Below are 115343 nucleotides of genomic sequence, written 5' to 3'. Positions count from 1 at the left end.
GCGATCAGCTATCCCGACGGCATGGCTTACGAGAAAGGCGCCGAGACGGTGCTGTGGAGTCCCAAAGATCCAGCCAAGTGAGCTGATCGCGCCGCAATTGTTCAATTATGAAACTTTAAGATTGAAATAATTGCCGGCAGGCGCGATACTGATGTTGGAACCGCCGGCCCCTCGGCGGTCCCTGATGCCCATTGAGCGTTTGACGCAATTCCGGACGGGAAACCGCTACGCACTTTCCCTGGAATTGCTCTAGAGGAGATCGCAAGACATGAAGGTTGCGGTTCTCGGCGGCGGACCGGCCGGCCTCTATTTTGCCATCTCGCTGAAGCTGCGCGACGCCGCGCATGACGTGACGGTCTACGAGCGCAACCGCCCCGACGATACGTTCGGCTGGGGTGTGGTGCTGTCGGCCGAAACGCTGGAGAACCTGACCAGGAACGACCCTGTCAGCGCGGTCTGGATCAGGAAGCATTTTGCCTACTGGGACGACATCGCCGTCATTCATGACGGCGTGCGCACGGTGTCGACCGGCCACGGCTTCTGCGGCATCGGCCGCAAGCGGCTTTTAATTCTGCTCCAGCGCAGAGCGCGCGAGCTCGGCATCAAGATGATGTTCGAGACCGAGATTTCCGATCCCAGGCCGTTCATGGAAACGCACGACCTTGTCGTTGCGGCCGACGGATTGAACTCGAAGTCGCGCGCCACCTTCGCCATCGTTTTCAAGCCCGACATCGACACGCGCAAATGCAAGTTCGTGTGGCTCGGCACCACGCAGAAATTCGACGACGCGTTCACCTTCATCTTCGAAAGGACGCAGCATGGCTGGGTGTGGGCGCATGCCTACCAGTTCGACAGCGAGACCGCGACCTTCATCGTCGAATGCAGCGAACAGACCTGGGCTTCCTTCGGTTTCGGCGCGATGACGCAGCAGGAATCGATCGCTGTCTGCGAGCGCATTTTCGAAAAGCATCTCGGCGGCCATTCGCTGATGACCAATGCCAATCACATCAGAGGTTCGGCCTGGATCAACTTCCCGCGCGTGCTTTGCGAGCGCTGGTCTTACAAGAATCTGGCGCTGATGGGCGACGCGGCGGCATCGGCGCATTTCTCGATCGGATCCGGCACGAAGCTGGCCCTGGAGAGCGCCGTCGCGCTCGCCGACTATGTCGAGTCCGAGTCCGACCTCGAAGCGGCCTTCCGCAAATACGAAGATGCTCGCCGCACCGAGGTGCTGAAACTGCAATCGGCGGCGCGCAACTCGCTCGAATGGTTCGAGGAAGTCGAACGTTATCTCGGGTTGGATCCAGTTCAATTCAACTATTCGCTGCTCACCCGCTCGCAGCGCATCAGCCACGAGAACCTTCGTCTGCGCGATGCCGAATGGCTGGCGGGCGCGGAGGAATGGTTCCAGCGCAAGGCCGGCGCCGGCGGCAACATGCTGCGCCGCGCGCCGATGTTCGCGCCATTCAGACTGCGCGAGATGGCGCTCACGAACCGCATCGTCGTCTCGCCGATGGCCCAGTACAAGGCGGTCGACGGCTGCCCGACCGACTGGCATTTCGCCCACTATGCCGAGCGCGCCAAGGGCGGGGCCGGGCTCGTCTATATCGAGATGACCTGCGTCAGCCCGGAGGGACGCATCACCCCTGGCTGCACCGGCTTCTACAAGCCCGAGCATGAGGTCGCCTGGAAGCGGCTGGTCGATTTCGTCCACATCGAGACCGAAGCCAAGATCTGCGCCCAGATCGGCCATTCAGGCCCGAAGGGCTCGACCCGCCTCGGCTGGGAAGGAACGGACGAGCCGCTGCCCTCCGGCAACTGGCCGGTGATGGCGCCTTCAGCCGTGCCGTGGTCGCCACAGAATCAGGTGCCGAAGGCGATGAACCGCGCCGACATGGACGTTGTGCGCGACCAGTTCGTCGCCTCGGCGGAGATGGCCGAGCGCTGCGGCTTCGACATGCTGGAGATCCACGCCGCGCATGGCTATCTGCTCTCCGCCTTCATCACGCCGCTGACCAACAGGCGCACCGACGACTATGGCGGCTCGCTGGAGAACCGCATGCGCTATCCGCTGGAGATCTTCCACGCGGTGCGCGCCGTGTGGCCGGCCGAAAAGCCTATCTCGGTGCGCATCTCGGCCAATGACTGGGTGGGCATCGAAGGCGTCACGCCGGCCGATGCGGTCGAGATCGCCAAGCTTCTGCATCAAACCGGCGTCGATCTCTGCGACGTCTCGGCCGGTCAGACCACGATCGCCGCCAAGCCGGTCTATGGCCGCATGTTCCAGACGCCGTTCTCCGACCGCATCCGCAACGAGGTCGGCATGGCGACGATGGCGGTCGGCAACATCTACGAGCCGGACCACGCCAACTCGATCCTGATGGCCGGACGCGCCGATCTGGTGGCGCTGGCTAGGCCGCATCTCAGCGATCCCTATTGGACGCTGCATGCGGCGGTCGCCCTCGGCGATCGCGGCGTCAAATGGCCGGATCCTTATCTGCGCGGACGCGACCAGATCTACCGGCTGGCCGAACGCGAAGCGGCGGCAGGGCTGAAGGTATGAGCGCATTTATGTTTTCACGTCGGCGCTGCCCCTCATCCGCCTGCCGGCACCTTCTCCCCGTGAAGGACGGGGAGAAGGCACAAGCTCAAACGCTGGCGGCCCCCTCTCCCCGTCCTTCACGGGGAGAGGGTAAGGGTGAGTGGCAGCGCCTTGCCTGGAGGACTGGCGCATGATCGCCGGCAAGCATGCCCTGGTCACCGGCGGCGGCTCCGGCGTCGGCCGTGCAATCGCACTGTCGCTGGCGGAAGCCGGCGTCGCCGTCACCATCTGCGGCCGCCGCAAGGCCGCGCTGAATGAAGTCGCGAAGGCAAACGACCGCATCTTCGGCATCGGCGCCGATGTCACCGACGAAGCCGACATGACGGCGCTGTACGAGAAGGCCGAAGCGGCGCGCGGTCCCTTCGAGATCGTCGTCGCCAATGCCGGGATGGCTGCCAGTGCGCCGGCTTACAAGACCTCGCTCGCCGACTGGCGGCGCACGCTTGACGTCAACCTCACCGGCGCTTTCCTGACCGTGAAGCCAGCGCTTGGCGGCATGCTGGCGCGGAAGACAGGCCGTATCGTTTTCATTGCCTCGACCGCCGGACTGAAGGGCTACGCGTATGTCGCGCCCTACGTAGCGGCCAAGCATGGCGTCCTCGGGCTGATGCGGGCGCTCGCAGCCGAGACCGCCAAGTCCGGCATCACCGTCAACGCCATCTGCCCGGGCTTCGTCGAAACCGACATGCTGGAGGACTCCATCCAGCGCATCATCGAGAAGACCGGCCGTTCCGCCGATGAGGCACGCGCGAGCCTTTCGGCTGCGAACCCGCAGGCACGTTTCATCCAGCCGGAAGAGGTCGCCGCGACGGTGCTCTGGCTCTGCAGCGATGCGGCGCGGTCGATCACCGGACAGGCGATCTCGGTCTCGGGAGGCGAGACATGGTAGCGGGACCGACGTCTATCGGGCCGGGCAAGGACAGGTTGCGGCTGTGGATCCGCCTGCTGCGTGCTTCGCGCACGATCGAGGCCGAGCTGCGCGAGCGGCTGAAGAAGGAGTTCGACACCACGCTGCCGCGCTTCGACGTGATGGCGGCGCTCTACCGCTCGCCGGAGGGCATGCTGATGAGCGACCTGTCGCGATTCTTGCTGGTGTCGAACGGCAATATCACCGGCATCGTCGACAGGCTGGTCTCCGAAGGGCTGGTGACGCGCGCGCGCCGGAACGGCGACCGCCGCACCTCGATGGTGCGGCTGACCGAGGAAGGCGCAAAGTCTTTCGCGGCAATCGCCGCGGCGCATGAGAACTGGGTCGGCGAGCTGCTCGGCACTGTCAGCGAGGACGAAGCGCGCCGGCTGACCGGCATGCTGAAATCGTTCCGCAGCAATTGGGAGGGACGCGAATGAGCGCCATGGCCAAGCTCAAGCCGAAGCACTTCCTTTGGGAGGTGGAAGGCAGGGTCGCGAAGGTCCGGCTCGACCGGCCTGAGCGCAAGAACCCGCTGACCTTCGACAGTTATGCCGAGCTGCGCGACACTTTTCGCGATCTCGTCTACGCCGATGACGTCGACGCCGTGGCGTTCCTGCCCAATGGCGGCAATTTCTGCTCGGGCGGCGATGTCCACGACATCATCGGACCCTTGGTCAAGATGGACATGAAGGCGCTGCTCTCCTTCACGCGCATGACCGGCGACTTCGTCAAGGCGATGCTGAATTGCGGCAAGCCGATCATCGCGGCGGTGGATGGCGTCGCCGTCGGCGCCGGCGCGATCATCGCCATGGCCTCCGACATCCGCATCGCGACGCCGGAAGCAAAGACCGCCTTCCTGTTCACCCGCGTCGGCCTTGCCGGGTGCGACATGGGCGCCTGCGCGATCTTGCCCCGCATCATCGGCCAGGGCCGCGCCGCCGAACTGCTTTACACCGGCCGCACGATGAGCGCGGCCGAAGGCGAGCGTTGGGGGTTCTACAATCGGCTGGTCGATGCGGCGGGGCTCGAGGCCGACGCGCTCGAGATGGCAGCGCGCATCGTCTCCGGCCCGACCTTCGCGCACGGCATCACCAAGACGCAGTTGAACCAGGAATGGTCGATGGGTCTCGACCAGGCGATCGAGGCTGAAGCGCAGGCACAGGCGATCTGCATGCAGACCGGCGATTTCGAGCGTGCCTACAAGGCGTTCGTGGCCAAGGAAAAGCCGGTGTTCGAGGGGAATTGAGGATGGCTCTTTTAACGGAGACGGTGGCGGGACAGCGCCCCCCTCTGTGCCGGACATCTCCCCCACTAGGGGGGAGATCAGCTGTCGTCTCTGCCTTCGCCGATCGCCAAGGTCGCAAGAATGAGCGGAGCGCCAAAACTGCCAATCTCCCCCCTTGTGGGGGAGATGTCCGGCAGGACAGAGGGGCGCGCCGTAAAGTGCAAACCTCGCAGAAGTGCGGAGGCACAAATGCTTGACCGCTCCTTCCTCCATTGGCCCTTCTTCGAAGACCGCCACCGCCAGCTCGCCGAGCAACTCGACGCCTGGTGCGCCAAGAAACTGCCCGTCGATCACCACGATGTCGACGCGGCCTGCCGCAACCTCGTCTCCATGCTCGGCCGCGACGGCTGGCTGAAGCCGACGGCGCTCGATCCCGACAAGCCGGAGCCGCTCGACGTGCGCACGCTCTGCATCACCCGCGAGACACTCGCCCGCCATGACGGGCTCGCCGACTTCGCCTTCGCCATGCAGGGCCTTGGCACCGGCGCGATCTCGCTGTTCGGCACACCGGAGCAGCAGCGCTGGCTGGAAAAGACGCGGGCGGGCCAGGCGATCGCAGCCTTTGCGCTGTCGGAGCCGCGGTCGGGATCGGATGTCGCCAACATGGAGATGGCGGCTGTCCGCGACGGCGACTTCTATGTGCTTTCGGGCGAGAAGACCTGGATCTCCAATGGCGGCATTGCCGACGTCTATATCGTCTTCGCCCGCACCGGCGAGGCGCCCGGCGCCAAGGGAATTTCCGCTTTGATCGTGCCTGCGGACACCAAAAGCCTTGGCATCGCCGAACGATTGGAAGTTATCGCCCCGCATCCACTCGCGCGGCTCTCCTTCGACAATGTGCGCGTTCCGGCTTCCGCCCTGATCGGTAAACCCGGCGACGGTTTTCGGATCGCCATGTCGGTGCTCGACGTCTTCCGCTCGACGGTGGGTGCCGCGGCGCTCGGCTTTGCTCGAAGAGCGTTGGACGAAAGCATCAAAAGGGTGTCCGAGCGAAAACTGTTCGGCGCGCCGATGGCCGAACTGCAGATGGTGCAGGGCCACATCGCCGACATGGCGCTGGATGTCGACGCCGCCGCCCTGCTCGTCTATCGCGCCGCCTGGACCAAGGATATGGGCGCCGCCCGCGTCACTCGCGAGGCGGCAATGGCCAAGCTGTTCTCCACGGACAAGGCGCAGGAAGTGATCGACAAGGCGGTGCAGCTGCATGGCGGCGACGGCGTGCGCAAGGGCCACATCGTCGAGAGCCTCTATCGCGAGATACGCGCGCTGCGCATCTATGAGGGCGCCTCCGACGTGCAGAAAGTGGTGATCGCCAGGCAGGTGATGGGAGCGGCGTGAGACCATGCCTTGCGGGTCCCATTTCAGTTAAGGGAGGCTAGACATGCACACGATCCTGCAGCCGGAAGGCTGGGCCAAACCGATCGGCTATGCCAACGGCGTTGCCGCGCGTGGCCGGCTGGTCTTCATCGGCGGCCAGGTCGGCTGGAATGCCGAGTGCCGGTTCGAGACCGACGATTTCGTCGATCAGGTGCGCCAGACGCTCTCCAATATCGTCGCCGTTCTCGCCGAAGCCGGCGGGGAGCCGCAGCACATCACCTCGATGACCTGGTATTTTACCGACAAGGCCGAGTACCTCGCCAACCTCAAAGGGATCGGCGAAGCCTACCGCGCCGTCATCGGCCGGCATTTTCCGGCGATGGCCGCCATGCAGGTGGTGGCGCTGGTCGAGGACCGGGCGAAGGTGGAGATACAGGCAATCGCAATTATTCCGGAGTGAGCCGGAGGCGCTACTGGCTTCTATTTCGCAATGGCCTGAAGCGGCGAAGGCGGCTACGCCAACTCGGCGCTGACGCTCGAGGGATCGTATCTGCCTTCCGTCCGTCAGCATTGCCGTGATAGTACGGCAACGGCCGCTTGGCTGCCGGCAGAATTTGTGATCAGATGATCATACCGCGTCGGCGGATATTCGCACATAAACTTTGCCGGCTCCCAAGGAAGCAAAAGCGTGGCTCTGGGCTTCGAACCAATATCGGGACGCATCACGGTCCAGGATGGCGTGTACCAGCAGCTTCGCCATGCCCTCATGGTCGGCAGCTTCGATCCCGGGCAGGTGCTCACCATCGCCTCGCTGGCGGAGGCTTTCGGCACCTCAAATATGCCGGTGCGCGAGGCGTTGCGGCGGCTGGCGGCGGAGAACGCGCTGGAAATCTCGCAGAACGGCTCAGCCTGCGTGCCCGCGGTGACTCGAGCGCGGCTCGACGACCTCTGCCGGGCCCGGCTCGCCGTCGAGGGGCTGGCCGCCGAGCTTGGCGCGCCGCGCCTGACCGCAGCCGAGATCGGCTTGCTGCAAAGGGTTACTGACGACCAGCGGGCGATCGGCCGCGACGGCAGCATCTACGAGCTGATCGCCAAGAACCAGCAGTTCCACTTCACCATATACCGCGCCTCCGGCTCCGATGTGCTGTTTCAGCTGATCGAGACGCTGTGGCTGCGCTTCGGTCCGTACATGCGGCTGTTGTCCAACCATGTCGCGCCGCTGATGCGCGCCGGCACCATGGAGCCTTCGGGCCGGCACGCCGCGATCATAGCGGCCATCAAGGACAAGGATTTCACCCGCGCGCGCGACGAGGTGGTGGCCGATATCACGGCGACACAAGCGACTTTGCGGGCGATCTGTCCTGACGTGCCGGAGCCCAGACCGGTCGATTTTGCCGCTTTCGGAAGGGCGCCTTGATAGGCGGCCGCCGCAGAGTGGCTTTGAAGCCGCCTGGGCCAAGCTCCTGGACCAAGAGAACAGCCGGATTTTGAGGCGCCGACCCGCATTTCTTCAGCCGCGGCGCATTGATCCCTGTCCGTATTTGTGATCACATGATCACAGGGAGCGAGACAGCGAATGTCCGGCTATTTTCTCTATCATTCGATCGGCACCTTCCCCGGCAAGGCCGAGCGAATGGCCGCCTCGCTGACGGATTTCTCGAACATCTGGTCGGCGGAAGACGACGGTCAGTGGCCTGCCGCGCTTGCGGCGCGGCAACGCTTCATCGATGCCTGGAGGCGGCTGATCGAGGCGCCGCAAGGCACGCTGACCACGGCCGAGAATGTCACCGCCGCGCTCTATAGCCTGATCGGTGGCTTGCCGACGGAGCGGCTGGCGGGAAAGCGGCTGCTGGTCGCCGCCGACTGTTTTCCTAGCCTGCATTTCCTGCTGGCGGGCTTGGGAGAGCGTTTCGGCTTCACCCTCGACACCGTCCCATTGCGGCCTGGCGAGACCTGGGTTCGCGACCAGGATTTCATCGACCGCTGGCAGGCGGATGTCGGGCTCGCGCTCATTACCTTCGTCACCTCGACGGCCTCGTACCGCTGCGATGTCGGCCGCCTCGCCGCGCATGGCCGCGCCGTGGGCAGCATAGTCGGCGTCGATGTCACACAGGGCATCGGCGTGGCGCCGTTTTCGGTTGCCGCGACGCCGGTCGATTTCGTGGTCTCGACTTCGCTCAAATGGCTGTGTGGATCCTCCGGCGCCGGCATTTTGCAGGTCGCGCCGGACCTTCTGGCGTCCTGCCGGCCGGAGTTGCGGGGCTGGTTCAGTCAGCCGAACCCGTTCTCCTGGGACCTCGACGCTTTCACTTACGCCGACGATGCGCGCCGCTTCGATCATGGCACGCCGGCGATCCTGGCAAGCGTCGCCTCGCTGCCCGGGCTGGAGTGGGTGGAACAGACCGGCATCGACATCATCCGCGCGCAGAATGCCGGGCTCGTCGAGCGTATCATCGGCGCCGCGCTGGAGAATGGCTGGGAGATCCGCTCGCCGCTCGATGCCAGTGAACGCGGCGGCAGCGTGATGCTCGGCCTGCCGCAAGGCACCGAGCCGGCGAAGATCATAGCTGCGCTTCGCGACGAGCGGTTTTACTGCGATGCGCGCGGCACCACACTGCGGCTGTCTTCCGGCATGGTCACCACAGAGACGGCGGTCGATGCGCTGATCGCGCAGCTCACGGAGCATATCGGTTCGCGGCGACGCCGTGCGTCGTGAATTCAGGTACCGCCTCGCCTGCGGCGCCCGGGAGTTTGGCGCCGGAAAGGGGCGGATCAGGAACCGAACCAGAGGGAAGCAAGATGTTGAAACGTCTAGGACTGATTGGGATGGCCGTCGCTGCCGGCCTCGCCTTTGCGGCGCCCGCCTTTGCCGACAAGATCATGGTGGGCGCCTATCCGGCCAACCCGCCATGGGAATACAAGACCGATTCGGGTGGTTTCGAGGGGTTTGAGATCGACGTCGCCAATGATGTCGCCAAGCGCATCGGCGCAGAGGTCGAGTTCCAGGATCTCGGCTTCCAGGCGCTGTTCGCAGCAACCGCTTCGGGCCGCATCGACTTCGCCGTGTCCTCAATCTCGGTCACCAAGGAGCGGCTGCAGAACCAGGGCTTCACGCAAGCCTATTACGACAGCGACGGTACCATCGTCGGCAAAGCGGATTCCGCCATCAAGTCGCTCGACGATCTGAAGGGCAAGACCATCGGGGTCATCGCCGGCTCGACAGGCGAAGCCTACATGAAGGAGAACGCCGCCAAGCTCGGCGTTGCAGAAACCAAGAGCTACAACGCCCAGCAGGACCTTCTGCTCGACGTGCAGAACGGCCGCATCGACGGCGGCGCGGGCGAGCTCGCCGGCTTCCTGTTCGCCATCAAGCAGATGCCAGCGCTTAAGATCCTGGTGCGCATCCCGACCGGCGAGCGCTTCGCCATGATGACCAAGAAGGGCCATCCGCTGCTTGAAAAGATCAATGACGCCATCAGCGAAATGAAGAAGGATGGCACCATGGCCGCGATCCACAAGAAGTGGTTCGGCGTCGATCCGGAAGCCGGCACCAGCACGGTGACGCCTGGCCCGATCCCGCAATAAGCCGGCTGATCAGAAATTTAGACGGGAGCGGCAGCAACCGCTGGCGCTCTCGCGATCATTTGGGTCTCGCCAAACACGGCGAACCTTGTCTCACGGTGAGGGCCGATGGAACTGATCGACACCTTCTTCAACTGGGGCATCCTGGTCCGGTCGTTTCCGATCCTGATCCGCGGTCTTAGCAACACCATTCTGCTCGGCTGCGCGGCGATCGTCTTCGGCACGATCGGCGGGCTGGCGATCTGCCTGGTGCGGCTCTACGCGCCAAAGCCGCTCAGGCGGCTGGCGACGCTCTACATCGACATGTTCCGCGCGCTTCCGATCCTGGTGGTGCTGATCCTGATCTACTACGCCCTGCCCTTCATCGGCATCCGCCTGTCGTCCTTCGTCTCGGCAGCACTTGCGCTGTCGCTAGTGTTGGCGGCCTTCACGGCGGAAGTCTGCCGCGCCGGCATCGAGAACATTCCGAAGGGCCAGTTCGAGGCGGCCTCGGCGCTCGGCCTGCCCTTTTGGGTCGCCATGCGCAAGGTGATCCTGCCGCAAGCGATCCGTGTCGTCATTCCGCCGCTCACCAGCAACTGCGTCTCGGTGTTCAAGGACACCGCGCTCGCCTCGGTGGTGGCGATGCCGGACCTCTTGAAGCAGGCGACCGACGCGCAGGCGCTGATGGCCAATCCGACGCCGCTGATCGGCGCGGCGATCATCTATCTCGCCTTCCTGTGGCCGCTGGTGCGGTTGGTCGGCTACCTCGAAGAGCGTGGTAAAGCCCGGTCCGCGCGCTGATCCCTTGGAATGACCTCGATTAGCTGAAGGAGACTCCCGTGAACCAGCACCACGTTTCGAAAGCGCAGGAGAGCGCCGCTTCGTTCCCAGTCGAGAAGATCCGCGCCATGTTCCCTGCGCTCCGGCAGGCCGGCGACTTCATCTTCATGGACAACGCCGCCGGTGCGCAGATCCCGCAAAGCGTGCTCGACGCGGTGACCAGCCATCTGGTGGAGCACAACGTGCAGCGCGGCGGCCGCTACGGCCGCAGCGTCACCGTCGACCAGTCCGTCGCCGAAGCGCGTGAAAGCGTGGCGGTTTTGATCAACGCCTACAGCCCGTCCGAAATCTGCTTCGGCATGAACGCCACCTCGTTCATCCGCCTGGTCAGCCTCGGCATCGGCCAGATGCTTGCGGAACGCGACGAGATCGTCGTCACCGACATGGATCATGACGCCAACATCGCGACATGGCTGGCGCTGGAGCAGGCCGGCGCCAGGTTCAAATGGTGGCGCATGCACGAGGACGGCAATCTGCATGTCGACGACCTCAAGCCGCTAATGTCGGACCGCACCCGGCTCGTCGCCTGCACGGTAACCGCGCACTCGATCGGCTCGATTGTCGATGTCGCTTCGGTCGCCAAGATCGCGCATGCGGCAGGCGCGGAAGTGTTCCTCGACTGCGTGCATTACGGGCCGCACGGGCTGATCGACGTGCAGGCCTGGGACTGCGACTATCTCGTCTGCTCAGGCTACAAGAATTTCTCGCCGCATATGGGTTTTCTCTGGGGCCGCTTCGAAACGCTGAAGCGGCTGCCGACCTTTCGCGAGGACTTCATCCCGGATGAGCCGCCCTACAAGGTCGAGGCCGGCACCTTCATCTACGAGAATGTCTCCGGCATGGACGCAGCGGTGCGCTACCTGGAGTCGATCGGCCGCAATTTCTTGGCCGAGAGCAACCGCTCGCGCCGCGACAACATCGTCGCCGGCATGAACGCCATTCGCGACTACGAGCTGACGCTGGCGCGCGAGATGATGAAGGTGCTGAAGGCCTGCGGCGCGACAATTTACGGCGTCGCCGACGAGGCGCGCATCCATGAGCGCGTGCCGACCTTCTGCTTCAACATCGGCACACTGTCGCCGCAGAGGATCGTCGAGGAGATGGCGGCCTTGCAGATCGGCATCCGCGACGGTCATATGTACGCGCCGCGGCTGATGAAGCGGCTCCACCTGTCGATGGACAGCGGCGCGATCCGCGCCTCGCTGGTGCACTACAACACGGTCGAGGAAGTGCACCGTTTCGGCGAAGCGCTGCGGGCAATCATTGCGAAGCTGTCGTGACGCCCGGACGTCTGGTTCGAGCCTACGCCGCCTTCTTCGCCAGCCTCGCCTTGATGCTTGCCACGTCGGCGCGCGGCGTCGCGGCGAAAAGCGTCTTGGTGTAGGTGTGCTTGGGGTCCGAGAAGACCTCGTCGCGCGAGCCGTATTCGACCGCCTCGCCGAAATACATCACCATCACGTCGTCGGCGATATAACGCACCACCGACAGATCGTGGCTGATGAAGACATAGGTCAGCTTGAACTCGTCCTGCAGGTCGGCGAGCAGGTTGAGCACCTGCGCCTGCACCGAAAGATCGAGCGCCGAGACCGGCTCGTCCAGCACCAGCAGGCTCGGGTTCAGCATCAGTGCGCGGGCAATGGCGATGCGCTGGCGCTGACCGCCGGAGAACATATGCGGATAGCGGTTGTAGTGCTCAGGGCCGAGACCGACCTTCTTCAGCATCTTCATCGCCAGGTCGCGGCGTTCCTCGGCCGGCTTGTCGGTATTGATCAGCAGCGGCTCGCCGAGCACGTCGCCGATCTTTTGACGCGGGTTGAGCGACCCGTAGGGATTCTGGAAGACGATCTGCACCTTGCGACGCATTTCCTTGGTCAACCCGTCCTTGGCGATGTCGACCTTGTTGCCGTCGATGAACAAATCGCCGGCGGTCGCGGGATCGATCAGCGTGATGATGCGGGCGAGCGTGGACTTGCCGCAGCCGCTTTCGCCGACGATGGCGAGCGTCTTGCCCTTATCGACGCTGAAGGAGACGCCCTTCACCGCATGCACCGTGCGCGCGGGGCGGAACAGGCCGCCGCCGACATGGTAGTCGCGTTTGATGTTCTTGCCTTCGACAACCTTGGTCATGCGCCGGCTCCGGTCATGCACTGGCTTCTGGGGGCGCCGGCTCGAACAGCATGTCGGAGACGGTCGGCAGCCGGTCGCCGACGGCGTTCTCCGGCAGCGCAGACAGCAGCGCGCGCGTATAGTTGCTCTTGGGGTTCTCGAACAGCGACAGCACGTCGGCCTCTTCCATCTTGCGGCCCTTGTATTGGACGATGACGCGATCGGCGGTCTCGGCGACCACGCCCATATTGTGGGTGATCATGATCAGCCCCATGCCGTATTTGGCCTGCAGCGACACAAGCAGATCGAGAATCTGCTTCTGGATGGTGACGTCGAGCGCGGTGGTCGGCTCGTCGGCGATCAGCAGCTTCGGATTGCAGGCAATGGCCATGGCGATCATGACGCGCTGGCATTGGCCGCCAGACATCTGGTGCGGGAAGGAGTTGAGCCGCTCGGCCGGCTCCGGAATGCCGACCTGCTTCAACAACTCGATGGCGCGCGCCCGGCGCTGTGCGCGATCCATGCCGAGATGGAAGCGCAGCACTTCCTCGATCTGAAAGCCGACGGTGAAGCAAGGGTTGAGACTGGCGATCGGCTCCTGGAAGATCATGGCAATGTCCTTGCCGATGATCTTGCGGCGCTCCGCCGGACCCATCTTGAGGAGATCGCGGCCGCCAAACGTCATGCGGTCGGCGGTGACAGTGGCCGTCCAGGGCAGCAAGCCCATAACCGCCAGCATCGACACCGACTTGCCGGAGCCGGATTCGCCGACGATGGCGAGCACCTCGCGCTCGTCGACACGGAGCGAGACGCCGTCGACGGCGCGGAACGGGCCGGAGGCGGTCTGGAACTCGACGACGAGGTTCTGGATGTCGAGCAATGCCATCACGACCTCCTGAGCTTCGGATCGAGCGCGTCGCGCAGGCCGTCGCCGATCAGGTTGATGGCGAGCACCGTGATAAGTATGGCAAGGCCGGGGAAAGTCACCACCCACCAGGCGCGCAGGATGAATTCGCGCGCCGAGGCCAGCATGGTGCCCCATTCAGGCGTCGGCGGCTGCGCGCCGAGACCAAGGAAGCCAAGCGCTGCGGCTTCGAGGATGGCGTTCGAGAAGGACAGCGTGCCCTGGACGATCAGCGGCGCCAGGCAGTTCGGCAGGATGGTCCTGAGCATCAGCCTCAGGTGCCCGGCGCCGGCGACCTTGGCAGCCACGACATATTCGCGGCTCTTTTCAGCCATCACCGCAGCGCGCACCAGGCGGGCGAAATGCGGCTGCAGAACAAGCGAGATCGCCAGCATCGCATTGAACAGGCCGGGCCCGAGAATGGTGACCAGCACCAGCGCCAGAAGCAGCGACGGGAAGGCCAGGATCAGGTCCATGACGCGCATGATCGCGACGTCGACCCAGCCGCGGAAATAGCCTGCCAGCAAGCCGAGCGTGATGCCGCCGACGAGGGCCAGCGTGACGACGACGGCGCCGATGAGCAGCGAGAAACGCGCGCCATAGAGCAGGCGCGAGAGGATGTCGCGGCCGACCGGATCGGTGCCGAGGATATATTGCGAGCTGCCGCCCGCCTGCCAGGCCGGCGGCCTGAGGAAGGCGGTCTTGTCCTGCACGTCGGGCGCATAGGGCGCGAGCAACGGCGCGAAGAGCGCCGCCAGCACCAGCAGGATGAAGACGACCAGGCCGATGACGGCGCCGCGGTTCACCGAGAAATAGTGCCAGAAGGTCTTGAAGCCGGTCAGCCGATCCGGGCTGCCGGCGGCCATCGGGGCGATTTCCGTCGACTGGCTCATCACGCCGCCCTGATGCGCGGGTTGATGACGGCGTAGAGCACGTCGACGATGAGGTTAACGGCCATGACGATAAGTGCGATCAAAAGCAGACCTGACTGCACGACGACATAGTCGCGCTTGAAGATGGAATCGACCATCCACTTGCCGATGCCCGGCCAGGCGAAGATGGTTTCGGTGAGGATGGCGCCGGCAAGCAGCGTGCCGACCTGCAGGCCGATCGTGGTGACGACCGGGATCAGGGCGTTGCGAAGTGCGTGCGCACCGATGACGCGGGCGGCGGAAAGGCCCTTGGCGCGGGCGGTGCGGACATAGTCTTCACCGAGCACCTCAAGCATGGCCGAACGGGTCTGGCGCGCGATCACCGCCAGCGGAATCGTGCCGAGCACGATCGCCGGGAGGATGAGATGGCTGAGCGCCGAGCGCAGCGCGTCCCATTTGCCGTAGAGAATGCTGTCGATGGTCATGAAACCGGTGATCGGCTTCAGGAAGAACTGCAGGCCCATGCGGCCCGACACCGGCGTCCAGCCGAGATAGCCGGAAAAGAAGATGATGAGCAGCAGGCCCCACCAGAAGATCGGCATGGAATAGCCGACCAGCGCGGTGCCCATCAATGACTGATCGAACCATGAGCCGCGTTTGACGGCCGCGAATATGCCGGCCGGAATGCCGATCGCCATGGCGAAGATCATGGCGAAGAAGGACAATTCCAGCGTCGCCGGAAAGAGCGTCTTGAACTCCTGGAGCACCGGGCGCTTGGAGGAAATCGAGACGCCGAAATCGCCGGTCGCGACCTCGCCGACATAGCGCGCATACTGCTCCCAGACCGGCAGATTGTAGCCGAACTGTTCCTTGAGCTCTTCGTAGCGGGCGGGGGTGACGCCATGCTCGCCGGCCATGGCCAGGATCGGATCGCCGGGCAGCAGCCGGACAAAGGCGAAGGCGCAGATGGTGATGCCGACGAGCGTCGGGATCAGAAGTGCGATTTTGTTGAGGAGATATCTGAGCATCGTGAAATGGAATGGGGCGGCGACAATTCGCGCCGCCCCGTTCGCAAATATTACTCGGCCTTGTCAACGCCGTCGAAGCGATGAATGCCGAGCGGGTCCATCTTGAAGCCGCTGACGTTGTTGCGGACAACGGCATAGACCTGGCTGTGAGCCAGCAGGAAGGCCGGCGCCTGCTTGGCGAAGATTTCCTGCGCCTGCTCATAGAGCTTGGTGCGCTCGCCCTGGTCGCTGGTCTTCTTGGCCTTCTGGATCAGGTCCTCGAAGTCCTTGTCGCACCAGCTGGAATAGTTCGAGACGCCGATCGCCGAGCACGCGAAGAGGGTGGCGAAGAAATTGTCCGGATCGCCATTGTCGCCGGTCCAGCCGATCTGGAAGGCGCCGGGACGCTCCTTCTTCTTGCCTTCCTCGCGATACTTGGTCCACTCGTAGTTGACGATCTCGGCCTTGACGCCGACCTTGGCCCAGTCGGCCTGGATCAGCTCAGCCGCGCGCTGGAAGTTCGGGTTGTAAGGACGAACGCGGTCGGAAGCCCAGAGCTGGATTTCCTTCAGCCCGGCGTCGGCCAGCACCTTCTTGGCCGCTTCCGGGTCATAGGAATCGAACTTCACATCCTTGTTCCACGACCACATGGTCGGCGGAATCAGGTTCTGCGCCGGCGTCGCGCCAGCGTCCTGGAACAGCGACTTGATCAGCGCTTCCCGGTCGATCGCCTGGTTGAGCGCGTGACGAACCTCCGGCTTGTCGAGCGGCGGGATCGTGGTGTTGTAGCTCATGTAGCCGATGTTGAGCCCGGCCTGGTCCATCAGGGTCACGTCCTTGTTGGCCTTGATGGTGGCGATGTCGGCCGGGTTCGGATAGGGAGCGACATCGCATTCGCCGGCCAGCACCTTCTGGATGCGGGCGGTCGCGTCAGGCGTGATGGCGAAGACCAAATCGTCGATCTTCTCCTTGCCCTTGAAGTAGTCGGGGTTCGCCGCATAGCGGATGACCGAGTCGAGCTGATAGTCGACGAACTGGAACGGCCCGGTGCCGATCGGCTTGGTCGAGAAGTCGGCCATCTTGCCTTCCTTCTCGAGCTGGTCGGCATATTCCTTCGACACGATCGAGGCGAAGTCCATGCCGAGATTGGCCAGCATCGGCGCGTTCGGCTCGGTCAGCGTCAGCTTGACGGTGAGGTCGTCGACCTTTTCCCACTTGGCGACGTATTTCGGCATGTCCATGCCGGTGTAGTAGTCCCAGGTCAGGTTCGGCAGATACTTCTCGCCGTTCCACGGATTCTGCTTGTTGAACTGACGGTCGAACGAGAAGACGACGTCATCGGCATTGAGGTCGCGGGTCGGCTTGAAATAGTCGGTGGTCTGGAACTTCACGCCAGGGTGCAGGTGGAAAGTATAGACCAGGCCGTCGTCGGAGATTTCCCATTTGTCGGCGAGGCCGGGCTCGATCTCGGTGCCGCCATGCTTGAACTCGACCAGGCGCGAATAGACCGTGCGCGACGAAGCGTCGAAGTCGTTGCCGCCCGTCGTCGTACCCGGATCGAAATTGGCCGGCGACGCTTCCGAGCAATAAACAAGCGTCTTTGCATTGGCCATCCCGCCGAGGACGCTTGCAGCCAGCAACGCGGCTGCAAAAGTCATTGTCTTTTTCATTGAGCACTCCCTGATGTTCTTCCAAGCCCCTCTATCAGGCTCGCGAAGCGCGCATATAAGCACCGTTTTTGGGGCTTTGGAACACCCCGTTTGCGTACCCCACGGTAAGCAGGAAAAGAATCCGCATTTTCCTCAAATAGCAGAAAAAATGAGCAGAATTTTTCGCTCACGCTAATGTTAACAACCGCATTTTTTTATTGATTGAGGCTCTGCCGAAATGAAACAAGGAGCTCCTGCCTGCGATCCCAGGTCCTCGTTGGGACACGCCTGCGGGAGGCGTCGAGGGACAGGATTTCGGCGGCAAATCTTTCCGCCGCTGCCGCTGGGGCAAGACTTGCACGGCCGCCGATAGAGGCAATACATAGATGCCAGGCCGGATTTCTTGGAATCCGCAATCGGCCGCAGCGGGAGGAACGCTTCCGAAATCGGAAAGAGATGCGGCGCAGAAGCAAAACCAGGACACCAGGGAGGGATTTGGTGGCAAAAGCAGCAAAGACAACGCCCCCGGCGAAGGCAAGAGCCAAGGCCGCGCCCGTCGATGCGGGCGCGCCCAAGGCTTCATCTTCCAAGACCGCTTCGCCAGCCAAAACGCCGTCACCTGCAAAGGCCGGCTCCAAGCCGAAGACCACTGCGAAACCGGCTGCCGCTGCAAAGAAGACGAACCCCACATCCGCCGCCAAGACTGCAACCGCAAAGACCGCCAGGCCTGCGGCAAAGGCAGCCTCGGGATCGGCCAGGCGGCTGCCCAAGGCGATCACGGAACTCGCGGCAGGGTTGCCGGAAAAGCCTTGGCTGAAAAACTACCCGAAGAACATGCCGGCGGAGATCGGTCCGCTGCCTTACGATTCCATTGGCGACTTCCTTGTCGGCGCCTGCAAGCAGTTCGCCAGCCGGCCGGCGTTCGTGTGCATGGGCAAGTCGATCTCCTATGCCGAGCTCGAGCGGCTTTCGGCGGCCTTCGGCGCCTATCTGCAGTCGAAGGGACTGGAGAAGGGCGCGCGCGTGGCGCTGATGATGCCGAACGTTTTGCAATACCCGGTAGCGATGATGGCCGTGCTTCGCGCCGGCTTCACGGTGGTGAACGTCAACCCGCTCTACACGCCGCGCGAGCTGGAGCATCAGCTCAAGGATTCCGGCGCGCAGGCCATCGTCATTCTGGAGAACTTCGCCAACACGCTGCAGGCGGTGATCGCCAGGACGCCGGTCAAGCATGTCGTGGTCGCGGCGATGGGCGACATGTTGGGCGGGCTGAAAGGCGCGATCGTCAATCTCGTCGTGCGGCGGGTGAAGAAGATGGTTCCCGCCTGGTCGCTGCCCGGCCACGTCAAATTCAACGCCGCGCTCAAGGCGGGCTCGGCAAGCGCCTTCAAGCCGGCGGCGGTGTCGGGCGACGATATCGCCTTCCTGCAATATACCGGCGGCACGACCGGCGTGTCGAAAGGCGCGACGCTGCTGCACCGCAACGTCTTGTCCAACGTGGCGCAGAATTCGCTCTGGGTGGAGGACGCCTATACGGTCAAGCCGAAGCCGGCGCATCTCAACTTTGTTTGCGCGCTGCCGCTCTACCACATCTTCGCGCTGACGGTGAACGCGCTGATGGGCATGCAGCAAGGCGCGCAGAACGTGCTCATTCCGAACCCGCGCGACATTCCCGGCTTCGTGAAAGAACTGCAGAAATACACGGTCCACATCTTTCCCGGCCTCAACACGCTGTTCAACGCGCTGCTCAACAATGAGGATTTCCGCAAGCTCGACTTCAAGCCGCTGATCCTCACTCTCGGCGGCGGCATGGCGGTGCAGAAAGGCGTGGCCGAGCGCTGGAAGGCGCTGACGGGCTGTCCGGTGAGCGAAGGCTACGGACTTTCCGAAACCTCGCCGGTGGCGACCGCCAACAAGTTCAGCTCCAGCGACTTTACCGGCACGATCGGCCTGCCGCTGCCATCGACCGAGATCGCCATCCGCGACGACGACGGCAACAACGTGCCGCTCGGCGAAGTCGGAGAGATCTGCATCCGGGGTCCGCAGGTTATGGCCGGCTACTGGAACCGGCCGGACGAGACCGCCAAGGTGATGACCAAGGACGGGTTCTTCAAGTCGGGCGACATGGGCTTCATGGATGAGCGCGGCTACACCAAGATCGTCGACCGCAAGAAGGACATGATCCTGGTCTCCGGTTTCAACGTCTATCCGAACGAGCTGGAAGAAGTCGTGGCGCAGCACCCGGGCGTGCTCGAAGTGGCGGCGATCGGCGTGCCGGACGAGCACTCCGGCGAGGTGCCGAAGCTGTTCGTGGTCAGGAAGGATCCAGCGCTCACCATCGAGACGCTGACTGTCTATTGCCGCGAGAACCTGACCGGCTACAAGCGGCCGAGATACATCGAATTCCGCGCCGAACTGCCGAAGACGCCGGTCGGCAAGATCCTGCGGCGCGCCTTGCGGGAGCAGATTTGAACGAAAATGTTGCCGGCCTGGCGCCAAAAGATCGCGCCGGCCTCGATCCCGCCGAATTCATCAAGGCGAACATGCGGCTTCAGTCGGTGCCGTCGCTGCCTGAAATCCGGCTCTATACGCCCAATCCCGGCAGCGGGCTGAGGCGGCTGCTGGAACCGGAGGACGGCTCGCACGAGCACGCGGCCGAGCCGCAGCCGCCCTACTGGGCCTATGCCTGGGCGGGCGGCGCAGTGCTGGCGCGCTATGTTCTCGATCGGCCGTCAACCGTTGCCGGCCGGCGCGTGCTCGACCTCGGCGCCGGTTCCGGCCTTGTCGGCATCGCCGCGGCGAAAGCCGGGGCCAGGGAAGTGACCGCGGTGGAGATCGACCGCAACGGCATCGTCGCGCTCCGCCTCAACGCGGAGGCCAACGGCGTAGCCGTCACCATAATCGGCGCGGACATCACCGCCGGTTCGCCGCCGTCGGTCGATCTCGTGCTCGCCGGCGACGTCTTCTACGGGCAAGCGGTCGCGCGGCGGATCGTCCCCTTCCTCGACCGCTGCCTTGCCGCGGGCATCGAGGTGCTGGTCGGCGACCCGGGCCGCGCCTGGCTGCCGAGGCGGCGGCTTCGCCTGCTTGGCGAGTATCAGGTGCCTGATGTCGGCGGAAACGGCGGTAGCGCGCCGAAACCGAGCGGGGTATTTGCCTTCCTTCCCAGCGAGCCCTGATCAGCCCGCCGGCACACTCATCCGCGCGGCGAGAAAATCCGGCAAGTCGGCGACCGAATCCAGGATGACGTCGGCCATCGGCGACAGCGAGTCACGCGTGCCCGTGCCGGAAAGCACGCCGATCGCCAGGCCGCAGCCGCCGGCACGCGCCATTTCGAGATCGTGGCGATTGTCGCCGACCATGGCGATCTCGCCGGGCTTCAGTCCCGTCAGATCGCAGAACGCGATGACCGTGTCGGGCGCGGGCTTCGGATTCGCGACCGCATCATAGCCGAAGGCGGCGTCGAAGAGCTGCGCGACACCGAGCGTGGCGAGCGTCTTCTCGGCGCCGCTGGTGGAATCGTTGGTGGCGACGCCCAGCCGGAAGGATCGCTTGTGCAGCGCCCGCAGCGATTCGACGATACCGGGCAGAGCGACAGCCATCGACGAGCCCTGAACCGAGGTGATCTCGTTGAAGCGGGCGACGGCCAGCATCTGGTCCTCCTCCGACAGGCGCGGGAACCAGAGCTCGACGACGTCCATGTTCGAGCCCGAGGCAAAGATCGAATCCGGCTTGAAGCGCTTGCTGACGAAATCGAAGCCGGCGGCGGCGAGCAACCTGTCGGCTTTCCAGCGATCGCCTTCGGCGGCGTCCATGGCCATGAAATCGGCAATGCCGAGCCAGGTAGCGTTGAAGTCGACAAGCGTCCCGTCCTTGTCGAACAGAATTCCCTTGATATCCGACAATCCGTTCACTCCGCGCCACGCAATTGGTGGACATGAGCCACCAATCCGGCAGTCGAGGCGTCGCGTTTTGCGGCAGTCTCCTTGCCTTCCACGACAGGCAGCAGGCCTGTCGCCAGTTCCTTGCCAAGCTCGACACCCCACTGGTCGAACGAGTTGATGTTGAACAGCGTGCCCTCGACGAAGACGCGATGCTCATAGAGCGCGATCAGGCGACCGAGCGTGCGCGGATCAAGCTTGCGGTAGAGGATGGTGAGCGACGGACGGTTGCCCGAAAAGACGCGATGCGGCGCGATGCGATCGACATCGGCGGGCTTCATGCCCTTGGCCAGCATCTGCGCGCGCGCCTCTTCCAGCGTGCGGCCCTTCATGAAGGCTTCCGACTGCGCCAGGCAATTGGCAAGCAAGAGATCGTGGTGGGTCCTCAGCTCGGGCTCGTGGCTGACGGCTGCGGCAAGAAACTCGACCGGGATGAAATCGCTGCCCTGGTGCAAAAGCTGGAAAAAGGCGTGCTGGCCGTTGGTACCGGGCTCGCCCCAGACCAGCGGGCCGGTCGGCGTCGTCACCGCGCGGCCGTCCAGTGTCACGCTCTTGCCGTTCGATTCCATATCGAGCTGCTGCAGATAGGCCGGCAGGCGCGACAGGCGCTGATCGTATGGAATGACGGCACGGGCCGGGTATTTGCAGACGACGCGGTGCCACCAGCCGATCAGCCCCAGCAAAACAGGCAGGTTCTTTTGCAGCGGGGCCGAGCGGAAATGCTCGTCCATCTCATGCGCGCCGTCGAGGAAGGCGCGGAAATTGCGCGGGCCGATGGCGATCATCACCGGCAGGCCGATGGCGCTCCAGACCGAGTAGCGGCCGCCGACCCAGTCCCAGAAACCGAAGACGCGGTCGGAGGCGATGCCGAACTTGGCCACCAGGTCGAGCGCGGTCGAGACGGCGGCGAAATGCTTGCCGATCGCTTGCTTGCCCAGCGCCTTTTCCACCCATCTGCGCGCCGTCTCGGCATTGGTCATCGTCTCGACAGTGGTGAAAGTCTTGGAGGCGATGATGAACAAAGTCGTCTCGGGAGACAGGCCTTTCAGCGTGTCGTGGATGTGGGCGCCGTCGACGTTGGAGACATAATGCGCACGCGGGCCGTCATGGTAGGGAGCGAGCGCCAACGTCACCATCGCCGGGCCAAGATCCGAGCCGCCAATGCCGATATTGACGATGTCGGTGATCTTCTTGCCGGTGGCGCCGGCCGCCTCGCCGGAGCGAATCGCATCAGCGAAGGCGCCCATCGCGTCGAGCACGGCGTTCACATCGGCCTTGGTGTCCTGGCCATCGACCACGACACTCTTGCCGGTCAGATTGCGCAGCGCCGTGTGCAGCACGGCGCGGTTTTCGGTGATGTTGATCTTCTTGCCTTCGAACATCGCGGCGCGTCGGCCTTCGAGGTCGGCGGCGCCGGCGAGCGTCTCCAGCATTGCCATCGTGTCGGCGTCGACCGCGCATTTCGACCAGTCGAGCAGAAGATCGCCATCTGTGGCGGAGAATCTCTCGAAGCGCTTGGGATCGGCGGCGAAGGCTTCGCGCATCGTGCCCTTGGCTGCCGCGCGCTGCTCACGCAGGGCGGTGACCTGCTTGTCGAAGGCTGACTGATCCAATGGTGGCTCCTGGCGGGTTTTTAGACCATTTTAACAGGCCCGATGTTTCCGGCGCGTGTCGTCGCGACATTGTATTGAGCCGGATTTCCGTTTCGTTCAAGCGCGGCAGTGACGCACTGCATCACGCTTTTATGATGCCCCGCAACATCGCTTCCCTGGCGGACGCGCCCCTTTCGTGACCAATGGATCACTGGCATAAATCCCAGCGATCAGAAAAATTGATTGGCGCAACCCCTTGTGCCACCCCTACACTCGACTGGTCCAGCCAAGTGAAAACAGCTGGCCATCCGAGGATGATCTCCCATGCCACAGCGCAATGACACGGCCATATGGTCCGGCCTGTTCCGGATTTCGGCCGAATCCGGACAAACTCTCCAGGCACAGATCCGCCAGGCGATCGTCGCAGCCATCCTCGACCGGCAGATCGCCGCTTCGATGCCGCTGCCATCCTGCCGGATTCTGGCGGAAAAACTTGGCGTTGCCCGCGGCACGGTGGTGCTTGCCTTCCAGCAGCTGGTCGACCAAGGTTTTCTTGTGGCGCGCGAGAGGCGCGGCCACTTCGTCAACCCTGAAGTGCTGGCCACCCCCGCCAAGCCGCACCAGAAGGCGCCCGACCAGCAGAATGAGATCGACTGGAAGGCGCGTCGGCAGATCGCCGCCAGCGATATGCCGCCGCCGGCCAAGCACGACAACTGGATCAAGTCCTCCTATCCGTTCGTCTACGGCCAGTTCGATCCGGCGCTGTTTCCGACCGCGGAATGGCGCGAGTGCAACCGCATGGCGCTCGCGGTGCTGGAGATCCGCAACTGGGCATCGGACATGGTCGACCGGGACGATCCGCTGCTCATCGAGCAGATCCAGGCCCGGCTTTTGCCGCGCCGCGGCATCTTCGCCAATCCGGACGAGATCATCGTGACGTTGGGCGCGCAGAACGCGCTCTATATGCTCGCCTCGCTGTTGATGACCAAGGGCTCGAAGGTGGCAATGGAAGACCCCGGCTATCCGGATGCCCGCTCGATCTTCCGGCTCGCCGGCGCCGATATCCAGCCGGTCCCTGTCGACCAGTCGGGCATCGTGACCTCGGCGATCCCAAGCGATTCCGGCTTTGTATTCGTCACCCCAAGCCACCATTGCCCGACGATGGTGCCGTTGTCCGCCGAGCGGCGGCAGGATTTGCTGGCGCGAGCCAACCGCAACAACCAGATCATCATCGAGGACGGCTATGACAGCCAGCTTCTCGACGAGGCGCCGCAGCAGGCGCTGAAGAGCCTCGATCGCTCGGGCCGCGTCATCTATGTCGGCTCGATGTCGAAGACGCTGGCTCCGGGTCTGAGGCTCGGCTACATCGTCGCTTCGGCAGGACTGATTGCCGAGCTTCGCGCGTTGCGTCGCTTCATGCTCAGGCATCCGCCGGCAAACAACCAGCGCGCCGTTGCGCTGTTTTTGTCGCTCGGCCATCACGAGGCGCTGGTGCGCAGGCTCTCCGCCGCCTTCGACGAGCGGCGCAAGCGTCTGGTCCATGCGATTTCCGCTTTCCTGCCAGAATGGCGCTCGACCGACTCGGCGGGAGGCACATCGTTGTGGCTGGAGGGCCCGCGCGGTACCGATTCACGAGGGCTCGCCGAAGCGGCCGCTTCCCGCAGCGTCATCATCGAACCCGGCGACCGGTTCTTCGACCGCAGCGAAAAGCCCTCGCGTTTCATGCGTTTGGGCATCTCCTCGATCTCGCTGCAGCACATCGAGCCCGGGATTCGGGAGCTCGCCACAGCCGCCGGCCGCAGGCCCGCTGCCGCCTGATCACCACGGACTGCCACATCAAGAGCCGGCGTTTTTGCCGGCTCTTTTGTTTTGGCGCGCCTTGAGGCTTTAGCATCCTGGCATATTCGACGGGATTGACTGGCTCATAGGCTGTGCCAATGCCGACGGCATAGTCGAGGCACAAAGGGGACGAGGCAGGCCGATGGTGGACCAACCGCCGCGCATCCTGCCCCTGAAAAAGCAAAGGTGGAGTGCTTTCCATGTCAGTGGCTCTTGAGAAGCAGGAAACGACGTCGGACCAGCGTTCGCGGCGGTCCGGCGGGCGCGAAGCGCGCCGCGCGATGCGGGCAGCACCGCTCGCAGACGATATCCGTCCGGTGCGAGCCGGCCTCGAAGGCGGCAGCTACGGGCCATTGAGCCAGAACGACAAAGAACGCATCCATGAAGCGGTGCTGACGCTTCTGGAGACGGTGGGCTTCGCCAACGCCATCCCCTCCTGCATCGAGGCGCTGACCGGGGTCGGGGCGAGCTATGGCGACGACGGCCGCATCCGCCTGCCGCGCGCGCTGGTGCTCGACACGATCAAGAAGGCGGCGCGCCACTTCACGCTCCACGGCCAGGATCCCAAGCACGACATGGTGATCCAGGGCAAACGCGTCCACTACGGCACGGCCGGCGCGGCGGTGCATCTGGTCGATGTCGAGAAGCGCGAATATCGCGAATCGCAGCTGCAGGACATCTATGACGCCGCCCGTCTCGTCGACGGGCTCGACAACATCCATTTCTTCCAGCGCACCATGGTGCCGCGCGATATTCCCGATCCGCTCGAGATGGACTTCAACACGCTCTATGCCTGCGTACTGGGGACATCCAAGCATGTCGGCACCTCGTTCACCGTGCGAGAGAACGTCAAGCCGGCGCTGGAAATGCTCTATGCGATCGCCGGCGGCGAGGAGAATTTCCGGGCGCGCCCTTTCGTGTCGAACTCGAACTGCTTCGTGGTGCCGCCGATGAAGTTCGCCGAGGACGCCTGCGGCGTGCTTGAGGCCTGCGTCGAGGGCGGCATTCCGATCCTGCTCTTGTCGGCCGGCCAGGCCGGCGCCACAGCTCCCGCCGCGATTGCCGGCGCCGTCGTGCAGGCGGTGGCCGAAGTGCTGATGGGCCTCGTCTATGTCAACGCCATCAAGCCCGGCCATCCGGCGATCTTCGGCACCTGGCCGTTCGTCTCCGATCTCCGGACCGGCGCCATGTCCGGCGGTTCGGCCGAGCAGGCCGTGTTGACCGCGGCCTGCGCGCAGATGGCGCAGTATTACGACCTGCCGGGCGGCTCGGCCGCGGGCATGACGGATTCGAAGCTGCCCGACATCCAGTCCGGCTATGAAAAAGGCATCACCGATGTGATGGCCGGTCTTGCCGGCCTCAACCTCGTCTATGAATCGGCCGGCATGCATGCCTCGCTGCTCGGCTTCTGTCTCGAAAGCCTGATCATCGACAACGACATGCTCGGCCACTGCCTGCGATGCGTGCGCGGCATCGAGGTGACGGACGAGGCGCTGTCGATCGACACGATCGCCGATGTCTGCCTCAAGGGCCCCGGTCACTATCTCGGCAACGAGCAGACTTTGAAGCTGATGCAGACCGAATATTTTTATCCCGCAGTCGGCGATCGCTTCTCGCCCAAGGAATGGAATGAGAAGGGCCGGCCCGACATTTTGCAGCGGGCGATCGCCGAGAAAAAGCGCGTGCTGGCCGAGCGCTTTCCGCGCCATGTGTCGCGGCTCGTCGACGACAAGCTGCGCGCGCGCTTCGGCGAGATGATCAAGCTGCCGCGCAACAAGATGGGCGGCTGATCTGCAGATCACTCCGCACGCAGCCCGAAGCGCTCGACGACTTCGGCGTTGATCAGCTTCGCATGCAGCGTCAACAGCACGATCTGCGCATCGAGGCTGTCGCCGGCTTCGAGCGCGGCCTCGATGCGGCGCTCGGCTTCCAAAGTGTGCTCCCTGCCATTGGCCCGCTCGAAGGTTTCCGGTCCGGCGACGCAATAGCCGCAGAGTTGCGCCACTGATTGATAAGCCTGAGGCGGCGGCTCCTCGGGCCAATGATCCTTCATCAGGTTGACGATGGTGAGCTTGACGCCCTCAGGCACCAGTGCCGGATGCAAGTCGGCCTTGCGCAAGGCGTCGTCGAGCTGGCGCAAGTCGCCCGACCGGCCGAACATGCCGAGGAAGCCGAGGGAAGAGCGCCGTTTCGCCATATAGAGCCTCCCTTCGTAGGGCCGCCGGGATCGGGCTAATCTGTAGACGCCCCGCGGCCGAAACAAGGGCCATGAGAAAGGGCGGTCCGCCGGAAAGCGGTCCGCCCTTCGATTGTCGCCGTGCTCTGAATTCAGTGGTTGTCGCGCGGGACGCCCCTGGTATGCGCGACATCCTGATATTTCACCGCCGGCTTCAGCACCATGCCGGCGGAGAACTGGTCGACCATGCCGCGCTGGATCTCCTGCCAGGGCGTCTGGTGCTCGGGATAGTCATAGCCGCCATTGCCCTGCAGCGCTGCCCGCCGCCTGGCGATCTCCTCGTCGCCGACAAGGATATTGGCGGTGCCCTTCCTCAGGTCGATGCGGACGCGGTCGCCGGTCTTGAGCAGCGCCAGCCCGCCGCCGACCGCTGCCTCCGGCGAGGCGTTGAGGATCGATGGCGAACCCGACGTGCCGGACTGGCGACCGTCGCCGATGCAGGCCAGCGAATGGATGCCCTTCTTGATGAGATGGGCCGGCGGCTGCATGTTGACCACCTCGGCGCCGCCCGGATAGCCGACCGGGCCGGCGCCGCGCATGAACAGGATCGTGTGCTCGTCGATGCCCTGCGCCGGATCGTCGATGCGGGCGTGGTAATCCTCCGGGCCGTCGAAGACCATGGCGTTGCCTTCGAAAGCCTCCGGATCGTTCGGGTTCGAGAGATAGCGCTCGCGGAATTCGGGCGAGATGCCGCTGGTCTTCATGATCGCGGAATCGAACAGATTGCCCTTGAGGTTGATGAAGCCGGCATTGCTCTTGAGCGGCTTGTCGACGCCGCGGATGACATCATGATTCTCGTTGACCGCGCCGCGGCAATTGTCGCCGATCGACTTCCCGTTGGCGGTGATCGCGTCGGGGTGCGGCAATAGTCCGCCTTTCAGCAACTCCGCCACGACGGCCGGCACGCCGCCGGCATGGTGATAGTCCTCGCCGAGATACTCGCCCGTCGGCTGCAGGTTGACGATCAGCGGCACGTTAAGGCCGATGTTCTGCCAGTCGTCATTGTCGAGCGGCACGCCGAGATGGCGGGCGATGGCATTGAGGTGGATCGGCGCGTTGGTCGAGCCGCCGATGGCCGAATTGACGACGATGGCATTCTCGAACGCCTGGCGGGTCATGATGTCCGACGGCTTCAGGTCCTCATGCACCATATCGACGATGCGCTTGCCGGTCTCGTAGGCGATCTGGCCGCGCTCGCGATAGGGCGCGGGGATCGCGGCCGAGCCCGGCAGCTGCATGCCGAGCGCCTCGGCCAGCGAGTTCATGGTGGTGGCGGTACCCATGGTGTTGCAATAGCCGGTCGACGGCGCCGAGGAGGCGACGATGTCCATGAACTCGTCATAATTGATCTCGCCGGCCGACAGCCGCTGGCGCGATTCCCAGACAATGGTGCCGGAGCCGGTGCGCTTGCCCTTATGCCAGCCATTGAGCATCGGGCCGACCGAAAGCGCGATCGCCGGGATGTTGACAGTCGCCGCCGCCATCAAGAGCGCGGGCGTAGTCTTGTCGCAGCCGATGGTCAGCACGACGCCGTCGAGCGGATAGCCGTAGAGCACCTCGACGAGGCTGAGATAGGCGAGGTTGCGGTCGAGCGCCGCCGTCGGCCGCTTGCCGGTCTCCTGGATCGGGTGGCACGGGAACTCGAAGGGGATGCCGCCCATCGAGACAATGCCTTCGCGCACGCGCTTGGCGAGCTCAAGATGGTGCCGGTTGCAGGGCGAGAGATCAGAACCCGTCTGCGCGATGCCGATCAGCGGCTTGCCCGACATCAGCTCGGCGCGGGTCAGCCCGTAATTGAGGTAGCGCTCGAGATAGAGCGCCGTCATGCCCGGGTTGTCGGGATTGTCGAACCACTCCTGCGAGCGAAATTTCTTCTTCTTGGTGGGGGCGCCTGCCATCGTGGTCTCCGTATTTGTATGACAAATCGATATGACAACGCGCTCATGCAGGCAAGTGGCAGACACGCCGCAGACCCGCACTTTGGTGCGATAGACATAGAAAGGGCCGCGGCCTAGGACCAGTCGATGTCCTCAATCCGGGAGATCTTGGGGGCTTTGGTGATCGAGGGCGAGGAGCGGATCGCCGCACCCGTCGAGAAAGTGTGGGAAGCCCTCAACGACCCGGAAATCCTGAAGGAGGCGATTCCCGGCTGCCGGAGCCTGGAAAGGAAATCGGACACCTAGCGCCGGCCCGGCGAATTACTCGAACACGATGCTGGGCACTGCCGCCTCGGCGGCGCCGCGTTCCTCTTGGACCCTGTCCCATACCCTCGCGGCGATATCGCGATAGATCTTCGCCTCGGCGCCGTCCGGCTTGGATGCGACGACCGGAGCGCCGGCGTCGGAGCTTTCGCGGATGCCCATCTCCAGCGGCACCTCGCCAAGGAAGGTGACGCCGAGCCGTTCGGCCTCGCGCCGCGCGCCGCCATGGCCAAAGATGTCGTAGCGCTTGCCGGTGTCGGGCGCGAGGAAATAGCTCATGTTCTCGACGATGCCGAGCAGCGGCACGTCGACCTTCTTGAACATGTTGAGGCCCTTGCGCGCATCGATGAGCGCCAGGTCCTGCGGCGTCGAGACGATGACGGCACCGGCCAGCGGCACCTGCTGGGCCATGGTGAGCTGGGCATCGCCGGTGCCGGGCGGCATATCGACGACCAGCACGTCGAGCGGTCCCCATTCGACCTCGCGCAGCATCTGGGTGAGCGCCGACATGACCATCGGGCCGCGCCAGATCATCGGCGTCTCCTCGTCGACCAGGAAGCCCATCGACATCACCTTGAGGCCGTAATTCTGCATCGGCTTCAGAATCTTGCCGTCGACCGTCTGCGGCCGGCCGTGAATGTTGAGCAGCCTCGGCATTGACGGCCCGTAGATATCGGCATCGAGCACGCCGACGCTTAGCCCATTGGCGGCAAGGCCGAGCGCCAGGTTGACGGCGGTGGTCGATTTGCCGACGCCGCCCTTGCCGGACGCCACCGCGATGATCGCATCGATGCCGGGCACGCCGCGTTTGCCGTGACTGTGAGAAGCCGTCGCCTGCGGGCCAGGACGCTGCGGCGCTGCCTGGGGAGCAGGGCGTGGCGACGCTGCTTGCGAAGCCGGCCGAACCGGCGCCTCCATGCCGCCGCCTTTCTTCTCCGCCGTCAGCGCGACGACGGCGTTGGCGACGCCGGGGATCGCCTTGACGACACGCTCGGCGGCGGCGCGCAGCGGCTCCATCTCCTGGGCGCGGGCGGCGGGAACGGTAATCGAGAAAAACACCTTGGAATCGGCGATGAAAATCTCAGATACCAGGCCGAGGTCGACGATGTTGCCGGTGAAGTCCGGTCCATTGACCGTCCTCAGGCGCTCGATGACGGTTTCCTTGGTTACAGCCATGATCTTTCCTCGGAGTTTGGCGTTCCAGATAGTGCAGTTTCCCGGCAGAACCAAGCCGTGGCGCAATGGCTCGTCCGGCGTGCTCCGCAAAACGACCGGTGGTGTCGGATTTGCCTAGCGCGTCCCGATCCGCCGATTGCCATGGCCAATCGATCCAGGGGCCCTATCTCGGTTGCCATGAGCGACGGCAACCGGAAAAGGAGACTGTCATGCTCGCAAACAGCAACGCAGCCGCCAATGTGGCGGTGAAAGACCTTTCGAGAGCAAAGGGCTTTTACGAAGGAACGCTGGGCCTCAAGCCTGTCGACGACATGGCCGGAGAACTGATCGTCTACAAAAGTGGCGACACGGTCATCAACGTCTATCGTTCAGAATTCGCCGGTACCAACAAGGCGACGGCGTTGACCTGGACGGTCGGCGACCAGATCGGCGCCATTGTCCAGGCGCTGAAGTCGAAGGGCGTCACCTTCGAGCGCTATGAGATGCCCGGGCTGACGCTTGAGGGCGATGTCCATGTCGGCTACGGCATGAAGGTCGCCTGGTTCAAGGACCCGGACGGCAACATACTTTGTCTTGCGGGCGAGTAGATTTCAGCCTCAGACCGCCAGGCGCGTGACAAAATAGGTCAACGCCGAAATCGCCGCAGTCGCCGGCAGGGTGATCACCCACGCCACGACAATGTTGCCGGCAATGCCCCAGCGTACAGCCGAGATGCGGCGGGCAGCACCCACGCCGATGATGGCGCCGGTGATTGTATGCGTGGTCGAGACCGGGACACCGAGCCAGGTGGCGGCGAACAACGTTATCGCCCCGCCGGTCTCGGCGCAAAAACCCTGCATCGGGTTCAGCCGAGTGATCTTCGATCCCATCGTGTGCACGATGCGCCAGCCGCCGAAGAGCGTGCCCAGCGCCAGTGCGGACTGGCAGGTGATGACCACCCAGAACGGCACGTGGAAGCTCTGGCCGAGCATGCCTTGCGAATAGAGCAGCACGGCGATGATGCCCATGGTCTTCTGCGCGTCATTGCCGCCGTGCCCCAGCGAATAGAGCGAAGCCGAGAAGAACTGCAGGACGCGAAAGCTGTTATCGACCGCGAACGGCGTCTGCCGAACGAACAGCCATGAGACGATGAGGATAAGGACAAGCGCCAGCACGAATCCGGTCGCCGGCGAGAGCACGATCGCCGCAGCCGTCTTGCCGAGCCCGGACCAGACGATGGCCCCCGGGCCGGCCTTGGCGACGCCGGCGCCGACCAACCCGCCGATCAGCGCATGCGAGCTGCTCGACGGAATGCCGGCGATCCAAGTGACGATGTTCCAGACGATGGCTCCGATGAGCGCGGCGAAGATCACTGCGGGGGTCACGGTCTCGGCGTCGACGATGCCCTTTCCCACCGTCTCGGCGACATGCAGACCGAAGAACAGGAAGGCGATGAAATTGAAGAAAGCCGCCCAGAACACGGCATAGTGCGGCCTCAGCACGCGGGTGGAGACGATAGTCGCGATCGAGTTGGCGGCATCGTGCAGGCCGTTGAGGAAATCGAAGAACAGCGCCACGGCGACGAGGCCGACCAGCAGGGGAAAGGCGATCGCAGCGTCCATCTGTTAGACGTTCTCGATGGCGATGCCGCTGATCTCGTTAGCGACGTCCTCGAAACGGTCGACCACCTTTTCCAGCTGGCCGTAAATCTCCGAGCCAATCAGGTAGGCCATAGGGTCGCTGCGACCGTGCCGCTTGAACAGGTCCTTCAGGCCCTGCTCGTGCAGGTCGTCGGCGCGGCCCTCAACGCGCATGACTTCTTCGGCGATGGCGTTCAGCCGCGCGGCGTTGGCGCCAACCTTGCCGAGCAGTGGGATGGCCTCTGCTACCAGCCGGGCGGCCTCGACGATGACGCTGCCCATTTCCCGCATCAGCGGATCGAATTCCCTCATCTCGAACAATTTCACCGTCTTGACGGCCTTGTGCATCGTATCGATGGCATCATCCATCGACTGGATCAGATCCTTGATGTCGCCGCGGTCGAAGGGCGTGATGAAGGAGCGCCTGACGGCAAGCAGCACCTCCGCGGTGATCCCGTCCGCTTCGTCCTCCAGATCGACGATCGTCTGGCACCAGCGGTCGATGTCCCGGCCCTGGAGAAGCTGCTCAAGCGCCTCGGCGCCGCCGACCACCGTGCGCGAATGCCGTTCGAACAGTTCGAAGAAGCGATCCTCGCGCGGCAACAGTCTGCGAAACCAACCCAGCATCTGCTCCTCCCTGCTTCCGCCTACCTCACATAGCGCCATGCGCGGCGCGGGAAAACAGATAAGCCGGCTCAAAAATGTGGATGAGATCCTATCGTTCATCCGCCTTGCGAAGCAAAGCGATTTCCCCGACCTTGGGCAGACCGTGGATCGGATGACATGATCGACAAGCTGGAATTCTTCATCGCTTTAGCCAGGGAAGAGCATTTCGGCCGCGCCGCCGAGGTGTGCGGCGTCACCCAGCCGACGCTGTCGGCCGGCATCAAGCAGCTCGAGGAGCAGCTCGGCGTCATGCTGGTGCTGCGCGGCTCGCGTTTCCAGGGTCTGACGCCGGAAGGCAAGCAGGTGCTGGTTTGGGCGCGCCGCATCGTCGGCGATTCAAGGACCATGCGCGAGGAGATGCGGGCGGCGCGCCACGGCCTGTCCGGCCGCATCCGCATCGCCGCCGTTCCGACGGCGCTCGCCATGGTGGCGCGGCTGACGACGCCATTCCGCGACAAGCATCCCGGCGTCACCTTTTCGGTGCTGTCACGGACCTCGATCGAGGTGCTGACGCTGCTCGGCAATCTCGATGTCGATGCCGGCATCACCTATCTCGACAACGAGCCGCTGGGGCGGGTAACCAGCGTGCCGCTCTATGACGAGCGCTACCAGCTGATCACGGCAGTCGGCAACCCCTATTCCGACCGCGACAAAGTGACGTGGGCAGAGATCAGCCAGCTGCCGCTCTGCCTGCTGACGCCGGACATGCAGAACCGCCGCATCATCGACCAGCATCTGGCGGAAGCCGGCGTGCAGGTGCGGCCGACGCTGGAATCCAACTCGATGATCGTGCTGTTCTCGCATATCCGGACCGGCAAGTGGTCATCGATCATGCCGCTCAACCTTGCGGAAACATTCGGCTTTTCCGAACCGATCCGGGCCATTCCGATCGTCGATCCGGATGCCAGCCACACGGTCGGGCTGGTGGCGGCGCCGCGCGAGCCGCACACGCCGCTGGTGCAGGCGCTGCTGGACGAGGCAATGGCGCTCGCAGACGATTTCCGCGCCCACCGCTAGGCTAGATAATGCGGGCTCAGCGTTTTTGATAGATAATTTCTATCAAGCGACGAGACTGCTTTATTGATCTCGGAGGTTTCCTCTGATTTCATAAGGACTTAGCGATATTGCGCCCTGTGCATGTCGTTGCCCCAAAACCGCTCTATATTTTGGGGTGACATATGTGTTGGCGCCACGGCCAGGGAGGGCGCTGCATGCCGATGCAGCCTGCAAGTACCGAGATCGCGTCGCGCATAGCGGCGATCATCGAGGAATTGAAGGACCTCGAAGGTCCGCTGCTGCCGATTCTCCACGGCATCCAGGAAGAATTCGGCCATGTGCCGCAGGTGGCGCTTCCGGCCATCGCCGACGGGCTGAACCTCTCAAGAGCGGAGGTGCATGGCGTCGTCACCTTCTATCACGATTTCCGCGCCAAGCCGGCCGGCCGGCATGTGCTGAAGCTCTGCCAGGCGGAAGCCTGCCAGTCGATGGGTTCGGAAGCCGTCGCCACCAAGGTCAAGCAACTGCTCGGCATCGATTTTCACGAGACCGCACGCGACGGATCGGTTACACTGGAGCCGGTCTATTGCCTCGGGCTTTGCGCCTGCTCGCCGTCGGCGATGCTCGACGGCGAAGTGATCGGCCGGCTCGACGACGAGAAGATCGAAGAGATCGTCGCGGAGGTGCGTTCATGATCCCGCGCATCTACATCCCTGCCGATTCCGGTGCTCTGGCGCTCGGCGCCGAAAAGGTCGCCAGGGCGATCGAGAAGGAGCTCAAGGAGCGCGGCGTCGAGGCCAAGATCGTGCGCAACGGCTCGCGCGGCGCCTATTTCCTGGAGCCGATGGTCGAGGTTGCGACCGCCGAGGGCCGCGTCGCCTACGGGCCGGTCAAGCCGTCTGACGTGAAAAGCCTGTTCGACAGCGGTTTCCTCAAGGGTGGCCATCACAAGCGCTGGCTGGGCGCGCCAGACAAGATCCCCTTCCTCGCCAAGCAGACGCGGCTGACCTTCGCGCGCTGTGGCGTCATCGACCCGCTGTCGCTCGACAGCTATAAGTCGCATGGCGGTCTGAGAGGCCTGCAGAACGCGGTCGCCATGGCGCCGGCCGAGATCGTGAAACAGGTGACCGAGTCCGGCCTGCGCGGCCGCGGCGGCGCCGGCTTCCCGACCGGCATCAAGTGGAAGACGGTTCTCGATACGAATTCCGAACGCAAATATATCGTCTGCAACGCCGACGAGGGCGACAGCGCCACCTTCGCCGACCGCATGATCATGGAGGGCGATCCCTTCGTGCTGATCGAAGGCATGGCGATCGCCGGCATCGCCACCGGCGCGACCAAGGGCTTCGTCTATATCCGCTCGGAATATCCGCATGCGGTGGCGACGATGAACAAGGCGGTCGCGATCGCCCGCAAGGCGGGCGTGCTCGGCGTCAATGTGCTGGGCTCGCCCAACGCCTTCGACATGGAAATCCGCGTCGGCGCCGGCGCCTATGTCTGCGGCGAGGAAACCTCGTTGCTCAACAGCTTGGAAGGCAAGCGCGGCGTGGTGCGCGCCAAGCCGCCGCTGCCGGCGATCCAAGGATTGTTCGGCAAGCCGACGGTGATCAACAACGTGATCAGCCTGGCCTCCGTGCCGATCATCATGGACAAGGGCGCCGCCTACTACAAGGATTTCGGCATGGGCCGTTCGCGCGGCACGATCCCGATCCAGATCGCCGGCAACGTCAAGCATGGCGGCCTGTTCGAGACGGCCTTCGGCCTGACGCTGGGCGAAATCGTCGACGAGATCGGCGGCGGCACGGCCTCGGGGCGGCCGGTGAAGGCGGTGCAGGTCGGCGGTCCACTCGGCGCCTATTTCCCGCGCGCGCTTTTCGACACGCCGTTCGACTACGAGGCTTTTGCTGCCAAGGACGGGCTGATCGGCCATGCCGGCATAACCGTGTTCGACGACAGCGCCGACATGCTGAAGCAGGCGCGCTTTGCCATGGAGTTCTGCGCCATCGAAAGCTGCGGCAAGTGCACGCCCTGCCGCATCGGCTCGACGCGCGGCATGGAGGTTCTGGACAAGGTCGCCGCGGGCATCGAGGCGGAGAAGAACCTCGCTCTGGTCACCGACCTCTGCAACACGATGAAGTTCGGATCGCTCTGCGCCCTGGGCGGCTTCACGCCCTACCCGGTGATGAGCTCGATCACGCATTTCCCCGAGGATTTTAAGCCGGCGCCGACGCGCGTGGCTGCCGAATAGGAGCTGGCAGATGAACATCAAAGCCGACTTCCCGACACTCATCGAAGAGATCGACTACGGAACGCCGGAGTCGAAAGCGGCGAAGCAGGTGACGCTGACCGTCGACGGGCAAAGCATCACCGTGCCGGAAGGCACCTCGATCATGCGCGCGGCGATGGAAGGCGGGGTCGAGATCCCGAAGCTCTGCGCCACCGACATGCTGGACTCTTTCGGCTCGTGCCGCGTCTGCCTGGTCGAGATCGACGGCCGCGGCGGCACGCCCGCATCCTGCACGACGCCGGTCGGCGAGGGCATGGTGGTGCGCACGCAGTCCGAGCGGCTCGATGCCATCCGCCGTGGCGTCATGGAACTCTACGTCTCCGACCATCCGACCGGCTGGAACGAGAAGGCCGGAACCGGCGCCAGCGAGTTCGACGCGGTTGCGGAGTCGGTCGGTCTGACCGAGAACCGCTACGGCGTCGAAGGCCGCAACCACGTCAAGGAAGAAGGCGGCGTGGCGCCCGGCCATGGCTCGCTGGCGGTCGACTACATCGCCCGCGATGAGTCCAACCCCTACTTCACCTATGATCCGGCGCAGTGCATCGTCTGCTCACGCTGCGTGCGCGCCTGCGAAGAGGTGCAGGGCACCTTCGCGCTGACCATCGAGGGCCGCGGCTTCGAGTCCCGCATGGTCGCCGGCATGCATGAGGATTTCATCGCTTCCGAATGCGTGTCCTGCGGCGCCTGCGTGCAGGCCTGCCCGACCGACGCATTGCGCGAGAAGACCGTGCTCGAGAAGGGCATGCCGGAGCGCTCGGCCGTCACGACCTGCGCCTATTGCGGCGTCGGCTGCTCGTTCAAGGCGGAAGTGAAGGGTGACGAAGTCATCCGCATGATGCCCTACAAGGACGGCAAGGCGAACCACGGCCATTCCTGCGTCAAAGGCCGTTTTGCCTATGGCTATGCCACCCACAAGGATCGGATCCTGTCGCCGATGATCCGGGAGAAGATCACCGATCCGTGGCGCGAGGTGAGCTGGGAAGAGGCGATCGCCCATACGGCAAAGGAATTCCGCCGCATCCAGTACCAGTACGGACGCGGCTCGATCGGCGGGATCACCTCCTCGCGCTGCACGAACGAGGAGACCTATCTCGTCCAGAAGCTGGTGCGGCAGGGCTTCCGCAACAACAATGTCGACACCTGCGCGCGCGTCTGCCATTCGCCGACCGGCTACGGCCTCGGCCAGACCTACGGCACCTCGGCCGGCACGCAGGACTTCGACTCGGTCGAATACACCGACGTTGCCGTCATCATCGGTGCCAATCCCGCTACGGCGCATCCGGTGTTCGCCTCGCGGCTGAAGAAGCGGCTGCGTGAGGGCGCCAAGCTGATCGTGCTCGACCCGCGCCGCACCGAGATGGTGAAGTCGGCGCATGTCGAGGCGGACTACCACCTGCCGCTGAAGCCCGGCACCAACGTCGCGGTGCTGACGGCGCTGGCCCACGTCATCGTCACCGAGGGCCTGTTCGACGAAGCCTTTATCCGCGAGCGCTGCGACTGGGCCGAGTTCCAGGACTGGGCGTCCTTCGTCGCCCTGCCGGAAAACAGCCCCGAGACGGTCGGCAAGCTGTCCGGCGTCGATCCTGAAGCGATCCGGGGTGCCGCGCGCCTTTACGCCAAGGGCGGCAACGGCGCGATCTATTACGGCCTCGGCGTCACCGAGCACAGCCAAGGCTCGACTACGGTGATGGCGATCGCCAACCTCGCCATGGCCACCGGCAATATCGGCCGTCCGGGCGTCGGCGTGAACCCGCTGCGCGGCCAGAACAATGTCCAGGGCTCCTGCGACATGGGTTCCTTCCCGCATGAGCTGCCGGGCTATCGCCATATCTCCGGCGAAGCCGTGCGCGACATCTATGAGAGCCTGTGGGGCGTGAAGCTGGACGAGGAGCCCGGCCTGCGCATCCCCAACATGCTGGATGCCGCCGTCGACGGCTCATTCAAGGGCATCTACATCCAGGGCGAGGACATCTTGCAGTCCGACCCCGACACCAAGCATGTCGCCGCAGGGCTGGCCGCGATGGAGTGCGTCGTCGTGCACGACCTCTTCCTCAACGAGACGGCGAACTACGCCCATGTCTTCCTGCCGGGCTCGACCTTCCTGGAGAAGGACGGCACCTTCACCAATGCCGAGCGCCGCATCAACATGGTGCGCAAGGTGCTGGAGCCGAAGGCGCGCTACGCCGACTGGGAGGCGACGCAGGAGCTCGCCCGCGCCATTGGGCTGGACTGGAACTACACGCACCCGTCTGAGATCATGGACGAGATCGCCAAGACGACGCCGAGCTTCGCCGGCGTCTCCTTCGAGCTACTCGACCGTGTCGGATCGGTGCAGTGGCCCTGCAACGAGAAGGCACCGCTCGGCACGCCGATCATGCATGTCGACGGCTTCGTGCGCGGCAAGGGCAAGTTCATCCGCACCGAATATGTCGCGACGGACGAACGGACCGGCCCGCGCTACCCGCTGCTGCTCACCACCGGGCGTATCCTGTCGCAGTACAATGTCGGTGCGCAGACCAGGCGTACCGAAAACGTCGCCTGGCATGCCGAAGATCGGCTGGAGATCCATCCGCACGACGCCGAGAACCGCGGCATCCGCGAGGGCGACTGGGTGCGGCTGGCGAGCCGTTCGGGCGAGACCACCCTGCGCGCGCTGATCACCGACCGCGTGTCGCCCGGCGTCGTCTACACGACCTTCCACCACCCGGACACGCAAGCCAATGTGATCACGACCGACTTCTCGGACTGGGCGACCAATTGTCCGGAATACAAGGTCACCGCCGTGCAGGTGGCGCCATCCAACGGCCCGACCGAGTGGCAGAGGGACTATAACGAGCAGGCCAAGCAGAGCCGCCGCATCGCCCCGCTGGAAGCGGCGGAGTAGTCTTGGCCGCGCGCCGCAAAGCCACGACGCAAATCTCGCGGCTGGCGCGTCGTGCCGGCGGCACGGCGGCTGCGAACCGCATGGTGCCGGAGGAGACGCCGGTCGCGTTCTCCTATGCCGGCACCACCCATGCGGTGATGATGGCGAGCCCGGCCGATTTCGAGGATTTCGCGCTCGGCTTCTCGCTCACCGAAGGCATAGTTGCCGACCCGGCAGAGATCGAGGCGATCGAAGTCGAGGATCTCGGCGCCGGCATCGACATCCAGATCAAGCTGAAGGACCGGGCCAACACGCGCTTCCAGGCGCGACGGCGCCGGCTTGCCGGGCCGGTCGGCTGCGGCCTGTGCGGCATCGAATCCATCGAGGAAGCGATGCGGTCGGTCGACGCGGTCGGTTCGTCGAAGCTTACGCTCGACGCCGAAGACGTCACGCGTTCGGTCAAGCTGCTGTCGAAGCAGCAGCCGCTGCACATCGAGACCGGGGCGGTGCATGCTGCCGGCTTCTACGTTCCCGGCAAAGGTATCGTGATGGCGCGCGAGGATGTCGGCCGCCACAATGCGTTGGACAAGCTCGCCGGCGCGCTGGCCAAAGCCGGCATCGACGGCGCGAGCGGCGCCGTCGTGGTCACCTCGCGCGTGTCGGTGGAGATGGTGCAGAAAACCGCCGCCATCGGTGCCCCGATCATCATGGCGGTTTCGGCGCCGACCGCGCTTGCCATCCGCACCGCCGAGTCCGCCGGGATGACGCTGGTGGCGCTGGTGCGCGGCGACGATTTCGATATTTTCACCCACCCCGACCGGGTGGCTTGCGGAGTTGCCAAGCATGTCGCATGACGAAGACCACATCGCCAGCACCAAGGAAAAGCTGGTGCGCATGGCCAATCAGATCGCCACCTTCTTCCATTCGAAGCCGCGCGAGGAAGGCATCGCCGGCGTTGCCGAGCACATCAACAAATTCTGGGAGCCCAGGATGCGGCGGCAGTTCTTCGAGCTGCTGGACGGCGACCCGGAAGATTTCGACGAGTTGGTGATCGCCGCCTCCGCCAAGATCAAGCGTCCGCTGACGGCGGAGCAAGCCGACAAGAGCCTCGGTTACAGCAAGCCTGCGGAGGCTGAGGGCGCCATTCCGCACAAGTAGGGCCTCGGGGCCGCATCGGCGCAAAGGTCTTATATTTCCGCTCTCTAAAGTTTCGCTGCCGCAAGCCGGCTGCCTCTGCTATGGTTGACGACAGGAGATCGTCTGGCCGGGCGGGGTAGTTGCGTGAGGCCGATCGAGACCAGATATGCCCGTAGCGGGGATGTGCGGATCGCCTATCAGGTGGTCGGCCAAGGCTCGTTCGATCTCGTCTTCGTCCCCGGCTTCATCTCCAATCTCGACCTACAATGGGAAGATGAGGGCTACAGCCGCCTGCTGAAGCGGCTTTCGACTTTCTCACGGCTGATTCTGTTCGACAAACGCGGCACCGGGCTTTCGGACCGAGTGGACAACCATCATCTGCCCGGCCTGGAAACCCGCATGGATGACGTGCGCGCGGTGATGGACGCCACCGGCAGCGGCCGCGCGGCGATCCTCGGCGCTTCGGAAGGCGCACCGATGGCGATGCTGTTTGCCGCGACCTATCCGGAGCGGACGCGGGCACTCGTGCTCTATGGCGGTTATGCGCATTTCCACAAATGGGTAATGCCGCCGGAGCGCCTGGAAGCCTTCATCGAGGTTGCCGAGACTTGCTGGGGCACCGGCGCGACCTTGCCCAATTTCGCGCCAGGCCGCGTGGATGACACGCATTTTGCCCGGTGGTGGGCACGGTTCGAACGGCTGTCGGCCGGCCCGACGGCCGCGGCAGCCCTTGCCCGCATGAATGCAGGCATCGACGTGCGCGGCATTCTGTCCGCGATCAGCGCGCCGACGCTGCTGATCCATCGCCGCAATGACGCGCGCGTCGATCCGGAGGCCAGCCGCTTCCTTGCCAGGAAGATTCGTGGCGCCCGGCTTGTTGAGATACCCGGCCGCGACCATCCGATCTGGACCGGGGACGTCGACCGGGTGGCCGACCTGATCGAGGAGTGCCTGACCGGCCAGCCGGCGGTGGCCGACACCGAGCGGGTGCTTGCCGCGCTGCTGGTGACGCGCATCTTCGACACCGCCAAGCTCAGCGACCGCATGTGGAGCGAGCGCAGCCAGCGCTTCCAGGAAGCATGGCGGCTGCTGGTGGGCCGCCATGGTGGGCGGATTGCCGGCACGCATGGCGAATTGATGATCTCTCGTTTCGACGGGCCGGCGCGCGCCATACGCTGCGCAGCGGCGCTGCGCGATGCGGCGCAGCAGATCGGCGTGGCAAGCGGGCAAGGCGTGCATGTCGGCGAGATCGAAATGCGCGGCCAGCCGGTCGGCCTCACGGCGCGGGTGACCATGCAGCTCGCCACCCATGCCGGACCCGGCGACATCCTCGCCTCGCGGCTGGTCGCCGAACTGGCGATAGGCTCCGGCCTGCGTTTCATCGACGCCGGACTTGTCAGTCTCGACGAGCTGAGCGAGCCGCTGCCGGTGGTCCAGGCCACGTCTGAACAACATCTGGAACCGGCCTGCCGCCCCAGGCCCAGGGCCCTGCAGCCAGCAACACTGACGGCCCGGGAAAGCGAGGTGGTGAACCTGATTGCCGACGGCATGAGCAATGCGGCGATCGCCGCCGAGCTGAGGCTCAGCGAGCATACGGTCAAGCGGCACGTCGCCAACATATTGCTCAAGCTGGACCTGCCGTCGCGCGCTGCTGCGGCGGCCTTCTCGGCAAGGCACACTGGCCCGGACGGGCCATGAGTGCCATGGCGCTTTCGGGCGAAGCGAAAGGGGTGTCTCTAGGACTATGAATTCGTCCCATGCAGGCCAAGCGTCAGGTGGACTCGTCAAGAAGCAGACCGACGACCTGTTCGCAGCCGCCATGGCCAGTTCGCAGTGAGAAGTCCCTGCCCGGCAGTAATCGTCGGGCAGCGCTTCGGACATCTACCACCCAAGACGATGGGCACATGGAGGATGAAATGCTGACCAAGACAGTGGACGGCGCGGCGATCAAGAAAGCGATCGAGAGCCGCGACGGCAAGATGCTGGCGAGCTTCTACAATGACGATGCGCTGGTGCGGGTGATCGACCGCAACAACCCGCCGAGCAAGCCGCGCGAAATCCGCGGCCGCGCGGCGATCAGCACCTTCTGGGACGACATCTGCAGCCGGGCGATGACCCACAAGGTCGACGCCACGATCGCCGAGGGCGACAATCTCGCCTTCACCCAGGCCTGCGCCTATCCCGACGGCACCAAGGTGTTCTGCGCCGCGATGCTCGAATTGAAGAACGGCCGCATCGCGCGGCAGACGGTCGTGCAGGCCTGGGACGAGTAGCTCAAGAACGGATTCATCTGCAAGACAGGGAGGAGAACCAAGATGTTCAGCGCCAGATGGCAGATCGACGCCAAGTTCGGTCACAAGCAGACCGCGCTCGAGCTGATGCGGAAATGGGAGCGCGAGATCGGCTCGCAGGTTGGGCTCGCCGACCTGAAATTCCAGCTCATGACCGGTTCAGTCGGCGCACGCGAAGCGACGATCGAGACCCACCACCAGGTCGAGAGCCTGGCCCAGTTGGAGGAGTTCTTCGCCAAGATCGCCAAGATCGAGGCGCACGCCAAATGGGGCAAGGAGCTGGAGCCCTATGTGGTGTCGGGCACCAGCCTGTGGAACATCTACCGCATCGTCGAGTAGCGGCCTGCGTGGCCGACCTCACCCGTTGTGGGAGAGATAGAGGGCTTACCCGTGCGCCACCATCACATGGCGGACGGCGGTGTAGTCCTCCAGCGCGTAGAGCGACATGTCCTTGCCGTAACCGGACTGCTTCAGGCCGCCATGCGGCATCTCGTTGGTGAGCATGAAGTGGGTGTTGATCCAGGTGCAGCCATATTGCAGCCGGGCGGCGGTCGTCATTGCGCGCGAGACGTCCCTGGTCCACACCGACGATGCGAGGCCGTAGTCGCTGTCATTCGCCCAGTTCACCGCCTCGTCGACCTCGGAGAAGCGGGTGACCGAGACGACCGGGCCGAACACCTCGCGGCGCACGATCTCGTCTTCCTGCAACGCTCCGGCGACGACCGTCGGCTGGTAGTAGAAGCCGGAGCCCGCGCCCGGCTTGCCGCCGGTGGTGATCTCGATGTGCTTCAATTCCGAAGCGCGCTCGACGAAGCTTGACACGCGGTCGCGCTGGCGGCGCGAGATCAGCGGCCCGATCTCATTCTCGGTGTCGTCAGGCAGATTGTATTTGATGGTCGACGCCGCCGAGGAGAGATCGGCAACCAGCTTGTCGTAGATCTTCTTGCCGGCATAGATGCGGCAGGCGGCGGTGCAGTCCTGGCCGGCATTGTAGTAGCCGAAGGCGCGCAGACCGTTGACCACCGCGCCGAGATCGGCGTCGTCGAAAACGACGACCGGCGCCTTGCCGCCGAGCTCGAGATGCGTGCGCTTGACCGACTTGGCGGCCGCCTGCAGCACTTTCTTCCCGGTGGCGACGTCGCCGGTGATCGAGATCATGTTGACCTTGGGATGATTGATCAGCGTGTTGCCGACGCTGTCGCCGCGGCCGAGGACGACATTGACCACGCCCTCGGGCAGGATCTCCGACAGGATCCTCGCCAGCTTCAGCGCCGTCAGCGGCGTCTGCTCCGATGGCTTGAAGACGACGGTGTTGCCGCCGCCGATCGCCGGCGCCAGCTTCCAGGCCATCATCATCAGCGGATAGTTCCAGGGCGCCATGGAGGCGACGATGCCGATCGGATCGCGCCGCACCATCGAGGTGTGGCCGGGCAGATACTCGCCCGCGACCTGGCCTGGCATCGAGCGCACCGCGCCGGCGAAGAAGCGGTAGCAATCGACGATCGCCGGGATCTCGTCATTGAGCACGGCGTTGATCGGCTTGCCGCAATTCAGCGCCTCGAGCGCGGCGAACTCATTCGCTTCGGCCTCGATGCGATCGGCGATCTTCAGCAGATAGCCCGAGCGCTGCGCCGGCGTGGTGCGCGACCAATTGACGAACGCTTGTTCGGCGGCACTGACAGCCGCCTCGATCTGCGCCGGACTTGCTTCCGGCAGGTTGAGGATGGTCGCGCCGGTCTTCGGATTGAGGATCGGCTCCTCGATTTCGGTGCCCTTGTCGAATTTCGAGCCGATCAGCATCTGGGTGTCCATGGGGGTTTCTCCCTTCGCAGTAGCGAGTAGCGAGTTGCGTGCAGCGAGTTGCGAATGGCGGGCAGGGTTCGCGATCGATTTTCCCTATTCGCTATTGGCTAATCCCTATTCGCTGTTTTCATTTGCCCGAGCCGGCGATCTGGTCGCCGTCGCGGGTCAGGTAATAGGCAAAGAGGATCGGCAGCAGCGTCACCAGCACGACGACCATGGCGACGACATTGGTGACCGGTCGCTGCCGCGGTCTGATCAGCTCCTCCAGCATCCAGATCGGCACGGTCTGCTGCTGGCCGGCGGTGAAGGTGGTGACGATGACCTCGTCGAAGGACAGCGCAAAGGCCAACATGCCGCCGGCAAGCAGCGCGGTTGCAATGTTGGGCAGCACGACATGCCTAAACGTCTGAAAACCGTCGGCGCCGAGATCCATCGAGGCCTCGATCATCGAGCCTGAGGTGCGGCGAAAACGGGCGACGGCATTGTTGTAGACGACGACCACGCAGAAAGTGGCGTGGCCGAGCACGATCGTCCAGAACGAGAACGGGATGTCGGCGAGTGCAAAAGCCGAGCGCAGCGCGATGCCGGTGATGATGCCGGGCAGCGCGATCGGCAGGATGACGAGCAATGAAATCGCCTCGCGGCCGAAGAAGCGCGTCCGCGAAACCGCAGCGGCGCAGAGCGTGCCAAGAACCAGCGCGATCGCTGTCGAAATGGCAGCGACGCGGATCGACAGCGACAGCGCCTCCCAGACATCCGGCCTGTTCCAGGTGACGGCGAACCATTGCGTGGTCAAACCCGGTGGCGGCCACACAAAACTCTTCTCTTCAGTGGTGAAGGCATAGACGAAGATCAAAAGGATCGGCAGGTGCAGGAAGAGCAGGCCGCAGGCGGCGGCGATCTTCAGCCCGAGCGGAGCGGATTGGCCGCGATCAGAGCGCATCGAAAGCTCCCAGGCGCTTGGCGCCCCACAGATAGAAGCCCATGATGACGATGGGCACCACGGTGAAGGCGGCGGCTAAAGGAATGTTGCCGGCGGTGCCTTGCTGCGAATAGACGGCCTGGCCGATGAACAGGCGCGAGGTGCCGATGATCTGCGGGATGATGTAGTCGCCCAATGTCAGCGAGAAGGTGAAGATCGAGCCGGCGACGATGCCCGGCAGCGCCAGCGGGAAGAGCACGTTGCGGAAGGTCTGGCCGGGCGAGGCGCCGAGATCGGACGAGGCCTCGACGAGGTTGCCGGGGACGCGTTCCAGCGCCGCCTGCACAGGCAGGATCATGAACGGCAGCCAGACATAGACGAAGACGATGAAGGTGCCGGTGAAGGAGACCGACAGCGAGTTGCCGCCGACGATCGGCAACGACAGCCAGGCCTCGAGCAGCCACAGCAGGCCGAGCTTGCCTAACAGCCAGGTGAGAATGCCTTCCTTGGCGAGGATCAGTTTCCAGGCGTAGATCTTGACCAGATAGCTCGACCAGAGCGGCAGCATGACGCCGAGATAGAACAGCGCCTTCCAGCGGCCGCGCGCATAGCGCGCCGCGTAATAGGCGATGGGGAACGCGATGACCGCGGAGGCGAGCGTCACGAGCGCCGCCATCGTCACCGTGCGCAGGATGATGTCGAGATTGGCGGCCTGGAACAGGTCGCCATAGGTCTTCAGCGTGAACTCGCGGTTGATCAGGCCGGAGAACTCGTCGATCGAGAAAAAGCTCTGCAAAAGCAGCGCGAAAAGCGAGCCTATATAGACGATGCCCAGCCACAGAAGCGGCGGCAGCAGCATGAGCAGCAAGAGAAGTATCGGCCGGCGCCATAAGAGGTCGGAGAGCGCCCCGCGCATGCCGCCGTTGCCGGGCAGGATGGCGGGCACGGGCTTGGATTGAACAGCGGCGATTGTCATCGAGCCGCACCGACGATCAGATCAACGGCGGCAAGGCCGAGATCCTTCACACCTCCCTCTGGCCTGCCGGCCATCTCCCCCGCGAGGAGGGAGATCAGCAGCTCGTCTGCCCCGCCAGTTCTGCAACGTCGAAAATTGGCGAAGCGAGCGGCGACAGCCAATCTCCTCCCTTGCGCGGGGAATATCCGGCAGGACAGAGGGCGGTGCTTTGCACAAACCGCAATCATGCCGACTCGTCCATCAGATGCAGGTGCTCGCGGTTGAAGGTGAGCATCACCGCCTCGCCTTCGGCAGGGAGCGCGGTCCCCGCCGGCACCATGGCATGCAGCCTCAGCCCATCGGCATCGAGCGCCAGCCTTGTGGTGGCGCCGAGATAGTTGGTCCCGACCAGACGCGCGGCAACACCATCGCCGCTCGTCGCGCCCGACACGCGGATGGATTCAGGCCTGAGGCTACCCCAGCGATGCTGGCCGGAATAGCGCTGCACGAAATCCGGCGGCAGCACGTTGGACGAGCCGACGAAATCGGCGACGAAGCGCGTCCTCGGCCGCTGGTAAATGTCCTCCGGCGTGCCGACTTGCATGATTCTGCCGTCGTTGAAGACGGCAACACGGTCGGCCATGGAAAGGGCTTCGCCCTGGTCGTGAGTGACGAAGACGAAGGTGATGCCGAGCACCTTCTGCAGCGACTTCAGCTCTTCCTGCATGTTCTCGCGCAGCTTGAGGTCGAGCGCGCCGAGCGGCTCGTCGAGCAGCAGCACTTTGGGCTGGTTGACGAGCGCCCGGGCAAGCGCGACGCGCTGGCGTTGGCCGCCGGAGAGTTGGCCGGGGCGCCGGGCCCCATAGCCCGGCAGGCGCACCAGCGAGAGCGCCTCTTCCGCCGCCTTCAGCCGTTCGACCCTGCCGACGCCCTTGACCATCAGCCCGTAAGCGACGTTGTCGAGCACGTTCAGATGCGGGAACAGCGCGTAGTCCTGGAAAACGGTGTTGACGTTGCGGCGATAGGGCGGAACGCCTTCGGCCCGCTCGCCGAAGATGGAGATCGAGCCGGCCGTCGGCTGCTCGAAGCCGGCGATCAAGCGCAGGCAGGTCGTCTTGCCGGAACCGGACGGCCCGAGCATGGCGAAGAACTCGCCCGGCGCGATGTCGAGATCGACCGCATCGACGGCGCGCACGCTGCCGAAATGGCGCGAGACTTGTTTGAAGGAAACGGCGGAGGTCATGATCTGTCCTGAAGGTTCAGGCTCTCAAATTCGGGCGTCTGTGCTGCCCCTCGTCCGCCTGCCGGCACCTTCTCCGCGTGAAAGACGGGGAGAAGGGACAAACTCCAGCGCTGGCGACCCCCTCTCCCCGTTCTTCACGGGGAGAGGGTAAGGGTGAGGGGCAGCGCCAACTTCTAAAAGCCAGGCGAACTCACCGCCCGCCGATGACGCCGATATAGTCCGACACCCAGCGGTAATAGGGCACGCATTTGTCATTCTGGCTGGCGCATTTCGATATCGGCGTCTTCCAGAATTTGATCTTCTCGAAATTGTCGTAACCGTTGGTCTTGCAGCCCTCGTCGCCGAGCAGTTCATTGCCCTTGCAGGCGGCGGGCACGACCGGCAGCGAGCCGAACCAGGACGACACATCGCCCTGGACCTTGGGCGAGAGCGAGTGCTCGAGCCACATATAGGCGCAGTTCGGATGGGCGGCGTCGGCTTCCATCATGGTGGTGTCGGCCCAGCCGGTGACGCCCTCCTCCGGCACGGTCGAGGCGACCGGCTTCTTGGCGGCGACCAGCGTGTTCACCTGATACGGCCACGAGCCGGAGGCGACGACGCCTTCGTTCTGGAAATCGTCGACCTGGATTGCGGCGTCATGCCAGTAGCGGCCGACCAGGGTGCGCTGGGTGCGCAGCAGATCGAGCGCCGCCTTGTACTGGTCTTCGCTGAGCTCGTACGGATCCTTGATGCCCAGTTCCGGCTTGTGGAACATCAGGTAGTTGGCGGCATCGGCAATATGGATCGGGCCGTCATAGGCCTGGACACGACCCTTGTTCGACTTGCCGTCGGGCAGCTTCATCTCCTCGAAAACGACGTTCCAGCTCTTGGGCGCTTCCTTGAACACGGTGGTGTTGTACATCAGGATGTTCGGGCCCCACTGGTAGGGCACGCCGTAATGCACCTTGTCGACGGTGAACCAGGGCGCGTCCTTGAGACGGTCGTCGACCGTCTTCCAGCTCTTGATGAGGTCGGTGTTGATCGGCTGCACGCGCTTGCCGGCGACGAGGCGCAGGGAAGCATCACCAGAAGCCGTCACCAGGTCGAAGCCGCCCTCGTTCATCAGCGAGACCATCTCGTCCGACGTATTGGCGGTCTTGACGTTGACCTTGCAGCCGGTCTCCTTCTCGAAGGCGGTCACCCAGTCGTAGTTCTTGTCGGTCTCGCCCCGCTCGATATAGCCCGGCCAGGCGACGATATTCAGCTCGCCCTCGCCCTTGCCGACTTCCTTGACCTGGGCGATCGCCTGACCCGAGAAGGTCAGCGCAACCGTCAACGCCGTGCATGACTTCAGGAATGCATTCATCATCGATCTCCCATTTTGGCGCATGACCCCGAAACCGATCCGGTTTTCAACAAGGATCACACGCAAACCTGAACGCCAGAGTTCCCATCACCCCGGCAGCCGCGCTCCCGAGCGGCTTTGTTCCCTGAGCGAAAAGTGCTGTGAAAATTCCGGTTTCGCAAATCCATTTATCAGAAACCCGATATCGGATTTTCCGATACTCTTTCCGACGCCATTCCGGACGGAAGGTTGCGACGAAGTCGCCGAGCCCAACCGTTCACACGTTGCTGGAATCGCTCTGATCAGAGCCGCTGCCGGACCATGCGCTGCGACTGGGCAAGTCCGATAAAGTCGCGGGCGGCCTGCGGCAGGCTGGAACCGCGGCGCCAAACCATGCCGACCTGGACGACCGGAGGCGAGCCGGAGATATCGCGGGATTCGATGCGGTCGCCTTCCAGCGACCAGGGACGATAGACGAGATCGGGCAGCAGCGCCACGCCGGCGCCGGTGGCCACAAGGCTGCGCACGGCCTCGACGGAGCGGGTGCGGAAGGCGACATGCGGTCTCGCACCGAGCGCCGACAGCAGCTTGCCGGTGTTCTCCTCGATCTCGTCGACGGTCAGCATGATCAGCGGTTCGGAAGCGATGTCGCCGATCGAGATAATGTCGGCGCTGGCGAGCCTGTGGCTGAGCGGCAGCCAGAGCCGATAGGCCGAGACTTCGAGGATTTCCGACTGCAGCGCGGTGCGATCGCGCAAATTCGACGTGACCATGACGGCGATGTCGAGCTTGCCGCCGACCAGCAGATGCTCGAGATAGTCGCCATTGTCCTCGATCGCCGAGACTTCGACGCTCGGATAGGCGCGGCGGTAGCGAGCCAGCAGATCGGAGAGCACGTATCCGGCAACAAGCGAGGTGACGCCGAGCTGCAGCCGCCCGCCCGCGGTGAGTTGATCGCCGAGGAAAGCGCGGCGCGCATCGGAAACGTCGGCCAGGATTTTCGTCGCGTGGCGCAGGAACTGGTGCCCCTTATGGGTGATGTTGAGGCCGCGCGGGTGGCGGTCGAACAGCTCGACGCCGAGATCGCTCTCCAGCTCCTTGATCGCCTCGGTGACCGAGGATTGCGAGATGGAGAGGTTCTGCGCGGCGCCCGAGACCGTGCCCTGCTCGGCGACGGCGACGAAGAACTGGAGCTGGCGGATGGTGAAGGCCATGACCCGACTAAACACCGGCGCGGCCGGGAAGGAAAGCCGTTGGCGCATCCGGCGCTAGGCCATCGCAATGCTGAGACGCGCGCCGGCCCGGCTGAGCGCGGCGGCGATGTCGCGCGGCGGCGGCTGGTCGGTGGCAAGCTCGGAGAAACCGTCGAAGCCGCAGACCTGAACCAGGCCCTGCCGGCCGAACTTGGTATGGTCGGTGACGACCAGCGAGCGTTGCCCGCGCGACAGCACCATGCGGGCGAATTCCGCCTCCTCCAGCTCGTAGTCGGTCAGGCCGGCGACGGCGTCGACCGCACCGATGGAAATCACCGCATGGCTGACCGAGAAGCGGCTTACGAATTCGATCGCCGCGACGCCGAGCGCCGCGCCTGAATCGCTGCGCAGCTCGCCGCCGGCCATGTAGACCTTGTTGCCGTTCACCGTCGCCAGCGTGCGGGCGATGTCGGACGAATTGGTGACCACCGTCAGGCGGCGGTGGCCGAGCAGTTCGCGCGCCAGGAAGGACGTGGTGGTGCCGGTGTCGAGCATGATCGACTCGCCGTCGCGGATGGTGGCCGCGACCATGCGGGCAATCAGACGCTTTGCCTCGGCATTCTCGCGCATGCGGCGCTCGAACGGCGCCTCGCCTGTCATCGACGGCAGGCTGACGGCGCCATGCATCTTGAGCAATGCCCCGTCATCGGTCAGCGGTTTCACGTCGCGCCTGACCGTCTCCAGCGACACGCCCAGGCGCTCGGCCAGGCTGGCGATGGTGATCGTGCCCTCCTCACCGAGGAGCCGCAGGATCTCGCCGTGCCGTTTCGAGTGGATCATCTGGATGTCCGGGATTTTGACCGATTCTACGGCATTCCTAACGCTTTTAAAGGAATTGCTCATATTTTCGGGCAAAACACCCAAAAAAGGTCACAGCTTTTTATTGACAGCAACATCACGCTGGCGTGAGATTGAGGTCGTGACAGGCTCGGAACTGCCACAGGAGGGTGATGGCAGAGCCGCAAACGACTGACCAGATTTTCTGGAACGTGCCTGACGCGAGCTTTTTTCGAATCCGCGGGGGCGGATGCCGGGATCCTAAGCCTGGCCAAGGGGCTCGTCGGTGTGGTGAGGGATATCAATCCCGGCATCCCGCACCGACGAGGCCTTTCTTTTTTCTCTCATCGCTTTGTGAGAGACCGGCGCTTTGTCGAAAGCCGGCCGAAGCAGGACCGAACCCGTGAGCGCCGCCGCAACCACCGAAGACCGCATCCGCGCCCTGCCCTGCTGGAGCGGCGGCATCGAGATCGAGCCGCTGCCCGGCGGCCTCAGCAACGCCAACTATGTCGTTACCGACGCCGCCGGCCGGCACGTGGTGCGCTTCGGCCAGGACTTCCCGTTCCACCATGTCTTTCGCGAGCGCGAGGTGATGACGGCGCGGGCGGCGCATGCGGCCGGTTTCGCGCCAGCCGTCCACTACGCCGAGCCCGGAATTCTGGTGACCCAGTTTCTCGGCGCCAGGACCTTCCTCGCCGAGGATGTGCGCGCCGATCTCGGCCGCGTGGCGGCGCTGCTGCGGCGCTTTCACCGCGAGATGCCGAACCACGTCTCCGGCGCCGGTTTCATGTTCTGGGTCTTTCATGTCATCCGCGACTATGCGCGCACGCTCGAGGAAGGCGGCAGCCGCAAGAAGGACGAGCTGCCGCGCTATCTCGCTTTAGCCGACGAGCTCGAACGGGCGCAGAAGCTTTTGCCGATCGTCTTCGGCCACAATGATCTTTTGCCGGCCAACATCCTCGACGACGGCAAGCGGCTGTGGCTGATCGATTTCGAATATGCCGGCTTCAACACGGCCATGTTCGATCTGGCCGGCGCCGCCTCGAATGCGGGCATGAGCGACGAGGAATCCTTCGCCTTCCTGACCGCCTATTTCATGAAGGAGCCGGACAGCGAGATCCGCCGCTCGCACGCGGCCATGCAATGCGCCTCACTGCTGCGCGAGGCAATGTGGAGCATGGTCTCCGAGCTTTATCTCGACGCGCCCGGCATCGACTACGTCGCCTATACCGAAGAAAACCTGGTGCGGCTCGACGCTGCACTGGAAAACTACCGGACGAGATACGGGACAAGATCATGACCTTGCCCAGCCATGCCGACATCGTGGTCATCGGCGGCGGCATCATCGGCTGCTCGACCGCGTATCATTTGGCGCGCGACCACAAGGCCGACGTGGTGCTGCTGGAGCAAGGCAAGCTGACCTCGGGCTCGACCTGGCACGCGGCCGGACTGGTCGGGCAGCTGCGCTCGTCGGCCTCGATAACCCGCGTGCTCAAATATTCCGTCGAGCTCTATAAGGGGCTCGAGGCCGAAACGGGACTGGCGACCGGCTGGAAAATGACCGGGTGCCTCAGGCTCGCCACCAACGCCGATCGCTGGACCGAGTTCAAGCGATTGGCGACGACGGCAAAAAGCTTCGGCATGGACATGCAGCTGCTGTCGCCCGCCGAGGTGAAGCGCATGTGGCCGCTGATGGAAACCGGCGACCTCGTCGGCGCCTCCTGGCTGCCGACCGACGGTCAGGCCAGCCCCTCCGACATCACGCAATCGCTCGCCAAGGGCGCGCGCATGCATGGCGCAAAACTGTTCGAGGACGCGCGCGTCACCGGATTCGAGATGACGGGCGGACGCATCACCGCGGTGAAGACCGAAAAGGGCGACATTGCCTGCGACAAGGTGGTGAACTGCGCCGGGCAATGGGCAAGGCAGGTCGGCGCGATGGCCGGCATCAACGTGCCGCTGCAGCCGGTCAAGCACCAGTACATCATCACCGAGAAGCTCGAAGGGCTGGCCAACGACGCGACAATCCGCGACCCCGACCGCCGCACCTATTTCAAGGAAGAGGTCGGCGGGCTGGTGATGGGCGGCTATGAGCCGAACCCGCAGGCCTGGACGACTGAGCTCCCAGGGGGCGACGTACCCAAGGACTGGGCGTTCCGCCTGTTCGATGATGATTACGACCACTTCGAGCAGCATATGGCGCAGGCGATCGAGCGGGTGCCGGCGCTGGCCAATGTCGGCGTGAAGCAAATGATCAACGGATCGGAAAGCTTCACGCCGGACGGCAATTTCATCCTTGGTGTCGCGCCCGAATGCGCCAACATGTTCGTCGGCGCCGGTTTCAACGCCTTCGGCATCGCGTCCGGCGGCGGCGCCGGCTGGGTGCTGGCGCAATGGGTGGTCGACGGCGAGGCGCCGCTCGACCTCTGGGTGGTCGACATCAGGCGTTTTTCCAACCTGCACCGCGACCGGCAATGGGTCTGCGACCGCACGCTCGAGGCCTATGGCAAGCACTACACCATCGGCTTCCCGCATGAGGAATATCTCTCGGGCCGGCCGCGCATCGTCTCGCCGCTCTATGAGCGGCTGAGAGAGCACCGCGCCGTGTTCGGCTCGAAGCTCGGCTGGGAGCGGCCGAACTGGTTCGCGCCCGACGGCATCAAGCCGGAAGACGTCTATTCAATGGGCCGGCAGAACTGGTTCGAGGCGGTCGGCGAGGAACATCGGCATGTGCGCGAGAAAGTCGGCATCTTCGACCAATCCTCCTTTGCCAAATATGAGATGACCGGGGCCGATGCGCTGAGGGCGCTCGACTGGATCTGCGCCAACGACATCAACAAGCCGGTCGGCCGGCTGACCTATACGCAGCTTCTCAACACGCGCGGCGGCATCGAAGCAGACCTCACGGTGGCACGGCTCGGCGAGGACAGGTTCTACATCGTCACCGGCACCGGTTTCCGCACGCATGATTTTTCGTGGATCGGCGACCATCTCGGCCAGGAACTCGACGCGGCGCTCAAAGACGTGACCGAGGATTTCGGCACGCTGTCGCTGATGGGGCCACGCGCCCGCGACGTGCTGTCGGCGGTAACGGGTGCGGATGTCTCCAACGCCGCCTTCCCCTTCGGCCACGCGCGCGAGATCGACATCGCCGGCCACACCGTGCGGGCGCTGCGGGTGACCTATGTCGGCGAGCTCGGCTGGGAGTTGCATGTGCCGATCGCCGCGACGGGCGAGATTTTTGATGCCCTCATGGCAGCCGGGAAACAGCATGGCATCTGCCCGGTCGGCTACCGGGCGCTGGAATCGCTGCGGCTGGAAAAGGGCTATCGCGCCTGGGGGGCGGACATCACGCCGAACGACACGCCGCAGGAAGCGGGCCTGGGCTGGGCTGTGAAGCTCAGGAAGAACAACGACTTCATCGGGCGGCGGGCGCTGGAGAAATCGGCCGGACAGCCGCTGACGAAACGCTTTGCCGGCTTCACGGTCGACGATCCGGACGTCGTCCTGGCCGGACGCGAGACGATCCTGCGCAACGGCCAACCGGTCGGCTATCTCACCAGCGGCGGCTATGGCTATACGGTGGAGAAGAACATCGGATATGGCTATGTGCGCAACGCCGATGGCGTCAGCGACGACTTCCTCGCCTCGGGCGCCTATGAACTGGTGGTGGCGATGGAGCGCACGCCGGCAAAGATCCATCTCGAGCCGATGTACGATCCGGCCGGAGAGAAGATAAAGGCTTAAGCAGGAAAGCGGTCAACCGACGCGCAGCACGAGACCCCTGCTTGGCACCGCATCGGCCTCGCCGGGCATCGAGGCGTAAGGCGGTGTCTCTTCAAGCCGGGTTATGACGCCCTCCGCTTCGAGCGCGGCGATGCGATCGGCAAAGCCGGCCTGCCAGAGCGTGTTCTTGATCGTCAGCACGATGAAGCCGCCTGGACGGCAGATGCGGATCAGTTCGTCCAGCCCCTCGACGCCGACATGGCCGGAGGTGAAGACGCCCGCCGAAACGATGCCGGCATAGGCACCGTCCGCGAAAGGCAGGGCGCCGCCCAGCGCCAGACGATGCAGCGCCGTGTAGACGCCCTTGGCGCCGGCCTTGTCCAGCATGCCTTGCGAGATGTCGAGCGCCTCGACACGAGGATAGCCGGTGATTGCGAGCCATTCGCCGATCAGCCCGGTGCCGGCGCCTGCGTCGAGCACAGGTTCCGCGCCGCGCGGCAGATGGCGGGCCAGCAGGGCCAGGCAGATGGTCGGATGGCGATAGCCGGCCGCCGACATATCGGCGTCGTAAGTTTCGGCCCAGCTATCGTAGATTGCGGCCACTTCGTCCGGCCGTGTTGCGGCATAGGCCGCGCTTAGCGCGCTGTTTTGCTTGCCGTCCGCCATTGCCGCTCCCGCCGCCGATTCGTGTCGGCCATGGTAGCCAAGCGGCAAAAACTGTGGAACCGTTCCGCCATAAACATGGCGTGATGGTTAAGGGGATGACGATGGAGGAGGCGCGCGCGGCGCTGGCCGCCATTCCGGCGCTTGCCGGATACAAGGGGCCGCTGGAGCGGCTGGGCGGCCTTACCAACCGTGTCTACAAGGCCGGCGAGGTCTGCCTGCGCATTCCCGGGAAGGGCACGGAGGAATATATCAACCGCGCCAACGAGGCGGTGGCGGCGCGCGAGGCGGCAAAGGCCGGCGTCAGCCCGGAGGTGCTTTTTGCCGATCCCGCATCCGGCTTGATGGCAACGCGCTTCGTCGCCGACGCCGAGACCATGTCGCCGGAAAAGTTCAAGGCCAGACAGGGCAGTCCGGCGCGTGCTGGCGCAGCCTTCCGCAAGCTGCATGCGTCCGGCGCGGTCTTCCCCTTCCGCTTCGAGCTGTTTGCGATGATCGACGACTATCTGAACGTACTGTCGACCAAGGATGTGGCCCTGCCGCCCGGCTATCACGACGTGGTGCGCGAGGCGGGCAGCGTGCGCGAAGCATTGGTCACGCACCCGATCCAGCTTGCTGCCTGCCACTGCGATCCGCTCTGCGAAAACTTTCTCGATACCGGGGAGCGGATGTGGATCGTCGACTGGGAGTACTCCGGCATGAACGATCCGTTGTGGGATCTCGGCGACCTCTCGGTCGAAGGCAAGTTCGACGCCGGCCAGGACGAAGAGCTGATGCGCGCCTATTTCGGCGGCGAAGCAAGGCCGGCCGAGCGCGGCCGCGTCGTCATTTACAAGGCCATGTGCGACCTGCTCTGGACGCTGTGGGGGCTGATCCAGCTCGCCAACAACAACCCGGTCGACGATTTCCGCGCCTATGCGGACGGACGCTTCGCCCGCTGCAAGGCGCTGATGGAGACGCCGGAGTTTTCACGGCACCTCGCTGCTGTGCGAGAGGGGTGAGCGCAGGCCTGGATCCTAGTTGACGCCTTTCGGCACGTTCTCGGGCGGCACGACGGTTTCCACCACCTTCTGGCGATGGAAGATGAAGATGCCGGCGAGCACAACGATGGCCGAGCCGGCGAGTATCCGCGGGCTCGGCACATCGCCGAAGAAGACCAGGCCGAAGACAATGGCCCACAGCAGCAGGCTGTAATGCAGCGGCGCCAGCGTTGACGCCGGCGCCAGCTTCAGCGCGCGGGTGATCATCAGATGGGCGGCGCAGGAGACGATGCCGAGCAAAAGCATGGCGCCGAAATCGAGCGCCGACGGCGTACGCCAGGCGCCGATGGTCAGAACGCCGCCGACAATCAACGTGCCGATGGTCTGCCAGGTGACCAGCGTCGTGTCACTCGTTCCGCGCAAACGCCGGCCGAGAATGATGGCGAAGCCGAAGGCAATGCTGCCGATCAGCGCATAGGCCGATGACAGCGAAAACGCGGCCGACGATGGCTTCAGGATGATCAGCACACCGCAGAAGCCGACCAGGATCGCCAGCCAGCGCCGCCAGCCGACCTTCTCGCCGAGCAGGAGATGCGAGAGCGCGGCGACATAGATCGGTCCGGCCATGTAGAAGCTCATCACGTCGGCGAGCGGCAGATAGACGACCGCGGCATAGAACAGCCCGGTATCGAGCGTGGTCGCCGCGACGCGCAGGACCTGCAGCACCGGCCTTTCCACCTGAAAAAGCTTGCCTGCGCCCTGGTTGGCGATCATCGGCCCAAGCACCAAGAAGGCGCCGATGGAGCGAACCAACACTACCTGACCGACCGAGAAGGAAGCGACCAGCCATTTGCCCATCGCGTCGTTCAGCGCGAACATGAAGTCGCCGGCCAGCATCAAGAGAATGCCGGCGAGCAGGACATTCTTGATCGTGAGATTGCGGGCGAGGAACTGGGCCATGCCCGGCTCCCTACTCGCAATCTGTCGCTTTGAGGAGGGAAATTCGGACGATCCGTAAGACCAGCGGCGGAAATCGGCTGGCGCTACGCGGATTTGTGCCTGCGGTTGAGGTTCTCCGGCCGACCGGCGATCGACAGCCGCGTGTCCTGCCTGGTCCGTTCGGCTACCACCTTGCCCCTGGCGATGACATAGAGGCGCTCGGGGCGCAGGCGGACGGCCTCGATCGGATTGCCGGCATCGAGCACGACAAGGCTCGCCCGCTTGCCGACGGTCAGACCGAGATGATCAAGCCCCATGATGGCGGCGTTGACGTTGGTGACCATGTCGAAGCAGCGCGCCATGTCGGCCGGGCTCGACATCTGCGCGACATGCAGGCCCATGAAGGCCACGTCGAGCATGTCCGCCGTGCCCAGCGAATACCATGGGTCGAGCACGCAGTCCTGGCCCCAGCCGACGCGGATGCCGAGCGCCAGCATCTCCTTCACCCGGGTCAGGCCGCGCCGCTTGGGGAAAGTATCGTGGCGCCCCTGCAGCATGATATTGATCAGCGGATTGGGGATCGCAGAGACGCCGGCCTCGGCGATCAGCGGCAACAGCTTCGAGACGTAGTAATTGTCCATGGAATGCATCGAGGTTAGGTGCGAGCCCGCCACCCTGCCCTGCAAGCCGAGGCGCTGCGTTTCATAGGCAAGCTGCTCGATGTGGCGCGACAGCGGGTCGTCGGTCTCGTCGCAATGCATGTCGACCATCAGGCCGCGCTTCGCCGCGATCTCGCAGAGCTCCGTCACCGAGCGGGTGCCGTCGCCCGTGCTGCGCTCGAAATGCGGGATGCCGCCGACGATGTCGACGCCCATATCCAGCGCCCGGATTGTGTTTTCGCGGGCCGTCGGCGAGCGATAAAACCCGTCCTGCGGAAAGGCGACCAGCTGCAGGTCGAGATAGGGCGCGACCGTTTTCTTCACGTCCAGCAGAGCTTCCACGGCAAGCAGCCGGTCGTCGCAGACATCGACATGGGTGCGGATGGCAAGCAGGCCCATCGACACCGCCCAGTCGCAATAGGCGAGCGCGCGGTCGCGCACGGCCTCATGCGTCAGGAGCGGCTTCAACTCGCCCCAGAGCGCAATGCCTTCGAGCAACGTGCCCGAAGCGTTGATGCGCGGAATGCCATAGGAGAGCGTGGCGTCCATATGGAAATGCGGATCGACGAAGGGCGCCGTGACAAGATTGCCGCGCGCGTCGACCTCGCTCCGAGCTGCGCCTTGCAACTGAGGCTCGATCGCGGCGATGGTTTCGCCAGCGATGCCGATATCGGCGATCCTGCCGTCCGGCAGCGTGCCGCCGCGCACGATGAGGTCGAAATCCATGTCATCATCCCTTTGGTAGAATCAGCGTTATCGTGATCGGAAAGGCGGCCCGCCGCAGCCGTTTCTTCCCTGCCGGCGTTTCCTCCGGCGCCAACTCGCTCTATAAGCCGCCTCTCGCCCCCGTGGCGAATCCGAAATTTGCTAAGCCAGACACAGGATCGGCCGTTTGTTTCGCTTCTTCCGCTCGACGGAGAACCAGCGCCTTGTCGCAAGGCTGGTACGAGAATCTTTCCGGGAGCATAAATTCGGCTATGGCGCGGCCATTGTGTCGATGCTGGTGGTGGCCGCCATGACGGGGGCAAGCGCATGGATCCTGAAGGAGATCACCAACGAATTCGTGGTCTACAAGAGAGCGGATCGCGTCAACCTGATCGCGGCCGCGGTCGCCGCTATCTTCGTCCTCAAGGGCCTGGCGACCTTCGTTCAGGCCTATTTCATGAGCCGGGTCGGCAATGCCATCATCGCCGATAGGCAGCGAAAGATCTATGACCGGATCCTGGCGCAAGGCATCGAATTCTACCATTCGACCTCGTCGTCCGACCTGATCACCCGCATGACCAACAACGCCCAAGCCGCGCGCAGCGTGCTCGACCTCGTCGTCACGTCCTATGTGCGCGATCTGGTGACGTTGATCGTGCTGGTCGCAGTGATGGTCTGGGAGCAGCCGGCGCTGTCGCTGATCTGCTTCGTCGTCGGACCGGTGGCGATCTACGGCGTCAACAGCATTCTCAAGCGCGTGCGTCAGATCGCCAAGATGGAATTCCGCTCGCTCGGCCAGATCGTGCATGTGATGCAGGAAACGGCAATCGGCGTGCGCGTCGTCAAATCCTTCAATCTCGAAGGCGCGATGCGCAAGCGCATGTACAAGGCCGTGTCGGACGTACAGAACCGCGCCAACAACATCGCGACGCTCGAGGCAGCCACCAGCCCGGTGATGGAAACGCTTGCCGGTCTGGCGATTGCCGGCGCAGTCTTCATCAGCGGCTTCCTGGTGCTGCAGGGCGGCCAGATGCCGGGCAACATCATGGCCTTTATCGGGGCGCTGCTGCTCGCTTATGAGCCGGCCAAGCGGCTGGCGCGCGTCCGCATCTCGCTGGAGACCGGCATTGTCGGCGTGCGCATGATGTTCCAGCTTGCCGACCGGCCGCTGACGCTGGCCGAAAAGCCCGGCGCCAAGCCGCTGCAGCCGGGCCCGGGCGAAATCCGCTTCGACAATGTCAGCTTCGCCTATCCCGAGAGCCCGCCGGTTTTCGAACAGCTCAACCTGACCCTGGCGGCCGGCAAGATGACGGCGCTGGTCGGACCTTCCGGCGGCGGCAAGTCGACGATCCTCAACCTGATCATGCGCATGTACGACCCGCAGAGCGGCAAGGTGATGTTCGACGGCCAGGACATCTCCTTCGCCACGCTCGATTCACTCAGGCAGAAGATTGCCTATGTCAGCCAGGACACATTCCTGTTCGCCGGCACCATCATGCACAACATACGCCTCGGGCGTCAGGACGCGACCGACGAGGAGGTGATCGCCGCGGCCAAGGCCGCCAACGCGCATCACTTCATCAGCGCCATGGCCAAGGGCTACGACACGGAGGTGGGCGAGAACGGCTCGTTGCTGTCCGGCGGCCAGCGCCAGCGCATCTCGATCGCGCGCGCCATGCTGCGCAATGCCGAGATCCTGCTGCTCGACGAGGCGACCAGCGCGCTGGACGCCGAGTCGGAAGCGCTGTTCCGCGACGCGCTGCAGCAACTCACAGTTGGGCGCACGACCATCGTCATCGCGCATCGGCTGTCAACGGTGCATCAGGCCGACACGATCGTGGTGCTGGAAAACGGCAAGGTGCTGGAAAGCGGCCCGCACAAGTCCCTGCTCAAACAGGGCGGACTCTATCAGAAGCTTTATGAATATCAGCTGATGCCGTAGGGCCAGCTTCCCCTTCTCCCCTTGCGGGAGAAGGTGGCCGCGAAGCGGCCGGATGAGGGGTGTTGGACGGAGTAAGGCGCTGGAAATTCTGGCTGGCGAAAGGTGTCGCCAAGCTGGAACACCCCTCATCCGTCTCGGCGCTGCGCGCCGATCCACCTTCTCCCACAAGGGGAGAAGGTGCGGTCGGCCCTATTCCGGCACTTTCCTGACAGCACCTTTGTCGGCGCTGGTGGCGAAGGCGGCATAGGCGCGCAAAGCGGTCGTCACCTTGCGCTTGCGCTTTTCCTCAGGCTTCCAGGCATCCGCGCCCTTGGCCGCCATAGCCTTGCGGCGGGCGTCGAGCTCGGCTTCGCTGACGGCGAGATGGATCTTGCGGTTGGGGATGTCGATCTCGATCGTGTCGCCTTCCTGAACCAGGCCGATCAGCCCGCCCTCGGCGGCTTCCGGCGAGACGTGGCCGATCGACAGACCCGACGTGCCGCCGGAGAAGCGGCCGTCGGTGATCAGCGCGCAGGCCTTGCCGAGGCCCTTCGACTTCAGATAGCTGGTCGGGTAGAGCATCTCCTGCATGCCGGGGCCGCCGCGCGGTCCCTCATAGCGGATGACGACGATGTCGCCCGCCTTGATCTCGTTGCCCAGGATCGCCTTGACGGAAGCGTCCTGGCTTTCGAAGACGCGGGCCGGACCGGTGAATTTCAGGATCGACTCGTCGACGCTGGCCGTCTTCACGATGCAGCCGTCGAGCGCCAGATTGCCCTTCAACACGGCGAGGCCGCCATCCTTCGAGAATGGCGTCTTGGCCGAGCGAATGACGCCCGTCTCGCGGTTCGTGTCGAGATCCTCCCAGCGGCGATCCTGGCTGAAGGCGACCTGCGTCGGCACGCCGCCGGGCGCGGCGCGGAAGAACTCGCGCACATTCTCTGCGGAAGTGCGGGCGATGTCCCAATGGTCGAGCGCTTCGCCCAGCGTTGCGGTGTGGACTGTCGGCAGATCGCGGTTGATCAGCCCGGCCTGGTCGAGCTGGCCGAGGATCGCCATGATGCCGCCGGCGCGGTGAACATCCTCCATGTGCACGTCGGACTTGGCCGGCGCCACCTTGCAAAGCACCGGCACTTTGCGCGACAGCCGGTCGATATCCTCCATGGTGAAGTCGACCTCGCCCTCATGCGCGGCAGCCAGGATGTGCAGCACCGTGTTGGTCGAGCCGCCCATGGCGATGTCGAGCGCCATGGCGTTTTCGAAGGCCCCCTTGGAGGCGATGCTGCGCGGCAGCGCGCTGTCGTCCTCCTGCTCGTAATAGCGCTGCGCAAGATCGACGATCAGATGGCCTGCCTCGACGAACAGCCGCTTGCGATCGGCATGGGTGGCCAAAGTCGAGCCGTTGCCGGGCAGCGAGAGACCCAACGCTTCGGTCAGGCAGTTCATCGAGTTCGCCGTGAACATGCCCGAGCAGGAGCCGCAGGTCGGGCAGGCCGAGCGCTCGATCACCTTGACGTCCTCATCTGAAATTCGGTCGTCGGCCGCGGCCACCATGGCGTCGACGAGGTCGAGCGCCTGCGCCTTGCCGCCCAGCACCACCTTGCCGGCTTCCATCGGGCCGCCGGAGACGAAAACGGTCGGGATGTTGAGGCGTAGCGAGGCCATCAGCATGCCGGGCGTTATCTTGTCGCAGTTGGAGATGCAGACCATGGCGTCGGCGCAGTGCGCATTGACCATGTATTCGACGGAATCGGCGATCAGCTCGCGCGACGGGAGCGAATAGAGCATGCCGTCGTGACCCATGGCGATGCCGTCATCGACGGCGATGGTGTTGAACTCCTTGGCGACGCCGCCGGCCTTCTCGATCTCGCGCGCGACGATCTGGCCGAGATCCTTCAGGTGCACATGGCCCGGCACGAACTGGGTGAAGGAATTGACCACCGCAATGATCGGCTTGCCGAAATCACTGTCCTTCATGCCGGTGGCACGCCACAGGCCACGGGCGCCGGCCATGTTGCGGCCATGGGTGGTGGTGCGGGAACGGTAGGCGGGCATCGGTATTTCCTTGATGGCTGGCGGCGCTCAAGCGTGGCGCGGCGGCGCTGTATTTCAGTCGGCAGCGGTTATAGCGGCCAAGGTCCGCCCTTGCCACAATTTTGCGCTGCGCCACGATTCTTCAGGAAATTTGAAAAATGCTGTCGGATCGTGCCGCGCCGAGCCGTCCTTGAGGCAGACGGCACGGAAGCCGCGCCAAATTCCCGGCGCGCCGTTTGATGATGGAGCCAACCTGAACAAGTCGGAGGAGCAAGATATGCAGAAGATCACCACCTTCCTTTGGTTCGACGGCCAGGCCGAGGAGGCCATGAACCACTACGTCGCCATCTTCAAGAATTCGAAGGTGCTGAGCGTCACGCGCTGGCCCAAGGGCCATCCCCAGGAAGGCCAGGTGCTGGTCGCCTCGTTCGAGCTCGACGGGGTACAGTTCCAAGCCCTCAACGGAGGACCGCAATACAAGTTCACCGAGGCGATGTCGCTGTCGATCGACTGCAAAACGCAGGAGGAAGTCGATTATTTCTGGGCCAGACTCACCGAAGGCGGCGGCGAACCGGGGCGCTGCAGCTGGCTGAAGGACAAGTTCGGCGTTTCCTGGCAGGTCGTGCCGGAGCAGCTGCCGCGCCTGCTTCAGGACCCCGACAGAGCGAAGGCCGGGCGCGTGATGTCGGCGATGATGCAGATGGGCAAGATCGACATCGCCACGATCGAGGAAGCGGCGAAGGGGTGATTACGCGTGAATAGTGAATGGTAAATGGTGAGGATGCCCGACTACTATTCACTATTCACTATTCACTATTCACCACAATCACGCCGCCTTGTCGCGGACCTGATAGTCCTTGACCGCGGCGAAGCGGATCGCTTTCCAGCGCTCGGCCTCGTAGTTGAGCGAGAAGGCGTGCTGGGCGAGGAAGACAGGATCGTTGTCGAGGTCGCGGGCGATGTCGCCGCGATGCGCCTCGATAAAGCGCTGGACATCCGTCCTGTCGTCGGCCGAGATCCAGCGGCAGACGGAGAAGCGCGACATCTCGAAATCCACCGGCAGCGTGTATTCGATGTTAAGCCGCTCCTTCAGCACATCGAGCTGCAGCGCGCCGACAACGCCGACGATGGCCGGCGAGCCGTCCTCAGGCGAGAACAGCTGCACGACGCCCTCCTCGGCCATCTGATGCAGCGCTTCCTTCAGCTTCTTGGCTTTCATCGCATCGCCGAGGCGGACACGGCGCAGGATTTCCGGCGCGAAGTTCGGCACGCCGCGGAACAGGATCTCCTCGCCCTCGGTCAGCGTGTCGCCGATGCGCAGCGTGCCGTGATTGGGAATGCCGACGACGTCGCCGGCGAAGGCCTCGTCGGCGGTGACGCGGGTGCGGGCGAAGAAGAATTGCGGCGCCGAGAGGCTCATCGGTTTGCCGGTGCGCACCAGCTTGGCCTTCATGCCGCGCTCCAGCTTGCCGGAGCAGACGCGGACGAACGCGATGCGGTCGCGATGGTTGGGGTCCATGTTGGCCTGGATCTTGAAGACGAAGGAGGTCATCTTCCCCTCCGTCGCCTCGACCGTGCGTTCATCGGCTGCCTGGGCCCGCGGCGGCGGCCCGTAGGCGCCGAGCGCCTCGATCAGGTCGCGCACGCCGTAATTGCGCAGCGCCGAGCCGAAATAGACCGGCGTCAGATGGCCTTCGCGGAAGGCGTCGATGTCGAGGGGTCTGCACGCTTCCCGCGCGAGCTCCAGTTCCTCGATGAAGTCGTTGCGCTCGTTTTCCGGCAAAAGCCCGGCGACGCGGTTGGAATCCGGGCCGTTGACGGGCGTGCGCTCCTTCTCGTCATCGCTCCGGCGCACCGCGTTCTGCGCCAGGTGATAGGTGCCGGAAAAGGTCTTGCCGCGGCCGATCGGCCAAGTAACCGGTGCCGTGTCCAGCGCCAGCTTCTGCTCGATCTCGTCGAGGATTTCGAAGGGATCGCGGCTCTCGCGGTCCATCTTGTTGACGAAGGTGATGATCGGGATGTCGCGCAGCCGGCAGACCTCGAACAGTTTCAGCGTGCGCGGCTCGATGCCCTTGGCGGCGTCGATGACCATGACGGCCGAATCCACCGCAGAGAGCGTGCGGTAGGTGTCGTCGGCGAAATCCTCATGGCCGGGCGTGTCGAGCAGGTTGAAGACGTTGTCGTCATATTCGAAGGTCATCACCGAGGTGACGACCGAGATGCCGCGCTCGCGCTCGATCTTCATCCAGTCGGACCGGGTCTGGATGCGATCTTTCTTGGCCTTGACCTCGCCGGCAAGCTGGATGGCGCCGCCGAACAGAAGCAGCTTTTCGGTGAGCGTGGTCTTGCCGGCATCGGGGTGGGCGATGATCGCGAAAGTGCGGCGGCGCGAAACCGCCTGTTCGATGTCTTCTGCCAATTTTTGGAATCCTGTCTGTGGCGCGGGCTTCTAGCAGCGCATTTTGGGCGTGTCGACAGTTTCGGGCAGACCGGCACGGCCGAACAGCGTAGTCGATGTGGCCTGACAGGAACCTTAGGCCGTTCAGGTTCGCTCGCGATGACGGTCCTGGCGGCCCAACCGGGTAGCTAAACGTATCTCCGCCCGTTCGATGCCGATGTCGCGCAGCAGATAGTCCGGCAATTCGTCCAGCGTGGCCCGACCCCTGCGATTTCGCAGGATGCGCGCAAGCACGCCTCCGCCGGAACGGCAGATTACGAAGATCGCAACGAGGAACCGTCCGAGCGCGGAGTGGTTGGCCGCAAGCTCCTGTCCAAGGATGGTCATGGTTTATCCTCCTCTGTTTGAATGATGAAATCGGGAGGGCCCAGACTGGCCCTCCCGAAGGTTTGGCCGACAGAAGATCAGGATCGATCGTGCTCGCAGCTCGCCTGCAAGGCACTTCACGGTCGATCCCTCCGTCAGGCGGCGGCGTATGCCGTCGTCGGATCGAACAGGCGCTTCACCTGCGTGATCTTGGTGGCCGGGAAGCCGCTCATCTTGGCGTGGCGCTGAATGATGGCCTCGTCCTTGGCGAGGTAGACGCAAAAGGTCTTGTCGTCCGCGACGAAGGATTCGACCCACTGAATGTCCGGGCCGAGCTCGGCGAGAATGGCGTTCGAGGCCTTGGAGGCGTCGCGAAGCTGCTCGCGCTCGAAGGTGCCGACCTTGGGAATTTCACGTTCGATGATGTATTTCTGCATTTCGCAATCTCCTTGATCTTGGGTTCAAATGCCTCCGGACGCTCGACCAGATTCGATGCCGGTGACATTCCCGGGGCCGCTGAGCTAAACTGCAGCATGGCTCGCCGGGCAGACGGAGAATTGCGCAAGAGGCGGCCGACAGTCCTTACGCCGTCCTTATCTTCTTCCGATCCTTTGCCTACTGCCGTCACAGGATTGCTGCCGATGGGAACTTATTGCTTCGGCGACTTCGAGCTTAACGAGGACGCTCGCGCCCTCCGTCTCGCCGGAAGCGAGATCGAGGTGCAGCCCCTGGTCTTCGATTTCCTCGCCATCCTGCTGCGGCACCGGGACCGGGCCATGAGCAAAGACGAATTGCTTGAAACGCTATGGCCGGGCGTGACGGTGACGGAAGCTTCGTTGCAGCGCGTGGCAAGCCTTGCCCGCGGCGTTCTTCGCCAGGGCGGCATGGAAACGGCGCTGCGCAACCTGCCCCGCTTCGGCTACCGGATTTGCCTCGACCAGCCGCCCATTTCGGCGAACGGGCCGGCCGGCGCGGGCGGCAAGCCTTGGAGCCCCGGTTCGCCTATTCTGTCGGCGCGCGCGGCTGTTGCTGCCAGGAAATGGCACGAGGCCGCGGCCTGCTTTAGCGAAGCGGAGGCCGCTGGCGAGCTGCTGACGGCCGATCTCGAGGAATGGGCACTTGCGCTGGAGTGCATGGGGCGCCCGGCTGAAGCCATCCCGCTTCTGGCGCGCGCGGTGACTGCCTACGGCGTGGCCGGCGAGCGCTTGCGAGCGGCGTCCCCGGCAATCGGCCTGGCCAGGGTTCATCTGGAGAGAGGGGAACTTGCCGTCGCCAAGGGCTGGCACAAGCGGGCGGCGCAGCTGATCGATGGCGCAACCGACAGCAGGGAGCACGGCCTGTGGTGCTGGATGGGAGCGCGCATCATGGGCGCGGAAGCCGAGCCGGAGCAGGCGCTGGCGCTTGCCGAACAGGCTTTCGCGGTTGGCAGGGATCTCGAAGATCCGGTCGTGGAGTCGCTCGGGCTGATCTATCGCGGCTTTTTCAAGCTCTGCCTCGGTGAGACCAAATCCGGCCAGGAGGACCAGGATTTCGCCGCCGCGCTCGGCCTCTCCAGCGACGTGGACCCGGTCGTCGGCGGCATTCTCTACTGCAACATACTTTGGGCCTGCCGGAATTTTGGCGACTGGGCGAGGGCCAACCAATGGACCCTCGGCTATGAGGACTGGTGCAGGGGACACGGGCTTGAGGATCTGTCGGGCTCCTGCCGGCTGCATCGCGCCGAAGTGCTCGGCGTTCACGGCACGCTGAAGGAGGCTGAGGCGCTGGTACGTGCCGCGCTCGACCAGCTCGCCGTCGACGCCCCCTGGGCGACGGGCGATGCGCTGCGTGTCTTGGGTGACATTCATCTGGCTGCCGGAGATCTCACCGAGGCGGAAACAGCCTATCGGGCGTCCCATGCCGCCGGCTGGGATCCGCAGCCCGGCCTGGCGCTGCTGCAGCTGGAGCAAGGCCAGGCCGAGGCCGCCTTCAGCGCTCTCGAGCGCTCCCTGGTCGGAAACGGCTGGCCGACGCTGCAGCGGCGAGGCATGGTCCTTGCCACTCTCGCCAAGGTGGCGGCGCGCACCAATCGTCTCGAGCGCGCAAAAGAAGTCATCGCCGAGCTGGAGAGCCAGCCGCAGCGCTGGCCGATGGCCTCCATCCGGGCGCTGACCGCCGAGGCCAAGGCTGAACTTTTCATACGGGAAGGCCGCCTCACCGAGGCTGTTCGGGAGCTGCAGACCGCATGCTCGCGCTGGAGCGAGGTCGGCTCGCCGGTCAATGTCGCCGATGCGAGGCTTGCGCTCGCGGCGCTGCTCATTCAGCTCGGCGATCGTTCCGGCGCGGAGCTGGAACTCGGCACAGCGTTGGCGTTAGCGAAGAAGGTCGACTCTTCACGGCTCACGCGGCGCTGCGAAGAGCTGAAGTGCCTGATTGTCGGGACGCAGAAGATAGCGGTGGGCGGCGCTTAGCCGCTTCTCGCTTGAGGTCTGGCCGGCGCGATGGCATGACGGGGAAATCTCCTCTGAAGGTCATGACATGAGCAGCGCAAAACAAGTCATCGTCATCGGCGCCGGCATCCTCGGCGCATCGATCGCCTGGCATCTGGCGAAGGCTGGAGCGAGGGTGACGGTCGTCTCGACAAGCGGCGCCGGCGGCGTCGCGACGCCCAATTCCTTCGCCTGGATCAACGCAAGCTGGGGCAATCCGGAGACCTATTTCCGGCTGCGCATCCGGGCGATGAACGAGTGGAAACGCTTGGCGAATGATCTGCCGGGCCTGCCGCTTGCCTGGTGCGGCGGCCTGTGCTGGGACCTGCCGGCGGACAAGCTCAAAGCCTATGCGGCCGAGCATTCGTCCTGGGGCTACGGCATCGAGCAGGTCGGCCGCGAGCAGGCGGCGCGGATCGAGCCCAACCTGACCGAGCTTCCCGATTTTGCGCTTCATGTCGCCGAGGAAGGCGTGGCCGAGCCGGTCGCGACCGCAACGGCGCTGCTGGCGGACGCCGAACGGTGCGGCGCGCGGCTCATTACGGGGACTGTCGATAGACTGACTCTATCCGGCGGCAGGCTCACCGGCGTCGTCGTTGCGGGTGAAACCATCGCCGCCGACGAGGTGGTGATCGCCGCCGGCGCCGGCGCCCCGGCGATCGCCGCGACGGCAGGCGTCCAGTTGCCGATCAAGACGCCGCCCGGTCTGATCGTGCATTCGCGACCCTGCAGGAAACTCCTCAACGGCCTGGTGCTGGCCGAGAGGCTGCATATGCGGCAGACGGCCGAGGGCCGGATCATCGCGGGCTCGGATTTTGGCGGCGGCGATCCGGGCGAGAACCCGGAGGCAACCGCGCTTGAGCTTTTCGAAGCGGTGAAAGCGATGCTGCGCGGCGCCGACGGGCTGGAGTACGATTTCCATACGGTCGGCTATCGTCCTACTCCGATCGATGGTTTCCCAATTGTCAGCCGCGCCGACGGCGTAGGCGGCGTCTATGTCGCCGTTACCCATTCCGGCATCACGCTGGCACCCGCCATCGGCCTGTTTGCGGCCCGCGAAATCGTCGATGGCGAGCGCGATCCATTGCTCGCGCCTTATGCGCTGTCGCGCTTCGCTCAGTAGCCCGGCGGCCGGCGAAACCCGTCGGTCAGCGGCGCGATCGCCGCAGCGACGGCGAGCAGTCTCGCCTCCGACCAGCGCTTGCCGACCAGTTGCAGGCCGACGGGCAACCCGTTGCTGTCCTGCCCGCCTGGTATCGCCAGCGCCGGATGGCCGGAATAATTGAAGACCGCGCCATAGGCCGGCAGCATCCAATAGCTCTCGTCCTTGCCGTCGACCTTGAGCGCGCTGCCTGGCTTGCAGTGCGGAAAGGCCGTTGTCATGGCGACCGGGCAAAGCAAGGCATCGCAGCTTCCGAAGAACCGCTCCCAGGCAAGGATCGACCGGTCGCGGCCAGCGAGCGCCGCGAACCAGCGCGACACCGGCGCAGGCTGTTCCGGCGGTTCCGGTTGCGCTGCCTCCAGCATCATGCCGATCAACTTGCCGCCCTCGGCGAGATCATCATGCAGGTCGAGCCTCGGCAGTTTGGCTTCCTCGACGTGCGCGCCGGCGGAAGCCAGCCTAGCAGCCAATCTCTCGACCGCGGCGCCGATCTCGGCGGCCACCGGAAAGCTGCGGAAGGTGCCGGCGAAGGCGATGCGCAGCGATTTCAGCTCGAGCGTCGGTATCGCATCAACCGGCACCGGCGCCAGATCGGTATCGCCGCCGTCCGGACCGGCAATGATCCGGTAAATCAGCGCCAGGTCCTCCAGATTGCGAGCAATCGGCCCGACACAGGACATCAAGCGGACGCTGCGCGGAATGCCGCCCGGGTCGGGAAAAGCGCCGGCCAGCGAGACGCGATGCTCGGTCGGCTTCAGGCCGTGGACGCCGCAAAAGGCGGCGGGCAAGCGGATGGAACTCTGCATGTCGGTGCCGACCTCGAAGGGCGTCATGCCCGCAGCAACCGCAGCGGCGGCGCCGCCGCTGGAGCCGCCCGCTGTGCGCGACGGATCCCAAGGGTTGCAGGTGCGGCCGAACAGCGGATTGTCAGACTGCCAGTCGCCCAGCATGGTGGCGACATTGGTTTTGCCGACCAGCACGCCGCCGGCTCTCTTTAGCCTGGCAACCACAGGGCTGTCCTGCTTGGGAACGTAGTCGGCAAATGGCGGGAAGCCGACCGTCGTCTTCATGCCAGCGGTCTCGTGCGCATCCTTCAGCGTGAACGGCACGCCGTGCAGCGGGCCGAGCGCGGCGCTGCGGGCGAGTGCCACATCGGCTTCTCGGGCACGCTGAAGCGCACCTTCCCGGTCGAGGAGGATGACGGCGTTCAGTGCTTCGTTATGTCGGTCGATCTGCGCCAGATGCGCATCGAGCGCCTCCACGGCCGAGATTCTCCGCCGGGCAATTGCTGCCGCGAGTTCGGTAGTCGAGGAAAATCCGATGTCCATTGTGCTGCACTCCGGCTGCTTGCCGCGCTGCGCCTTGAACATGGCGGATGAGACCGCGGCTTCAAGCCGAATTCAGCATTGTTAGGACAGCGGTGCTTGATCGAAATTGCGCCCACCTGTGGTCAGGGCGGCGCTGTCCCGCGACCTTGGCTAGGTTTGGAGCTAGACGACCAACGCGAACTTAGCAACGGTCGGCGCGAACGGCCGGATGTTTGTGCCGTCCCTTGTCATGGTGACAAAGCTCGACGGCGGAATCGCCTGCCATTCGCCGCCGTCGCGGTCGAACGGTTCGGAGACGATGCAGCGGCCGGCGCGGCTCGCGAATGCGCCGGTATAGAGCGTTGGCGCCTGGCCGTCGGTGGCGTAGCGCACGGCGTAGAGCGCCTCGCCATCGGAAAATGCCGCTGTCAGCTTCAGGGAGGGTTCGAGACCGGCGTGGCGCGAAGCCTCGAGAACGCGGCTGGTGGCGCGGGCTACCGCGCCTTGCGGGTCGGCGGACAGGCCTTCGTCGAGCATCAGCAGGAAGAAGAGTTCGGAATCAGTCGTCCCTTCGCGCTGGTCGAAGACAGCATCCGACAGCGAATTCTCAAGCGCGCGGCGGATCTTCTCGAAGCCGCCGATCTGGCCGTTATGCATGAACGACCAGCGGCTGGAGACGAAGGGATGGCAGTTCATGCGGCTGGTCGCGCCGCCGGTGGAGGCGCGCACATGAGCGAGGAACAGGCCTGATTTGATCTGCCGGCAGAGGCTTTTCAGATTGGGGTCCGACCAGGCCGGCAGGATATCGCGGTAAAGGCCGGGCTCGGGACGGTCGCCATGCCAGGCGAGGCCAAAACCGTCGCCATTGGTCGGCGACTTGGCCTCCTGGGCGCAGTGGCTCTGGGCAATCAGCGAGTGGCAGGGCGCGGTGACGATGTCTTCGAGGAAGACCGCTTCACCGAGATAGGCCGCCCACCGGCACATCGCATTCCACCATTTATCAGGCGCGATCCATCAGAGCCTGAGGCTCCTTCACCGCGTGTGAGCCTCTGTTGTTCGTGCGCTCATAGAGCTCACGGACGATTCGGCTGGCGGTAGTCTCGAACAGAAATGGCAAGAAAGCGTGAACGAGGGCGGCGCCCGCGGCCATCGACAGGCGGGAGCAGAACCAGGCGGCGAAGGCCATGTGGCCGAAATAGGTTTCGCCAACCTTGGCCGGGTGAGACGTAAAGAGCGCCGAAAACCGCGTCGTCATGGTGATCCCTTCTGCCGGGATGAGCCCCGGTATTGAGTATCCTGCCACGAGTTGAGGGTTCATCGATCCCAAATTGTCCTTGTATCTAGCCCTATTTTGGGACATTTATCCCAAGAATGGCATATGATATCGACGAAACTGATCGGAGATTGCTGGCCGAACTGCAGCGCGACGGCACGCTTTCCGTCGACCAGTTGTCGGAGCGCGTGGCCTTGTCCCGCAACGCCTGCTGGCGGCGCGTGAAGCGGCTGGAGGAGGAGGGCGTCATTACCGGGCGCGTGGCGCTGGTCGATGCCGACAAGCTTGGACTCGGGCTTTCGGTGTTCATCCTGATCCGCACGTCGAACCACGACCCGGACTGGCTGCAAAAGTTCCGGGCGGCGGTGACGGGCTTTGCCGAGATCACCGGCGTTTACCGCATGTCGGGCGACCTCGACTATGTGCTGAGAGCCCGCGTCGCCGACGTGAAAGCCTATGACAGGCTCTATCAGCGGCTGATCGCCAAGGTGCCGCTGTCGGACGTCTCCGCTTCCTTCGTCATGGAGGAGATCAAGGAGACGACCGTCGTTCCGGTGGAGTTGCGCTGACGCGGAACCGCATTGAAAGAAAGGCGTTGATAGCGTCGCGGCCGGGTTGACCGAATCGGCAGCCGCGCCGATAGGAATGGGCTCATGCGCACGGCTGTCTATCCTTCCTCCGTCATCGGCCCCACCGTCGGTTTCGTCAGGCTTCCGCATGGCGAGGGCTTGCCGCTGCCGACCTATGAAAGCGCGGGCGCGGCCGGGATGGACCTGCGAGCCGCGGTGCCGGAAGACCGGCCGCTGCTTATCCTACCCGGAAAACGCGCGCTGGTGCCGACCGGGCTGATCGTGGAAATCCCGGAAGGCATGGAAGGCCAGGTGCGGCCGCGCTCCGGCCTCGCCTTCAAACATGGGCTGACCGTGCTCAACACGCCCGGCACCATCGACAGCGATTACCGCGGCGAGGTGAAAGTGCTGCTCGTCAATCTTGGCGATGAGGACTTCGCGGTGACGCGCGGCATGCGGATCGCGCAGATCGTGTTTGCGGCAGTCACGCAGGTGGCCAGCGAAGAACGGGCGCTCGCCGGCGGCACGGCGCGCGGCGCCGGCGGTTTCGGATCGACCGGCACCGCCTAAATGCAAGTCCCAAAACTGGTCATCTTCGATTGCGACGGGGTTCTGGTCGACACCGAGAACCTTGCCAATCGGCGCCTCGCCGACTGGCTTTGTGAAGCGGGCTTTCAAACCACATTCGAATATTGCCGCAAGACCTTCTCGGGCCGCAGCATGGCCTCGGTGCAGAAAGAGATCGAAGAGGCGACCGAGGCCCGGCTCGGCGCCGACTTCGTCGAACGCTGGAACGCCGGCCTGCCGGATCTATTCGCGCATGGCGTCGAGGCGATCCCTCACGTGCGCGATTTCATCGAAAAGGTGCGCGCCGCCGGTATTGCCTATTGCGTCGCCTCGTCGGCGCGGGTTTCGAAGATGCATATCACGCTCGGGCAGACCGGCTTGTTGCCGCTGTTCGAGCACGCCATGTTTTCCTCGACCATGGTCGGGCGCGGCAAGCCGTTCCCGGACCTTTTCCTGCATGCGGCAAAGACGATGGGCTTCGCGCCGGCCGACTGCATCGTCATCGAGGACAGCGTGGCCGGCACCCAGGCCGGCATTGCCGCCGGCATGCGCGTGTTTTCCTATCACGCCGATCCATTCTCGGACCGCGACGGGCTGGCGGAAGCCGGCGGGATCCTGTTCGACGACATGCGCGACCTCGCAGGACTGGTGCCGATCCTTTGATCGGACACTGGAGCGGTTCCGCTTTCGTCGAATTGCCGACCCGCTCCAGCTACTTGTTTTTACGCAATTCCGGACGGAAAACTGTTTCACATTCTTCCTGGAATTGTTTCAGGCTTACGGCGAAATCTTCCGTGCTAGCGTGCAGCCGTCAAACAGCCGGCGGCTCCCACCCCATGAAATCCACCCTGCTTCGCCTCGCCCTCGCTCTTGTGCTTCTGTCATGGCTTTGGGGCCCGGCGAGCGCGGAGAATGTCAGCTTTCCGGACTTTGCCAGCGCCATCCCGGGCCACAAGGACGTCACCTATCTCGACCTCGCCAGGATGGTCATCCCCGATCTGGCGTTGAACGCCGACGGCTTCTACCACGGCGGCTTGCCGATCGAAATGCGCCACGTCGCCGGTCCGGACAGCGGTGGCCCGCCGCCTGAAACGTCAAGCCTGCCCAATGCTGCGGTGCTTGCCATCAAGGCCGGCGGCAAGGACCGGCTGACCATGCTGTTCGATCTCGGCGACTCTCCCGACAGCGCCGAGGGCTATGCGGTGCTGGCGCTCTACGATCTGACCGGCGGCAAGCCGGCGCTGCTCGACGCGGTCAATGTCGCCGTCGATCGCAGCACCTATTTTCGCGAACCGAACAAACTGTCGGTCGGCGCCGGTGACGATATCCTCATTACCATGAGCACGCATTTCAATTCGAGCCAGGGCTATGTGATCACGCCGTTGATCATGGTGCGCAACGACAAGTTCGAACTGATCGACATGATCTACACGTTCGATGAAAGGCTATGCACCTACAGCCGCAAGCAGGACATCGCTTTTAAGGCCATTGCCGGTGGCCGGCCGCATGCAGCCGTCAAGGTGACGGTGACCGATGCCACGATACCAAGCGGCGAAAGCTGCGACGATGCGGCGCCCGAGGCGTCCTCGAAAGACATTTCAGCCATCTATCATTGGGATAAGAAAGCGTCGCGCTACGTGGCGAGTTCAGACGCCCTCAAAAGGTTGTCAGCAGAGAACGAGAAACGCTTCTGAGCCGAGCGCATTCGTTTGCCCGAGCGGGGCGACCGCGATAAATTCCCCGCACGACCCATGATTGAGGACCCGCCATGGACAAGGGCAAGATTTTTCGCGATCTGCACGCCTCGACCTTCGTCATGCCCAATCCCTGGGATGTCGGCACGACCAAGCTTTTGGCTTCCTTCGGCTTCAAGGCGCTGGCCACGACCAGCGCCGGCTTCGCCTTCTCGCGCGGCCTGTCCGACGGCGCCGTGACGTTCGAGGCCATGATCCACCATTGCCGCGAAGTGACGGCGGCAACCGACCTGCCGGTTTCGGCCGATCTCGAGCGCGGCAAGGGCGACAGCGCCGAGCAGGCCGCAGAAACCATCTTCGCGGCGGAAGCCGCCGGCCTTGCCGGCTGTTCGATCGAGGACCATACCGGCGACCCAGAGAATCCAATCTACGAGTTCTCGCATGCAGTCGAACGCGTCGCCGCGGCCGCCGAGGCGGCGCGCGCCTTGAAGCACGATTTCGTCTTCACCGCGCGGGCCGAGAATTTCCTTTGGGGCAAGACCGATCTCGACGACACGATCAAGCGTCTGCAGGCTTTCGAGAAAGCCGGCGCCGACGTGCTTTATGCGCCGGGCCTGAGCGACATCGACGCGGTGCGGACGGTCTGCTCCGCGGTCAGCAAGCCGGTCAATGTCATGGCGCGACCCGGCTTCACCGTGGCCGACCTTGCTGCGGCCGGCGTAAAACGCGTCTCGCTCGGGCCATGGCTGACGAATTTCGCCTTTGGCATGCTGGAAACCGCTGCGCGGGAAATCCAGCAGGACGGCACCTTCGGCTTCACCCGTTCGGCGATGCCGTTCGGCAAGCTGCAGGCGCTGTTCCGCGGGGGCGGTACCGAGCAGGATTAGAGCGTTCAGCGTTTCACGGAAACACCGAACCGCTCATCCCCTTGTTGCGCATTTCCGGACGAAAAACCGCTACGCGCTTTTCCGGAAATTGCGCTGGACCGGGTCCCGCGCCGAAACCGCCTTGTGCAGATGCACCATCATGGCGGCGGCAAAGAGCGGGGTCAAAAGGTTGAGCAGCGGCACGGCAAGGAAGACCGCGATCAGCAGTCCGGCCAGGAATACCGTGCCCGCATACTTCCGGCGCAGCGCCTTGGCTTCGGCCTCGGGGCGGAAGCGCATGGCGGCGAACTCGAAGAATTCGCGACCCAGCAGATATCCATTGACGATGAAGAAGGCGGCGAGGTTGATGCCCGGCACGAGGAGCAGCAGCAGGGCGACGATGTTGCCGAGGATCACGACGCCAAAGAATTTTATCGCCAGCGCCAGCGACTGCAGCACCGGCACGGCGCGGCCGGGCGGATCGCCGGGATAGTCGATGCGCTCGACCACCTCGGCGATATCGTCGAGGAACAACCCGGCGACGATTGCCGTCACGGGTGCCACGAGCAGCGCCATGCCCATTGCCAAGAGGATGCCGGCGATGATGCCGCTCAGCCATCCTGCCCAGGACGGCAGGCCGGGTACAAATGTCTGCAGCCACGGCCATGCCAGCCATTCGAGCAGGCTCTCGATGCCGAACCACAGCGCCACCAAGGCGAGCAGCGTCAGGCCCAGCGTCTTCAGGAAGACGGAGCGGAATTCAGGTGAGAACAGCCGGCTGGCGGCAGCGCGGGCGGCGTCGAGGATCACGGCAGGTCCAAGCCCTTACAGAGGAGCGACGATCCCGAGATAGGCGGGCTTGCTAAGCGGCGCAACTAAGCGCGTCGCGTCGACGCGCCTTAGGTTTTGTCTCGATGCATGTCGTTCTCCCAAAACCGCCATGCACTTTTGGGCGACATGCATTATTGCGCAAGCTTGGCCTGTCTGGCCGGAATGGTCATCGCCGCGACGCCAACGACGACGAAGCCCATGCCGAACCAGGCGCTCGGCCCGAGGCTTTCGCCCAGAAAGACGGCGCCGATGCCGACGCCGATCGGCACGCGCAGATAGGCCTGCGAGGTGGTGCCGACTGAGCCCAGCGTGTGGATGAGCCGGAAGAAGATCGAAAAGGCGAGCGCGGTGGAGAAGACCGAAAGCCCGAAGAGCGCCAGAATCGACGCCGTCGACGGCGCCAACGTCCAGGGCCGGTCGAAGACGAGGCTCAAGGGAATCAGGATCACGGCGCCGCAGATCATCGAGCCGGCGGCCGGCACCATCGGGTCGAGCCCTCTGAAATTGCGGCCGAAAATGGCGGCGCCGGCATAGCAGACGGTGGCGGCGACGACCGCAATGTGCGCCCAGAGCTGATGGCCGATGCCCCCCAGCGCCTCAGTGCCGACGATGAGGCAAATGCCGGCGATGCCGGCGCCGACGCCGACCAGCTTGCGCAATGTCACCGGCTCGTGGCGGGTGATCAGCGCCGTCAGCAGGAAGGTGAAGATCGGCGACGTCGCGTTGAGGATCGTGGCAAGGCCGGCGTCGATGGAACGTTCGGCGGCGGCGATCAGCGTGAACGGGATGACGCTGTTGAGGCAGGCCTGGAGCATGAAGCGGCGCCACATGACCACGCCCGGCGGCATGACAAGGCCGCGCCAGCGGATGAGGCCAAGCAGAATGCCGCCGGCGATCAGCGTGCGCCCGGCGATGAAGGTTACCGGCGGGATCGTCTCGACGCCGATCTTGATGAAGGTATAGGAGGCACCCCACAGCGCCGCCAGCAGGCCAAGCAGCGCCAGCTCGGTCGTCATCTCGGTCTTTTCGGACATGGGATTTCGCGCCTTCAGCCTGTTTCGACGGTCCGCTCTAGCTCACACCACGGCTTAGATGTTTCGATGACGCTCCAACCATAGCCGCCGTCGCCTCTAACGATATGGTCCAGTTCGGCGCGACGGCTGCCGCAGCAACCAGATCGGAAGTCGGCGAAGCGGAAACCGGTGCCGATTTTCGGGATAGGCAAAGCGGCTGCGAGCCGCTAGACCCGCGCGCGGCCGGTGTGGCAGAAAGCCGGACAATCGTTGACGGAGACATTGATGCCGGAATATGACGTGCTTTGCATCGGCAATGCCATTGTCGACATCATCGCGCAATGCGACGAAGCCTTTCTGGAAACCAACGGCATCATCAAGGGCGCGATGAACCTCATCGACACCAGGCGCGCCGAGCTGCTCTACAGCCGCATGGGACCGGCGATCGAAGCTTCAGGCGGTAGCGCCGGCAACACGGCGGCGGGCGTGGCGAGCTTCGGCGGCCGCGCCGCCTTTTTCGGCAAGGTGTCGAACGATGCGCTCGGCGACATCTACAGCCATGATATCCGCGCCCAGGGCGTGGCCTTCGACACCAAGCCACTGCAAGGCGAGCCGCCGACGGCTCGCTCGATGATCTTCGTCACGCCGGACGGCGAGCGCTCGATGAACACCTATCTCGGCGCCTGCGTCGAGCTGGGGCCGGAGGACGTCGAGGCCGACAAGGCGGCCGGCGCCAAGGTCACCTATTTCGAGGGTTATCTGTGGGATCCGCCGCGCGCCAAGGAAGCGATCCGGCAGACCGCGAGGCTGGCGCATGCGGCGGGGCGCGAAGTGTCGATGACGCTGTCGGATTCCTTCTGTGTCGACCGCTACCGCGACGAGTTCCTCGATCTGATGCGCTCCGGCACGGTCGACATCGTCTTCGCCAACAGCCACGAGATCAAGTCGCTCTACCAGACCGCTTCCTTCGAGGACGCGCTGGCGGCGATACGCAAGGATTGCAAGATCGCCGCCGTCACCCGCTCGGAAAAGGGCTCGGTGATCGTGCGGGGCGACGAGACCGTCACTATCCGCGCGACCACGATCAAGGAACTGGTCGACACGACCGGCGCGGGCGACCTCTATGCCGCCGGTTTCCTCTATGGATACACGACCGGACGCAGCCTCCAGGATTGCGGCGACCTCGGCTCGCTTGCGGCCGGGCTGGTGATCCAGCAGATCGGTCCGCGGCCGCGCCAGAATCTGCGCCGCGAAGCGGAACAGGCGGGCCTGCTTTAGTTCCGCTGCGTCATCCCGGTCGGGTGCCAAATGACCCGGCTGTCGCGCCGCTGTCATAGATCGCTCCTAGAGGCACATTGGGCGCTCCGCGACTGACATTTCGGGACGCCCGCAGCAGTTGGGGTGTCAAAAATGCAAGACAGCAACCTTCACGGTCGCTGCGTCCGTCACCATTGCGATTGCCGCTTTCCGCTGTAGCCGTTCAACGACCGGCCCCAGCTTGAGAGGAGCGCGGCGCGCAAGACAGATGCATGACCAGATTTCAGAATCCGCCTGAAGGAATTTCGCAAGACGCCTTGGCCGGCCTTGTGGCCGAGGTTGTGCGACAAGCTTTGATGCAGCACGGCGTTTTGCTGGATGCGGAAGCCCTGGCCTCCGCCAGCGCGATTGCCGGCAGCGTTGCCGCCGCCCTTCCCTTCCTGCCACAGGCGCAGCGGCTTGCAATCACCTCCTTCAAGGCAGCTGGACCGGGCTGACCTCAGCGTTTTTCCGTGCGATGGCGGAAAGAATCGCGCGCGCCGACCCGGCAGACGCCGACACCATGGACGAATGCCCGACGATCCGGCCTGCTAGGCCCGCCTCCCCGCCCTTGGCCGAGCGAGCCTCCGATCTCCAGTCGATGCTCATCGAAGACTGGGCCGGCGAAGTTGCGGGGTCGACCTACCTGGAGGAAAGATTCCACATCCCGCGCTCGACGCTGCATCGCTGGCAAAGGCGGGGCGAGGTTGTCGCGCTGCGCAAGGGCGGGCGCAAACACGTCTTCCCGCTCGCCCAGTTCGTCGACGGCAGGCCGGCCCCGGGTATAGGCGAGGTGTTGGCAGCCATCACCAATCCGAGGCTGGCTTGGTTCTGGCTGACCCGGCCTTCCCCCGAGCTCGATGGCCGCACCCCCATCGAAATGCTGCGCGAGGACATGATCGAGGATGTGGTTCGCGTCGCGCGCAACCTGTCCTGATCCCCCATTTTCACGGATGCTGGTCCACGTTTTTGTGCGCCGCTTCAAGAGTCATTAGGCGGTTATACATTTGTCATAAAACCGTAATAAATGGCACATATGGGACATTTTAAAGTCAAAAATATCGTCTCTAACGTATATATTGTGCAATATGTGCCATTCTTTCAAATATGTGACGTGATATTTGCGCAACAAGACTTCCATAAGAGTCCAAAAGGCGTTTTTCAGACACAATCTCTGTTGTTAACGACAGCCAGTTAGGCCATGTCGAGGGCGAAGAAGCGGCGCCGGTGCGCGACTTTTTCAACGATGGGGACAGGGGCAGCGGAGCCTGTGGGGTCATACGCAAACCTGTCTTGAACCTTTGACTGGAGATTCAAGAAAATGAACATCAAGAGCCTTCTACTCGGCTCCGCTGCGGCCTTGGTCGCAGTTTCGGGCGCCCGCGCCGCCGACGCGGTCACCGTCGCCGAGCCGGAACCGGCCGAATACGTCAAGATCTGCGACGTCTACGGCGCGGGTTACTTCTATATCCCCGGCACCGAGACCTGCCTGCGCATCGGAGGCTACGTCCGCTACGACGTCGGCGTCGGCGATGTCGGTTCCCTCGACGGTGTCAACCATGTGCCAGACCATCAGGACGCCGGCAGCACGCATTCGAGTTTCTATAAGAACACCCGCTTCACGCTGAAGACCTGGACCGGTCAGGAAACCGAACTCGGTACCCTCAAGACCTACACCGAGACCCGCTTCAATTACGGCAACAGCAACGGCGACTTTCTCAATCAGAACGCTTCAAATGCGGACGATTGGCAGGGCCGTAACAAAGCGCTCTCGCTGCGCTTCGCCTGGATCCAACTCGGTGGTCTCCGCGTCGGTAAGGACGATACGGCTTTCGATACGTTCATCGGTTATGCCGGCGCCGTCATCCAGGATACGCTGGTCCCGTATGGCGGCCAGGAGAGCAACGTCGTTCAGTACTATTTCGATGCAGGCAACGGCTTCACTGGGTTGGTCTCGCTCGAAGAAGGCGCTGGCAGGGTCGGCACCATCGACAGCTATGTTCCGCATGTCGTCGGCGGCGTGAAGTACAAGGGCGACTGGGGTGCGGTCACCGGCGTCGTCGCCTATGACAGCAATTACGAGGAAGTCGCCGGCAAGGTTCGCTTGGACGTCAATGTCAGCAAGGAACTGACGTTGTTCGTCATGGGCGGCTACGGCACCGACGACAACCTCAATGACAATGCCGGCAACGCCATCGATGCCAGCGGTCGCGGCTTCTACAAGCAGTGGGGCGGCAACTGGGCAATCTGGGGCGGTGGCACCTACAAGTTCAACGACAAGACCGCGTTCAACGCCCAGATCTCGTATGACGAATGGAAGAACCTGGGTGTCGCCGCCAACGTTGCCTATACCGTCGTGCCCGGCTTCACGGTCACGGCCGAAGTCGATTACCTCAACGCTGGCAAATTCGGCGACGCCGACTTTAACAATTGGACCAAGGCCAACAAAAAGAGCAGCCTCGGCGGTATCCTCCGCTTCCAGCGCTCGTTCTGATCGGACCTCCCAACCTACTGAAAAGGCCCGCGGCGTCCGCCGCGGGCCTTTTTGCCTTCGGGTCGGCGAAGGTCCCGCGCAAATCGCGCCTTAAAGCGTGTCGCGCTGAAACGGATTCAGACGACGCGCTTTAAGTCCTTTGATTTGATGCATGTCGTTGTCCCAGAACCGAGCATACTGCTGGGCGACATGCATTAGTTCCCCGCCGTATAGGCGGCGATCGCGGCCATGTTGACGATGTCTGAGTCCTTGGCGTTGAGCGAGACGATCTGCACCGGCTTGTTCAAACCGACCAGCAGCGGGCCGATGACGGTCGAGCCGCCGAGTTCCTGCAGCATCTTGGTCGAGATCGAGGCCGAGTGGAAGGCGGGCATCACCAGCACATTGGCCGAACCGGTCAGCCTGATGAACGGGTACTGCGCCATGGCGCGCGGGTTCAGCGCCACGTCGGCGGCCATCTCGCCGTCATATTCGAAGTCGACGCGGCGCTTATCGAGGATGCGCACCGCTTCCTGCACGCGCTCGGAGCGCTCGCCCTGCGGATGACCGAAAGTGGAGTAGGCGAGCATCGCAATCCTCGGCTCGTAGCCCATGCGGCGGGCAAACCCGGCCGCCTCCTCGGCGATATCGGCGATCTGCTCGGCATTCGGCATGTCGTGCACCGCGGTGTCGGCAACCAGCACGGTGCGGCCCCTTGCCAGCACGATCGAGACGCCGATCACGCGGTGGCCTGGCTTGGCGTCGATGACGCGGCGCACGTCGTCGAGCGCGGTGGAATAGTTGCGGGTCACGCCGGTAACGATGCCGTCGGCGTCGCCCAGCGCCACCATGCAGGCGGCGAAATGGTTGCGGTCGTTATTGATCAGGCGCTGACAGTCGCGGAACAGGTAGCCTTTGCGCTGCATACGTTCGTAGAGATAGTCGGTGTAGATCCCATTGCGGCGCGACAGCCTGGCATTGATGATCTCGAGGCCTTGCTTGTTGAGTTCGATGCCGGCGTTGCGGGCATTCTCCTTGATGACGTCGTCGCGGCCGAGCAGGATCGCCGTGCCCAGCCTCTGGTTCACATAGGAGACGGCGGCGCGCATCACCTGCTCCTCCTCCCCTTCGGCGAAGACGATGCGCTTTGGCTGGCGGCGGACGCGGTCATAGATGCGCTGCAAGGTCGAGGCGATCGGATCGCGGCGGGCGGAGAGCTCATGCGCATAGCGGTCGAGATCGAGGATCGGCTTGCGGGCGACGCCGGACTCCATCGCAGCCTTGGCCACGGCAAGCGGGATCGCCGAGATCAGGCGCGGATCGAACGGCACCGGGATGATGTAGTTGGGGCCGAATTTCGGCCGGTTGCCCTGATAGGCGGCGGCGACGTCGTCGGGCACGTCCTGGCGCGCCAGCTCGGCCAGGGCGCGTGCGGCGGCGATCTTCATCTCGTCATTGATGGTGGTGGCCCTGACATCCAGCGCGCCGCGGAAGATGTAGGGAAAGCCCAGCACATTGTTGACCTGGTTCGGGTAATCAGAGCGGCCGGTCGCCATGATGGCGTCGGTGCGGATCTCGCCGACTTCCTCGGGCGTGATCTCCGGATCCGGATTGGCCATGGCGAAGATGATCGGGTTCTTGGCCATCGACTGCACCATGGCGGGGGTCAGCGCGCCCTTGGCGGAGAGCCCGAGAAAGACGTCGCAGCCGTCCAGCGCCTCGGCGAGCGAGCGCGCCTCGGTCTTGACCGCATGCGCCGACTTCCACTGGTTCATGCCTTCGGTGCGGCCCTGGAAGACCACGCCCTTGGTGTCACAAAGGATGATATTCTCCGGCGAAAAGCCCATCGCCTTCATCAATTCGATACAGGCGATGCCCGCTGCGCCCGCGCCGTTGCAGACCATTTTCGTGGTCTTCATGTCTCGGCCGGTGATCTCCAGCGCGTTGATCAGCCCGGCGGCCGAGATGATGGCGGTGCCGTGCTGGTCGTCGTGGAAGACGGGGATGTCCATCAGCTCGCGGAGCCGCTGCTCGATGATGAAGCATTCCGGCGCCTTGATGTCCTCGAGATTGATGCCGCCGAAGGAAGGTCCGAGGAAGCGCACGCAGTTGATGAATTCGTCGGCGTCCTCGGTCGCCACCTCGAGGTCGATCGAATCGACATCGGCGAAGCGCTTGAACAGCACCGACTTGCCTTCCATGACCGGCTTCGAAGCCAGGGCGCCGAGATTGCCAAGACCGAGGATTGCGGTGCCGTTGGAGATGACGGCGACCATGTTGCCGCGCGTCGTGTAGTCGAAGGCGCGGCTTGGAACCTCCGCGATTGCGCGCACAGGAACGGCGACGCCCGGAGAATAGGCCAGGCTCAGATCGCGTTGCGTGGCCATCGGCTTGGTGGCGACGATCTCCAGCTTGCCCGGCCGACCCATGGCGTGGAATTCGAGTGCCTCCTGCGCGCTGACGGAGGGCCCGCTGCTTTCGGTTTTCCTGGCCATGATGCTTTTGATTTCCTCGCCTGTGCGGCACCGCTTGGGACGGCTGCTTGCTTATAGTTCCCACCGATTAAGGCTACACGCGGCGACTGTAAACCGACAAGCCGGGCGAAGCTGCTTCAACGCAGAAGGCCGGCAATGCGGCGGACCGATTGACGGCGAGTTGGCAGCATGGCTCGCGCTTTCCCCTGCTTTTCGAGCCTCCGGCATTAAACCGCCCTGCCACATCTGCTAGCGTTCGGGCATGAACATGCACATGCCGACCGATACCGACGCCCAGGAAACGACGACGCCGGCGCCCACCATGGGCGGCGTCACGCCGATGATGGAGCAGTATATCGAGATCAAGGCGGCGAACCCGGATTCGCTTCTGTTCTACCGCATGGGCGATTTCTACGAGCTGTTCTTCGACGACGCCGAAAAGGCGAGCCAGGCGCTCGGCATCGTGCTCACGCGGCGCGGCAAGCACCAGGGCCACGACATCCCGATGTGCGGCGTGCCGGTGCATGCGGCGGACGATTATCTGCAGAAGCTGATCGCGCAGGGCTTCCGCGTTGCCGTGTGCGAGCAGATCGAGGACCCGGCGGAAGCCAAGAAGCGTGGCTCGAAATCGGTGGTGCGCCGCGACGTGGTGCGGCTGGTCACGCCGGGCACCATCACCGAGGACAAGCTGCTTGCACCCTCGGAGTCGAGCTTCCTGATGGCGCTGGGGCGAGTGAAGGGCGGCAATGCAGCCAGCCAAGGCAGTTTCGCGCTTGCCTGGATCGACATCTCGACGGGCGCGTTTCGGGTGGCTGAAACCTCGGCCGAACGGCTGCTTGCCGACATTTTCCGCGTCGATCCGCGCGAGCTGATCGTCGCCGAGCCGGTGTTCCATGACGCGGAGCTGCGGCCGGTCTTCGACGTGCTCGGCCGGGTCGCCAACCCGCAGCCGCCATCGCTGTTCGATTCGGCGTCGGCCACGGGCCGCATCGCCCGCTTCTTCGAGGTGGCGACCCCGGACAGTTTCGGCAGTTTTTCGCGTGCCGAGCTGTCGGCGATCTCGGGCGCCATCGCCTATGTCGAGAAGACGCAGAAGGCCGAACGGCCGCCGCTGTCGCGGCCCGAGCGCGAGGAGAACGGCTCGACGCTTTTCATCGACCCGGCGACGCGCGCCAATCTGGAACTCCTGCGCACGCTATCCGGCAGCCGCGAAGGCTCGCTGTTCAAGGCGATCGACCGAACCGTGACCGGGGGCGGGGCGAGACTGCTCGCCGACCGGCTGATGGCGCCGCTGACCGACCCGGCATTGATTTCCGCTAGGCTGGATTCGGTGTCGTTCTTTCGCGCCGAAGCGCGGCTTTGCCAGGGATTGCGAACGAGCCTGAAAAGTGTCGCCGACATGCCGAGGGCGCTCTCCAGGCTGGCGCTCAACCGCGGCGGCCCGCGCGACCTTGGCGCGCTCAGCGCCGGCTTCGAGGCCGCGGGCGCGATCGCCGCACTGTTTGCGACGACGCCGCTCCCCGCCGAACTCGCCGCGGCGCTCGCGGCGATCCATGGCTTGCCCAAGGCGCTCGCCCGCCATCTCAGCGAGGCGCTCGACGACGAATTGCCGCTCATCAGGCGCGACGGCGGCTTCGTGCGATCAGGCTACAATCCCGAGCTCGACGAGATGCGGGCGCTGCGCGATGAGTCGCGAAAGGTGATCGCCGGGCTGGAGCGCTCGTTGATCGAGGAGACCGGCATCCGCTCGCTGAAGATCCGGCACAACAATGTGCTCGGCTACTATATCGAGGTGACGGCCAACCATCATTCGATCATGACCGGCAGCGACGCTGCGAAGGCGCGCTTCATCCATCGCCAGACCATGGCCAACGCCATGCGCTTCACAACGACGGAACTGGCGGAGCTGGAATCGAAGATCGCCAATGCCGCCGATAAGGCGCTGAGCATCGAGCTTGCCACCTTCGACCGGCTGACGGCGGAAGTGGTGAGCGAGGCCGACAGGATCCGCGCCGGGGCCGAGGCACTTGCAGTCCTCGACGTATCGTCGGCCTTGGCGCTGCTGTCCGAAAGCGAGGGCTGGTGCCGGCCGGTCGTGGATTCCAGCCTCGCCTTCGAGATTGCCGGCGGCCGCCACCCGGTGGTCGAACAGGCGCTCAGGCGATCAGGCGAAGGTCCGTTCGTCGCCAATGACTGCGACCTCTCGCCTGAAAACGGGGCAAAGGCCGGCGCCATCTGGCTGCTCACCGGCCCGAACATGGGCGGCAAGTCGACCTTCCTGAGGCAGAACGCGCTGATCGCCATCCTTGCCCAGACCGGCTCCTTCGTGCCGGCCGAAAGCGCCCATATCGGTGTCGTCGACCGGCTGTTCTCGCGCGTCGGCGCCTCGGACGATCTCGCGCGCGGCCGCTCGACCTTCATGGTCGAGATGGTCGAGACCGCGGCGATCCTAAACCAGGCCGGGGAGCGGGCACTGGTCATCCTTGACGAGATCGGCCGCGGCACCGCGACCTTCGACGGTCTGTCGATCGCCTGGGCGGCGGTCGAATATCTGCATGAGAGGAACCGTTGCCGTGCGATCTTCGCCACGCATTTCCACGAGATGACGGCGCTGGCCGGCAAGCTTTCGCGGCTCTCCAACGTCACCATGCGGGTCAAGGAATGGGAAGGCGATGTCGTCTTCCTGCACGAGGTCGGCAAGGGTGCCGCCGACCGTTCGTACGGCGTGCAGGTGGCTCGGCTCGCCGGACTGCCGGAAGCGGTGGTGGCGCGCGCCAAGCAAGTGCTGCACCAGCTCGAGGAAGGCGAGGTTTCCGGCAAGACCAACCGGCTGGTCGACGATCTGCCGCTGTTTTCGGTGGCGGTGAAGCTCGAAGCGCCGAAGCCGGCGAAGAACGATGTCCTGGGCGAAGCACTGGGGGCGATCAACCCCGACGAAATGACGCCGCGCGAGGCGCTGGAGGCGCTCTACAGGCTTAAGGGGCTGGCGGCGAAATAAGGCTTTCCAGCGTCATTGCGAGCGCGCCTAGATCATCTCCAACCCGCGCTTGCGCGTCGGCGGCGGAAAGGCGCGGTCAAGGTCGGCAAGGTCTTCCGCCGTCAGGACTAGGTCGAGCGCCGCAGCATTCTGGCGGACGTGTTCCTGCCGGCTGGCCTTCGGGATGGCGATGACGCCTTTTTGCGCCATTACCCAGGCAAGCGCGACCTGTGCCGCCGTGGCGTTGTGGCGGGCAGCAACGGCATCGAGCCTGGCGTTGCGCGCGAGCGCGCCCTGCTCGACCGGCGAATAGGCCATCAGCGGGATGCCGCGCTCAAGACTCCAGGGCGCGAGGTCGAATTCCGGACCGCGCCGAGAGAGATTGTAGAGGACTTGGTTGGTCTGGACGTTGGCGCCGGAGGGTAGGCCGACCAATTCCTCCATCTCGTCGGTATCAAAATTGCTGACGCCCCAATGGCGGATCTTGCCGGCCGCCTTCAAGGCCTCGAAGGCTTCGATCGTTTCCGACAGCGGCACGCTGCCCGGCCAGTGCAGCAGATAGAGGTCGATGCGGTCGGTGGCGAGCCGTTTCAGACTGTTCTCGCAGGCCCGCTTGACGCCGGCGCGCGAGGCGTTGGACGGCAGCACCTTGGAAACCAGAAAAGTCTCGTCGCGGCGCCCGGCGATGGCTTCCGCCACCACCTCCTCGGCGCCGCCGCCGGCATACATTTCCGCCGTATCGATAAGCGTGATGCCGAGATCCAGCCCAAGCCTCAGCGCCGCGACCTCATCGGCGCGGCGCCGGCCGTCCTCACCCATCTTCCACGTGCCTTGACCCAGCACCGGAACGGCTTCGCCTGACGGCAGGAAAGTGGTTCTGATTTTAGAAGACATGGCCTGCTCCGCGTGAGGCTGGATCGCAGCACAAGCATGGCCGAAAATCCAGGCCGAAGTCCTCGCCTTCGTCCGGATTTCCGGCGCGGGAAACTAGTTCACCGGATGCTTGGCAAGCCAATCCTGCATTTTTTTGATCTCGGCTTCCTGCGCCTTGACGACGTTCTCGGCGAGCTTGCGGATTTCCGGGTCCTTGCCGTTGGCGATCACCACCTTGGCCATGTCGATGGCTCCCTGGTGATGCGGGATCATGCCGCGGACGAAATCGACCTCGGCATTGCCGGTGTAGTTGAGCATCATGTCCTTGTGCATCTTGTCCATGGCCGCCTTGTAGCCAGCGGTTGCGGGGCTGTCCGCGCCCATGGCCATCCCGGACATGTCGTGCTTCATTTCGTCCGATTGCGCGGGCACGCTTTCGAGGAACACCGCGATCAGCATTGCCGCCATCAGCAGCAGCACAATCTTCTTGGCCAAGGTCATCCAATATCTCCTGTTGAATGGAATGTCGTATTTGGGGGCGTCGCTCAGAGTTTCAACGTTCTCAGCCGCAGCGCGTTGCCGATCACCGAGACCGACGACAGGCTCATCGCCGCCGCCGCGATCATCGGCGACAGAAGCATACCGGTGAGCGGGTAGAGCACTCCGGCGGCGACCGGCACGCCGAGCACGTTGTAGAGGAAGGCGAAGAACAGGTTCTGGCGAATGTTGCGGATCGTCGCCTGGGCCAGTGTGCGGGCTCTGACGATGCCGTTGAGATCGCCCTTGACCAGCGTGATGCCGGCACTTTCGACCGCGACGTCCGCGCCGGTGCCCATGGCGATGCCGACATCGGCTCCGGCAAGCGCCGGCGCATCGTTGACGCCGTCGCCGGCCATGGCGATGCCGGCGCCCCTGGCGCGCAGTTCGTCGACAAGTGCCGCCTTCTGATCCGGCAGCAGCCCGGCGCGGACCTCGTCGATGCCGAGCCTGCCCGCGATCGCTTTTGCCGTGCGCTCGTTGTCGCCGGTCGCCATGATGATCCTCAAGCCCTTGTCGTGCAGCGCCTTGATCGCCTCGGCCGTGGTTGCCTTGACCGGATCGGCGACGGCAACCAGGCCGGCAAGCTTGCCGCCGACGGCAACGAACATCGCCGTCTTGCCTTCGGCCTGCAGCGCCTCCGCGCTGGCGGAAACGGGCGCGGTGTCGACGCCGAGGTCGGCCATCATCGCCGCATTGCCGAGCGCAACCTTCCTGCCGGACACGGTACCGGCAACGCCCTTGCCGGTTATCGCCTCGAAGTCCTCGGCACCTGCAAGCTTGGCGCCGCGTTCGGCGGCACCTTCGACGATCGCCTCGGCGAGCGGGTGTTCCGAGCCCTTTTCGAGCGTCGCGGCGAGCGCCAGCAATTCATTCTCCGCAATGCCTTCGGTGGCGACGACATCGGTCAGCCGCGGCCGGCCCTCGGTCAAGGTGCCGGTCTTGTCGACGATCAGTGTGTCGACGGAGGCGAAGCGCTCCAACGCCGCCGCTTCCTTGATCAGCACGCCGGCATGCGCGCCGCGGCCGGTCGCAGTCATGATCGACATCGGCGTGGCCAAGCCGAGCGCGCAGGGACAGGCGATGATCAGCACCGACACCGCCGACACGATGGCGAAGGCCAGGCTGGGCTCGGGGCCGAAGAGCGACCATACAATGAAGGCGATGATCGCCACCAGCACGACAGCCGGCACGAAGTAAAAGGAAACGCGATCTGCCAGCCCCTGGATCGGCGCGCGCGAGCGCTGCGCCTTGGCGACCATTTCGACGATGCGCGAAAGCGTGGTCTCGGCGCCGACCTTTTCGGCATGCATGATGAGGGAGCCGTTCTTGTTGAGCGTGCCGCCGGTGAGCGAATCGCCCTCCGACTTCTCGACCGGCAGCGGCTCGCCGGTGATCATCGATTCCTCGATGGCCGAGCGCCCCTCGAGCACGATGCCGTCGACCGGAACGGCGTCACCGGGGCGGATACGGAGCCTGTCCCCGGTCTTGACGCTGTCGAGCGGCACGTCCTTTTCGGTCCCGTCAGCGCCGATCAGGCGCGCCGTCTTCGGCGCGAGGTCGAGCAAGGCGCGAATGGCCGAGCCCGTGCGCTCGCGGGCTCTGAGTTCCAGCACCTGGCCGAGGAACACCAGCGCGACGATGACCGCGGCCGCCTCGAAATAAACCGGCACGCTGCCGTCATGGCCGCGAAACTGGTGCGGGAAGACATCCGGGAACAGCGTCGCGACAAGGCTGAAGAGATAGGCAGCGCCGACGCCGAGCGAAATCAGCGTCCACATATTGGGACTGCGGTTGAGCAGCGATTCCCAGCCACGATGGAAGAACGGAAACGCCGCCCACAGCACCACCGGACTCGCCAGCGCCAGTTCTGCCCATGTCTTCGTGCGGCCGTCGACGAGGCTTTCGAAGCTGACGCCCAGCATCGGCGCCATTGCGATGATGAGAAGCGGCAGCGAAAGCACGGCGCTGACCCAGAAGCGGCGGGTGAAATCGACCAGCTCCGGATTCGGGCCTTCGTCGCCGGACGGCACGCCCATCGGCTCCAGCGCCATGCCGCAGATCGGGCAGGAGCCGGGCCTGTCGCGAATGATCTCGGGATGCATCGGACAGGTGTATTGCGTGCCCTTAGGCATCGGCTGCGGTTCAGGCCGGCCGGCAAGATAGTTTGCCGGCTCGGTTTCGAACTTGGCCTTGCATCCGGCCGAACAGAAATAGAAGCCCTGCCCTTCGTATCGGGCAAAATGCCTGGCGCTCGCGCGGTCGACATTCATGCCGCAGACGGGATCGGTGGCCGTCAGATATTTGTCCGGCTCTGCCTGGAACTTCGTGCGGCAGCGCTCGCTGCAGAAATGAAAGGTCCTGCCGCCATGCTCGGCCGCCGGCTTGCCGGCCGCCGTATCGACCGCCATGCCGCAGACGGGGTCGCGAATCACCGCTTCGGCCGCAGGCCGAGCATTCTTCCCCGAACAGCAGGATGCGCCGTGCGCATGATGATGGTTATGGTCGGAATGGGTCATCAGCAAATGCCTCGGAACTCTCGGATTGAGGCGGAGGTAGTCCTTCCAGTAACTGGAAGGTCAAGGGTCAGTTTCGATTTTTAGTCTATAAAGTTGATCGGCTGAGCGTCGAACGCACCTTCCGCGTGATGGAATTCGGCCTGTCGCACGCCCCATACACAGCGCGAAGAAAACGCGCTATAGACGCCGCCGAATGGCCAAGATCTCCCTCAAACTCGACGAAATCATCGATGGCGACGCTTTGCGCCGCGACATGACTGCGCTGACGGCGCCGAGCGCAGGCGACGGCTCCGGCAAGGCTGCCCGCACAGCGGTTCTCCAACTGCTCAAGGGCAAGCTCGCGGAAGGGCGAACGATCGCCGAGGCGATGCTGAAGCAGGATGGCGGCGGCCATGCCTGCGCCGAGCGGCTGTCGCATCTGATGGACGAGCTGATCCGGGCGCTTTACGACTTCGCGGCCACCCACGTCTACCAGGTCAAGAACCGATCCGCCGCCGAGCGCATGGCGGTGGTCGCGGTCGGCGGCTACGGCCGCGGCACGCTGGCGCCGGGCTCCGACATCGACCTGTTGTTCCTGCTCCCTTACAAGCAGACGCCGTGGGGCGAGCAGATCGTCGAATACATGCTCTACATGCTGTGGGACATGGGGCTGAAGGTCGGCCACGCCACCCGCAACATCGAAGAGTGTCTGAGGCTCTCGCGCACCGACATCACCATCCGCACCTCGATCCTGGAAGCGCGCTTCCTGTGGGGCGAACGCAAGCTCTATGACGAACTGCTTACCCGCTTCGACCACGAAGTGGTGCGCACCACCGGACCCGAATATGTGCAGGCCAAGCTCGCCGAACGCGACGAGCGCCACGCCAAGGCGGGCGAGAGCCGCTATCTCGTCGAGCCCAATGTCAAGGACGGCAAGGGCGGTCTGCGCGATCTGCAGACGCTGTTCTGGATCGGCAAATACTTCTATCGCGTGCGTACCGGCCAGGAACTGGTCGAGAAAGGCGTCTTCACCGAAGCCGAGTATCGCGAATTCCAGAAGGCCGAGGACTTCCTGTGGGCGGTGCGCTGCCATATGCATTTCCTCACCGGCAAGGCGGAAGAGCGGCTGCATTTCGACATCCAGCGCGAGATCGCCGAGCGGCTGGGCTATACGACGCATCCCGGGCTGTCGGCTGTCGAGCGCTTCATGAAGCACTACTTCCTGGTCGCCAAGGATGTCGGGGATCTCACCCGCATCTTCTGCGCCGCGCTCGAGGAAGAGCAGGCCAAGCATGTGCCCGGCTTCAACCGCATCTTTCTCACCTTCTCGCGGCGCAAGCGCAAGCTTGCCGGCACGTCCGACTTCATTGTCGACAACCACCGCATCAACATTGCCGACGACAGCGTGTTCGAACGCGATCCGGTCAACCTGCTTCGGCTGTTCTGGTTCGCCGACAAGCACGGGCTGGAGTTCCACCCCGACGCGCTGAAGCTGCTGACCCGGTCGCTCGGCCTGGCCAACAAGTCGCTCAGGCGCGACGAGGAGGCCAACCGGTTGTTCCTCGATATCCTGACCTCGGACCGCAATGCCGAGCTCAACCTCAGGCGCATGAACGAGGCGGGGCTGCTCGGCAAGCTGATCCCCGACTTCGGCAAGATCGTCGCCATGATGCAGTTCTCGATGTACCACCATTATACGGTGGACGAGCATCTCATCCGCTGCATTGGCGTGCTGGCCGAGATCGAGCGCGGCGACGGCGCCAAGGTGCATCCGCTGTCGCACTCGCTGATGCCGGGGCTGAAGAAGAGCCGCGAGGCGCTCTATGTCGCGGTGCTCCTGCACGACATCGCCAAGGGCCGGCCGGAGGACCATTCGGAGGCCGGCGCCAGGATCGCGCGACGCATCTGTCCGCATATGGGGCTGTCGGCCGCCGACACCGAGACCGTCGCCTGGCTGGTCGAAAACCATCTCGTGATGTCGATGACGGCGCAGACGCGCGACCTCAACGACCGCAAGACGATCGAGGATTTTGCCTCGATCGTGCAATCGGTGGAGCGGCTGAAGCTGCTTCTGATCTTGACCGTCTGCGACATTCGGGGCGTCGGACCCGGGGTGTGGAACGGCTGGAAGGGACAATTGCTGCGCACGCTCTATTTCGAGACCGAGTTGCTCTTGACCGGGGGCTTCTCCGAAGTGTCGCGCGCCGAGCGCACCTCCGCCGCGCGCGAGCGGCTCGCCGAGGCGCTTTCCGCATGGCCGGCGAAGGAGCGCAAGCGCTATGTCGCCCAGCACTACGAAAACTATCTGCTGACCGTCGACCTGCCCGACCAGCTGCGCCACGCCGAATTCGTGCGCGAGGCGGATGTGGCCGGCAGGAAGCTCGCCACCATGGTGAAGACGCATGAGTTCGAAGCGGTTACCGAGATCACCGTGCTGGCGCCGGACCATCCGCGCCTGCTGTCGGTGATCGCCGGCGCCTGTGCCGCGGCCGGCGGCAACATCGTCGATGCGCAGATCTTCACCACCTCTGACGGGCGGGCGCTGGACACCATTTTGATCTCCAGAGAATTCGACCGCGACGAGGACGAGCGGCGGCGGGCCGAACGCGTCGGCAAGCTGATCGAGGACGTGCTGTCCGGCAAGAGCTGGCTGCCCGAGATGATCGAGAAGCGCGCCAAGCCGAAGCGCGGCGCCAAGGCTTTCCGCATTCCGCCGCGCGCCGAGATCCGGAACACGCTGTCGAACCGTTTTTCCGTGATCGAAATCGAGGGGCTGGACCGGCCCGGCCTGCTCTCAGAGGTCACCGGCGCGCTGTCGGACCTATCGCTCGATATCGCCTCGGCCCACATCACCACTTTCGGCGAAAAGGTCATCGACACCTTCTATGTCACCGACCTTACCGGCCAGAAGATCGACAGCCCGACGCGCACGGCCACGATCCACAAGCGGCTGATCGACACACTCGAAGGCAACGCGCCCGAACGCAACGGCAAGGCCAAGGCGGCGGCCGCCGAGTGATCATCACCATCCATTTGACGCAATTCCGCAGGCAGTCATCCTCCGCATGAGCCTTGTCAAGAAATTCGCCACCGTCGCCTCCGGCACGCTGATGAGCCGCGCGCTGGGTTTCGGCCGCGAGATGCTGATGGCGGCGGCCCTCGGCACCGGACCGGTCGCCGACGCCTTCAACGCCGCCTTCCAGTTTCCCAACACCTTCCGCCGGCTGTTCGCCGAAGGCGCCTTCAACGCCGCCTTCGTGCCGCTGTTCGCCAAGGAGATCGAAACGCACGGCACCGACGGCGCCAAGCGTTTCTCGGAGGAGGTGTTCGGCGTGCTGTTCTCGGCGCTTCTGGCGCTCACCATCGCCATGGAACTGGCAATGCCGCTGATCGTCCGCTACCTAGTGGCGCCCGGCTTTGCCGACATTCCGGGCAAGTTCGAGACGACCGTCCGGCTGGCGACGATCATGTTTCCCTATCTGATCTGCATGTCGCTCGGCGCGATGATGGCCGGCATGCTGAACTCGCTGCGCCGCTATTTCGCCGCGGCCATCGCCCCCGCTTTCCTTAACATCATCCTGATCAGCGTGCTCGCCTATGCCTGGTATCATGGGCTCGACGCGCATGATGTCGGCTTCGGCCTGTCCTGGGGCGTGCTGGCGGCGGGCATCGTGCAGCTCGCCATCGTCTGGGTAGCGGTGCGCCATGCCGGCATCTCGATCGGCTTCCGCCGGCCCAAGATGACGCCGAACGTCAAGCGGCTCCTGATCCTGGCGCTGCCGGCCGCTATTACCGGCGGCATCACCCAAATCAACCAGCTGATCGGCACGGCGATTGCCTCCGGGCAGAACAGCGCCGTGTCATCGCTCGCCTATGCCGATCGCATCTACCAGCTGCCGCTCGGCGTCGTCGGCGTGGCGGTGGCGATCGTGCTGCTGCCGGAGCTGTCGCGGGCGCTGAAATCGGGCAATCTGATCGAGGCGGCCAATTTGCAGAACCGCTCGGTCGAGTTCACGCTGTTCATGACCTTGCCGGCGGCCGCGGCGCTTTGGGTGATGTCGGAGCCGATCGTGCGGCTGGTCTATGAGCGCGGCGCCTTCGCCGCCAACCATTCGACGCCGATCGTCGCCTCGATCCTGGCGATCTTCGGCCTCGGCCTGCCGGCCTTCGTGCTGATCAAGGCCTTCACGCCCGGCTATTTCGCGCGCGAGGACACGCGCACGCCGATGATCTTCGCCGCCATCTCCGTCGGCGTGAACGTCGCCACCGCGCTGAGCTTGTTTCCTTCGATGGGCGCGCCGGGCATCGCCGTCGCCTCGGCCGTCGCCGGCTGGGTCAACGCGGCTTTGCTGCTCGGCATGTTGATAAAGCGCGGCCACTGGGGTCGCGACATACCGCTCTTGAAGCGCATTCCCCGGCTGGTGCTGTCGGCCGCGATCATGGCAACGGCACTTTACTTCGCCGAGCACTATTTCGCCGCGCGGCTCGGGCCCGGCTCGCCGCTGGTGGTGAAGGCGACGACCCTGTTCGCGCTCGTCGGCGGGGGTGCGGCGCTCTACTTCATCACCGCCTTCGGCACCGGCGGCGCCGATTTCGGCATGATCCGTCGGAACGTGAAGCGCGGCACGGCGAAATCTGCGCCGCGGAAATCGAACACCGGCTTGGACGAATAACTCGAGCTGGCTTTCAGCAACAGCGGTCTTGATCCCGCATTCGCCTTCGTCCATAAGCCCGCCGTCGCAAGACTTTCGCCGCGCGCGGTTTCCAGCCGCATGATTGGCTCCAAAAAGTCTGCAACTTTTTGGAATCATGCGTATACGGCCCTCCACAAGCCATGAGGAAATCATGTCCGCCTTCAAGCCCCTCGTCTTCTCGGGCGTCCAGCCGACCGGCAATTTGCATCTGGGCAACTATCTCGGCGCCATCAAGAAATTCGTCGCCCTCCAGGAACAATCCGACTGCATCTATTGCGTCGTCGACCTGCATTCGCTGACGGCGCAGCTCGTGCACCAGGACCTTGGCGACCAGACGCGCTCGATCACCGCAGCCTTCCTGGCATCGGGCATCGACCCCAAGAAGCACATCGTCTTCAATCAGTCGCGGGTCATCCAGCACGCCGAGTTGGCCTGGATCTTCAACTGCGTGGCGCGCATCGGCTGGATGTACCGGATGACGCAGTTCAAGGACAAAGCCGGCAAGGACCGCGAGAACGCCTCGCTCGGCCTGCTCGCCTATCCGAGCCTGATGGCCGCCGACATCCTGCTCTACCGCGCCACCCATGTGCCCGTGGGCGAGGACCAGAAGCAGCATCTGGAATTGACCCGCGACATCGCGCAAAAATTCAACAACGACTTCTCGGAAAAAATCGCGGCGCTCGGCGTCGGCGTCGAGATGCAGGTCGGCGAAGAGACGGTGAATGGCTACTTCCCGATCACCGAACCGGTGATCGGCGGTCCTGCGGCGCGCATCATGAGCCTGCGCGATGGCTCGAAGAAGATGTCGAAGTCGGACCCGTCGGACCTGTCGCGCATCAACCTCACCGACGATGCCGACACAATCTCGAAGAAGATCCGCAAGGCCAAGACCGATCCGGAGGCCTTGCCGAGTGAAGTCGACGGGCTGGAAAGCCGGCCGGAAGCCGAAAACCTGGTCGGCATCTATGCCGGCCTCGCCGAAATTTCCAAAGCCGACGTGCTGAAGGAATATGGCGGCCAGCAGTTTTCCGTGTTCAAGCCGGCGCTGGCCGACCTTGCAGTCGAAAAGCTCGCGCCGATCGCCTCGGAGATGCGCCGCATCGAGGGCGACCGCGCCTATGTCGACGCCGTGCTCAAGGACGGCGGCGAGCGCGCCCGCGCGATCGCCGAAGGCACGATGAAGACGGTGCGCGACATCATCGGCCTGTTGCAGGACTGATCGGTCCTCGCTGGTTGACTGGGATCGCCATACCGGCCGGCGGCTTGCCGCCGGTCCGTGGCGGTGGCAGATTGCGGCCGAATTGATACCGAGCGGACAGACATGGTTTCCAAACGCCTCAGCCGTGAAGCCGGACATCGCCGCAAATTCCTGGCGATCATCGACGATACGCCGGAATGCGAGCGCGCGGTCGCCTACGCATCGACGCGCGCACAGAGCACCAGCGGCGTGCTGGTCCTGCTCTATGTGATCGAGCCGGACGATTTCCAGCATTGGCTGGGGGTTGAGAAGATCATGCGCGAGGAAGCCAACGCGACCGCGCGCGCGGCGCTCGACACCTATGCCAGCAAGGTGCGCCAGAAGGTCGGCATCGAGCCGGAACTGGTGGTGCGCGAAGGCAAGCCGACCGAGGAAATCCACAAGCTCATCGAGGAAGACCAGGACATCGCCATCCTGGTGCTGGCGGCCGGCGCCGGCAAGGAAGGTCCGGGGCCACTGGTGAGTGCGGTGGCCGGCCGGGGCGCCGCCTTCCCCATCCCGGTCACCGTGGTGCCGCAGAACCTCTCCGACGAGGAAATCGAGAGCCTGGCCTGAATTGGGAAGGCCCCTCCTGCCCGATTGGAACGTCGCCGATCCGTAGATACACATCGATGTTATCAACCAGCCCATAGCCCTTGGCCCGTGTCGGCGGCGCGCCATTTGGAATGGTCACGGAAACGGCCATTCCAAAGGAGCGCCGGTGGACGAATCAACCCGGAAAGCAGGGCGTAGCGGCACGTCAAAGCCGCGAAACGCTGGGACTGGATCACCGGTGCAGCCGCGCTCGCAGGCAGCGCGATCGCAGCAAAAAGCCCGGCAGACGCCTCATGCGCAGCAGGAGCGCAGGCACCGCGTGCTCGCCAAGGGGCACCCGGCCATGGTGGACAGCATCGCCGACGCGATTACCGTCAAGAATCTCGATCTCTACTATGTCGCTCCCGACGCCCAGATACCGGTGAAAGGCGAGCACGGCTTCGGGCTCTATTTCCACGACTGCCGTTTCCTCGGCGGCTATGAGATGACGCTGGGCGGTTTGCCGCCGATCGTGTTGGCCTCGACCGCGCAAAGAGGTTACGCCGCGCTTTTCGAACTGGCCAATCCCGACCTGCATTGCGATGGGGGGCAACTGATCCCCAAGGACGAGCTCGGCATCCGCTGGGAGCGCATTCTCGATGCGGAGCAAACATGCGTGCGGGAGGTTCTGACCATCCAGAATTTCGGCCACGAGCCGCATGGCTTTCCGCTGGCCCTGCACTTCGGCGCCGGCTTCGAGGACATTTTCAATGTGCGCGGACTGGTGCCGAAGAACCTCGGCAGGTGCGAGCGGCCCGCCTGGCGCGACGGCAGCCTCCACTTTGTCTATCACGGCGCCGACCACGTTCGCAGAACGGCAACAATCGGTTTTTTGCCGGCACCCGATGCCATGCACAGAACGGCGGCCGAGTTCCGGTTCGATGTGGCGCCAGGAGAAAAGCGCACCATCGCGATCACCATAGAATTGAGGGAACTGTCGGAAGAGCCGGAGGCCGAGCAAATGAGCCAGCACCCGGCGTTTGCTCTCGAGGCCTTTGCCGGGACGGTTCAGGCGGATACTGAAAAATGGCTGGAGCAACACACGAAGTTCGACAGCGACAGCCTGCTGCTCAACAGCATCATGGACCGTTCGCTGCGCGATCTCGCGGTGCTCAGGTCGGATCTTGGCAACAGGGAGTATTTCGCAGCCGGCGTGCCGTGGTACGTCGCGCTGTTTGGACGTGACAGCCTGATCGTCGCGCTCGAGATGCTCGCCTTCCAGCCGGAGATCGCCGCCCAGACGCTGCGCCTTCTCGCCGGCTATCAGGGACGTCGAACGGATCGATGGCGAGAGGAGCAGCCCGGCAAGATACTGCATGAGCTGCGCGTCGGCGAGCTCGCTCGCGCGGGCAATGTCCCACATGCCAGATTCTACTGCACGGTCGACGCGACCCCGCTCTTCCTGCTGCTTCTCGGCCGCTATGCCGCGTGGACAGGCGACGTGGGACTCTTCCGCGAACTGCGGGAGCCGGTGGAAAAGGCCTTGGGCTGGATCGCCAAGGCCGGAGACGGGCATGGCGAAGGCTATGTCAAATACCGCACCATCTCGGAAAGCGGTCTCGTCAATCAGGGGTGGAAGGATTCGGCCGACGCGATCGTCAGGACCGACGGCAGCATCGCCAGGCCGCCGATCGCGCTGGTCGAGGTGCAGGGCTATGTGTTTGCGGCCAAGCATGCCATCGCCGATCTCTACGAACGCATTGGCGAGCGCAACAGCGCCAGGCAGCTTCGCGGCGAGGTCGAAAAGCTTCGGACACGGTTCAACCGCGACTTCTGGTGCGAGGACCTGGACACTTTCGCGCTGGCGCTCGAGGCGCGCGGCCGCCCGGTCGCGGTCGTTTCCTCCAACCCGGGCCATGCGCTGTGGACCGGCATCGCGGATCGGGGCAAGGGCCGCCGAACCGTGCGGCGGCTGATGCAGGACGACATGTTCAACGGCTGGGGCGTGCGCACGCTCTCGAGCGCGGCGCGGCGCTACAATCCCGTCGGATATCATCTCGGCACCGTATGGCCGCATGACAATGCGCTGCTGGCGGCCGGCTGCCGGCGGTATGGCGAGGACGGCGCGGCGCTGCGGATCTTCACCGCCATTGTCGAAGCGGCGATGCACTTCCGCCATCACCGGCTGCCGGAGGCGATGGCGGGCTTTCAGCGCAACGATTTCCAGGTGCCGGTGCACTATCCCGTGGCCTGCCACCCGCAGGCATGGGCAGCGGGCGCGGTGCCGTTCCTGGTGACCACCTGCCTCGGCCTGGAGCCCGACGCCTTCGCAAACAAGCTGCGGATCGTGCGGCCGCGACTGCCCGATTTCGTCAGCCGCATCGAGCTTCGCGGGCTGCGGGTCGGCGAGGCAAGCGCCGACCTCGAATTCAGGCGCACGGCGGACGGCGCCGAGGTGAACATCCAGAAGACGAGTGGACAACTCAGCGTGGAAGTCGGAGGATAGGCTTGTCGTGGCGAAGCGCTCCGCCGGGGCAAAAACATTCCGCCAGCCAGCCGTTCGGGCGACGCGTTTCGCTTGAATGTCCAGCCGATAGAGCCTATTTAGAACTATTCCAAACTATCGGCCCGGAAGGGCCTGGAGATATCCATGTTCATCCAGACCGAATCGACGCCGAACCCGGCGACGCTGAAATTCCTGCCCGGCAAGGAAGTGCTGCGCGACGGCACCGCCGATTTCCGTGACGCCGAAGGCGCCGCACAGGCTTCGCCGCTGGCCGGCCGGCTGTTCGAGATCCCCGGCGTCACCGGCGTCTTCTTCGGCTACGACTTCATCACCGTGACCAAGGACGGTCCGGACTGGCAGCACCTGAAGCCGGCAATCCTCGGCGCCATCATGGAGCATTTCATGTCCGGCGCGCCGGTCATGGCTTCGGCGGCTCCGGCCAACGACGCCGGCCAGGCCGGCGAGTTCTACGACAAGGCCGACGAGGAGCTGGTGCTCACCATCAAGGAGCTGCTCGACACCCGGGTGCGCCCGGCGGTCGCGCAGGACGGTGGCGACATCACCTTCCGCGGCTTCGAGAACGGCACCGTGTTCCTGCACATGAAGGGTGCTTGTGCCGGTTGCCCGTCATCGACGGCGACGCTGAAGCACGGCATTCAGAACCTGCTCCGGCATTTTGTTCCGGAAGTGCAGCAGGTCGAGCAGGTCGCCTGATAATTCTGCTCCGCCGGCCGCCTGTTGCGGTTTCTGAGCTTCTCGGCGGAGTGAATTTTCTCCAACCGCAAAAACAAAAAACCGGGCCCCAACAGCCCGGTTTTCTGTCTTTGGACGTCTTGTTGTTGCCTAGACGGTCCGCGCACGCAAGCTTTTGTCCGCGGCCATCGTGATCACATCACGATGACCTTGGCGCCGACCGAAGTGCGGTCGTAGAGATCGATAATGTCCTGGTTCATCAGGCGGATGCAGCCCGACGACATCGCCTTGCCGATGGAGAACCACTCCGGGCTGCCATGCAGGCGGTAGCCCATGTCGCCGCCCTTGTTGAACAGATACATGGCGCGCGCGCCGAGCGGGTTCTTCAGGCCCGGCTCCATGCCGCCGGCGAATTTGGCGAGTTCGGGCTGGCGCTTGATCATCGGCGCCGGCGGCGTCCAGGTCGGCCATTCGCGCTTCAGCGCGATATGGGCGGTGCCGTGCCACTCGAAGCCCTCGCGGCCGACACCGATGCCGTAGCGCATGGCCATGCCGTCACCCTCGACGAAGTAGAGGAACTTGTTCTGGGTGTCGACGATGATGGTGCCGGGCTTCTCGGGAGTGTCGTAGCGCACTTCCTGCCGGCGGAAGCGGGCCGGAACCTTCTCGATCGGGATGCGCGGCAGCTGATAGCCGGCATCGGTCATCGCGCCATAGTTGTTGGTGAAGATCTGCCCGCCGATGGTGCTGCACCCGCTGATCGCGGTCGACAGCGCAAGGGCGGCGACGATTGCAAACGACTTCAAGCGCATGAATAGGTCCGACGCCCTGCCTTTTATCAGCGGCACGAGTCGGCCGCTTTCTCACCATCATTCATGCTGGCATTTCTTTTGCTTGCCAAGCGCGCACTGCCTATATGCATGACCTTCCCTGCCGGTAAGTGCCGAACTGCGGCATTTCGGCAACAGGGGTCGCGAGATTGTGAAGTAAAATCAACGGGGCAGCCGGAAGGGCTGCCGGAGACAGGAGAGCGCCATGAATGTCGGTGATGCCGCCGAGCGTTCCGGCCTGCCGGCCAAGACCATCCGCTACTATGAGGAGATCGGCCTGATCCTGCCGGCGCGCGCCGAAAACGGCTACCGCGACTACTCGCGCGACGACGTGCACCGGCTGGCCTTCTTGCGCCGCGCCCGCAACCTCGGCTTTTCAATCGACGATTGCAGGCAGCTGATGGCGCTTTATCAGGACCGCGACCGCGCCAGCCACGACGTGCGCGAAATCGCCAGCGCCCATGTCAGGGCGATCGAGGAAAAGGTGCGCGAACTGCAGTCGATGCGCGCAACGCTGCAGAAGCTGATCCACGCCTGCCACGGCGACGACCGGCCGGACTGCCCGATCTTGGATGACATGGCGGGGGCGGCGTGAAGTCGCCGAGCCGAAGCTAGACAAGTATCCAATCTCTATCTTAGCTCTTGAGCGAGCAACAAATCCTCGGCAGGAGTGCTCCACCATGAAGGGATACTGGCTCATCGTCGGCACCGAGATTTCGGATCAGGAAGCGCAAGCCGAATACGCCAGGCTGTGGAAGCCCATCGGCGAGAAATATCAGGCACGCAGCAATCCTTCGAAAGTGCCGCCCCTGCTGGTGGAGGCGCGCGATGCCGGTCGGGTGATCGTCGTCGAATTCCCGTCATTGGAAGCTGCCATGGCTTGCTATGACGACCCGTCTTACGAGGAAGCGAAGCGGTTTGCGCTGCAGGCGTCGAACCGCGTCTTGCTGATCTTCGAAGGGGCTCTGGGGGAGGCTGGATGAGGTGCTCTACAATGAAGCGTCGATCATCGGCATTACTTGGGCGATCACCGATTGGCCTGTAACGCTGATTGCGTTCGGCTTAGGATTTTTTTGGGGTTCATACTGCGGATGCAGCAGGGTAGCAACACTCTCAAGTGTTGCGGTGGTCTGTGAAATATATAACCGCCCTGCTCAACGCGGTTATTTATTTAACAGACCCGACTTGGCACCCGGGACAAATCATGATCCAAAAGCGGTTGTCTTGGGGGGAACCACTTTTGATCCGCATAGCAATCCTTGTAGGCATTGCTGCCAGCGCGACGGCATGCACCAGCCAGGCGAATGTTCCTTATTCGAGTAAGGTAACATGCACAAACCATACCGAATACGGTGCAATCCCCGGCGGGGCGCTTGTGCCGGTGAACGTTAATGTTTGTATCCCAGACACACCGAACAAATCCTGTCTGGAATATGTCACTCGCACCGGAGGGCTGGCGGTCAGGTGTACCCCGCTGACTCGTAAGGCAACCACTACCGAAGGACGCGCCAGACAACTTGCGGGAAGCAAATACCCCTAGTTCCCGGCTCTCGTCGCCCCGGATGAACCGGCGATTAAAGGAACTGGCGCGGCGCATGCACCCGCAAAAGGCAGTGATAGCCAAGGCCAACGATGAGCGAAAACGGCGAGCTTATTATTTATCCTATGCCCAGCCTTGTCGCGACCTTGCTCAATCGAGAGAGAGCAAACGGAAGCCCTTTGACAGAGGAAGAGGCGATCCAAATCCGCGATAGCTGTCCGGCGATTGCGCTCACTCGGGAGGACGCCAGGCGCATGGATGAATCGAGAGGCTACCTCGATATTGATCCAGAGAATTGCTGGGTAGAATGGCAGCGAGTTCGGTTGGAACTCGCCGACGACTAAGGCATTGCCCCTCTTGGTTTGTCAACCAGATCATCGCCGATGAATCACGGGTTCAAACCGTGAACAAAATCTGGCATGGTGCTTGCCATGCCTATCGTTTCCCCAATTCCCCTCAACCCGCTGATCGACGGCCGCCAGTCAGAACGCGCCATGCTTGTGCGGCGCGGCGTGCAGCGTCTGCTGACCCAAATAGGCGCGCATGTGCTGCCGGAGCTATCCCTGGCCACCGGCCGGCGGGCCGATCTTGTCGCGCTGACCCGGCAGGGCGACATCTGGATCATCGAGATCAAATCCTCGATCGAGGATTTCCGCGTCGACCGCAAATGGCCGGACTACCGGCTGCATGCCGACCGCTTCTTCTTCGCCACGCATCCCGGCGTGCCCGCGGAAATCTTTCCGGAGGAATGCGGCTTCATCCTCTCCGACGGCTATGGCGCAGAGATCCTGCGCGAGGCGCCGGAGCACCGCATGGCCGCTGCGACGCGCAAGGCGCTGATGTTGCGCATCGCGCGTGCGGGCGCGGCGCGGCTGCTGGCGGCGGAGCTTGCCGGTGTCTCGGTGCCGGTGCTGGACGGCGAAAGCGAGTAGGACGCTATCTCGTCGTCGCTGGCCGCGGGCCGCGCAGCACCGGGCTGCACTGCGCCGGGACCCAAAGCGCAGCCCCTACTCGACATTGACGTCCACGACGATCTTGTACGCGTTCCCATCAAAAGTATGAACCGAGAAGGTCATCTGATCCTGCCCCTTAAACCCGGCAGCCGATTTGTAGACGCCTTTTATTCCGTCGACCTTTCGAGAATTGCATTTAAATCTCTGGTTGGTTTTCGCAAAAGATGTGTAAACCTTCCCTTCAACCAACCTAACTTCCCCATGACTCGGCCCGGAGATAATTTTTACATCGTCCTTGCCGGCAGAAGAGCATTCCACGTTCAGGCTCGCTCCCTTAAAGACGAGAATCTCTTGGCCCGTTAGTGCCGTTTTTTCATAGCTCGACAGATGTGTGAACGCAGCCGCCGGAGAGAGCCCAAGGCCCAAAACCGCGACCGTTGCTATGACACTTGTTGTGCGGCATACCATTTTTGCTGGCCCCTTAACCGAGTGAATTGCCCCATCGCTGTCTGACGGCACGCTGAAGCACGCTAGCACTCCAGCGATAGCTTCAACTCATCAAATGCAAGTCATCGGAAAGTAGTGGTGCGCCTTACAACGCTTCCATTGATCGGCAAGACCGCGTTCCCCGCTGCCCTACTCCACTTCTTCTTCGGCGCCACCCCGCGCCGGCGCCATCAGCAGCACCGCCGCGCCGACCAGCGCGGCGATCAGCGAGCCGGCGAGGATGCCGACCTTCACCGCGTCTTGAAGGGCGGCGTCATTGGCGAAGGCGAGCAGGCCAATGAACAGGCTCATGGTGAAGCCTATACCGCACAGAAGCGAAATGCCGATCATGTGCAGCCAGCCGGCATTGGCCGGCAGGTCGGCGAGGCCCAGCCGGATGGCGAGAGCCGAGGAGCCGAAGACGCCGACCAGCTTGCCGACGACGAGGCCGGCGGCGACGCCCAGCGTCAGAGGCTCGACCAGCGCGGCAACGCTCAGGCCGCCGAGCGAGACGCCGGCATTGGCGAAGCCGAAGATCGGGATGACGATGAAGGGCACGAGCTTGTGCAGGCCGTGTTCCAGCCGGTGCAGCGGCGAGTGCTCGACGTCGTGACCGATGCCGGGCGAACGCTCGAGCGGAATGGTGAGCGCCAGCGCCACGCCGGCAAGCGTCGCATGCACGCCCGATTTCAGCACCAGCACCCAAAGCAGCGCGCCCAGCACGAGATAGGGCAAGAGGTTCATCACCCGCATGCGGTTGAGTACGATCAATACGGCGATGACCGCGAAGGCGGCGCCGAGATAGGCGAGCGACAGGCCGCTGGTGTAGAACAGCGCGATGATGATGACGGCGCCGAGATCGTCGATGATGGCCAAAGCGGTAAGAAACACTTTCAGCGAGGCCGGCACGCGGCTGCCGAGCAGCGACAGCACGCCCAGCGCGAAGGCGATGTCGGTGGCGGTGGGGATCGCCCAGCCGGAAAGCGCCGCCTGGTTGTCGCGGTTGACCAACACATAGACCAGCGCCGGAAACACCATGCCGCCGGCCGCAGCGATGCCCGGCAGCACGCGGCGCGGCCAGGTTGAGAGCTGACCGTCCAGCATCTCGCGCTTGATCTCCAGCCCGACCAGGAGGAAGAACACCGCCATAAGCCCGTCATTGATCCAGTGCGAGACGCTGAGCGGCCCGAGATAGGCGTGGAGGGCGGCGAAATAGATTTCGGCAAACGGCGAGTTTGCGACGATGAGCGCAAGGGCGGCGGCCGCCATCAGGATGATGCCGCCGGCCGCCTCACCGTCGAGGAATTCGCGAAGCATCGATTTCGGCCGCTCGTCGCGCATGCCCCCTCCGTCACATGGCCCGCCGGCCGGTGTCCTTCGCGGATGATGCTCAAACTTGCACGACCGGGCAAGCATTGGACCGGTCGGTCAGCGTCGCCCTCCTTGCAAGCGCCGGCGCCGCCCCTCACCTGCCTGCCGGCATCCTCTCCCCGTATGGCGGGGAGAGGGCGCTCTCATCACGGTTTTCGCCAGTCGCCAGCGTTGCTAGGCGGCAGCCAGCGCTGCCTTCGACACCCGCCATCGGCAGCACCGTACGCGTGTTTAAGCAGGTTACCGCGGCGCCCGCTTTGCCAGAATCCGCTGCAGGGTGCGCCGGTGCATGTTGAGCCGGCGCGCGGTCTCGGAGACGTTGCGGTCGCACATTTCGTAGACGCGCTGGATATGTTCCCAGCGCACGCGGTCGGCCGACATTGGGTTTTCCGGGGGTGCGGCCCGCTCGCCCGCGGTGCGGGTCAGCGCCGCAAATACGTCGTCGGCATCGGCGGGCTTCGACAGGTAGTCGACGGCGCCGAGCTTCACCGCCGTCACCGCGGTGGCGATGTTGCCGTAGCCGGTCAGGATGATGGTGCGGGAATCGTCGCGCTTCTCGCGGATGGCGGCGACCACGTCGAGGCCGTTGCCGTCGCCGAGCCGCATGTCGACTACCGCATAAGCCGGCGGGCGAGCGCGCGCCTTGGCGACCGCCTCTTCCACGCTTTCCGCCGTCTCGACCGCGAAGCCCCTGGTTTCCATGGCGCGGGCAAGCCGGGTGAGAAATGGCTTGTCGTCGTCGACGATCAGCAGCGAGGTGTCCTCGCCTTCTACCATTGCGCCGGTGGGTTCTTCTGCGCTCATTTGCGTCAGCATCCTACTGCCTTACTTTTACGCAGATACAATTCTGCAACTGCAATGTCCAATTTTTACAGCCGGCAACAAAGCTGCCATGCGCCAAATGCATAGGCTCACGCATTGTCGAATGCGGTGCCCGGGGCATGCTCGGGATTGAGGAAGACGCCGCGGGGCCAGGTGATCTGCACCACCGCCCCCTCGCCGAGCCCGCTCGAATTGCGAAAATCGATCGTCGCGCCCGAGCGCTCCAGCAACGTCTTGGCGATGAAAAGCCCGAGCCCGAGGCCGCCGCCGGCCTCTGTCCCCTGGCGCGTCGACATATAGGGCTCGCCGATGCGGTCGATGATTTCCGGCGGGAAGCCCGGCCCGTCGTCGATGATGGAGAAGGAGACCTCCTCATTGTCCCAGTTCCAGCTGACGGTGACCGTGTCCTTGGCGAAGTCGACGGCGTTCTCGACCAGATTGCCGAGCCCGTAGATGACGCCCGGGCTGCGCTGCCCGACCGGCTCCGGGCCGATGCGCTCGCCGGGGCGCAGCCGGATCGAGATGCCGAAGTCGCGGTGCGGCGCCGTCACTTCCTCGACCAGCGAGGTCAGCGGCAGGCGCGAAAGATGCGCCTCGCCTTCCGAGGACAGGCTGGTCAGCCGCTTCAGGATCTCGCGGCAACGCTCGCTTTGCGAGCGCAGCAGCTTCACGTCCTCGCTGAATTTCGGATCTTCGCCCAGCGCCTTTTCCATTTCCTTGGCGACGACGGTGATGGTGGCCAAAGGTGTGCCGAGCTCATGCGCGGCGGCCGCCGCGAGGCCGTCGAGCGCCGAAAGATGCTGCTCGCGCTGCAGCACCAGCTCGGTGGCGGCGAGCGCGTTGGCGAGCAGGCGTGCCTCGGCCGCGACGCGGAAGGCGTAAATCGCGGTGAAGGCGATCGAGGCGAACACCGCCATCCACATGCCGGCGACATAGATGAAGGGCATCGACAGCGGCGCGCCCTCGTACCAGGGCAGCGGCAGATGGAAGAACACAAGCAGCGTGGCCGCCGCGATAACCAGCGCGCCGAGCACCGCGGTGAGGCGCAGCGGCAGTGATGCGGCGGAAATGACGACGGGCACCGAGAGCAGGACCGAAAACGGATTGGTCAGGCCGCCGGTCATGTAGAGCAGGCCGGCGAGCTGCAGGCTGTCGATGGTGAGGATGACGAAGGCCGAGAGCGGGGTCAGCCGATGCGCCGCGGGATAGCGGAAGGTGAGCCAGAGGTTCATCCAGGCCGAGCAGGCGATGAGCGCGAAGCACAGCGAGACCGGAAGCGGGAATTTCAGCCCGTAGGCGACGACGAGCACCGCGATGCTCTGGCCGACGATGGCCAGCCAGCGCAGGCGGATCAGCGTGTTGAGCCGCAGCCGCTGGCTCTGCTGGGAATCGGGCGCGCGTAGGATATTGATCATCGACTTACGATTATAGCCGCAGGAGGGTGAGCGCTAGTAGCGCTGTGACGGCGACTTGACCCGTCAGCGGCCGTTGTTTCGGTTCGCCATCATGAGCGCTTGATGATTGGCCGAGGCCCCTCGCGATTTCGTCATCCACGGGCGGAGCGACGCGAAGCGGAGCGCAGACCCGAGGATCCATTCCGTGACTTCGAAGCTCTGCGATGGTTCAGAATTCTGTTCCGCTGCATTTTACGGTCAAGGTAACGGAATGGATCCTCGGGTCTACGCGCGTCGCTTCGCTCCTTGCTCCGCCGGTGGATGACGAAGTGATGGGCGATTGCGCCAATCGCCAACGCACGTTGCCCACTAACGCGAATGGCCCGCCGAAAGCGGCACGAACCTATGTCCCGCGCGGCTTGGCGCGGCTGGTGGCGGCCGCCAGCAGCGGGTTTTCCGGCCAGACGTGCTTGGGATAGCGGCCGCGCATATCGGTGCGCACATCCGCCCACGAGCCGCGCCAGAAGCCGGGCAGATCGCGCGTCGTCTGGATCGGGCGATGTGCCGGCGACAACAGCTCCAGAGTCAGCGGCACCGTACCGCCCGCGATCGAAGGATGGCGATCGAGGCCGAACAGCTCCTGCACGCGGATCGCCAGCACCGGCCATTCGCCATCATAGCGGATCGGCACATGGCTGCCCGAGGGCGCGTCGAAATGGGTCGGCGCCAGCGCGTCGACTTTGCGCTGCAGATCGTGTGGGACCAGGGACATCAGGCCTGCTGCAAGCGCCGCCAGCCTGATCGCCGCGAAGGAGGCATCGCCGGCAAGGAAAGGCAGCAGCCAGTCGTCGAGACGGCCGAGAAGCGCCTGGTCCGAGACGTCGGGCCACGGCGCGCCGAGGCCGCGATAGAGCCAGCCGAGCCGCTGGCGCAGCGTTTCCGCCTCCTTGCCCCAGTCGAGCAGCGACAGACCGTGCTCGCGCAAGGCGTCCAGCATGGCCCGATCGGCCTCGGCACCGGAAGGTGCGGGCAGCATGCGCTCGGAAAGGGTGATGGCGCCGAGCCGCGCCGTCTCGCGCACGCGCACGGCGCGGCGCTCGCGGTCGAAACTCGTCTCGCGCTTCGTCTCGATGCGGTCGGCAAGCGCGGTGCGGATAAGAGCCTCGTCGACGGGCGCGGCGGCGGTGATGCGGGCATTCTGCGCCTTGCCCTGCAGATCGGCGACGACCAGCCAGCTCTCGCCGGCAAGCGGATCGGCGGCGTCGACCATCGCGCCGGAACCGTTGGCGAGCACGAAGCGGCCGCGCTCGCCGCGGGCTCTGGCGACACGATCCGGCCAGGCATGGATCAGCAAGGCACCGGGCGCGGCTGGCGTGTCTGCCCTTGCCCCGCCTGCCTGCTTGGCCAGGCGTGCGGCAAGTTGCCGGGCGGCATCGGCGCGCGGCGATTTTTCGGCGCGGAAGCGGATCAGCCGCCGTTCGAGGTCGGCGCTGTCGCCGCCAAGCCCGCGCTCCGTCAAAAGCACGGCAAGCATCGCCGCTTCCTGCGCCTGCCCGATCTCAGCCGCTTCCGCCACCATGTGCGCGAGCCGCACCGGCAGGGCAAGCTTGCGCATCGCCGCGCCCGCCTCCGTCAAGCGGCCGGCGTCATCGATTGCATGCAGCGCTTTGAGCAAGACCCTCGCTTCGTTGAGCGCCGGCGCCGGCGGCGGGTCGAGGAAGGACAGGCTCGACGGATCGGCGATGCCGAAAGCGGCGCAGTCGAGCAACACGCCGGAAAGGTCAGCCTCGAGGATTTCCGGCGGCGTAAAGGCGGGAAGCGCCGCCGTCTGCTCGGCACGCCATAGCCGGATGGCGACGCCCGGCTGCGTTCGTCCGGCGCGGCCGGCCCGCTGATCGGCGGAAGCCTTGCTGACGCGCACCGTTTCCAGCCGGGTCAGGCCGCTTGCCGGCTCGTAGCGCGGCAGGCGCGATAGGCCGCAATCGATGACGACGCGCACGCCGTCGATGGTGATCGAGGTCTCGGCGATCGAGGTCGCCAGCACCACTTTTCGGCGGCCAGCCGGCGCCGGCTTGATCGCGGCATCCTGCGCCCTGTTGTCCAACTGGCCATAGAGCGGAACGATGTCGGTATCGGCACCGAGGCGGTCTTCGAGCCGCTCTGCGGTGCGCTCGATCTCGCGCTGTCCGGGCAGGAAAGCGAGCACGCTGCCCTGCTCGGCGGCTAAAGCCGAGCGAAGCGCCTTGGCCATCGCGTCCTCGACCGCCATGCCGGCCGGCCGCTCGTCATAGCGGATGTCGACCGGGAAGGCGCGGCCCTCACTTTCGATCACCGGCGCCCCCGCCAGTAGTTTTGCGACGCGCGCGCCGTCGAGCGTCGCCGACATCACCAGCAGGCGCAGATCCGGCCTCAGCGCGCCCTGAACATCGAGCGCCAGCGCGAGGCCGAAATCGCCGTCGAGCGAACGCTCGTGGAATTCATCGAAGATCACCGCCGCAACGCCGGGCAGTTCGGGATCGTCGAGGATCATGCGCGACAGCACGCCTTCGGTGACGACGAGGATCTTTGTCCGCGCTGAAGTGCGGTTCTCCATGCGCATCGCGTAGCCGACTGTACCACCCGGCTCCTCGCCGACAAGCTCGGCCATGCGACGGGCGGCGGCGCGGGCTGCCAGCCTACGCGGCTCCAGCAGCACGATCCTGCCTTCGCCGAGCCAGGGCGCGTCGAGCAGCGCCAGCGGCACCAGCGTCGTCTTGCCGGCACCGGGCGGCGCCACCAGCACGGCGCTGTTGCGCCCGGCGAGCGCCTCGCCGAGCACCGGCAGCACGGCGGATACCGGGAGTTCCGGCAAAATTCCTCTGTTCATGGCGTCCGCATATCAGCGGCCACGGTGAGCGCGCAACCTGTCCCGGAATTGCCTAAAGCCTGGTGCGCGTGAACGGGTTCAAGCGCACGGTGCCCAGCCGTACCTCCTCGCGAACCATGGTCAGCAGGCCCGAGGCGCCGAGCACCGCAAGGCCGGCCAGCGTCAGCAGGTCGGGATCTTCCCGGAAGAACAACGAGCCCAGCACCACCGCCCAGACGATCTGTGAATAATGCGTCGGCGCGATCCGGTTGGCGGGCGCGTATTTGGCCGCGAGAAGCTGCAACAGCTGACCGCCGGCGGTGAAGGCGCCGGCCATGACCAGCCAGATCAGCTGATTGCCATCCGGCAAGGTGAACGACGTTGCCGCCACACCGAGGCCATTGAAGAGCAGGCCGTAGCCGACAAGCACGCCGAGCATCGTCGTGCGCTTCTCCTGCTGCGCCAGCGACCGCATCAGGATGACGCTGGTGGCGGCAAGAAAGGCGATGGCAAAGGCCGCGAGGTGGCCGAGATGAAGTTCGCGGAAACCCGGCCTGACGACCAGCATGACGCCGGCAAAGCCGGCGACCACGGCGAGCCATCGCCAGGGCCCAACCTTCTCCTTCAGGATGAGAGTGGAGAGGATGGTGACGAACAACGGCGCCAGGAAAATCAACGCGTAGACTTCCGCCAGCGGAATGGTGGTGAAGGCATAGACGCTGAGCACGCCCGATGCGATGCCTGCCCAGGCGCGGGCCTGCACGGCCCAGGGCCGGCTGGTGCGCCAGAAGTCGCGCCAGCGCTCATCGGCAGGCCTTGTGAAGAACAGGAAACAGCCGGCAAACAAGGTTACGAAGAAGCCGATCTCGAAGACGGTGAACTGCCCGCCCAGGCTCTTGATGACGGCATCGCTCCACGAATAGCTTGCATAGGCGACGAAGGCGAGCAGGATTCCGTTCGGCACGTTCCATATCCGGGAGAAAAGAAGTGAAGATACTGGCGCTGGGGGCTCATCCCGACGATATCGAGATATTCATGTTCGGTACGCTGGCCGCCTACGCCGCGCTAGGCGCAGAGCTGACTTTTGCGATAGCCACGGACGGAGCCAAGGGCGGCAAGGGCGATCCGAAGTCGCTTGTCAAAACGCGGCGCGAGGAAGCGACCGAGGCGGCCGGCCTGCTCGGCGTCACACCGCGTTTCCTCGGTTTCCCCGACGGGGCGCTGGTTGCGGATGCCGTTTTGATCGACACACTGAAGGCGCTGATCGGCGAGGTGCAACCCGACCTCGCGATCACGCATGCGCCGAACGACTATCACGGCGACCACCGCGCGCTGTCGGATGGCGTGCGCATCGCGGCGTCCTTCGAGGTACCGGTGCTGCATGCCGACACGCTCGGCGGCACAGGTTTCTCGCCGACGCATTACGTCGACATTTCCAGCCACTGGGACCTCAAGGGGCAGGCGATTCTCGCGCATCGCTCACAGGGGCCCGAGCATTATCTCAACGGTGCACGCATGCAGAACGCGTTCCGCGCCGGCCAATGCAACGGCGCGCCCGGCGCGCTGGCCGAGGCGTTTCGGTTCGAGCCCGTCTTCCCCTTTGCCGACATCCGCGAGCTGCTGCCTCCGGCGCCGCGGATCCGGCCGGTCACGGTGGGCCCGAAGAGCGTCAAGTAGCCGGCTGAAGCTACGAGCCGCCAAGGCACCGACAGTTATTTCCCAACGATTTCAAGCACCGCCTTCGTCATGCTGCGGCGCAGCAACGAATTCGCTTGCGTTGTTTAGTAAAAAGAGCATCACTAAACAAATTACTAAACATCGGCGGCGCGACGCGCGCCATGTTCAGGCCCCTCGGAGGAGCGAGGTTGAGGCTTTTGAAACCGTCATCCGGACGCGTTTCGCAAATGGGAGGTAAGGCATGAAATCGACCTTGAAACTGGCGTTGGGACTGGCCTCGGCGGCACTCGCGTCGACCGCCGTCTCGAACGCGGCGCATGCGGAAGACCTGACGCTTTGCTGGGCGGCTTGGGATCCGGCCAACGCGCTCGTGGAATTGTCCAAGGACTTCACCAAGGAAACCGGCATCGGCATGAAGTTCGAATTCGTGCCGTGGACCAACTATGCCGACCGCTTCCTCAATGAGCTCAACTCACACGGCAAGCTCTGCGACCTGATCATCGGCGACAGCCAGTGGATCGGCGGCGCGGCCGAGAACGGTCATTACGTCAAGCTGAACGACTTCTTCGACAAGGAGAAGATCAGCATGGACGACTTCGTGCCGGCGACCGTCGTCGGCTATTCCGAATGGCCGAAGAACACGCCGAACTACTGGGCGCTGCCGGCCATGGGCGACGTGGTCGGCTGGACCTATCGCAAAGACTGGTTCTCGCGGCCGGAACTGCAGAAGGAGTTCAAGGAGAAGTATGGCTGGGACCTCGCCCCGCCGACGACCTTCGACCAGCTGAGGCAGATCGCCGAGTTCTTCCAGAAGCGGCAGATCGACGGCAAGACCGTCTATGGCGCCTCGATCTACACCGAGCGCGGCTCCGAAGGCATCACCATGGGCGCCATGGACGTGCTTTACAGCTACGGCTTCCAGTACGAGAACCCGAAGAAGCCCTATGAGATGGACGGCTTCGTCAATTCCGAGAAGTCGGTGAAGGGGCTGGAATTCTACAAGGCGCTCTATGATTGCTGCACACCGCCCGGCGCCTCCAACAGCTACATGGGCGAAGGCGTCGATGCCTTCAAATCCGGCCAGGTGGCGATGCACATGAACTTCGCCTTCACCTGGCCCGGCCTCCAGAAGGACGAGAATGTCGGCGGCGACAAGATCGGTTACTTCGCCAATCCGAAAGGTCCCGACGGCGACCAGTTCGCGCAGCTCGGCGGCCAGGGCATCTCGGTGGTTTCCTACTCCGACAAGCAGGAATCGGCGCTGAAATACATCAAGTGGTTCGCCAACAAGGACGTGCAGGCCAAGTGGTGGTCGCTCGGCGGCTATTCCTGCCTGAATTCCGTCGTCAAGGATCCGAAGTTCCCGTCCAGCCAGCCCTATGCGCAGGCCTTCCTCGACTCCATGGCGATCGTGAAGGACTTCTGGGCAGAGCCGAGCTACGCGCCGCTGCTGCAGGCCTCGCAGAAGCGCTTCCACGACTATGTCGTCGCCGGCCAGGGCTCGGCCAAGGATGCGCTCGACGGCCTCGTCAAGGACTGGACGCAGATCTTCCAGGACGACGGCAAGATGTAAGGCTCCTCCCGAGCAGGTGCGTCCCGTGCCGCCTAGGCACGGGACGCAGTTCAGATAAATTTCATCGCCGAGGCTGACCAGTGACCGATGCAGGACTAACCATGCTCAATCGGACTGCGGACAACGCTGCGCGGGCCACACCCGAGCCGTTGGCCAGGAAGATCCGGGGCATCAGCGACAAGGGCCTCGCCTGGCTGTTCATTTCGCCGACGATCCTTCTGCTTTTAGCCATCAACATCTTCCCGCTGTTCTGGGCGATCTACCTCTCCTTCACCAATTACCGCGCCAACCGCCCGAACGAAGTGGTCAAGAATCTCGGGCTTTCCAACTACAGGCGCATCCTCGGCGACCAGGATATCTGGATCGCCATGCAGACGACGGCGCATTTCGTCTTCTGGACCATCCTGCTGCAGACGGTGATCGGCTTCACGCTCGCCTGGCTGATCGACCGGAAATTCCGCGGCCACGCCTTCTGGACCACGATCATCCTGGTGCCGATGATGCTGTCCCCGGCGGTGGTCGGCAATTTCTGGCGCTTCCTCTACGAACCGCAGATCGGGCTGTTCGCCTACGCCATCTCATTCCTCACCGGCATCGCGCCGACGAATGTCCAGATGCTGTCCAATGTCGAGCTGGCGCCATGGGCGATCATCATCGTCGACACATGGATGTGGACACCTTACGTGATGCTGATCTGCCTCGCCGGCCTGCGCTCCATCCCAGAATACATTTATGAAGCGGCCGAGGTCGACCGCGCCTCCAACTGGCGGCAGTTCTGGTCGATCACCCTGCCGATGGCGCTGCCCTTCATCATGCTGGCGGTGCTGTTTCGCGGCATCGAGAACTTCAAGATGTTCGACATGGTCAACCTGCTCACCGGCGGCGGACCGGGCTCGACCACCGAGGTCGCCTCGATCACGCTGAAGCGGCAGGCCTTCGAAAGCTGGCGCACCGGCTATTCCTCGGCTTTCGCCATCGTCCTGTTCGTCGCGGTGTTCGGCCTTGCCAACATCTACGTCAAGGCACTCAACAAGGTGAAGCAGAGATGAGCCTGACCGCCGCCCATTCCGTCGTCGCACCTTCGACGAACTCGAAGCGGATCGCCGGCGTGCTCGTCGTCGGCTACGCGCTGATCTCGATCGTGCCGCTCTTGTGGATCTTCGCCACCAGCTTCAAGACGCCGCCGGATTCGATTGCCTATCCGCCGAAGATCGTCTTCCAGCCGAGCATCGAAGGCTACTGCAACCTGTTCACGACGCGCACCAGGCAGACGCCGGAATACATCAACGCGCTCGGACCGGCGACCGGCTTCTGCGACGAGACGGTGCGCAAGCGCAACATGGTGATCGCCGGCCCGTCGAACTTCCTGCCGCGCTTCGTCAACTCGCTGATCATCGCCTTCGGCTCGACCTTCTGCGCGGTGTTCCTCGGCACGCTCTCGGCCTACGGCTTCTCGCGCTTCAAGGTGCCTTTGGCAGACGACCTCCTGTTCTTCATCCTGTCGACGCGCATGATGCCGCCGATCGCCGTCGCGATCCCGATCTACCTGATGTACCGCGAGCTCGGCCTCTCCGACACCGCGCTCGGCATGATCCTGCTCTACACCGCGGTCAATGTCTCGCTGGCGGTCTGGCTGCTCAAGGGCTTCATCGACGAGATCCCGCGCGAATACGAAGAAGCGGCGATGATCGACGGCTATACGCGGCTGCAGGCCTTCTGGCGCACGGTGCTGCCGCAGGCGACTACCGGCATTGCCGCGACCGCCATCTTCTGCCTGATCTTTGCCTGGAACGAATATGCCTTCGCCGCGCTTCTGACCTCCGGCACGGCGCAGACCGCGCCGCCCTTCATCCCGACCATCATCGGCGAAGGCGGCCAGGACTGGCCGGCAGTGGCCGCCGGCACGACGATCTTCCTGGTGCCCATCCTGGTCTTCACCATCCTGCTCCGCAAGCAATTGCTGCGCGGCATCACCTTCGGCGCGGTGCGCAAATGAGCACGATCCAGCCTGCAAAACGCAAATCGCGTTGGCCCGTCTGGGCAAGGCGCGGCCTGATGGAAAACATCGCCACCGCGATCATCGCCATCGGCTTTTTGATGCTGTTCCAGCCTTTCGCGCTGTCGCTCTACAGCTATTCCTTCGTCACCATGCTCGCCGGCACCGCCATGTTCATCGTCGTCTCGAAATTCCCGGAATAAAAATGGCCGAGATCCGTGTTCAGAATCTGAGGAAGGCCTTCGGCGAGTTCGTCGCCGTGCAGGATTCCAATTTCGTCGTCGAGAATGGCGAGTTCTTCGTCATGCTCGGGCCGTCGGGCTGCGGCAAGACGACGACGCTCCGCATGATCGCCGGCCTCGAACTGCCCACCGGCGGCAAGATCCTGCTCGGCGGCGAGGACGTCACCATGCGCCGGGCGCGCGAGCGTGACATCGCCTTCGTCTTCCAGCTCTTCGCGCTCTATCCGCATATGAATGTGCGCAAGAACATCGGCTTCCCGCTCTTGGCGCAAGGCATGGCGTCGGCCGAGATCCGCACGCGCGTCGAGGAGACCGCGAAGCTGCTGCGCATCGACCACCTGCTCGACAAGTCGGTCTCCGGTCTTGCCGGCGGCGACCGCCAACGCGTCGCGCTCGGCCGCGCCATCGTCAGGCGACCGAAATGTTTCCTGATGGATGAGCCGCTTGGAACCCTGGACACCGAGTTCCGCGATTTGATGGTGCATGAGCTGCGCGAGCTGCACA

101 protein-coding genes and 1 pseudogene (2 of these 102 only partly in view) are annotated in these 115343 nt (G+C 64.2%); 60 read left to right on the top strand and 42 right to left on the bottom strand.

What is annotated here, in order from left to right:
• The 12 genes from CK224_RS15585 to CK224_RS15525 all read left to right on the top strand — a co-directional run.
• On the top strand, nucleotides 1–81 hold the 3' end of the coding sequence (locus CK224_RS15585; RefSeq protein ID WP_067003761.1) for a VOC family protein. The gene continues 519 nt to the left of window position 1, outside the view; only the last 81 of its 600 coding nucleotides appear in the window; its start codon lies beyond the left edge, outside the window; the stop codon is at nucleotides 79–81.
• A 187-nt stretch (nucleotides 82–268) separates the two neighbouring features.
• Nucleotides 269–2563, top strand: a complete 2295-nt coding sequence (locus tag CK224_RS15580) for a bifunctional salicylyl-CoA 5-hydroxylase/oxidoreductase (RefSeq protein ID WP_095782351.1) — start codon at nucleotides 269–271, stop codon at nucleotides 2561–2563.
• A gap of 169 nt (nucleotides 2564–2732) precedes the next feature.
• A complete protein-coding gene (locus CK224_RS15575) occupies nucleotides 2733–3491 on the top strand; it encodes an SDR family NAD(P)-dependent oxidoreductase (RefSeq protein ID WP_095782350.1) in 759 nt (252 codons plus the stop codon).
• Nucleotides 3485–3949, top strand: coding sequence for a MarR family transcriptional regulator (locus tag CK224_RS15570; RefSeq protein ID WP_095782349.1), 465 nt, complete (start codon nucleotides 3485–3487; stop codon nucleotides 3947–3949). The genes CK224_RS15575 and CK224_RS15570 overlap by 7 nt, the downstream gene beginning before the upstream one ends.
• The gene (locus CK224_RS15565) at nucleotides 3946–4758 is read left to right on the top strand and encodes an enoyl-CoA hydratase family protein (protein WP_095782348.1); all 813 of its coding nucleotides are present in this window, start codon (nucleotides 3946–3948) and stop codon (nucleotides 4756–4758) included. Before CK224_RS15570 ends, CK224_RS15565 begins: the two co-directional genes overlap by 4 nt.
• A gap of 228 nt (nucleotides 4759–4986) precedes the next feature.
• Complete coding sequence (locus tag CK224_RS15555) at nucleotides 4987–6135, top strand: acyl-CoA dehydrogenase family protein (RefSeq protein WP_095777554.1); 1149 nt, start codon at nucleotides 4987–4989, stop codon at nucleotides 6133–6135.
• A 43-nt stretch (nucleotides 6136–6178) separates the two neighbouring features.
• Nucleotides 6179–6574, top strand: a complete 396-nt coding sequence (locus CK224_RS15550) for a RidA family protein (protein WP_095777555.1) — start codon at nucleotides 6179–6181, stop codon at nucleotides 6572–6574.
• A gap of 228 nt (nucleotides 6575–6802) precedes the next feature.
• The gene (locus tag CK224_RS15545) at nucleotides 6803–7531 is read left to right on the top strand and encodes a GntR family transcriptional regulator (protein WP_095777556.1); all 729 of its coding nucleotides are present in this window, start codon (nucleotides 6803–6805) and stop codon (nucleotides 7529–7531) included.
• A gap of 159 nt (nucleotides 7532–7690) precedes the next feature.
• Nucleotides 7691–8830 carry an aminotransferase class V-fold PLP-dependent enzyme gene (locus CK224_RS15540; protein ID WP_095782347.1) on the top strand — a complete coding sequence of 380 codons (1140 nt, stop codon included), beginning with the start codon at nucleotides 7691–7693 and terminating at the stop codon, nucleotides 8828–8830.
• 83 nt (nucleotides 8831–8913) lie between these two features.
• Nucleotides 8914–9699 carry an ABC transporter substrate-binding protein gene (locus CK224_RS15535; RefSeq protein WP_095782346.1) on the top strand — a complete coding sequence of 262 codons (786 nt, stop codon included), beginning with the start codon at nucleotides 8914–8916 and terminating at the stop codon, nucleotides 9697–9699.
• Nucleotides 9700–9804: 105 nt separating this feature from the next.
• Nucleotides 9805–10479 carry an amino acid ABC transporter permease gene (locus tag CK224_RS15530; RefSeq protein WP_095782345.1) on the top strand — a complete coding sequence of 225 codons (675 nt, stop codon included), beginning with the start codon at nucleotides 9805–9807 and terminating at the stop codon, nucleotides 10477–10479.
• A 38-nt stretch (nucleotides 10480–10517) separates the two neighbouring features.
• Nucleotides 10518–11798 carry a cysteine desulfurase-like protein gene (locus CK224_RS15525; RefSeq protein WP_095782344.1) on the top strand — a complete coding sequence of 427 codons (1281 nt, stop codon included), beginning with the start codon at nucleotides 10518–10520 and terminating at the stop codon, nucleotides 11796–11798.
• A gap of 22 nt (nucleotides 11799–11820) precedes the next feature.
• On the opposite strand, the gene CK224_RS15520 is transcribed toward CK224_RS15525, so the two are convergent.
• From CK224_RS15520 to CK224_RS15500, 5 genes are read right to left on the bottom strand one after another with little or no spacing between them, the layout of a single operon-like run.
• Entirely contained in the window at nucleotides 11821–12645 is an 825-nt protein-coding gene (locus CK224_RS15520) for a dipeptide ABC transporter ATP-binding protein (protein WP_095782343.1), read from the bottom strand.
• A gap of 13 nt (nucleotides 12646–12658) precedes the next feature.
• Nucleotides 12659–13510 (bottom strand): ABC transporter ATP-binding protein, encoded by an 852-nt coding sequence (locus CK224_RS15515; RefSeq protein ID WP_082953860.1) that lies wholly within the window; start codon nucleotides 13508–13510, stop codon nucleotides 12659–12661.
• On the bottom strand, nucleotides 13510–14394 hold the full coding sequence (locus CK224_RS15510) for an ABC transporter permease subunit (RefSeq protein ID WP_067003755.1): 885 nt from the start codon (nucleotides 14392–14394) through the stop codon (nucleotides 13510–13512). The genes CK224_RS15515 and CK224_RS15510 overlap by 1 nt, the downstream gene beginning before the upstream one ends.
• A 26-nt stretch (nucleotides 14395–14420) precedes the next feature.
• Nucleotides 14421–15428: an ABC transporter permease subunit gene (locus tag CK224_RS15505; RefSeq protein ID WP_067003640.1), complete on the bottom strand. Its 1008-nt coding sequence runs from the start codon at nucleotides 15426–15428 to the stop codon at nucleotides 14421–14423.
• 50 nt (nucleotides 15429–15478) lie between these two features.
• Entirely contained in the window at nucleotides 15479–17077 is a 1599-nt protein-coding gene (locus CK224_RS15500; RefSeq protein ID WP_067003638.1) for an ABC transporter substrate-binding protein, read from the bottom strand.
• 477 nt (nucleotides 17078–17554) lie between these two features.
• On the opposite strand from CK224_RS15500, the gene CK224_RS15495 reads away from it, so the two are divergent.
• Both CK224_RS15495 and CK224_RS15490 read left to right on the top strand, forming a co-directional pair.
• A complete protein-coding gene (locus CK224_RS15495) occupies nucleotides 17555–19528 on the top strand; it encodes a long-chain fatty acid--CoA ligase (protein WP_095782342.1) in 1974 nt (657 codons plus the stop codon).
• Nucleotides 19525–20235 carry a 50S ribosomal protein L11 methyltransferase gene (locus CK224_RS15490; RefSeq protein ID WP_245425946.1) on the top strand — a complete coding sequence of 237 codons (711 nt, stop codon included), beginning with the start codon at nucleotides 19525–19527 and terminating at the stop codon, nucleotides 20233–20235. Before CK224_RS15495 ends, CK224_RS15490 begins: the two co-directional genes overlap by 4 nt.
• On the opposite strand, the gene CK224_RS15485 is transcribed toward CK224_RS15490, so the two are convergent.
• Both CK224_RS15485 and pgi read right to left on the bottom strand, forming a co-directional pair.
• The gene (locus CK224_RS15485; RefSeq protein ID WP_095782341.1) at nucleotides 20236–20961 is read right to left on the bottom strand and encodes an HAD family hydrolase; all 726 of its coding nucleotides are present in this window, start codon (nucleotides 20959–20961) and stop codon (nucleotides 20236–20238) included.
• A gap of 5 nt (nucleotides 20962–20966) precedes the next feature.
• Nucleotides 20967–22610: a glucose-6-phosphate isomerase gene (gene pgi / locus CK224_RS15480; protein WP_095782340.1), complete on the bottom strand. Its 1644-nt coding sequence runs from the start codon at nucleotides 22608–22610 to the stop codon at nucleotides 20967–20969.
• 303 nt (nucleotides 22611–22913) lie between these two features.
• Here pgi and CK224_RS15475 point away from each other — a divergent pair, with 303 nt between their 5' ends.
• Both CK224_RS15475 and CK224_RS15470 read left to right on the top strand, forming a co-directional pair.
• Nucleotides 22914–24407, top strand: a complete 1494-nt coding sequence (locus CK224_RS15475) for a PLP-dependent aminotransferase family protein (RefSeq protein WP_040974759.1) — start codon at nucleotides 22914–22916, stop codon at nucleotides 24405–24407.
• A gap of 221 nt (nucleotides 24408–24628) precedes the next feature.
• Nucleotides 24629–26218: a trimethylamine methyltransferase family protein gene (locus CK224_RS15470; RefSeq protein ID WP_095782339.1), complete on the top strand. Its 1590-nt coding sequence runs from the start codon at nucleotides 24629–24631 to the stop codon at nucleotides 26216–26218.
• 8 nt (nucleotides 26219–26226) lie between these two features.
• Here the strand turns inward: CK224_RS15470 and CK224_RS15465 are convergent, their stop codons facing one another.
• Together CK224_RS15465 and CK224_RS15460 are read right to left on the bottom strand one after the other, a co-directional pair.
• Complete coding sequence (locus CK224_RS15465) at nucleotides 26227–26625, bottom strand: hypothetical protein (RefSeq protein ID WP_095782338.1); 399 nt, start codon at nucleotides 26623–26625, stop codon at nucleotides 26227–26229.
• 131 nt (nucleotides 26626–26756) lie between these two features.
• Nucleotides 26757–28562: an IlvD/Edd family dehydratase gene (locus CK224_RS15460; RefSeq protein ID WP_095782337.1), complete on the bottom strand. Its 1806-nt coding sequence runs from the start codon at nucleotides 28560–28562 to the stop codon at nucleotides 26757–26759.
• Between the two features lie 126 nt (nucleotides 28563–28688).
• Here CK224_RS15460 and CK224_RS15455 point away from each other — a divergent pair.
• Nucleotides 28689–28844 (top strand): annotated as a pseudogene (locus CK224_RS15455) (SRPBCC domain-containing protein); the annotation flags it as partial.
• Between the two features lie 18 nt (nucleotides 28845–28862).
• Here the strand turns inward: CK224_RS15455 and CK224_RS15450 are convergent.
• Entirely contained in the window at nucleotides 28863–30044 is a 1182-nt protein-coding gene (locus CK224_RS15450; RefSeq protein ID WP_245425953.1) for an Mrp/NBP35 family ATP-binding protein, read from the bottom strand.
• Nucleotides 30045–30250: 206 nt separating this feature from the next.
• On the opposite strand from CK224_RS15450, the gene CK224_RS15445 reads away from it, so the two are divergent.
• A complete protein-coding gene (locus CK224_RS15445) occupies nucleotides 30251–30628 on the top strand; it encodes a VOC family protein (RefSeq protein ID WP_067324386.1) in 378 nt (125 codons plus the stop codon).
• Between the two features lie 9 nt (nucleotides 30629–30637).
• On the opposite strand, the gene CK224_RS15440 is transcribed toward CK224_RS15445, so the two are convergent.
• Both CK224_RS15440 and CK224_RS15435 read right to left on the bottom strand, forming a co-directional pair.
• Entirely contained in the window at nucleotides 30638–31642 is a 1005-nt protein-coding gene (locus CK224_RS15440; RefSeq protein ID WP_095782335.1) for an inorganic phosphate transporter, read from the bottom strand.
• Between the two features lie 3 nt (nucleotides 31643–31645).
• Nucleotides 31646–32287, bottom strand: coding sequence for a DUF47 domain-containing protein (locus CK224_RS15435; protein WP_067003620.1), 642 nt, complete (start codon nucleotides 32285–32287; stop codon nucleotides 31646–31648).
• A 156-nt stretch (nucleotides 32288–32443) separates the two neighbouring features.
• Here CK224_RS15435 and CK224_RS15430 point away from each other — a divergent pair, with 156 nt between their 5' ends.
• The 9 genes from CK224_RS15430 to CK224_RS15390 all read left to right on the top strand — a co-directional run bounded on the left by CK224_RS15430 (nucleotide 32444) and on the right by CK224_RS15390 (nucleotide 42239).
• Complete coding sequence (locus tag CK224_RS15430; RefSeq protein WP_095777568.1) at nucleotides 32444–33343, top strand: LysR family transcriptional regulator; 900 nt, start codon at nucleotides 32444–32446, stop codon at nucleotides 33341–33343.
• A 194-nt stretch (nucleotides 33344–33537) separates the two neighbouring features.
• Nucleotides 33538–34017: a formate dehydrogenase subunit gamma gene (locus CK224_RS15425; RefSeq protein ID WP_095777569.1), complete on the top strand. Its 480-nt coding sequence runs from the start codon at nucleotides 33538–33540 to the stop codon at nucleotides 34015–34017.
• Nucleotides 34014–35570, top strand: a complete 1557-nt coding sequence (locus CK224_RS15420; protein WP_095777570.1) for an NADH-quinone oxidoreductase subunit NuoF — start codon at nucleotides 34014–34016, stop codon at nucleotides 35568–35570. Before CK224_RS15425 ends, CK224_RS15420 begins: the two co-directional genes overlap by 4 nt.
• A 10-nt stretch (nucleotides 35571–35580) precedes the next feature.
• The gene (fdhF, locus tag CK224_RS15415) at nucleotides 35581–38493 is read left to right on the top strand and encodes a formate dehydrogenase subunit alpha (protein WP_095777571.1); all 2913 of its coding nucleotides are present in this window, start codon (nucleotides 35581–35583) and stop codon (nucleotides 38491–38493) included.
• Between the two features lie 2 nt (nucleotides 38494–38495).
• Nucleotides 38496–39326, top strand: a complete 831-nt coding sequence (fdhD, locus tag CK224_RS15410; protein WP_095782334.1) for a formate dehydrogenase accessory sulfurtransferase FdhD — start codon at nucleotides 38496–38498, stop codon at nucleotides 39324–39326.
• Entirely contained in the window at nucleotides 39316–39630 is a 315-nt protein-coding gene (locus CK224_RS15405; protein ID WP_067003609.1) for a formate dehydrogenase subunit delta, read from the top strand. The genes fdhD and CK224_RS15405 overlap by 11 nt, the downstream gene beginning before the upstream one ends.
• 123 nt (nucleotides 39631–39753) lie before the next feature.
• Nucleotides 39754–41307, top strand: a complete 1554-nt coding sequence (locus CK224_RS15400) for an alpha/beta fold hydrolase (RefSeq protein WP_095782333.1) — start codon at nucleotides 39754–39756, stop codon at nucleotides 41305–41307.
• A gap of 218 nt (nucleotides 41308–41525) precedes the next feature.
• The gene (locus CK224_RS15395; protein WP_095782332.1) at nucleotides 41526–41882 is read left to right on the top strand and encodes a nuclear transport factor 2 family protein; all 357 of its coding nucleotides are present in this window, start codon (nucleotides 41526–41528) and stop codon (nucleotides 41880–41882) included.
• Nucleotides 41883–41924: 42 nt separating this feature from the next.
• Nucleotides 41925–42239: a hypothetical protein gene (locus tag CK224_RS15390; protein ID WP_067003605.1), complete on the top strand. Its 315-nt coding sequence runs from the start codon at nucleotides 41925–41927 to the stop codon at nucleotides 42237–42239.
• Nucleotides 42240–42284: 45 nt separating this feature from the next.
• Here CK224_RS15390 and CK224_RS15385 read toward each other — a convergent pair whose 3' ends face one another.
• From CK224_RS15385 to CK224_RS15350, 7 genes are all read right to left on the bottom strand, one after another.
• Nucleotides 42285–43712, bottom strand: coding sequence for a gamma-aminobutyraldehyde dehydrogenase (locus CK224_RS15385; protein WP_095782331.1), 1428 nt, complete (start codon nucleotides 43710–43712; stop codon nucleotides 42285–42287).
• Nucleotides 43713–43830: 118 nt separating this feature from the next.
• Entirely contained in the window at nucleotides 43831–44646 is an 816-nt protein-coding gene (locus CK224_RS15380) for an ABC transporter permease (RefSeq protein WP_067003601.1), read from the bottom strand.
• Nucleotides 44636–45541, bottom strand: coding sequence for an ABC transporter permease (locus CK224_RS15375; RefSeq protein ID WP_210199659.1), 906 nt, complete (start codon nucleotides 45539–45541; stop codon nucleotides 44636–44638). Before CK224_RS15375 ends, CK224_RS15380 begins: the two co-directional genes overlap by 11 nt.
• Nucleotides 45542–45824: 283 nt before the next feature.
• A complete protein-coding gene (locus tag CK224_RS15365; RefSeq protein WP_067003595.1) occupies nucleotides 45825–46823 on the bottom strand; it encodes an ABC transporter ATP-binding protein in 999 nt (332 codons plus the stop codon).
• A 190-nt stretch (nucleotides 46824–47013) separates the two neighbouring features.
• Entirely contained in the window at nucleotides 47014–48168 is a 1155-nt protein-coding gene (locus CK224_RS15360) for an ABC transporter substrate-binding protein (RefSeq protein WP_095777615.1), read from the bottom strand.
• Nucleotides 48169–48449: 281 nt separating this feature from the next.
• Nucleotides 48450–49361: a LysR substrate-binding domain-containing protein gene (locus CK224_RS15355; RefSeq protein WP_095782390.1), complete on the bottom strand. Its 912-nt coding sequence runs from the start codon at nucleotides 49359–49361 to the stop codon at nucleotides 48450–48452.
• Between the two features lie 54 nt (nucleotides 49362–49415).
• Nucleotides 49416–50180, bottom strand: coding sequence for a DeoR/GlpR family DNA-binding transcription regulator (locus CK224_RS15350; protein WP_095782389.1), 765 nt, complete (start codon nucleotides 50178–50180; stop codon nucleotides 49416–49418).
• A 400-nt stretch (nucleotides 50181–50580) separates the two neighbouring features.
• Between CK224_RS15350 and CK224_RS15345 the strand changes: the two genes are divergently transcribed.
• Complete coding sequence (locus CK224_RS15345) at nucleotides 50581–51477, top strand: phosphotransferase family protein (RefSeq protein WP_095782388.1); 897 nt, start codon at nucleotides 50581–50583, stop codon at nucleotides 51475–51477.
• Entirely contained in the window at nucleotides 51474–53924 is a 2451-nt protein-coding gene (locus CK224_RS15340; protein WP_095782330.1) for an FAD-dependent oxidoreductase, read from the top strand. Before CK224_RS15345 ends, CK224_RS15340 begins: the two co-directional genes overlap by 4 nt.
• A 12-nt stretch (nucleotides 53925–53936) precedes the next feature.
• On the opposite strand, the gene CK224_RS15335 is transcribed toward CK224_RS15340, so the two are convergent.
• Nucleotides 53937–54569 carry a class I SAM-dependent methyltransferase gene (locus tag CK224_RS15335; protein WP_095777580.1) on the bottom strand — a complete coding sequence of 211 codons (633 nt, stop codon included), beginning with the start codon at nucleotides 54567–54569 and terminating at the stop codon, nucleotides 53937–53939.
• Between the two features lie 95 nt (nucleotides 54570–54664).
• On the opposite strand from CK224_RS15335, the gene CK224_RS15330 reads away from it, so the two are divergent.
• Nucleotides 54665–55567: a phosphotransferase family protein gene (locus CK224_RS15330; protein WP_095782329.1), complete on the top strand. Its 903-nt coding sequence runs from the start codon at nucleotides 54665–54667 to the stop codon at nucleotides 55565–55567.
• Nucleotides 55568–55582: 15 nt separating this feature from the next.
• Here the strand turns inward: CK224_RS15330 and CK224_RS15325 are convergent, their stop codons facing one another.
• Together CK224_RS15325 and CK224_RS15320 are read right to left on the bottom strand one after the other, a co-directional pair.
• A complete protein-coding gene (locus CK224_RS15325; protein WP_067003583.1) occupies nucleotides 55583–56506 on the bottom strand; it encodes a DMT family transporter in 924 nt (307 codons plus the stop codon).
• An 83-nt stretch (nucleotides 56507–56589) separates the two neighbouring features.
• Entirely contained in the window at nucleotides 56590–57870 is a 1281-nt protein-coding gene (locus tag CK224_RS15320) for an amidohydrolase family protein (protein WP_095782328.1), read from the bottom strand.
• A 166-nt stretch (nucleotides 57871–58036) separates the two neighbouring features.
• Here CK224_RS15320 and CK224_RS15315 point away from each other — a divergent pair, with 166 nt between their 5' ends.
• Nucleotides 58037–59791 carry an ABC transporter ATP-binding protein gene (locus CK224_RS15315; RefSeq protein ID WP_095782327.1) on the top strand — a complete coding sequence of 585 codons (1755 nt, stop codon included), beginning with the start codon at nucleotides 58037–58039 and terminating at the stop codon, nucleotides 59789–59791.
• A 189-nt stretch (nucleotides 59792–59980) separates the two neighbouring features.
• On the opposite strand, the gene ilvD is transcribed toward CK224_RS15315, so the two are convergent.
• Nucleotides 59981–61825, bottom strand: coding sequence for a dihydroxy-acid dehydratase (ilvD, locus tag CK224_RS15310; RefSeq protein ID WP_095782326.1), 1845 nt, complete (start codon nucleotides 61823–61825; stop codon nucleotides 59981–59983).
• A 256-nt stretch (nucleotides 61826–62081) separates the two neighbouring features.
• Here ilvD and CK224_RS15305 point away from each other — a divergent pair, with 256 nt between their 5' ends.
• Nucleotides 62082–62552: a VOC family protein gene (locus CK224_RS15305; RefSeq protein ID WP_067324344.1), complete on the top strand. Its 471-nt coding sequence runs from the start codon at nucleotides 62082–62084 to the stop codon at nucleotides 62550–62552.
• Between the two features lie 78 nt (nucleotides 62553–62630).
• On the opposite strand, the gene CK224_RS15300 is transcribed toward CK224_RS15305, so the two are convergent.
• The 3 genes from CK224_RS15300 to CK224_RS15290 all read right to left on the bottom strand — a co-directional run bounded on the left by CK224_RS15300 (nucleotide 62631) and on the right by CK224_RS15290 (nucleotide 65005).
• Entirely contained in the window at nucleotides 62631–64223 is a 1593-nt protein-coding gene (locus CK224_RS15300) for a peptide chain release factor 3 (RefSeq protein ID WP_067324342.1), read from the bottom strand.
• Between the two features lie 123 nt (nucleotides 64224–64346).
• Nucleotides 64347–64589: a DUF1127 domain-containing protein gene (locus tag CK224_RS15295; protein ID WP_095782325.1), complete on the bottom strand. Its 243-nt coding sequence runs from the start codon at nucleotides 64587–64589 to the stop codon at nucleotides 64347–64349.
• Nucleotides 64590–64723: 134 nt separating this feature from the next.
• Entirely contained in the window at nucleotides 64724–65005 is a 282-nt protein-coding gene (locus tag CK224_RS15290; protein WP_095782324.1) for a DUF4242 domain-containing protein, read from the bottom strand.
• Nucleotides 65006–65209: 204 nt separating this feature from the next.
• Between CK224_RS15290 and CK224_RS15285 the strand changes: the two genes are divergently transcribed.
• Both CK224_RS15285 and CK224_RS15280 read left to right on the top strand, forming a co-directional pair.
• A complete protein-coding gene (locus CK224_RS15285; protein WP_176477931.1) occupies nucleotides 65210–67018 on the top strand; it encodes a winged helix-turn-helix domain-containing protein in 1809 nt (602 codons plus the stop codon).
• A gap of 67 nt (nucleotides 67019–67085) precedes the next feature.
• Nucleotides 67086–68159 carry an FAD-binding oxidoreductase gene (locus CK224_RS15280; protein WP_095782322.1) on the top strand — a complete coding sequence of 358 codons (1074 nt, stop codon included), beginning with the start codon at nucleotides 67086–67088 and terminating at the stop codon, nucleotides 68157–68159.
• On the opposite strand, the gene CK224_RS15275 is transcribed toward CK224_RS15280, so the two are convergent.
• The 3 genes from CK224_RS15275 to CK224_RS15265 form a co-directional block, all read right to left on the bottom strand.
• Nucleotides 68153–69526: an amidase gene (locus CK224_RS15275; RefSeq protein ID WP_095782387.1), complete on the bottom strand. Its 1374-nt coding sequence runs from the start codon at nucleotides 69524–69526 to the stop codon at nucleotides 68153–68155. The genes CK224_RS15280 and CK224_RS15275 overlap by 7 nt on opposite strands.
• A 162-nt stretch (nucleotides 69527–69688) precedes the next feature.
• Nucleotides 69689–70489, bottom strand: a complete 801-nt coding sequence (locus CK224_RS15270; RefSeq protein WP_095782321.1) for a class II glutamine amidotransferase — start codon at nucleotides 70487–70489, stop codon at nucleotides 69689–69691.
• 16 nt (nucleotides 70490–70505) lie between these two features.
• Nucleotides 70506–70760 carry a DUF6356 family protein gene (locus CK224_RS15265; RefSeq protein WP_067003741.1) on the bottom strand — a complete coding sequence of 85 codons (255 nt, stop codon included), beginning with the start codon at nucleotides 70758–70760 and terminating at the stop codon, nucleotides 70506–70508.
• Between the two features lie 116 nt (nucleotides 70761–70876).
• Here CK224_RS15265 and CK224_RS15260 point away from each other — a divergent pair, with 116 nt between their 5' ends.
• The 5 genes from CK224_RS15260 (at nucleotide 70877) to CK224_RS15240 (ending at nucleotide 74495) form a co-directional block, all read left to right on the top strand.
• A complete protein-coding gene (locus tag CK224_RS15260) occupies nucleotides 70877–71347 on the top strand; it encodes an Lrp/AsnC family transcriptional regulator (RefSeq protein WP_067003562.1) in 471 nt (156 codons plus the stop codon).
• Between the two features lie 84 nt (nucleotides 71348–71431).
• Nucleotides 71432–71917 (top strand): dUTP diphosphatase, encoded by a 486-nt coding sequence (gene dut / locus CK224_RS15255; RefSeq protein WP_067324332.1) that lies wholly within the window; start codon nucleotides 71432–71434, stop codon nucleotides 71915–71917.
• Nucleotides 71918–72577: an HAD family phosphatase gene (locus CK224_RS15250; protein ID WP_095782320.1), complete on the top strand. Its 660-nt coding sequence runs from the start codon at nucleotides 71918–71920 to the stop codon at nucleotides 72575–72577.
• A gap of 173 nt (nucleotides 72578–72750) precedes the next feature.
• On the top strand, nucleotides 72751–73608 hold the full coding sequence (locus CK224_RS15245) for a hypothetical protein (protein WP_095782319.1): 858 nt from the start codon (nucleotides 72751–72753) through the stop codon (nucleotides 73606–73608).
• Between the two features lie 74 nt (nucleotides 73609–73682).
• Complete coding sequence (locus CK224_RS15240; RefSeq protein WP_095782318.1) at nucleotides 73683–74495, top strand: oxaloacetate decarboxylase; 813 nt, start codon at nucleotides 73683–73685, stop codon at nucleotides 74493–74495.
• Nucleotides 74496–74564: 69 nt separating this feature from the next.
• On the opposite strand, the gene CK224_RS15235 is transcribed toward CK224_RS15240, so the two are convergent.
• Both CK224_RS15235 and CK224_RS15230 read right to left on the bottom strand, forming a co-directional pair.
• Nucleotides 74565–75284 (bottom strand): sulfate transporter family protein, encoded by a 720-nt coding sequence (locus tag CK224_RS15235; protein ID WP_095782317.1) that lies wholly within the window; start codon nucleotides 75282–75284, stop codon nucleotides 74565–74567.
• A 152-nt stretch (nucleotides 75285–75436) separates the two neighbouring features.
• Entirely contained in the window at nucleotides 75437–76339 is a 903-nt protein-coding gene (locus CK224_RS15230) for an EamA family transporter (protein ID WP_095782316.1), read from the bottom strand.
• 264 nt (nucleotides 76340–76603) lie between these two features.
• On the opposite strand from CK224_RS15230, the gene CK224_RS15225 reads away from it, so the two are divergent.
• The 4 genes from CK224_RS15225 (at nucleotide 76604) to CK224_RS15210 (ending at nucleotide 80108) form a co-directional block, all read left to right on the top strand.
• Nucleotides 76604–77596, top strand: a complete 993-nt coding sequence (locus CK224_RS15225) for an adenosine kinase (protein WP_095780199.1) — start codon at nucleotides 76604–76606, stop codon at nucleotides 77594–77596.
• Nucleotides 77597–77847: 251 nt separating this feature from the next.
• A complete protein-coding gene (locus tag CK224_RS32515) occupies nucleotides 77848–78072 on the top strand; it encodes a hypothetical protein (RefSeq protein ID WP_095782315.1) in 225 nt (74 codons plus the stop codon).
• A gap of 20 nt (nucleotides 78073–78092) precedes the next feature.
• Nucleotides 78093–78551 carry an antitoxin Xre/MbcA/ParS toxin-binding domain-containing protein gene (locus CK224_RS15215; RefSeq protein ID WP_095782314.1) on the top strand — a complete coding sequence of 153 codons (459 nt, stop codon included), beginning with the start codon at nucleotides 78093–78095 and terminating at the stop codon, nucleotides 78549–78551.
• A gap of 384 nt (nucleotides 78552–78935) precedes the next feature.
• Nucleotides 78936–80108, top strand: coding sequence for a porin (locus CK224_RS15210; protein WP_095782313.1), 1173 nt, complete (start codon nucleotides 78936–78938; stop codon nucleotides 80106–80108).
• Nucleotides 80109–80302: 194 nt separating this feature from the next.
• Here CK224_RS15210 and CK224_RS15205 read toward each other — a convergent pair whose 3' ends face one another.
• Nucleotides 80303–82582 carry an NADP-dependent malic enzyme gene (locus tag CK224_RS15205; RefSeq protein ID WP_095782312.1) on the bottom strand — a complete coding sequence of 760 codons (2280 nt, stop codon included), beginning with the start codon at nucleotides 82580–82582 and terminating at the stop codon, nucleotides 80303–80305.
• Between the two features lie 241 nt (nucleotides 82583–82823).
• On the opposite strand from CK224_RS15205, the gene mutS reads away from it, so the two are divergent.
• Nucleotides 82824–85559: a DNA mismatch repair protein MutS gene (mutS, locus tag CK224_RS15200; RefSeq protein WP_095782311.1), complete on the top strand. Its 2736-nt coding sequence runs from the start codon at nucleotides 82824–82826 to the stop codon at nucleotides 85557–85559.
• 27 nt (nucleotides 85560–85586) lie between these two features.
• On the opposite strand, the gene CK224_RS15195 is transcribed toward mutS, so the two are convergent.
• The 3 genes from CK224_RS15195 to CK224_RS15185 form a co-directional block, all read right to left on the bottom strand.
• Complete coding sequence (locus CK224_RS15195; protein ID WP_067003540.1) at nucleotides 85587–86432, bottom strand: aldo/keto reductase; 846 nt, start codon at nucleotides 86430–86432, stop codon at nucleotides 85587–85589.
• Nucleotides 86433–86525: 93 nt separating this feature from the next.
• Nucleotides 86526–86912, bottom strand: a complete 387-nt coding sequence (locus CK224_RS15190) for a DUF305 domain-containing protein (RefSeq protein WP_095782310.1) — start codon at nucleotides 86910–86912, stop codon at nucleotides 86526–86528.
• Nucleotides 86913–86956: 44 nt separating this feature from the next.
• On the bottom strand, nucleotides 86957–89467 hold the full coding sequence (locus CK224_RS15185) for a heavy metal translocating P-type ATPase (protein ID WP_095782309.1): 2511 nt from the start codon (nucleotides 89465–89467) through the stop codon (nucleotides 86957–86959).
• Between the two features lie 193 nt (nucleotides 89468–89660).
• On the opposite strand from CK224_RS15185, the gene CK224_RS15180 reads away from it, so the two are divergent.
• The 6 genes from CK224_RS15180 (at nucleotide 89661) to CK224_RS15155 (ending at nucleotide 99131) form a co-directional block, all read left to right on the top strand.
• Nucleotides 89661–92465 (top strand): [protein-PII] uridylyltransferase, encoded by a 2805-nt coding sequence (locus CK224_RS15180; RefSeq protein ID WP_095782308.1) that lies wholly within the window; start codon nucleotides 89661–89663, stop codon nucleotides 92463–92465.
• Between the two features lie 46 nt (nucleotides 92466–92511).
• Entirely contained in the window at nucleotides 92512–94119 is a 1608-nt protein-coding gene (gene murJ / locus CK224_RS15175; protein ID WP_095782307.1) for a murein biosynthesis integral membrane protein MurJ, read from the top strand.
• Between the two features lie 172 nt (nucleotides 94120–94291).
• Nucleotides 94292–95359, top strand: coding sequence for a tryptophan--tRNA ligase (gene trpS / locus CK224_RS15170; RefSeq protein WP_067003531.1), 1068 nt, complete (start codon nucleotides 94292–94294; stop codon nucleotides 95357–95359).
• 102 nt (nucleotides 95360–95461) lie between these two features.
• The gene (locus CK224_RS15165) at nucleotides 95462–95953 is read left to right on the top strand and encodes a universal stress protein (protein WP_067003529.1); all 492 of its coding nucleotides are present in this window, start codon (nucleotides 95462–95464) and stop codon (nucleotides 95951–95953) included.
• A 322-nt stretch (nucleotides 95954–96275) separates the two neighbouring features.
• Nucleotides 96276–98417, top strand: a complete 2142-nt coding sequence (locus CK224_RS15160) for an amylo-alpha-1,6-glucosidase (protein ID WP_176477930.1) — start codon at nucleotides 96276–96278, stop codon at nucleotides 98415–98417.
• A 144-nt stretch (nucleotides 98418–98561) separates the two neighbouring features.
• Nucleotides 98562–99131, top strand: coding sequence for a NifU family protein (locus CK224_RS15155; protein WP_067003527.1), 570 nt, complete (start codon nucleotides 98562–98564; stop codon nucleotides 99129–99131).
• A 173-nt stretch (nucleotides 99132–99304) separates the two neighbouring features.
• Here the strand turns inward: CK224_RS15155 and CK224_RS15150 are convergent, their stop codons facing one another.
• Nucleotides 99305–99922 carry a L,D-transpeptidase gene (locus tag CK224_RS15150; RefSeq protein WP_067003525.1) on the bottom strand — a complete coding sequence of 206 codons (618 nt, stop codon included), beginning with the start codon at nucleotides 99920–99922 and terminating at the stop codon, nucleotides 99305–99307.
• Nucleotides 99923–100145: 223 nt separating this feature from the next.
• Here CK224_RS15150 and cueR point away from each other — a divergent pair, with 223 nt between their 5' ends.
• The 4 genes from cueR to CK224_RS15130 all read left to right on the top strand — a co-directional run bounded on the left by cueR (nucleotide 100146) and on the right by CK224_RS15130 (nucleotide 102412).
• Nucleotides 100146–100535 (top strand): Cu(I)-responsive transcriptional regulator, encoded by a 390-nt coding sequence (cueR, locus tag CK224_RS15145; RefSeq protein ID WP_067003523.1) that lies wholly within the window; start codon nucleotides 100146–100148, stop codon nucleotides 100533–100535.
• A gap of 85 nt (nucleotides 100536–100620) precedes the next feature.
• The gene (locus CK224_RS15140) at nucleotides 100621–100923 is read left to right on the top strand and encodes a DUF1330 domain-containing protein (RefSeq protein ID WP_095782305.1); all 303 of its coding nucleotides are present in this window, start codon (nucleotides 100621–100623) and stop codon (nucleotides 100921–100923) included.
• A gap of 649 nt (nucleotides 100924–101572) precedes the next feature.
• Nucleotides 101573–101824, top strand: coding sequence for a hypothetical protein (locus CK224_RS15135; protein ID WP_095782304.1), 252 nt, complete (start codon nucleotides 101573–101575; stop codon nucleotides 101822–101824).
• Between the two features lie 87 nt (nucleotides 101825–101911).
• The gene (locus CK224_RS15130; protein ID WP_176477929.1) at nucleotides 101912–102412 is read left to right on the top strand and encodes an MmcB family DNA repair protein; all 501 of its coding nucleotides are present in this window, start codon (nucleotides 101912–101914) and stop codon (nucleotides 102410–102412) included.
• 75 nt (nucleotides 102413–102487) lie between these two features.
• Here the strand turns inward: CK224_RS15130 and CK224_RS15125 are convergent, their stop codons facing one another.
• The 6 genes from CK224_RS15125 to CK224_RS15100 form a co-directional block, all read right to left on the bottom strand.
• The gene (locus CK224_RS15125) at nucleotides 102488–102952 is read right to left on the bottom strand and encodes a hypothetical protein (protein ID WP_245425943.1); all 465 of its coding nucleotides are present in this window, start codon (nucleotides 102950–102952) and stop codon (nucleotides 102488–102490) included.
• Between the two features lie 117 nt (nucleotides 102953–103069).
• Nucleotides 103070–104260, bottom strand: coding sequence for a Na+/H+ antiporter NhaA (gene nhaA / locus CK224_RS15120; RefSeq protein ID WP_095782301.1), 1191 nt, complete (start codon nucleotides 104258–104260; stop codon nucleotides 103070–103072).
• A gap of 270 nt (nucleotides 104261–104530) precedes the next feature.
• A complete protein-coding gene (locus tag CK224_RS15115; protein WP_040974834.1) occupies nucleotides 104531–105094 on the bottom strand; it encodes an ActR/PrrA/RegA family redox response regulator transcription factor in 564 nt (187 codons plus the stop codon).
• A 107-nt stretch (nucleotides 105095–105201) separates the two neighbouring features.
• Nucleotides 105202–106527 carry an ActS/PrrB/RegB family redox-sensitive histidine kinase gene (locus CK224_RS15110; protein WP_095777048.1) on the bottom strand — a complete coding sequence of 442 codons (1326 nt, stop codon included), beginning with the start codon at nucleotides 106525–106527 and terminating at the stop codon, nucleotides 105202–105204.
• 382 nt (nucleotides 106528–106909) lie between these two features.
• Complete coding sequence (hrpB, locus tag CK224_RS15105) at nucleotides 106910–109372, bottom strand: ATP-dependent helicase HrpB (protein WP_095782300.1); 2463 nt, start codon at nucleotides 109370–109372, stop codon at nucleotides 106910–106912.
• Nucleotides 109373–109424: 52 nt separating this feature from the next.
• On the bottom strand, nucleotides 109425–110315 hold the full coding sequence (locus CK224_RS15100) for a DMT family transporter (RefSeq protein WP_095782299.1): 891 nt from the start codon (nucleotides 110313–110315) through the stop codon (nucleotides 109425–109427).
• 23 nt (nucleotides 110316–110338) lie between these two features.
• Here CK224_RS15100 and CK224_RS15095 point away from each other — a divergent pair, with 23 nt between their 5' ends.
• From CK224_RS15095 to CK224_RS15070, 6 genes are all read left to right on the top strand, one after another.
• Nucleotides 110339–111028, top strand: coding sequence for a PIG-L deacetylase family protein (locus CK224_RS15095; RefSeq protein WP_095782298.1), 690 nt, complete (start codon nucleotides 110339–110341; stop codon nucleotides 111026–111028).
• A gap of 241 nt (nucleotides 111029–111269) precedes the next feature.
• On the top strand, nucleotides 111270–112601 hold the full coding sequence (locus tag CK224_RS15090) for an extracellular solute-binding protein (protein WP_095782297.1): 1332 nt from the start codon (nucleotides 111270–111272) through the stop codon (nucleotides 112599–112601).
• 101 nt (nucleotides 112602–112702) lie between these two features.
• Nucleotides 112703–113650 carry a sugar ABC transporter permease gene (locus CK224_RS15085; protein WP_095782296.1) on the top strand — a complete coding sequence of 316 codons (948 nt, stop codon included), beginning with the start codon at nucleotides 112703–112705 and terminating at the stop codon, nucleotides 113648–113650.
• Nucleotides 113647–114597, top strand: a complete 951-nt coding sequence (locus tag CK224_RS15080) for a carbohydrate ABC transporter permease (RefSeq protein ID WP_067003501.1) — start codon at nucleotides 113647–113649, stop codon at nucleotides 114595–114597. Before CK224_RS15085 ends, CK224_RS15080 begins: the two co-directional genes overlap by 4 nt.
• Nucleotides 114594–114800, top strand: coding sequence for a hypothetical protein (locus tag CK224_RS15075; RefSeq protein ID WP_095777044.1), 207 nt, complete (start codon nucleotides 114594–114596; stop codon nucleotides 114798–114800). The genes CK224_RS15080 and CK224_RS15075 overlap by 4 nt, the downstream gene beginning before the upstream one ends.
• 2 nt (nucleotides 114801–114802) lie before the next feature.
• A protein-coding gene (locus tag CK224_RS15070) for an ABC transporter ATP-binding protein (RefSeq protein WP_095782295.1) crosses the window boundary here: on the top strand, nucleotides 114803–115343 show its beginning. Its footprint extends 566 nt past the window's final position; only the first 541 of its 1107 coding nucleotides appear in the window; the start codon lies at nucleotides 114803–114805; its stop codon lies beyond the right edge, outside the window.

It is taken from the genome of Mesorhizobium sp. WSM3862 (assembly GCF_002294985.1).
In the GTDB taxonomy this organism is placed as follows: domain Bacteria; phylum Pseudomonadota; class Alphaproteobacteria; order Rhizobiales; family Rhizobiaceae; genus Mesorhizobium.
The sequence above is the reverse complement of the archived record's forward strand: the minus strand, read 5'-3'. Positions and strand labels throughout refer to the sequence as shown.

Bases quoted from the DNA above. Each gene is read 5' to 3' on its own strand.
- CK224_RS15580 (WP_095782351.1), top strand. From the start codon at position 269: ATGAAGGTTGCGGTTCTCGGCGGCGGACCGGCCGGCCTCTATTTTGCC.
- CK224_RS15575 (WP_095782350.1), top strand. From the start codon at position 2,733: ATGATCGCCGGCAAGCATGCCCTGGTCACCGGCGGCGGCTCCGGCGTC.
- CK224_RS15570 (WP_095782349.1), top strand. From the start codon at position 3,485: ATGGTAGCGGGACCGACGTCTATCGGGCCGGGCAAGGACAGGTTGCGG.
- CK224_RS15565 (WP_095782348.1), top strand. From the start codon at position 3,946: ATGAGCGCCATGGCCAAGCTCAAGCCGAAGCACTTCCTTTGGGAGGTG.
- CK224_RS15555 (WP_095777554.1), top strand. From the start codon at position 4,987: ATGCTTGACCGCTCCTTCCTCCATTGGCCCTTCTTCGAAGACCGCCAC.
- CK224_RS15550 (WP_095777555.1), top strand. From the start codon at position 6,179: ATGCACACGATCCTGCAGCCGGAAGGCTGGGCCAAACCGATCGGCTAT.
- CK224_RS15540 (WP_095782347.1), top strand. From the start codon at position 7,691: ATGTCCGGCTATTTTCTCTATCATTCGATCGGCACCTTCCCCGGCAAG.
- CK224_RS15535 (WP_095782346.1), top strand. From the start codon at position 8,914: ATGTTGAAACGTCTAGGACTGATTGGGATGGCCGTCGCTGCCGGCCTC.
- CK224_RS15530 (WP_095782345.1), top strand. From the start codon at position 9,805: ATGGAACTGATCGACACCTTCTTCAACTGGGGCATCCTGGTCCGGTCG.
- CK224_RS15520 (WP_095782343.1), bottom strand. From the start codon at position 12,645: ATGACCAAGGTTGTCGAAGGCAAGAACATCAAACGCGACTACCATGTC.
- CK224_RS15515 (WP_082953860.1), bottom strand. From the start codon at position 13,510: ATGGCATTGCTCGACATCCAGAACCTCGTCGTCGAGTTCCAGACCGCC.
- CK224_RS15510 (WP_067003755.1), bottom strand. From the start codon at position 14,394: ATGGCCGCCGGCAGCCCGGATCGGCTGACCGGCTTCAAGACCTTCTGG.
- CK224_RS15505 (WP_067003640.1), bottom strand. From the start codon at position 15,428: ATGCTCAGATATCTCCTCAACAAAATCGCACTTCTGATCCCGACGCTC.
- CK224_RS15500 (WP_067003638.1), bottom strand. From the start codon at position 17,077: ATGAAAAAGACAATGACTTTTGCAGCCGCGTTGCTGGCTGCAAGCGTC.
- CK224_RS15475 (WP_040974759.1), top strand. From the start codon at position 22,914: ATGCCACAGCGCAATGACACGGCCATATGGTCCGGCCTGTTCCGGATT.
- CK224_RS15470 (WP_095782339.1), top strand. From the start codon at position 24,629: ATGTCAGTGGCTCTTGAGAAGCAGGAAACGACGTCGGACCAGCGTTCG.
- CK224_RS15465 (WP_095782338.1), bottom strand. From the start codon at position 26,625: ATGGCGAAACGGCGCTCTTCCCTCGGCTTCCTCGGCATGTTCGGCCGG.
- CK224_RS15460 (WP_095782337.1), bottom strand. From the start codon at position 28,562: ATGGCAGGCGCCCCCACCAAGAAGAAGAAATTTCGCTCGCAGGAGTGG.
- CK224_RS15445 (WP_067324386.1), top strand. From the start codon at position 30,251: ATGCTCGCAAACAGCAACGCAGCCGCCAATGTGGCGGTGAAAGACCTT.
- CK224_RS15440 (WP_095782335.1), bottom strand. From the start codon at position 31,642: ATGGACGCTGCGATCGCCTTTCCCCTGCTGGTCGGCCTCGTCGCCGTG.
- CK224_RS15435 (WP_067003620.1), bottom strand. From the start codon at position 32,287: ATGCTGGGTTGGTTTCGCAGACTGTTGCCGCGCGAGGATCGCTTCTTC.
- CK224_RS15430 (WP_095777568.1), top strand. From the start codon at position 32,444: ATGATCGACAAGCTGGAATTCTTCATCGCTTTAGCCAGGGAAGAGCAT.
- CK224_RS15425 (WP_095777569.1), top strand. From the start codon at position 33,538: ATGCCGATGCAGCCTGCAAGTACCGAGATCGCGTCGCGCATAGCGGCG.
- CK224_RS15420 (WP_095777570.1), top strand. From the start codon at position 34,014: ATGATCCCGCGCATCTACATCCCTGCCGATTCCGGTGCTCTGGCGCTC.
- fdhF (WP_095777571.1), top strand. From the start codon at position 35,581: ATGAACATCAAAGCCGACTTCCCGACACTCATCGAAGAGATCGACTAC.
- CK224_RS15405 (WP_067003609.1), top strand. From the start codon at position 39,316: ATGTCGCATGACGAAGACCACATCGCCAGCACCAAGGAAAAGCTGGTG.
- CK224_RS15395 (WP_095782332.1), top strand. From the start codon at position 41,526: ATGCTGACCAAGACAGTGGACGGCGCGGCGATCAAGAAAGCGATCGAG.
- CK224_RS15390 (WP_067003605.1), top strand. From the start codon at position 41,925: ATGTTCAGCGCCAGATGGCAGATCGACGCCAAGTTCGGTCACAAGCAG.
- CK224_RS15385 (WP_095782331.1), bottom strand. From the start codon at position 43,712: ATGGACACCCAGATGCTGATCGGCTCGAAATTCGACAAGGGCACCGAA.
- CK224_RS15380 (WP_067003601.1), bottom strand. From the start codon at position 44,646: ATGCGCTCTGATCGCGGCCAATCCGCTCCGCTCGGGCTGAAGATCGCC.
- CK224_RS15375 (WP_210199659.1), bottom strand. From the start codon at position 45,541: ATGCGCGGGGCGCTCTCCGACCTCTTATGGCGCCGGCCGATACTTCTC.
- CK224_RS15365 (WP_067003595.1), bottom strand. From the start codon at position 46,823: ATGACCTCCGCCGTTTCCTTCAAACAAGTCTCGCGCCATTTCGGCAGC.
- CK224_RS15360 (WP_095777615.1), bottom strand. From the start codon at position 48,168: ATGAATGCATTCCTGAAGTCATGCACGGCGTTGACGGTTGCGCTGACC.
- CK224_RS15355 (WP_095782390.1), bottom strand. From the start codon at position 49,361: ATGGCCTTCACCATCCGCCAGCTCCAGTTCTTCGTCGCCGTCGCCGAG.
- CK224_RS15350 (WP_095782389.1), bottom strand. From the start codon at position 50,180: ATGATCCACTCGAAACGGCACGGCGAGATCCTGCGGCTCCTCGGTGAG.
- CK224_RS15340 (WP_095782330.1), top strand. From the start codon at position 51,474: ATGACCTTGCCCAGCCATGCCGACATCGTGGTCATCGGCGGCGGCATC.
- CK224_RS15335 (WP_095777580.1), bottom strand. From the start codon at position 54,569: ATGGCGGACGGCAAGCAAAACAGCGCGCTAAGCGCGGCCTATGCCGCA.
- CK224_RS15330 (WP_095782329.1), top strand. From the start codon at position 54,665: ATGACGATGGAGGAGGCGCGCGCGGCGCTGGCCGCCATTCCGGCGCTT.
- CK224_RS15325 (WP_067003583.1), bottom strand. From the start codon at position 56,506: ATGGCCCAGTTCCTCGCCCGCAATCTCACGATCAAGAATGTCCTGCTC.
- CK224_RS15320 (WP_095782328.1), bottom strand. From the start codon at position 57,870: ATGGATTTCGACCTCATCGTGCGCGGCGGCACGCTGCCGGACGGCAGG.
- ilvD (WP_095782326.1), bottom strand. From the start codon at position 61,825: ATGCCCGCCTACCGTTCCCGCACCACCACCCATGGCCGCAACATGGCC.
- CK224_RS15305 (WP_067324344.1), top strand. From the start codon at position 62,082: ATGCAGAAGATCACCACCTTCCTTTGGTTCGACGGCCAGGCCGAGGAG.
- CK224_RS15295 (WP_095782325.1), bottom strand. From the start codon at position 64,589: ATGACCATCCTTGGACAGGAGCTTGCGGCCAACCACTCCGCGCTCGGA.
- CK224_RS15290 (WP_095782324.1), bottom strand. From the start codon at position 65,005: ATGCAGAAATACATCATCGAACGTGAAATTCCCAAGGTCGGCACCTTC.
- CK224_RS15285 (WP_176477931.1), top strand. From the start codon at position 65,210: ATGGGAACTTATTGCTTCGGCGACTTCGAGCTTAACGAGGACGCTCGC.
- CK224_RS15280 (WP_095782322.1), top strand. From the start codon at position 67,086: ATGAGCAGCGCAAAACAAGTCATCGTCATCGGCGCCGGCATCCTCGGC.
- CK224_RS15275 (WP_095782387.1), bottom strand. From the start codon at position 69,526: ATGGACATCGGATTTTCCTCGACTACCGAACTCGCGGCAGCAATTGCC.
- CK224_RS15270 (WP_095782321.1), bottom strand. From the start codon at position 70,489: ATGTGCCGGTGGGCGGCCTATCTCGGTGAAGCGGTCTTCCTCGAAGAC.
- CK224_RS15265 (WP_067003741.1), bottom strand. From the start codon at position 70,760: ATGACGACGCGGTTTTCGGCGCTCTTTACGTCTCACCCGGCCAAGGTT.
- CK224_RS15260 (WP_067003562.1), top strand. From the start codon at position 70,877: ATGGCATATGATATCGACGAAACTGATCGGAGATTGCTGGCCGAACTG.
- dut (WP_067324332.1), top strand. From the start codon at position 71,432: ATGCGCACGGCTGTCTATCCTTCCTCCGTCATCGGCCCCACCGTCGGT.
- CK224_RS15250 (WP_095782320.1), top strand. From the start codon at position 71,918: ATGCAAGTCCCAAAACTGGTCATCTTCGATTGCGACGGGGTTCTGGTC.
- CK224_RS15245 (WP_095782319.1), top strand. From the start codon at position 72,751: ATGAAATCCACCCTGCTTCGCCTCGCCCTCGCTCTTGTGCTTCTGTCA.
- CK224_RS15240 (WP_095782318.1), top strand. From the start codon at position 73,683: ATGGACAAGGGCAAGATTTTTCGCGATCTGCACGCCTCGACCTTCGTC.
- CK224_RS15230 (WP_095782316.1), bottom strand. From the start codon at position 76,339: ATGTCCGAAAAGACCGAGATGACGACCGAGCTGGCGCTGCTTGGCCTG.
- CK224_RS15225 (WP_095780199.1), top strand. From the start codon at position 76,604: ATGCCGGAATATGACGTGCTTTGCATCGGCAATGCCATTGTCGACATC.
- CK224_RS32515 (WP_095782315.1), top strand. From the start codon at position 77,848: ATGACCAGATTTCAGAATCCGCCTGAAGGAATTTCGCAAGACGCCTTG.
- CK224_RS15215 (WP_095782314.1), top strand. From the start codon at position 78,093: ATGGCGGAAAGAATCGCGCGCGCCGACCCGGCAGACGCCGACACCATG.
- CK224_RS15210 (WP_095782313.1), top strand. From the start codon at position 78,936: ATGAACATCAAGAGCCTTCTACTCGGCTCCGCTGCGGCCTTGGTCGCA.
- CK224_RS15205 (WP_095782312.1), bottom strand. From the start codon at position 82,582: ATGGCCAGGAAAACCGAAAGCAGCGGGCCCTCCGTCAGCGCGCAGGAG.
- mutS (WP_095782311.1), top strand. From the start codon at position 82,824: ATGAACATGCACATGCCGACCGATACCGACGCCCAGGAAACGACGACG.
- CK224_RS15195 (WP_067003540.1), bottom strand. From the start codon at position 86,432: ATGTCTTCTAAAATCAGAACCACTTTCCTGCCGTCAGGCGAAGCCGTT.
- CK224_RS15190 (WP_095782310.1), bottom strand. From the start codon at position 86,912: ATGACCTTGGCCAAGAAGATTGTGCTGCTGCTGATGGCGGCAATGCTG.
- CK224_RS15185 (WP_095782309.1), bottom strand. From the start codon at position 89,467: ATGACCCATTCCGACCATAACCATCATCATGCGCACGGCGCATCCTGC.
- CK224_RS15180 (WP_095782308.1), top strand. From the start codon at position 89,661: ATGGCCAAGATCTCCCTCAAACTCGACGAAATCATCGATGGCGACGCT.
- murJ (WP_095782307.1), top strand. From the start codon at position 92,512: ATGAGCCTTGTCAAGAAATTCGCCACCGTCGCCTCCGGCACGCTGATG.
- trpS (WP_067003531.1), top strand. From the start codon at position 94,292: ATGTCCGCCTTCAAGCCCCTCGTCTTCTCGGGCGTCCAGCCGACCGGC.
- CK224_RS15165 (WP_067003529.1), top strand. From the start codon at position 95,462: ATGGTTTCCAAACGCCTCAGCCGTGAAGCCGGACATCGCCGCAAATTC.
- CK224_RS15160 (WP_176477930.1), top strand. From the start codon at position 96,276: ATGGTGGACAGCATCGCCGACGCGATTACCGTCAAGAATCTCGATCTC.
- CK224_RS15155 (WP_067003527.1), top strand. From the start codon at position 98,562: ATGTTCATCCAGACCGAATCGACGCCGAACCCGGCGACGCTGAAATTC.
- CK224_RS15150 (WP_067003525.1), bottom strand. From the start codon at position 99,922: ATGCGCTTGAAGTCGTTTGCAATCGTCGCCGCCCTTGCGCTGTCGACC.
- cueR (WP_067003523.1), top strand. From the start codon at position 100,146: ATGAATGTCGGTGATGCCGCCGAGCGTTCCGGCCTGCCGGCCAAGACC.
- CK224_RS15140 (WP_095782305.1), top strand. From the start codon at position 100,621: ATGAAGGGATACTGGCTCATCGTCGGCACCGAGATTTCGGATCAGGAA.
- CK224_RS15135 (WP_095782304.1), top strand. From the start codon at position 101,573: ATGAGCGAAAACGGCGAGCTTATTATTTATCCTATGCCCAGCCTTGTC.
- CK224_RS15130 (WP_176477929.1), top strand. From the start codon at position 101,912: ATGCCTATCGTTTCCCCAATTCCCCTCAACCCGCTGATCGACGGCCGC.
- nhaA (WP_095782301.1), bottom strand. From the start codon at position 104,260: ATGCGCGACGAGCGGCCGAAATCGATGCTTCGCGAATTCCTCGACGGT.
- CK224_RS15115 (WP_040974834.1), bottom strand. From the start codon at position 105,094: ATGAGCGCAGAAGAACCCACCGGCGCAATGGTAGAAGGCGAGGACACC.
- CK224_RS15110 (WP_095777048.1), bottom strand. From the start codon at position 106,527: ATGATCAATATCCTACGCGCGCCCGATTCCCAGCAGAGCCAGCGGCTG.
- hrpB (WP_095782300.1), bottom strand. From the start codon at position 109,372: ATGAACAGAGGAATTTTGCCGGAACTCCCGGTATCCGCCGTGCTGCCG.
- CK224_RS15090 (WP_095782297.1), top strand. From the start codon at position 111,270: ATGAAATCGACCTTGAAACTGGCGTTGGGACTGGCCTCGGCGGCACTC.
- CK224_RS15085 (WP_095782296.1), top strand. From the start codon at position 112,703: ATGCTCAATCGGACTGCGGACAACGCTGCGCGGGCCACACCCGAGCCG.
- CK224_RS15080 (WP_067003501.1), top strand. From the start codon at position 113,647: ATGAGCCTGACCGCCGCCCATTCCGTCGTCGCACCTTCGACGAACTCG.
- CK224_RS15075 (WP_095777044.1), top strand. From the start codon at position 114,594: ATGAGCACGATCCAGCCTGCAAAACGCAAATCGCGTTGGCCCGTCTGG.